The following is a 115,343-nucleotide window of genomic DNA, read 5'->3' on the forward strand; positions in this document are numbered from 1 at the left end:
CCGAATGCTTGGCGCGCAGCAACGCTTCATCGGCGCGATCGAGCAGCACCATGATGCTTTCGCCGCTCCGATGCTCGGCCACGCCGAAGCTCGCGGTCAGACAGCCGTCAGGTCGCTCGATCGCGGCAATCGCGCCGCGCAGGCGCTCGGCCAGCGCCAGTGCGCCGGCCAGCCCGTCGAGCAGCAGCACGGCAAACTCCTCGCCGCCGATCCGGCTCACGCTGTCGTCCGCGGAAGTCTCCTCCATCAGCACCTGGGCGACCTGGTAAAGCGCGTGGTCGCCGACTGCGTGGCCGAAGCGGTCGTTCAGCGATTTGAAATTGTCGATGTCGAGAAAAATCGCGCTGACCCGCGCATCCGGCGTGATGTTTTCAAGGCGGCGCCCGGCCTGCTTCACGAACGCGCGGCGGTTTTGCAGGCCGGTCAGCGGATCGGTCGCGGCGAGTTGCGCCAGTTGGCTCTCGAGCAGAAAGTGGTTGCGCCGGAACCGGTAGAAGCCGAAGTGGAACACAGCGGACATCGGTACGCCGATCGCCACGATCCACATCCACACGACCACGTCGACGTCATGCGTGCGCGGCTCGCCAGACAGCAACGCAAACGCGGCCGCATAGAAGAGCGCGCTGCCGGCGCAGAAATGCATCGGCGTGAGCCACAGCGGCGCTGCGCAGATCGGGATCACCAACATGGCCGGCAGCACCCACAGCAACGGTTGTTCAACGCCGGAGACATTCAGCGCGATACCGGCCACCAGCACCAGCGAGTACGCGACACCGATTGCGCCGAACGTCCAGGTCGAGCCGGCACGGGGAATCGCCATCACCAGCAGGGCGAGCACCAGCGCGCAGGCGAGCCGGTAGGCGAGCGGTATCGCGGGGCCGCCGACCATGTTGCGCGCCCCCACGAAACAGAGGAACGCGACAACGGTAACCCCCATCGTCACCATCGAAAGCGGGCGCTGATGTTCCAGCGATCGTCGATGAAAACGATTACGCAGCCCGGAATCGGACAGTTGCTTCGTTAAAGTGGAAAGCATATTGATAGCTATCGGGCTGGCTCCTGTCACTTTGCCCATGTATAACGGCAACTGTCTGACAAATATTTATGCCCGGCCCGCAAATAGAATCGCACCCCGCTCCGTCAGGGCTACGCGGTCATCACGCGATCGCGTCCCGAGGCCTTGGCGGCATATAACGCGCCGTCAGCACGCGCCATCAACTGGGCAAGCAATTCGTCGCGCCGATGCTGGTCCACCCCAACGCTGAAGGTGTATTTCAGCCCGCGCGGCAACTCGACCGGCGCGGCCGACGCGAGCTGAACCCGCAGACGGTCCAGCAAACTCACCGCTTCGGCGGCGGTGGTTGCTGGGCATAGCACGCCGAACTCCTCACCGCCCAGCCGCCCGAACACGTCGCCGACCCGCAGGTTGCCGGCGACGAACGCCGCAAAATGGCTCAGCACCTGGTCGCCGGCGGCATGGCCGTAGCGGTCGTTGACGGCTTTGAACGAATCGATGTCGATGATCGCCATCGTCATCGGCGAGCGAGTGCGCCGCGCCGCGTTCAGCAGCGCGTCGCCGGCCGCCAGAAACGCCCGGCGCGACAGCGCGCCCGTCAATTCGTCGACATTGGCGAGCCGCTCGAGTCGCTCGGCGAGGCGATCATGCGCCAGCATCACTACACCGATCGAAAGGGACGGCGTCGCGAGAATGCCGAGCGCGAGAAAAGCGACGTTGCTCGGCGACACCTGCAGCAAGTTGGACTGCAACACCAGGCCAAAGCCGTAAAAGATGCCGCGCGAAGCATGCCCGACGCCTAACAGCAAAGCCGCGACTGCGAGAAAGTAATAGCTGTAGCGCGGCCGGTTTGCGGGGCGGTGCCGCACCATCATCACGGCAAGCATCGCATAGAGGAGCGCGTGATATGCCGACACTACGGTCACGCGTGCGTTGAAGTCCGGCACCGTAAAGGTCCAGTAAATGATGCAGAACAGTACCGCAAGCGCGCCGGCGTAGGCCGCCCAAGGCCGCGTGCGGCGGCCCAGAAACCGGGCGCAGCCTTCGACCACCAGCAGCAGTGAGACGGCCAGCAGTTCATTGGCCGCCACGATACCCAGCCAGGGCGATGCATGGCCTTGCGAGACAAAGGCAAGCAGCGCCACGATGGCGACCGCACTGGCCGAGATCCAGTAGCCGACGCCGGGGATTACCGCGCGCCATAACGAGCCGAGCACGGCCATGCTCATGGCACTGGATAAAACCGTGACAACCAGAATAGTCAGTGGATTGATCATTGTTATTTGAGTCGAACGGCATCCCCATGGCGGGCCGTGTTCCGGTTGCCTGCGCTGTTCGTGCCATTGCATGAACAGCCGGCTGCGCAAGTTCGTAAGCTTACCGGCCCTGACGAAAGTTGAGGTCGCAACGATTCTGCAAGAATTACCGGCAAAGGCAAATGTCTATTGCATTCGCGCAAACTCAAAGCGTTGCATTTGCCACGAAATAAAACACTAAAGCAACGATAAAACCGGCGCCGATAGGACCATGAGGACGACCGCTAAAACGAACACGAACACTTTCGCACCGGCCAGGCACAGTTGGGAAGGGCTAGGGCAATTCGCGCAGGAAAAATTACGCTGTTGATCTGGATCCAACGTAAATGTCTGCACGTATAAACCAGACGAATGTAAAGTTGGCTTAAAGTTACTGTCTTAAGTAGACTCCTCCGAAGTGTGGCGGAAAGACTAGACAGTTCGGTAAAAATACCCTAGGGCGCGTGCAAGGCGCGGCCTTCCCGTAACGCGTTCATTTGTATTCAACCGTCGGCATCCGTTTTTATACACGGCCCAGGCAAGGGCCATTTCCCGGAAAACATGGTCCCAATCCTCGATTACCTGCTGGAGCGCCAAATCTCGCCACAGTGGCGCGGCATGCTGACTGCGCTCGCGACAGAGTTCGAAGCGCAGATCGGTCGTGACGAACTGCGCCAACTGATGTATCGCGTCGGCTGCCGCTTCGCGGCGGCGCATCAATTGCCCGCATGCGGGTCAACGGCCGAGCTCGCTCAGGCATTAAACCTGTACTGGCATGACATGGATTGGGGCGTCGTCGAGTTGTCCGACGAAGCCGAGTCTTTGCGCATCGTTCATTACTGTGCGCCGCTGCAGGCATTCGGCCACACGGCGCTCGCATGGACGCCGGCGTTTCTCGAAGGTGTCTATCAGACCTGGTTGAGCGCCTTGGGCGCCCAGGGCTTGTCGGTGGTGCAAACGAGCGAGTACGGCACGGACACCGCTATCGAGTTCCGGCTAGGGCGGCATTCCGTTTGAGCGGACCGGTTTGCGAAGCGGTTTGCGAAGCCGGTAAGCGGACCGGGAAAGCGGTTCGAAAGATGAACCATCAAGCATGCGCCGGCAAGACCGGCTCGCGTCCGGTAGAGAGTCGCCAGGCAACGGGCAGTCGAGGAACGCGCCAGACCGGTGCGCGTGAAGTGGCAATACCAGCATGACAGCGGCGCGAGTAAGCAAAGGGATGGGGGGCAACACAAGTCATGAACAAGACGGCGGCACTATGAGTTCATCGAGCGACATCGAGAAACTATTCGATCATTTTGGCGGCGACGCCAACGCGTACCAGGAAATCGGCCGCGAAAACGAAGCGCGTGCGGCGCGCACCCGTTGGCCGCTGCTGGTGACGCTGGACCTGACACAGCCGACGATTCCCGCGATCGGACAGCGTCGTGAGCCGCCCCGCGAGCCATTGGCTGGCAACGCGCAGGCGGCAGCCGTGGATCGTCTGGACACGACGCCTAAAGACGCGGTCTCGGTCACACGCGCGAGGGCGCCGCTGTTCACCCGCTCGCATCGGCGGGACATTCCGCCGGTCATTGCCGCCGCCGCCGCTCAGCCTGCCGCGCCGAGCGGCGCTTCGCGTTTCGGCGCGCTCGAAGCGAACGCTGATGCCGAGGCGCAAGCCGCCCACAGCATGCAAACAGCGCCGGCCGCGGCACGGGTCGACGCGGCGCCCCCGGCGGCAACCCAGGCTGCGCCCGCCGTCGTTGTGCCACAGATGTCGCCGGCGGCCGCGCAAGTCGCCACTGCACCGGTTCCCCCGCTCATGTCGCGTGCGAGTGTTCCGCCGGTGGCGCAGTCCCGTACGCCGGCCATGCCTGTCACGCAACCTGTGACCAGCATGTCGCCAAACGCGCCTCCGCCGCGCGCCGAGATCCCCGCCCTCACGCCACGCGCCACCGCGCCGACATGGGCGCAAGCGCCTGCTCCCGTTCCTGCCGCTGCCGCTCCGGCATGGACGCAAGCGTCATCGGCTCATGCTCAGGCTCACGCCCCCACCTACACCACTACGCCCGCGGCGCCGAAGCCACCCGCTTCGATCCTCGGCAAACTGTTCGCTTCGGAGCCCGAACTGGCGTCGCCGCCGCAACCCGCCGCGCCCGCAGGCGGATCCGCACCGCTGCAATCGGTCTTCGACCGTCTGCGTGGCACGCCTGCCCAAACGGCCGCTGCTCCGGCCGGTGCTGCTAGCGCCACCCCGGCCGCCGGCTCCAACTCGTGGCTGGTCAACGGCCCTCGTCGCTCATGAAAGTCATCTCGGTCGTGTCCGCCAAAGGCGGGGTCGGTAAAACCACCCTCGCCGCCAATCTCGCTTCCGTGCTGGCCGCCAGCGGCCGTCGCGTGATTGCCCTCGACCTCGATCCGCAGAACGCGCTGCGTCTGCATTTCGGCGTGCCGCTCGACAGTATCGACGGTTTGTCGCGCGCGACGTTGACGGGCGACCCATGGCAATCGGTGATGTTCGACGGCATCGACGGTGTGACCGTGCTGCCCTATGGCGCGCTGCTCGAAGTTGATCGCCGCCGCTTCGAAGCGCACATCGACCAGGACCCGGGGTGGCTCGCGCAGGCGCTGCAAACGCTGCGGCTCGACGCATCCGACATCGTCGTCATCGACACCCCGCCGGGTTCGTCGGCGTACGTGCGCACTGCGTTGTGCGCGGCCACCTTCACGCTGAACGTGGTGCTCGCCGACGCCGCTTCGTACGCGGCCATTCCGTTGATGGAACGCCTGATTGAAACGTATGCGGCGCCGCGCCCCGAGTTCGGCGGCGAAGGCTACGTGATCAACCAGATCGACCAGTCGCGCCAGTTGACCAAGGACGTCCTCAAGGTCTTGCGCCAGATGCTCGGCAACAAGCTGTTCCCGGGCGTGATCCATCTGGACGAAGGCGTGAGCGAAGCGCTCGCGTGCGACACCACGCTGATTCACTACGATCCACTCAGTCAGGCGGCCGCCGATTTTCGCGCGTGCGGCAACTGGCTGATGGCGGCGCTCGATGCGATCGCCGTCTCGCCGAGGAGCGTCGCATGAGCACGCCTTCTTCGCAGGGCCTCGAAGGCGCCGAGCCGTCGAGGCTCGAACGCTTCGTCGACGCGCGCTTCTGGAACAGCCGGATCGTGACGGCGCTGGTCACGCTGTTCGCGCTGACGATGCTGTACTTCGTGTTCACGGTGCCGCTCGCGTTCTACGAGCAACTGACGTTCGCGACCTGCTGCTTTATCACCGCGCTGTGGTTCCGCCGCCTGCCTGGCCGTTACGCGACCATGGTGATGATCATGCTCTCGGTGGTCACGTCGGGCCGCTATATGTACTGGCGGCTGACTTCGACAACGTACTGGGAACATCCACTCGACGCCGCCTGGGGCCTGCTGCTGGTCGCGGCCGAAGTCTATTCGACTATCGTGCTGCTGCTCGGCTACTTCCAGACCGCGTGGCCGCTCAAGCGCACGCCGATGCCGCTGCCCGCTTCGCGCGACCTGTGGCCGACCGTCGACGTGTTCATCCCGACCTACAACGAGCCGCTCACGGTGGTGAAGCCGACCATCTTCGCCGCGCTCGCGCTCGACTATCCGGCCGACAAGATTTCGATCCACGTGCTCGACGACGGCCGCCGCCCCGAGTTCAAGGCGTTCTGCGAGGAAGTCGGCGTCAACTGGACGATCCGCACGCACAACCGCCATGCGAAGGCCGGCAACATCAATGAAGCCTTGAAGATCACGCACGGCGAGTACCTCGCGATCTTCGACTGCGATCACATTCCGACCCGCTCGTTCCTGCAGATCGGCCTCGGCTGGTTCCTGCGCGACAAGCTGCTGTCGATGCTGCAAACGCCGCACCACTTCTTCTCCGCCGATCCGTTCGAACGCAATCTCGGCACCTTCCGCAAGGTGCCGAATGAAGGCGAACTGTTCTACGGCCTCGTGCAGGACGGCAACGACCTGTGGAACGCCACGTTTTTCTGCGGCTCGTGCGCGCTGTTGCGCCGGACCATGGTCGAAGAGATCGGCGGCATCGCGGTGGAAACGGTGACCGAGGACGCGCACACCGCGTTGAAGCTGCACCGCCTCGGCTACACCACGGCGTATCTGGCCATTCCGCAGGCGGCGGGTCTCGCCACCGAGAGTCTCTCCAGCCACATCGGCCAGCGGATTCGCTGGGCGCGCGGCATGACGCAGATTTTCCGGATCGACAATCCGCTCACCGGCAAGGGCCTCAAGATCGGCCAGCGGCTCTGTTATCTGAACGCGATGATGCACTTCTTCTACGGCATCCCGCGTCTGGTGTTCCTCACCGCGCCGCTGTCGTATCTGTTCTTCGGCGCGCACGTGATCGAAGCCGCCGCCAGCACGATCGCGATCTACGCGCTGCCGCACATGATGCATGCGAGCATCACCAATTCGCGGATGCAGCGCTCGTTTCGCCATTCGTTCTGGGCCGAGGTGTATGAATCGGTGCTGGCGTCGTACATCACCGCGCCTACCTTGCTCGCGCTGATCAACCCGAAACTCGGCAAGTTCAACGTGACGGCCAAGGGCGGCCAGATCGAGAAGAACTACTTCGACTGGGCGATCTCGCGGCCGTATCTGTTCCTGCTGTTGCTGAACCTGATCGGCTTCGTCGTGGGGATCGTGCATATCTATCTGAACTGGCACATCCGCAGCGTGGTGAACACGACCATCCTGAACCTCGGCTGGACCACCTACAACATGCTGATTCTCGGTGCGAGCGTGGCCGCGGCAAGCGAGCGCCGGCAGATTCGCGCGGTGCACCGCGTGGCGATGCAGATGCCCGTGATGCTGAAGTTCTCGACCGGCCGCACGCTCGCTTGCGAAACCATCGACTACTCGGAAGGCGGCGTCGGCGTGGCGCTGCCGGCCAAAATCGAAGTGCCCATGCACGAGCGCGTGACCGTCTCGCTGTTTCGCGGCGACGAGGAGTTTGCCTTCCCCGCCACCGTCGGCTTCACGGAGCCGGGCCGCGTGGGCCTGCGCTTCTCGGCGCTGACGCGCGAACAGGAATACGAGTTCGTCAAGACCACCTTCGCCCGCGCCGACGCGTGGACCGGCTGGGCCGAAGGACGTCAGCAGGACACGCCGTTGCGCGGTCTGTCGCACGTGCTGACGGTCGGTGCGCGCGGCATTGCGGGTCTCTTCGAACATCTTTATGCCGACCTTCGAAGCTCGATGAAAGGCCGTCCGGTGGACGTCAAAAAGCTAAAAACCAAAGACTGATCTATGGGCAACAGGATGGCGAAGTCAAACGTCGAACGCTCGAATCACGAGCGCAGTGGGATGGACCCGGAGCCGCGTCGTTTTGGCCGTCTCCGTTCGCAACGGTTGATGCGCGGGCTCGCCTGCTGGCTCGCGTTGCAGACCGCGTTGGCGGCCCCGCTCGCGTCGGCGGCCGAAGTGGCCGCGGCAGCCATGAGCGGTGCGAGCGCGTCGCAAGCCGGCCAGCCGCCGGCGGCCCAGGGCGCACCGGCTGCGCGCGTCGCCACCGGCGTGGGCAGTGTGCCCGCGCCGAGCGCGGCCGTCCCCTACGATCCGAACACGATCGCGCAAGCGCAGCTGGCCACGCCGACACCGGCGCTCGCCGCGGCGTCGCTGAAAGCCTTGGGGAACAGAACGCCGACCACGGCAGAACCGGGCACGCTGGTGCCGGGTGGCCGCCGTCAAACGCTCACTTTCGCCGACCTCGGCGCACGCGATCCGCTGCAACTGCGCGGCACCGACGGTCAGAACGGCGTCGCGTTTTCCGTGCGCGGCGACGAGGTGGTAACCGGTGCGATCCTGCATCTGGTCTATAGCTACTCGCCCGCGCTGCTCGCGAATCTTTCCCAGCTGAAAGTGCTGGTGAACGGCGAAGTCGCCGCGACCTTGCCGGTGCCGCACGAACAGGCCGGCATGCTGGTGGCGCGCGACGTCTCGATCGATCCGCGTTTCATCACCGAATTCAACCACCTGAACGTGCAGTTGATCGGCCATTACACGACGAGTTGTGAAGACCCGGCGAATTCGTCGTTGTGGGCCACCGTCAGCAATGCGAGTTCGCTCGATCTGACCTATGCGTCGCTGGCCAGCAAGCCGGATCTCGCCGCGCTGCCGCAGCCGTTCTTCGACCGCCGCGACGTACGCCGTCTCGAGTTGCCGTTCGTGTTCCCGCAAAAACCGGGCGCCGCCACACTCGAAGCGGGCGGCATCGTCGCCTCGTGGTTCGGCGCGCTCGCCGGCTATCGCGGCGCGATGTTCCCAGCGCAACTGGATAACGCGCCGCTATCGGGCAACGCGGTGGTCTTCGCGACCGACGACCAGCGTCCGGCCGGCGTAACGATTCCAGCGATCTCCGGACCGACCATCGCGGTAGTGGATCGTGAAGCGCCGGCGCGCGGCAAGCTGTTGCTCGTGCTAGGCCGCACCGAAGCCGAACTGAAAACCGCGGCCAGGTCGCTCGGCATCGGCCAGAACACGCTAACCGGCCCGAGCGCGACGATCACACAGTTGAACGAACTCGCGCCGCGTGCGCCGTACGACGCGCCGAACTGGCTGCCCACCAACCGCCCGGTTCGTTTCGGCGAACTCGCCGACTCGCGCGACCTGACCGTATCCGGCTACGACGCCGACGCCGTGCGCGTCAATCTGCGCGTGCCGCCCGACCTGTTCATGTGGCACACCAAGGGCGCGCCGATCGATCTGCGCTACCGCTACACGGTGCGTCCGCTCCGGGATCGTTCGTCGCTGAACGTCAGCGTCAATGACGGCTTCGTGCAGGCGCTGCCGATTCCGGCCGAGTCGGCCTCGGTGTTCGAGCTGAGTCATTACTTCGCGAACGTCTTGCCGGACAAGACCGCCGAAGCGCGCCGCACGGTATATATTCCGCCGCTGCTGCTGACGCCGCGCGCCCAGGTGCGCCTGCACTTCTACTACGACATTCCGAACACCGGCGAATGTCACGGCCGTCTGCTGGACAACGTGGTCGGCGCGATCGATCCGAACTCGACCATCGACCTCTCGTCGTTCCCGCATTACATGGCGCTGCCCGATCTCGCGGCGTTCGCCAACAGCGGCTTCCCGTTCACGCGAATGGCCGACCTGTCCGAGACCGCGGTGATCCTGCCGAACGAGGCCGATTCGAGCGACTACAGCCTGTATCTGCTGACCATGGGCCGCATGGGCGCATCGACGGGATACCCGGTGAACGGCGTCACGGTCGGCACCGCCGACGACGTCGACAAGTACGCCAACAAGGACCTGCTGATTTTCGGCGCGCCCGGCAAGCAACCGCTGTTGCAGCGCTGGGCCAGGTCGATGCCGTTCTCCAGCGACGGCGATTCGCGCACCTTCGCGCTCTCGGACGTCGTCTTCAAGCTCGAGGACTGGTGGCATGGCGAGCGCGGTGTCGAACGCTCGCCGGCGCGCGCCGACCTGACGCTCGTGAGTTCGAACGGCGCCGCCCTGCTGACCGGTTTCGAATCGCCGCTGCAAAAGAACCGCAGCGCCGTCGCGCTGGTGAGCGCGGCCGGCCAGTCGGACGCCGATCTGTCCAGCGCTCTCCTCGACGCCGACGTGCTGCCGCAGATTCAAGGCGCGATGGCCGTGATCCACGGCCGCACCGTCACCATCACGTCGAACGGCGAGGCGTACTACGTCGGCCATTTGTCGCCGCAAGAGTATCTGCGCTGGGCGCTCTCGTCGCATCCGTTGTTGCTGATGCTGGGCGGCGTGCTCGCCGCGCTGATCATCGCGGGCCTGTTCTACCGGACGCTGCGTTCCATCGCCGCGCGCCGCCTCAGGGACTGATAGGACTGATATGCCGGTTCGACTCAATCAGACACGCGTGGCGCTGACGCTCGGGCTCGGCCTGGGCGTTGCCCTTGCTGCGACCACGTGTTTTGCCGCGAGTTTTGCGCATCTCACCAAGGTGGCCCAGACCACTTCGACGCCGGCCCAGACGGGGCCGTGCAACAACGATTGGCCCGCGTATCGCACCTTCGTCGAGCGCTTCGTGCAGGCGGACGGCCGCGTGATCGACTACTCGTCGCCCCAGCTGAAAACCACCTCGGAAGGCCAGTCATACGGCCTCTTCTTCGCGCTGGTCGCGAACGACCGCGCCACCTTCGACCGGCTGCTCAACTGGACCCGCACCAATCTCGCAGGCAATCAGTTCGATCCGCAAAACGTGCGGCTGCCGTCGTGGCTCTGGGGCAAAAAGCCGGACGGCTCATATGGCGTGCTCGATCAGAATTCCGCCTCCGACTCCGACCTGTGGATCGCCTACGATCTGCTGCAAGCCGGCCGTCTCTGGCGTGAGGCGAGCTATACGCAACTCGGTCAGGCGCTCGCCATACAAATCGCGCGCCAGGAAATGACCACGTTGCCGGGCGTCGGTCCGATGCTGCTGCCTGGACCGCGGGGCTTCAAGGAGGGCGGCGTGACGCGCCTGAATCCGAGCTATCTGCCCCTGCCGGTGCTGCGCGCGCTGGCTCACGACGCGCCTGACGGTCCGTGGGGCAAACTCGCCGACAGTGCGTACAAACTCATCAAGACCACGGCGCCGCTGGGCTTCGCGCCTGATTGGGCGGCGTGGCAGAACGGCCAGTTCGTGGTCGACCCGAAAGCCGGCGACACCGGCAGTTACGACGCGATTCGCGTCTATCTGTGGGCCGGCCTCGCCTCACCCGCCGATCCGCTTGCCAAACCCTGGCTCGCGGCGCTCGGCGGCATGCGCACGAAGGTTGCGCAAACCGGCATTCCGCCCGAGAAGGTTTCGGCGACCACCGGCACGGCGAGCGGCGAAGGACCGTTGAGTTACTGGGGCGCGCTCGCGCCGTACTTCAAGTCGCTCGGCGACGAGCGCGGCCTCGGTCTCGCGCGCACCCATCTCGCCGCGCTCGACACCAGCGTGCCGGGCCGCGAACCAGTCTATTACGATCGTGTGCTGGGTTTGTTCGGCACCGGATTCATCGACGGCCGCTATCGTTTCGACGAAGCCGGCCGTCTCGTGCCGAGTTGGAGAAATGCATGCGATTGAGCGCCCTCGCGTTTTCATTGCGGTTCGCGCTGAGCCTCACGGCGCTCTGCTGCGTGGCGACGGCTTCGCCTGACGCGCTGGCGCAGGCGTCGAAAGATCCTTTAAGCGTGCTGATCGATCAGGGCAAGTACTGGCAAGCGCATCAACGCGGCGACCTCGCCGAGCAGGCGTGGCAAAAGGTGCTGCGCATCGATCCGAAGCAGCCCGACGCGCTGTACGGTATGGGCATGGTGCTGGCCGACCGCAAGGACGGCGCGGGCGCGCAGCAATATCTCGCGCGACTGAAGGCGGTCGCGCCGAACTATCCGAATCTGGATGAACTGGGCCGCCGTCTTGGCGAATCGAGTCTGCGTGACCAGAGCGTCAACGACGCGCGGCGGCTCGCGCAAAGCGGCCAAAGCGCGAGTGCGGTGCAGGAATATCAGCGCGCGCTGAACGGCAAGCCGGCCACGCCCCAATTGCAGCTCGAGTATTACCAGGCGCTCTCGGCCACGCCGCAAGGCTGGGACCAGGCACGCCGCGGCCTCGAACAGCTCGCGCGCGACAACCCCGACGATCCGCGCTACGCCCTCGCCTACGCACAGCATCTGACGTATCGCGATGTGACGCGCCGCGACGGGATCGCGCGCTTGCAGAAGCTTGCCGCCGACAGCACGGTCGGCGCGTCGGCGAAGAAGGCCTGGCGGCAGGCGCTGTTGTGGCTCGACGCACGGCCCTCCGATGCCACGCTGTACGAGGCCTATCTGCAAGGCGCCACCGATGACGCCGCGGTCAAGGCGCGCTACGAGTCGATGGTCGAGCAGGACAAGGCGGCCCGCGATCGCGCCCAGCAAAACGCCACCGTCGACGCGCGCGGCCGCACCATCGCCGACGGTTTCGCCGCGCTCGATCGTGGCGACCTCGTCACGGCACGTGCGAAGTTTTCGTCAGTTCTGGCAAACAGTCCGAACGATACCGACGCGCTCGGCGGCATGGGTATCGCCGCGTTGAAGCAGGAACACTTTGCCGAAGCCCGCAACTATCTGGAGCGCGCGTCGCGCAGCGGCAATCCCGCGCGCTGGAAAACCGCGCTCGATAGCGCGACCTACTGGACCTATACCAGCGACGCGATCGGCGCGCGCAGCAATGGCGAATTCGCGAAGGCGAAGTCGCTGTTCGAGCGCGCGATCGCACTGAATCCGTCCGACGTCACCGCGCAGGTATTGCTCGGCGAAATGCTGCTCGCCAACGGCGATCCAGTCGGCGCGGAGCAAGCCTACCGGATGGCGCTGCGCCGTCAGGCCGACAATCCCGACGCGATTCGCGGCCTCGTCGGCGCGCTAGCCGCGCAAGGCCGCGGCGACGAAGCGCTGCAATTCGCCAATCAGTTGAACAGCGAGCAGCAATCGAAGGCCGGCGGCATCAACCGTCTGCGTGGCGAAGCACAGGCCGCCCAGGCACGCGCGGCCGAAGCGCGCGGCGATCTCGGCAGCGCGCGCAGCCTGTTCGAAGACGCGTTGCTCAATACGCCCGACGATCCCTGGCTGCGGCTCGACCTCGCGCGCATTTACGTGCGTCAGGGCGCGGTCGCGAATGCGCGCAGCATGATGGATGGGCTGCTCGCCGCGCATCCCGACATGACTGACGCGTTGTATGCGAGTGCGTTGTTGTCGGCGGAAACGCAGGACTGGGCCACCGGTCTCGCGCAACTCGACCGGATTCCGGTTGCGCAACGCACCGACGCGATGACGACCTTGCAGCACCGCTTGTGGGTGCATCAGCAGGCCGATCTCGCGACCCGGATGGCGCGCAATGGTCAGACGCAACAGGCGCTGGCAACGTTGCAAGCGGCCGAACCGGTCGCCGGCAACAGTCCCGAATTGATCGGCGTGATCGCCGCTGCGTATCAGCAAGCGGGCGACCCGAATCGCGCGTTGAACCTCGTGCGTGGCGCGATGAGCGCGGCGCCCGGCAACACCGATTTGCTGCTGCAATATGCGGGCATTCTGGCCGCCACGCAGCAGGAAGCCGAACTCGGCATGGTGATGCGCAGGCTTGCGTCGATGCCCTTGACGCCGCAGCAGCGCACCGATTTCGGCAATCTGAATCTGGCTATCGTCATCAAGCAATGCGACACGGTGCGTCAGCGCGGCGACCTTGCCAGCGCCTACGACGTGATCGCGCCGTGGCTCGCGGCGATGCCCGACAATCCCGATTTGCAAGCCGCCCTTGGCCGCCTCTATTCGAGCGCCGGCGACGACCGCAATGCGCTCGCCAGTTACCGCGTCGCGTTGCAGCGCAAGCCCGACGACCTGAACCTGTTGCAAGCGGCGATTCCCGCGGCAGCCGGTGCGAAACAGTTCAGCTACGCCGAATCGCTCGCGAGGCAAGCGCTTGCCGCGGCGCCAGTCGATCCTGGCGTGCTGGCGACGGTCGGCCGCATGTATCGCGCGGAAGGCAAATTGTCGCTCGCGGCGACGTATCTGCAACGCTCGCTGGTCGCGGCCAATACGCCGCTGATGGCCAACGCGCCACGCGCCAATGCGCCGGGCAATGTGCCGCGTGGCTGGGAAGTCGCGATGCGCCGGATCGGCGCGACGCCACTGCCGGGCACCAATCCTTTCGAAGGTAAAACCGCAACGACCTCGCCGACCGACGCCGACAACGCCGCACTTGACGGCGGCGGCTCCAATGCCGCGAGCGCATCGCTTCCGTATTCGCAGTCCTCCTTGCCGTCACAGACCGTGCCGAACTATCCGCCTCCCTCGCAGCCCGCACCTTACGTCGCGCCTTATACGGCGCCCGCGCAGCCGTACGTGCCGAATCCCGCGCCTACCGCCATTCCTTACAACGCGCCGCGTCAGGGCGCCAACTCGGGTGGCTACGGCCAGGAGACTTACGGGTCGAGCCAGTCGGGCGCGCCGTTGCAGCCTTATCCCGGTCAAGGCCAGCCGCGAACGCAAGCGCAGACGCAGCAGGCTCCGCAACAGCAATACGACGCGGGGTATCCGCAACAAGGGGGATATCCGCAGCAGACGCAGCATCCGCAGCAAGGCGGCTATCCTCAACAGGCGCAGTATCCGCAGCAAGGCGGATATCCTCAACAGGCGCAGTATCCGCAGCAAGGCGGATATCTTCAACAGACGCAGTATCCGCAGCAGGCGCCCGACGGCTATGCGACCACGCCGTGGCCGATGTCGCCCGCGGCACGCGAAGCGCAGGCCAATGCCGCCTCAATGCAACCGCCGCGTTACACGGGTTCGGCCAGCAGCACCAAACGCTCGACCAGCAAGAAGCAAAGCGTGTCGAAGAGCAACCGCAACGCGCAAGGCTATGCGCAGGCGCCGTATGCGCAGCCGCAAGGCTATCCGCAACAGCAAAAGCAACAGCAACAGCAACCCTACTACGGGCAGCAGCCTTACCCGCAGCAACAACAGGGCTATGCGCAGCAGCCTTATCAACCGTATCCGCCGCAGCAGGCTTACGGTCAGCAGCCGTATCAACCGTATCCGAATCAGGGCTCGGGTTATTACGCGCAACAACAGCAGCCGTACATCCCGCAGCCGCCGACTGGTTACGCGCAGCCGTATTACCCGCAACAACCCGGCACAAACAACAATGGCGGCAACTACGCACAGCCGAACGCGGCCAACACCCAGACGCTTGGCGTGGCCGAAGAACTGGCGCAGATCAATCGCGAGCAGGCGAGCACCGTGTCGGGCGGGATCGTGTTCCGCAACCGCTCAGGGGAGGACGGCCTGTCGACGCTCACCGATATCGAAGCGCCCATTCAGGGGCGTATCAAGGCGGGCAACGGCCATATCGTCGTGACGGCGACCCCGGTTACGCTGGATGCCGGCACCGCGTCGGGGAATGTCTCGACACTCGCGCGCTTTGGCGCGGGGCTGTCCAATAGCACCTCCGCGTCGGCGGCGATTGCCGGCAACAACAACTATGGCAGCCAGACTGCGAGCGGCGTGGGTTTGTCGATCGGCTACCAGGGCCGCAGCTTTAACGGCGATATCGGCGTGACGCCGCTCGGTTTCCCCGAGAAGACCGTCGTGGGCGGCTTGCAATACAACGGCAGCATTACCGACAAGGTGTCGTATTCGCTGGCCGTCGCGCGCCGCGCGGTGACTGACAGCTTGCTGTCGTATGCTGGCGCGCGCGACTCGGGCTCCGGTCTCGAGTGGGGCGGCGTCACGTCCAACGGCGGCCTTGCCAGCCTTGCATGGGATGACGGCACGAATGGCCTGTATGTGAACGCTGCGTATCAGCACTACCAGGGCGATAACGTCGCAAGCAACAACGCGGTGAAGGGCGGCGGCGGTGTCTACACGCGACTGTTCAAGGATGCCGATCAGACGTTGACCGTTGGCGTGAACACGACGCTGATGTCTTACGACAAGAACCTGTCGTACTTCACTTATGGTCAGGGCGGGTACTTCAGTCCGCAGCAGTACATGATTCTCAATTTGCCGGTGGAATGGACGGGGCGCAACGGCGCGTTTACTTATGACTTGAAGGGGTCGATTGGCGTGCAGCATTATCGCCAGGACGCATCGAATTACTTCCCGCTCAATGATGGTTCTAGCCGCCAGAGCGACGCGGCGGCGGAGGCCAAATTTATCGGCACGGGTGTGGATAGTGGTGCGGTTTATCCTGGGCAGAGTAAGACGGGAGTTTCTTATTCGCTTAGCGCGGTGGGGGAGTATCAACTTGCGCCGCAGTTGGCGTTTGGGGCCACCGCTTCGCTCGGCAATGCTTATGAATATCGCGAGTGGCTCGCGGCGGTTTATTTGCGGTATAGCTTTAGTAAACAGACTGGCTTGCAGCCGTTTCCGCCTACGGCGGTTAGTTCGCCGTATTTGTCATTGTCTAACTAGGTTTTTTTTTGCCTTTGGCGGTGGCGTTGTTCTGTGTGCCTGCGGCGGGGGGTTTGGTGGGGTTTTTGCCTGCGGGGCGGTTTTTTTGGTCGCGTGCGGTGTTGGGCTTTGCTTGATCTGTTTGCCTGCGCGGCGCTTGTTTGGCTGTTGCCTTGTGGTGTTGGCCTTTCCTTGAATTGTTATTGGTCTATTAGCGTCGCCCCTGTGCGGGGCAGGCACCTACTTTTCTTTGCCTGCCGCAAAGAAAAGTAGGCAAAAGAAAGCGGCTCAAACCGCCAGCTCATAAGCGGGTCCCCCGCACAGCCGCGGTAGTGGTACATCTGGAATCTGGGTTCTCGCACATTTCGCGCGAGTGACAAAGCCATCATGCTTCCGGCGGCGCTGCGCGCGCCGAAGAGCCGCTCTTAAAACCACCGGTGTGTTATCTCATTCGCACTTCATTCGGCGGCGCAGCGCGCGCCGAAATGCCGCTCTTAAAACCACTGCGGTGTTTTCGCATTGGCACTTCATTCGGCGGCGCAGCGCGCTTCGAAGAGCCGCTCTTGAAACCACTGCGGTGCTATCTCATTCGCACTTCATTCGGCGGCGCAGCGCGCGCCGAAATGCCGCTCTTAAAACCACTGCGGTGTTTTCTCATTCGCATTTCATCGGGGCGTCGCCGAGGCGAAGCCGACGGCCTCCGCCGCCTTCAAACGAAGCAGCTGGTGTCTCGCGCAGACTCATCCGCGATGCCCGCAGTGCGGAGTGGGAGTTCATGAGCGCGTCGCCAAGGCGAAGCCAGTGGCCCCCGGCGTGCACGAACGAAGTCCCTGGTTCTCGATGGACCCTTCCGGCGAGCACGCAGTGCGAGACGGGAAGTATGCCGAGCGAGGCCACTGGCTTCCGGATGTCCCGTTCCGACGAGCACGTAGTGTGAGGCGGGAAGTATGACTGCCTGGTCACTCGCGTCGAATGTGCGAGGGCACGGATTCCAGATGCACCACTACCATAACTGTGCGGGGGACCCGCTTAAGAATTCGCGGTTTGAGCCGCTTTCTTTTGCCTACTTTTCTTTGCGGCAGGCAAAGAAAAGTAGGTGCCCGCCCCGCACAGGGGCGACGCTAATAGACCAATATCAATTCAAGGAAAGGCCAACGCCATAAAAGCACAGACAAACAAGCGCCGCGCAGGCAAACAGATCAAGCAAAGGCCAACGCCGTAGGCAAACAGACAAAGCACCGCACAGGCAAACCAAAAACCTTTAGCATTCCTCCCCAGCATACCGCCGACAATGCTCCAAATACCCAACCGCATGGCTACTCACAAGCTCGACAATACTCGTCCAAAGCCACCCCGGCGCATCAAACGTCTTCGACCGATTCCTCCGCAACTCAGCAAGCCACGCCTTGCGCCCCACCGCATCCATCTGCCGCGCATGCGCCTTCCCCACCACTAATGCCAGAAACCGCGCCGCTTTCATCGCCTCATCGCGAGTCAACTGCTCAATCGTCAACTTCATATCCTGCGGCAGCAGCTCCCGTATCACAACCGGACGATCCGACAAGCGCGCCGCCCGCATCCGCTCGCCAAGCGAAGGCGACACATGCCGTGCCCCCTCCACCACCCGCTCGGCGTTGTCTCGCGGCATACGCACGCCAGAATAACGCGGCGCGGCCGCCTGCGCGGCCTCCTTGATATCCATCAGGCACAGATCGTCGCCCTCCACCGCCGCACCGTCGATGTCCAGCAGTACCGCATATCGCAAGCGCCCCAGCGAACTGCATCCCTTGATCCAGTAGGCCGCATCGAGCACCTCGACATCCGCGTCCTCGCCGCGGCCGCGCAACACCGTCGCGAGTCGCGCCAGCGTGCCCCTCTCGAACAACGCGTCGATCTCGCGCCGCTCGCTCTTCGCCAACGGCCAGAAGCGCGGCCCCAGCGGAATGCTCGGCTCGAGATCCTCAATCCGCTCCTCCGCCAGGTGACGCCACGAACGGCGCACCGCTTCCTTCATCACCACCCTCACCGCCTCAGGCTTCTCCGCATGAATGTCAGCTTCGCCGGCCGCTTCGTCGAAAGAGCGCTCGTAGCCGTCAGCCAACGCTTCCATCATGCGCACAGTCGTCACGCCTGACAGATCCGAGCCGCGCGCGGCCGTCGCCAATGACAGACCAAGGCGGATCAGATCGTGCGCGGGATTGCCGATCACCGTCTGGTCGAGATCGCGAATCTGAATCTCGACGCGCCCTTGCGCATCGGCGACCGGCCCAAGATTGCCGGTGTGGCAATCGCCGCAGATCCAGATCGCCGGACCTTCGGGCAAGGCGTGGCTCTCCATTCCGTCGAGCCATTCGTAGAACTTGCTCGTGTTGCCGCGCACATACGCATGCGCCGAGCGCGCCATTCTGGCGTTGCGGCGCGTAGTCAATATCGACTGGCGTGCGTCCGCCTTAGGCAGCTTGCTTCGTGTGATGATTTTCCTTGGCATCGTGTGTCCGCGTCTATTGAAGTTCGAATCCGGCGTGGCGCCCAACCCCACCCTGCGCCCGTTGGCGCGAGCGAACAAATGCCCTCAGCACGAAACACGCCCGGCCAAAACTCGCGACCCGGCACATCATCATCGGGCGGCCCCAAGCAGCGATGACGCAACCCAACACTGGCAACACGCGCTGTTCTTTCCGCTATGCAACGCGCTCCTCGAATACGCCAGGTAAAAGTTTCCAGACCGTCCTACGCATCTTGCGGCTGTACGCGTAAAGCCCACGTGACCCGGTCACCCGCATGGCGTTGTGGCCTACAATCGTTGCTGCCGCACGGCTGCTTCGCGTCTGCGGCGCACGCTAGAAGATTCATCCCGCCTCCTGCTGAACATCCACGCGCGTGATGCGCGCCGGCAGAGTGGGGACACACTCATCGACGTGACCTCTGTGGAGCGCAGCAATGCCATTTCCGGCACATGATCACGGCTGCCCCGGCTGGAACGGGGAAATGGCGCGACGCATCAGCGATTTCAACTGGGCCGCCACCGACCTCGGCGCCATCGAGAACTGGCCGCGCAGCCTGACCGCCACCGTTCAAATGCTGCTCGCCTCGCCGGTGCCCCTCGTGCTTTTATGGGGCAAACCCGGCTACATGATCTACAACGACGCTTACGCGGTATTCGCAGGCGGACGGCATCCGTATCTGCTCGGCTGTCCGGTCGAACGGGGCTGGCCGGAAGTCGCCGAATTCAACCGGCATGTGATGCTCACGTGTCTCGCCGGCGGCACGCTGTCGTATCGCGACAAGGAACTGGTTCTGCTGCGCGATGGCAAGCCTGAAGACGTCTGGATGGACCTCTACTACAGTCCGGTCGCCGACGACAGCGGCGCACCCGCGGGGGTCCTCGCGATGGTCGTCGAAACCACCGCGCGCGTACTGACTGAACGCTGGCGGCAGCGCGCCGAAGCGGAACTGCACGAGACCAACGAACGGCTGCAACTCGCGCTCAATACCGGCGCCGTGCTCGGCACGTGGGTGCTCGACGTGCGCACTGGCAAGGTCACGGGTGATGAACGTTTCGCGCGCACTTTTTCGTTTTCGCTCGAAGAGGCCGCGCAAGGAGTCCCGCGCAGCGCCGCGACGCAAATGATCCATCCGGACGACCAGCCGCTCAACGAGCGCATGACGACCGAAGCGTTGCGCACCGGCCAGCCGTTTCGCGCCGAGTACCGGATTCGCCGGCCCGATAGCGACTATATGTGGGTGCAGGCGAACGGCCAGTGCGAGTTCGACGAACATGGGGAGCCGACGCGCTTTCCCGGCGTGTTGATCGACATCCACGAACGCAAGATCGCCGAACAATCGCTGCGCCAGTTGACCGAAACACTGGAACAACGCGTCACCGACGCGGTCGCGGCACGCGCGCTCGCCGAAGAGCAGTTACGCCAGGCCCAGAAGATGGAAGCGATCGGCAGCCTCACCGGCGGCGTCGCACACGACTTCAACAATGTGCTGCAGGTAATCAACGGCAATCTGCAGATGCTCGCCGCGGATGCCGACGACGATCCCGTCATGCTGCGGCGTTTGTCCGCCGCGACCGATGCCGTCAAACGCGGCGCGAAACTGGCGGCGCATCTGCTCGCCTTCGCGAGGCGCCAGCCGCTCTCGCCTACCGTGCTGAACCCGCGCCGTGTGCTGGCGGGCATGAGCGAGATGCTGCACCGCGCGCTCGGCGAGACCGTCAAGATCGAAACCGTGTTGAGCGACGATCTGTGGCATGTGCAGGCCGACCGCAATCAACTCGAAAACGCGCTGCTCAATCTCGCGATCAATGCGCGCGACGCGATGCAAGCCGACGGCACGCTTACCGTATGCGCGACGAACCGCGTGCTGGACCCGGCGTTTTGCCGCGGCAAGCCGGAGCTCTCACCGGGCGAGTATGTCGTGTTTTCGGTGACCGACACCGGCACCGGCATGCAGCCCGACATCCTGGAGCGCGTGTTCGAACCGTTCTTCACGACCAAGCCCGACGGCCATGGCACAGGCCTCGGCTTGAGCATGGTGTTCGGCTTCGTCAGGCAAAGCGGCGGCCATACGCTGATCGACAGCGAAGTAGGACGCGGCACCACCGTCTCGTTGTTTTTCCCGCGCTGCTGCGAGCCGGAAACCGCCGAAACAGTCGATCAAACCGCCACGCCTGGAGGCGGCGGCGAGACGATTCTGGTCGTCGAGGACGATGCAGATGTGCGGCTGACCGCCGTCGAAATGCTCGCGCAACTTGGCTATAAGGTGCTGACTGCATCGAGTGGCGACGCGGCGCTCGAGTTCATCGATAGCGATGTGCCGATCGATCTGCTGTTTACCGACGTCGTGATGCCAGGCCAGGTGAAAAGCGTGGCACTGGCGCAGCGCGCGGCAGCACGCTCACCCTCGGTGCCGACTCTCTTCACTTCGGGTTACACGCGCGACGAGATCGTTCATCACGGCAAGCTCGACGCCGGCATTACGCTCCTCTCCAAGCCTTATCGGCGCGACGATCTGGCGCGCAAGGTGCGCAGCGTATTGTGCGCAGGAACCGCCGGTGCAACTGGCATCGGCGATGGGCGGATCGCCCCTTGCGTGCCACGCACGGTCTACGATCCAGCTCGTGCGTCCAAAGCGTCCGGTCCGCGCGAAAGCCGGCACGAGCCAGGCGCTTCGGAAGAGAATCCGCTCGCCGACTCCTCGACGGTTTCGTTGGCGGACTCCCTCGCGAGCCTGCCATCGCGGCCATCCGGCACGCCGGCGCGCGTGCTGCTGGTCGAAGACGATGCCGATTCGCGCGACGCGCTCCGTGACCTGCTCGGCGCGTTGGGTCTCGCTTGCACCGCGGTCGCAAGCGCCGAGGAAGCGCTGCCGCTCGTGCCCGCGCAACGTTTCGAGATCCTGTTCACGGACCTGACGTTACCCGGCATGTCCGGCGACAACCTGGCGCGCGCGGTGCTGCGTGAGCAGCCGGACATCCGCGTGTTACTGGTGTCGGGCTATGGCAAGAACGCCCAGATCGGCGCCACCATCCCCGGCGCACGGCTGCTCGGCAAACCGCTCGATATCGCGCAGTTGCGACGCGAACTCGCGGAGTGGCTCGATCATACGGAGGCGGCTTCCTAGGCTCGCCTGGCGTCGGGGACAGGCCGTGGCCTGATTCAGGATAGCGTCGACTGCACCATCGGCATGGGCCCATGCGCCTTGACACCAAGACATCATGACGTCATGATGTCTTCCATGACCACCGACCGCAGCAGCCAACTCCCCCTCTACGCGCAAGTCGAAGCGGTACTCGCGGCAAGGATCGCGGACGGCACGTATCCGCCCGGCACGCAGTTGCCGAATGAAGCGAGCCTGCTGGCAAGCTACGGCATCAGCCGCACCACCTTGCAAAAAACGGTGCAGAACCTGATTGCGCGCGGATTGATCGAAATCCGCCGCGGCAAAGGCACCTTTGTCACCCAGCCGCGCCTCACTCAGCCGCTCACCGAACTGAGCGGCTTCGTCGAGGACATGCGTGCGCACGGCCGGCATCCCACCGCCCGGCTGCTAGTGCGGCAGATCGAAAACGCCAGCGACGCCGTCGCCGGCAAGCTCGCGCTCGAACCGGGCACGCCGGTCGTCCACATTCAGCGCGTGCGCATCGCCGACGGCACACCGCTTTCGTTCGACGAAACCTGGCTGCCGAAAGACATCGGCGAAAAGATCATCGAAAACGATCTGGAGGCGGAACCGATCTTTACCCTGCTCGAAGAGAAGTACGGCATTCCGCTCGTCGAAGCCGAATACCGGCTCGAGGCAATCGCCGCGAACGAAGCCGTTGCGCAAGCCCTCGAGATCGACGCGGGCAGCCCGATCTTCCTGATCGAGCGCACGTCGTATTGCAACGACACCCGTCCGGTCGACTATGAAAAGCTCTACTACCGCGGCGATCAGATCCAGTTCGTCACCCGTCTCGCCCGGCGCAAGCCGGCCGCCCAATGACCGGCGCGGCGGCTGCAGTGGGCCTGCATTACACGCTATGGCTGTTCGCGGTGTCGCTCGGCGCAAGCATGCTGGGCGGCATGCTAGGCATGGCAAGCGGCATTTTTATCGTGCCCATCCTGACCATGTTCGGTCACCTGGATATTCACCTGGCGATCGGCGCCAGCATCGTTTCGGTGATCGCCTGTTCGTGCGGCGGCGCGGCGCCGTTCCTGCGCGGGCGCTTGACCAACGTTCGCCTCGCCGTGGTTCTGGAAACCGCCACCACGCTCGGCGCACTGTCCGGCGTGCTGCTGAGCGGACTCATTCCGGTGCCCGCACTGTTTTTCATTTTCGCGGCCATTCTGTTGCTGTCCGCCCGGCAAATGCTCGCGCGGCGCGCCGATCCGATCGCCGGCCACGGCGCCGACGCAGCCAGCGCGTATTCGTGGGGCACGGCGTTGCGTCTGAATTCGAGTTATCCGGATCGCGCGCTCGGCCGCGAGGTCGACTATCGCGTGCAACGCGTACCCTTGGCCTTGTCCCTGATGTATGGAGCAGGATTGATTTCGGCGCTGCTCGGCATCGGCAGCGGCGTGCTCAAGATTCCGGCGATGGATACGGCGCTGCGCTTGCCGATCAAGGTCTCGTCGGCCACGTCCAATTTCATGATCGGCGTGACGGCGGCGGCCAGCGCCGGCGCGTACTTCCTGCGTGGTGAGATCGTGACCGCCATCGCCGGGCCAGTGGCATTGGGATCGGTCGTCGGCGCGGTGCTCGGGGCGCGCATCCTCATGCGCGTCTCGAATGACAGGCTGCGCGTGCTCTTCGTCGTGGTGCTCGTCCTGCTCGCCGTGCAAATGCTGCTCGAGGCATTCGGCATTCACCTTGCCGGAGCGTCAGCATGAGCCGCATCGCGTCGGCCGGCGCGCAGCTCGAACGCTGGCTTGCGCGGCTCCTGCACCACGGCACATGGGTCGCAACGATCACGATTGCGAGCGGCCTTGCGATTGGCCTGCTAAGCCATTTTAAAAACGCACTGCCCGGCCCGCGGACTCACCCCGAATGGCTTTCAACGCCGACAGGCATGCATATCGTGACCGCTGGCATCGCGCTTTTCATCCTGTTGCCGATAATGCGGCTTATATTGATGTTAGGGATGTTCCTGCATCAACGCGACTACCGGTTCAGCGCGATCACCGCCCTGGTGCTGGCGATCGTCGCCGCGGGGTTGCTGGTCGGCGCAGCTTGATGTGTGCGGCACGAACCACCCCGGGTATGATGCCGGTCGTGCACGAGTCGGCGTGCGATTCGCCGCCGCGCGCTTGGTAACGCTTGTTGTCATTGCGTTTGAAGTAGCATTTGCAGCCGCGTTGCGCGGCACTTCTTCCAGTCACGAGAACTATCATGCCCGCCCAACACGACGAAGTCCCCACTGCCAGCGCCAAGCCGGGCCAGGCAAAGCGTAAGGATCTGTCCATTGTGGCGCGCAATCTTATGATGGTTGCGGTCGGCGTCGTGGTGTTCGCGATCGTTGCGACGGTCGTTCTCTACGGTCCGATCACGTACGGCGACCAGATTCCCAACTTCGGCATCATTCTCATGCTGACCGTGCCGGTTATCGCGGGCGTGGCGTTCCGCGTGGGGCTGGATGCGTGGCTGGAACGGAAATGAGCGGCAACACCACCCACACCTCGAGGCCGCCGCCTTCGCGCGCATGAAACTGCAGACTGCCGCCGTGCAGCCGCGTGATCCGTTCGACAATCGCCAGCCCCAGCCCGGTTCCGCCGCTATGCGCGCGGGCATTGCGGCCGCGCTGAAACGGCGCTTTCAGTTGCTCCAACTCCTCTGCGGAAAGCCCTTTACCGCGATCGCCGACCGCGACATACACGGCTTCTCTCGTGGCCCAGCTGCGTACAGCGAGCCCCGCGCCGCCGTACACGATCGCGTTCTGCATCAGGTTCATCAGGAGCCGCATCATGCTGATCGGCCGATACGCAATCGCGGGCAATACAGCGAGCGAAAGCGCGAATTCATGGCCGAGTCCCGCGAAATCGCCGGTAAGCCGTTCGATCAAGGCATTCAGATCGCCAGGCTCCGCTGCCTCACGCTCGCCGCTGCCCGCGTAGTCCATGAACTGCTGCAAGATCGTCTCGATCTGATCCAGGTATGACTCGGCGGCGACCACAAAGCTGCTGTCGCTGCCATCCGGCATCGCCATGGCCATCGAGAGGCGCAATTTGGTCAGCGGCGTGCGAATGTCGTGCGAGATGCCCGCCAGCATCAGCGCGCGCGTCGCCTCCGCTTGCTGTAACGCCTGCGTCATCTGATTGAAAACACGGCTCACGGCGGCGATCTCGGCAGGGCCGTCGGTCGGCAACGGCGCGGGCGTTTCGCCGGCGCTCACACGGCGCGCCGCCCGCGTCAACTGCTGAAGCGGCTGGTTGAGGTGGCGCTGGATCACGTAGCCGGTCAGCGCCGCCAGGGCGCCCAAACCGAGCGACAACAGGATCGCCGCGTCGAGCCCGGCGCCTTGCGCGTCCTCGGGAATCGGCAGTGCGATCCAGTACGGCGTGTGCGGTGCATCGGCCGGCGCGTGCATGCGAATCCACAAGCGTTGACCGCCTTCAAACTGCCAGCGCGCGGGCATGTCGGCAGGCAGATGCGCGCGCAGGCTGTCGAAAAACACGTTGCGCTGATAGCTGCGATAGGCGCGTAACACACTGCGTGGCGGTTCGATGGTGGCCTCGCGAGGCAGTTCCGCGCGTCCGTTGAGACGTGTGATCAAACCGGCGCGCGCATCCGCCGGGGTGGCTTGAAGCAGGCTGTCGAGCGTCGTCACGTAGGTGGCGAACACCGTGGCCGCACGTTCGACTCGAGGCCGCTGGACATAGTGCAGCAGCACGCCGAGCGAGCATATCTGGCTCAGCATCACCAGCACGATCAGCAGAGCGATATTGCGCGCCAACAGCGTTTTCGGCAGCGCCCTTTGCAGCAGCGGGCGCGTCATGAGTCGACATCCGCGATCAGCATGTAGCCGACGCCCCACACGGTCTTGATGAAGCGCGGCTTCGACGGGTCGTCCTCGACGATCTGCCTGAGCCGCAGCACCTGCACGTCGATGCTGCGATCGAGCGCATCGTGCTCGCGGCCGCGGGCGCGCGCCAGCAGATTGTCCCGGCTCACAGGCCGGTTCGGCGACGAAGCCAGCGCGACCAGCAACAGCATCTGCGCCGAATGAAGCTCCAGCAATTCTCCGGCACGCGACAACTGCTGCTTGCCGACGTCCAGACTGAAATCGCCGAAGCGCACGCTCTGCGAGGTCACGGTGACATCGCCCGAGGCGATCTTCTGGCGACGCAGCAGCGCATTGATCCGCGCCACCAGTTCACGCGGCAGGAACGGTTTGGCGAGGTAATCGTCAGCGCCGGTTTCGAGACCGGCCACCTTGTCGAGCGGATCGCCCTTCGCGGTCAGCATCAGGATCGGCAGCGTCTGCCCTTGGGCACGCAAGCGGGCGCAGATTTCGAGGCCGTCCTCCTCGCCGATCATCAGATCGAGCACCAGCAGATCGAACGGCTCACGCTCCAGATAACGGTCGAGCCGCTTGCCGTCCTCCGCGATCCGCACCTCGAATCCATGGCTGCGCAGGAAACGCTGCAGCATGTTGCGCAGTTCGGCTTCGTCGTCGAGCACGATGATTTTGGCGGGGCGATCCATACGAAAGCTCCTCGGTTTAAGCGTCGGGCGGTGCATGCCGCGACAAATGCCGTTCGGCCTGGCGCTGCAACGGGGCAGGTTTCATCGCGCGTTGGGACGTCAAAGAACTTACGATCCCGCCGATGTCCGCGCTACTCAGTGCGCTGCCCCGCGTTCCTGCATGAATGCCGCGATCTGCGGCAACGTGATGTAGCCCGCTTTTTGCGTATCGATCTCGTCAAAATGCTTGGCGACCATCGGCATCCCGGCGGCCGCCTGTTCCCGCGTGAGCTTGCCGTCGTGCGTGCTGTTGGCATTCGCAAAGCGCGTTTGTAATTGTTGCGCCATGCGTTCCATGCGCTGGGGATTGCCGCCTTGTGGTGCGGCTGTTTGAGCGAACGCGACGGTGGATGCGCAGCACAGCAGCACAACGGCGATCAACTTCTTCATGACTGACTCCTTCGATTGAGCCATCGTGCGTCGCCTGCAAAACCGCCGCGATCCGTTCGATGACAGGCCGAATTCTTGGGCAAGTGCTGGCGGAAGGCAATTTCAGAATCATTTCGCCATATGTCATTGGTTTTTGGTGGCGTCGGCAAGGCGGTCACGTGCGCTCTCGTGCCGGTACCCTCCGAAATTAGTCGCCGCTGTACGCAACGCGCAATGGGCTCACTTTATTTAGGGTTCCACGAGATATTGCGGGAATTAAACCAGGTGGAAGACTGGTCTCCTCGACAGGCCACCATGAGTGCACGAGGCCACACGTCAGACAAATGAATGTGGCTTGAAAGCTATGCGTTAGATTAACATCGCGGAGGGCCGGTACGGCGCTTGCTGGATTCTGCATCACCATGGGGCGCGTCCATTAGTCAGACATATCTGTCCAACTGGCGGCATTCCGCTTGCACTGTTTCATTGCCGATCCATCTTTTCTTCTGGAATGTCAGATGAGCTATCAAGATATAGACAAAGAAATTGCCCATCTCGAGCTGGTATTCGGGCAAATTTCGATCAACGATCGCATTCCGCTGTCGTATTGGCGCAATCGTCTGCACAAGCTCCCGAACACCTCACTGATGCCAACGCAACGGGCACGCCTCGCACGGCTCGAAGCCGCATTGCGCTCGCTCGAACAGTCCGCGCAAAAAGTGGCGTCCGAGCCGCCCATGCGTTCGACCGGCACCCAGTCATGACGCAGGTCGGGATGGCGAAGCCATCCGCTCAACCGATCAAAATCCGCGCGGCAAGCGCCAGCGCGAGGGCCGGCAGCATGACCACCGCCCCTACTTTCAGAAACTTCATGAAGCTGACGTCTTCGCCCTCGCGGCGAATCGCGTTGAGCCAAAGGATCGTTGCGAGCGAGCCGGTAATCGACAGATTCGGCCCGAGGTCGACGCCGATCAGGAGCGCATCGATCACACGCTCAGGACTATGCGCCTGAATCACGGTCGAACTGGCGATCAGACCCGCCGGCAGATTGTTCATCAGATTGCTGCCGATCGCGATCATGGCGCCGGCCCAGCCAGATGTGGCGAGTTCACTGTGCTGCGTCGCGCGTTGCACAAGTTCGACGAGCGTCTTGATGACGCCGGTGTGATCGAGCATTTCGACCAGCACGAACAACGCGGCGACGAGCGGCAATACACTCCACGATATTTCCTGGATCATCGGCAGCGGCGATTTGCGCTCCTGGATCAGCACGACCGCGGCGCTCAGCGCACCGAGTATCGCGGTAGGCAAGCCGAGCGGGACATCGAAGGCGGAGACCGTTAGCAACACCACGGCCGTCACCGCAATGCCCGCGAGCGCGACGCGCCCGCTCGACGACAATTCGAGCGGCTCAAGATCGGACTCGCAGGTGCCGGCGAGCGCTTCGCGCTGGGTCCAGCGCAACAGCACATAGGTCGCCACGATCGACAGCAGCGAAGGCAGCGTGAAGCGCATCAGCCACGCGCCGAGCGCGGGCGTGTGATTGCCGTACAACACGATGTTGGCCGGATTCGAGATCGGCAGCACGAAGCTCGCGGCATTCGCGATGAACGCGCAGACGAACAGCAAGGGCAGCGGATGCGTCTTCGCTTTTTTGGCGGCGGCAAAAACGGCCGGCGTAAGCACGACTGCGGTGGCGTCATTGGAAAGGAAGGCGGTGATCACGACGCCGACCAGATAGACCAGCAAAAAGAGCTTTCCCGGTGAGCCTTTGGCGTGATTGACCGCGAATACGGCGACCCAGTCGAACAGGCCTTCGCGGCGCCCGACTTCCGATAGCACCATCATCCCGAACAGAAACAGATAGACATCCGTGCCTTTGCCGACTGCCTCGATTGCCTGATCGACGGGAAGCAGGCCCAGCGACACGAGTAATAGCGCGCCTGCAACGGCCCACACGGCCTCGGGCCATTTGAACGGGCGGGTGATGACGCCAGCCGTGGCGGCAATGGCAATACCCCACGAGAGGAAGACGGAATTCACCAAGTAAGTCCTGGATTCTGATTGCGCGCGAACGCGGGATTGGGCGCAGCATAACCCATGACCGGCATGCCGCAGGCAGTCGGGACGCAAATTGTGTGCCGCGCGATACCGCCTTGCCTGCCCGGCTACCGCACCCGGTTGATTGCGGCAATGCAATCCCGCCCATTATCGTGGGCGTGATCGACTGCGCATCCACCAGGTTAATGAAGTCAATGGGATCGCCGGCCTCAGGCGCTTTTATTCCATCCACATTAGCGTCACGGCTGGAACGATCTGTTCGATTATCCTCGCCTAGTCAATTTTCATCGGTATCCCTACTATCCGCATCTACACGCGAGATGCTGCATGCGGCAAGCACCACGACCAATGAGCATGAGTCTATGAAACCCCGACGTTCAGACATCGAGCATTACAGCGGCCCCGCGATCGCCCTGCATTGGCTAATCGCATTGCTGATCCTCTGCGGGTTCTATCTCGGCTGGATCATGACCGATATCCCCGGCTTCACGCCCACCAAGCTGAAGTACTTCTCGTGGCACAAATGGATCGGCGTGACGGTCTTTGTGCTGGCCGTGGCGCGCGTGCTGTGGCGCGCCACTCACCGTGCGCCGGCGCTCGATAGCGCGACACCCGCCTGGCAGAAAGCGGCGGCCCATCTCGTGCATGGCGTGCTGTACGTTCTGATGCTGGCGATTCCGCTGTCGGGTTACTTCTATAGCTCGGCCGCGGGCATTCAGGTGGTGTACCTCGGCATCGTGCCGCTACCTACCTTCATCGGGCCGGACCAGGCGCTCAAGGCAAGCCTGCGCACGGTCCACGTTTTGCTCAACTACACGCTGCTGGCGCTCGTTGCCATGCATGTCCTCGCGGCGCTCAAGCATCAATTCGTCGATCGCGACGGATTACTCGCGCGGATGATTCCATTCCTCAAATAACACACGCGTAAAACACGATTGGCTACGGCTTGTTGGCAATCAAATTCCCAGCGGTGTGCAATCCGCACGCGTGGGTTCGATAGGATGCATACCACCATGAAATCAAACTTTTACCACTCCATTCTGGCCGGCGTCGCCGCCTTCTCCTTGTTTAGCGCAAGTCTTGCGCACGCCGATGTCGACACGAGCAAAAGCAGCGTCATTGCCACGACGAAGCAGATGAACGTGCCCGTGGACGGCAAATTCAGGAAGTTCTCGGCGCAGTTGAATTTCGATCCGGCCAGGCCGGCGGCCGGCAGTGCCAACGTGTCGATCGACACCGGCAGCTACGACCTCGGCGCGGACGACTACAACAAACAGGCCCAAGGCAAGGAATGGTTCGATAGCGCGACCTATCCGGCCGCAACCTTCGTCTCGAGCGCGATCGCGCCGGCCGGTGGCAATCAGTACAAGATCACCGGCAAGCTCACCATCAAAGGCAAATCGCAGACCGTCGTGGTGCCGGTCACCATCGCCAGCCAGGGCAATACGCAAATCTTCGACGGCGCATTGCCGATCAAACGCTCACAGTTCGACGTCGGGACGGGCGAATGGAAAGACACGTCGGTGGTCGCCGACGAGGTCGTCATCAAATTTCATATCGTCGCTTCGAAGAAGTAACTGGACACACCGAAGCGTCACAACACTTTCTGAAACCAGGAGAAGAACTTGAAGAAACAACTTTTGCTCGCCGCCGGCGCGCTGGCCGCCGCCATGTCGTTCAACGCAATGGCCGCCGATACGTATCAACTCGACCCGACGCACACTTATCCGAGCTTCGAAACCGACCACTTCGGCGGCGTGTCGATCTGGCGCGGCAAGTTCAAGAAGAGCAGTGGCACGGTGGTGCTGGACCGCGCCGCAAAAACCGGCACGGTGGACGTGACGATCGATATGAGCTCAGTGGATATCGGCAACGACAAGCTCGACGCGGAACTGGTCACGGACAAGTTCTTCGACGCTGCCAAGTACCCGAGCGCAACGTACAAGGGCACGCAGATCCGCTTCGACGGCGACAAGCCCGTGGAAGTGATCGGCACGCTGACCATGCATGGCATCACCAAGCCGGTCAATCTGAAGATCGAATCGTTCAAGTGCTTCGTGAACCCGATGCTCAAGCGCGAAGTGTGCGGCACCGAATCGACCGCGACGTTCAATCGCGACGATTTCGGCGTCGACTTCGGCAAGACCTATGGCTTCAAGATGCAGACCACGCTGCATATCCAGGCTGAAGGCATCAAGCAGTAATAGCTTGCTGCCGCGCAACGCGCGTCGAGCGCTCGCCTGAGAACGCTCGCGTCAGTAACAAGCCTTTAGCCCACCGGGTTAAAGGCTTTTTTATTGCTGGTACGAGGTTTGCCGCGTGTTCGAGACTCAAACCGAGATTCAAACCAGGCTCGCCCCGCGCACAACCTCTTTGCCGGTGGTTCAGTCGAACGTGCTCGAGTCTTATCAGACAGTGTTCAAGAAAGACCCGCCGCCTCAGCTTGCTGACGCATGCAAGAAGGCGAAGCCGGCTTGCGGGTGACCTCAGGCGCACGCATGAGCCAGGCGAAGCGCATTCGGCCGGGCGCCATGCCGGCGCACGGATGAGCGTGGCCCGCTCGTGACACGCTCAGCCACGACGCCTTGCCCGGCGGAGCAAGGTAACATTACGGTTTGAGGTCTGGCGTGTCGCCCAGCCATTGCGTGTCGGCGGCCCCCTACTCAAGCCATCAGACAGGGCAACGGCCGCGCGCATGGAAATCATGCCGCAGCCCGCGCCGTCACCCGTTTCCGCCATCCATGAGTTCTGCAAGCCGCCGCATCGCGCATCTGGACATGGACGCGTTCTACGCGTCCGTCGAGCTTTTGCGCTATCCCGAACTGCGCGGCAAGGCGGTGGTGATCGGTGGCGGCCGCAATGGCGTGCCGCAAACGCTTGAAGACGGCAGCCGCCGTTTTGCGAAGCTGCGCGATTACGCGGGCCGCGGCGTAGTGACCACCTCCACCTACGAAGCCCGCGCGCTTGGCGTGTTCTCCGCCATGGGCATGATGAAAGCGGCCATGCTCGCGCCCGACGCGATTCTGCTGCCTACCGATTTCGAGTCGTATCGCCATTACTCGCGCCTGTTCAAAGCGGCGGTCGCCACCTTCACGGAGCGGATCGAAGACCGCGGCATCGACGAAATCTATATCGACCTTACCGAGTTGCCTGGCGAGCCGGCCGAGATCGCCGCGCGCATCAAGCAGGCCGTCAATCAGGCAACCGGCCTCACCTGCTCCATTTGCGTGGCGCCGAACAAGCTGCTGGCGAAGATCGGTTCCGAACTCGACAAACCCGACGGCCTCACGATCCTGACCCCGTCGGACGTGCCGTTGCGCGTGTGGCCGTTGCCGGTGCGCAAGGTCAACGGGATCGGCCCGAAGGCCGCGGAAAAGCTCACCGCGCTCGGTCTCGCCACGGTCGGCGATCTGGCGGCGGCGGATGCGGGGTTGTTGCAGGATCACTTCGGGCGCAGCTACTCGGCGTGGCTCATGCAAGTCGCGCAAGGCTACGACGAGCGGCCGGTCGTGGTCGAATCGGAGCCCAAGTCGATGAGCCGCGAGACGACCTTCGAGCGCGATCTGCATCCGCGTCACGATCGCCCGGCCCTGTCGAGTTCGTTTACGGGCTTATGCGTGCGGGTCGCGGAAGATCTGGTTCGCAAGGGCTACGTGGGCCGCACGGTGGGCATCAAGCTGCGCTACGACGACTTCCGCACGGTCACGCGCGACCTGACGCTGGACGAACCGACCGCCGATGCCACCGAGATACGGCGCGCTGCAACCGAATGTCTCAGACGGGTGGAATTGAACCGCAAGCTGCGGCTCCTGGGCGTGCGCGTAAGCGCGTTGACGCCGGCCAATGCGCAGCCGGTGAAGCAGCGTCTGCCGGTTCAGGCTGATTTGCCCTTTACCAGCGACGAGTAATCGCCTGCCTGGGCGGTCACGTTGGCACTCGAACGCGCCGCCGCCGGGCTGTCGCCTGGTACGCGCAACGCGGCAACAGAAAACGCAAACGTGTTGACGCCGTTCGCGCTTTCCACCGACACCGTGCCGCGATGCATCTCCGCAATCGCCTTCACGATCGCGAGCCCCAGCCCGTGGTTTTCGCGGCTATTGGTGCGCGACTCTTCCGCGCGATAGAACCGGACGAACAGATGTTCGAGCACCGCCGGCTCGATCGGTGCGCCGGGATTGGCCACCGCCACTCGCAACTGATCCGCGTCATGCGTGATCGTCACGGTAATTTCCGCGCCCGGCTCGCAGTGCTGGATCGCGTTCATCAACAGATTCGCGCAGGCGCGACCGAACAACGAGCGGTTCACACGCGCCACCGCATCGCCGCGCACCTGCGCAGACACCCGCGCTTCTTCCAGCGGAATCTCCAGAAACTCGAGCGTATGCGCGACTTCGGCCGCCAGCGACAATTCGATCAGTCCCGTCGCGCGCTCGCCCTGATCGGCGCGGGCGAGGAACAGCATGTCGTTGATGATCGCACGCATGCGTTCGAACTCTTCGAGATTCGACTGCAGCGTCTGGCGCAAATTGTCGACTGAGCGGTTGCGCGTCAACGCCACTTCGGTCTGGCCGATCAGAATCGTCACCGGCGTACGCAGTTCATGAGCCACGTCCGCGTTGAACGACTCAAGGCGGCCGTATGCGCCGTCCAGACGCTCGAGCGCGCCGTTGAACGAGTTGGCCAGATCGTTCAATTCGAGCGGCAGCGAGGCGGTATTCAGACGTTGCGAGCGGTTATTCGGGCTCACGGCGGAGGCATCTTTCGTCAGGCGCGTCAACGGTGCGAGACCGAGCCGCGTGACCGAGTAACTGAGCAGCAGCACGGCGAGACTGCCCAACGCCGACAGCGCCGCAAGCGCCGAGCCGAACACGCGCATCGTGCGGACGTTCGGCGAATAGCTCGCGGCCACCTGCAACTGCACGGGCGGGCGATTGGCGTAAGCCGGTATCGTCACCGTGGAGGTGAGCATGTCCTCAGCGCCGCCCGGCGGCGTCACGCGCGTGTAGCCACCGGGCCAGCTCTTCACCACCGTACCGTCGACAGGATTGCCATAGTGGAAATATGGATCGGCGCTCGATATCGAATACACGGTGTTGCCGTCGTGCGGCGTCATGTCGGTGAGCTTTTCGCGGGCCATGCGCCACTTTTCCGGCGTCACCGCGTGATAGACGATGATGCGCGCGATCTGGGCGCGATCGTCGAGCGATTCGCGCAGGTGGTGTTCCAGCTGGGTACGCAACACCAGAAACAGCCCAGTGCCGATCAGTGTGAACACGAACAGCGCCACCAGCGCGAACATCGATGCCAGGCGGCGCGCGATCGAGCGGTTCATGTTTGCTCTGCCTCTTCGCGGACTTCGAGCACGTAGCCCATTCCGCGTACGGTGTGCAGCAGCTTCGAGGAAAACGGGCCGTCGAGCTTGGCGCGCAATCGTTTGATGGCGGTTTCGACCACGTTCGTATGGCTGTCGAAATTGACGTCCCACACGAGTTCGGTAATGGCGGTCTTCGAGAGAATGTCGCCTTGCCGGCGCGCCAGCACGCTCAGCAACTGGAATTCCTTGGCGGTCAGATCGAGGCGTACGCCGTCGCGAGTAGCGCGCCGGCCGATCAGATCGACGAACAGATCGCCCACGGAAATCAGCGTCGACTCCTGCGAACGCGTGCGGCGCGCCAGTGCGTGCAGCCGCTCGACCAGTTCGAGAAAGGAAAAGGGTTTGGTGAGGTAGTCGTCGGCGCCTTCGCGCAGACCGCGCACCCGGTCGTTCACGTGATCGCGCGCGGTCAGCATGATGACCGGTGTGGACTTGCGCATGCGCAGCGCCTTCAGCACGCTAAAGCCGTCGCGTTTGGGCAGCATGACGTCGAGGACGATTACGTCGTAATCGAATTCGGTGGCCAGATGCATGCCTTCCTCACCGTCGAGCGCGACGTCGACGACCCAACCCTGCTCGGTCAAACCGGAGCGCAGGTAGTCCACCACCTTATGTTCATCTTCAACGATCAGCAATTTCATACGCATCCTCTTGTGTTTGCATTATACGAAACGCCTCGTTTTTTCGTTTTCTGGCCGGCTGTGTCGTTGTCGGGTGACTCACTTCGCGGGAGTCATCGCCTCCTTCGTGTTAGCTATGTTCGCGGCGGTCGCTATGTTCGCGGTGTTGGCTGCGTTCGCGGTGTTGGCTGCGTTTGCGGTGTTCGCTGCGTTTGCGGTGTAGGCTGCGTTTGCCGTGCCCGTTGTATTGCCGCGCGACTGCGCGCCCGAAACGTCCGTGCCGACGTCCCAACCGCCGCCCAGTGCCTTCACCAGTGACACCGACAACGTCATCTGCTGGCCGTGGATCTGCACGTCCTGCCGCTCGCTGGTGAGCAGCGACTGCTGCGCGGTGATGACGTCGAGATACGCGACAAGGCCGCCCGAATAGCGGTCGTTGGCGAGCGACAACAAATGCTGGGCGTCGATCACCGCCTCGTGCGACTGCTTCGACGCGCCGTCGAGCACGGACAGACCGGTGATGCCGTCCTGCACCTGCTGGAACGCATTGAGCACGGTTTGCCGGTAGTTCGCCTCGGTCACCTTGTAGCCTTCGCTGGCGAACTGGACATTCGCCGCGCGGCGGCCGCCGTCGAACAGCACCTGGCCGACGGCCGCGCCCAGCGTCCACATCAGCGTGGGCGCGCTCAGCAGGCTGGCGAACTGGGTGGTTTCCCAGCCGATGCTCGGGGTCAACGTCAGGCTCGGAAAGAAGGCCGCCTTGGCAACGCCGATCTGCGCGTTCGCCGCGGCCATCGCGCGCTCCGCCGATGCGATATCCGGGCGGCGTTGCAAGACGTCGCTCGGTAGCCCAAGCGGAATCGACGGCACCTGCACGTCGAGCACTTTGGGTTCGATCGCGAATTGCGGCGCGGGCACGCCCACCAGCGCGGCAATCGCATGTTCGAACTGCGCGCGCTGATTCAGCAGCAGCTGCGCCTGCACGCGGGTCGAATCGAGTAGCGACTTCTGCTGCAACACGTCGAGCCCGGAGACCGAGCCGAGATCGTGCTCGGTCGTCACGTAATCGAGCGCCTTTTGCTGCAGTTTCACCGATTGATTCAGCACATCGATCTCGGCGTCGAGCTCACGCAGCGAGAAATAGTCGGTGGCGAGATCGGTGGTCAGGACGAGCCGTGCGTTGGCGAGGTCGTCGGCCGATTGCTGCGCGGAGGCGGCGGCGCCTTCCACCTCACGGCGTATCCGGCCGAATAGATCGGTGTCGTAGTTGATCGTCGGACCGAGTTGCAGATTGTTCTGTACGGTCGACTGCGTCGGCGTGGCGTAATTCGTGAGCGGGCGGTCACTGGAGATTCTGAAGCGCGATGCCGCCGCGGCCGCATCGACTTCGGGAATCTGCTGAGCGCGCGTATTCGCGAGTGTGGCCCTGGACTGCTCGTAGTGCGCGCTAGCCGCCGCCAGCGTCTGATTCTGTGCGAGCGCCTGCGTTTCCAGCGTGCCGAGCGTCGGATCGCGGAACGTGCTCCACCAGTCCGGCGAGATCGGCGCATGCGACGGAACGGCGACCCGCCAGTACGAATCGGTTTGCCAGCTGGGCGGCACTTCGGCTTGCGGCCGCTGATAGTCCGGGCCGACTGTGCACGCCGCCAGCAAGGCCGCGCTCGCGGCGGCGGCCAACGCCCCTTGTGCCGTGCGTATCGTGGCTGCCCGACGAGCGCCCGCCTGCTTCGCGATCACGACGCCCCCTTGCCGTCTTTCTGCGGCTGTGTGATCTGCACGTGATCGCCGTCCGCGATCGAATCGCTCGGGTTGATGATGACCTTGTCGTTCGCCTCGATGCCGCTTTCGATCTCGAGCGACTGCCCCAGGTCCCGCGCGATCACGATCTTGTGCAACACCACATTGCCGTTCGCATCCACCACCGCGACACGTGGACCTTCAGCACGAAACAGCAAGGCATTACCCGGCACCGTCAGGCGCGCATGGGCAACCGCCGGCACCGCCACCTGCACATACGCGCCGGGCCGCAACTTGTTGTCAGGATTCGGCAAGGTCACTTCGACTTGCAGCGAGCGGGTCGGCACGTCGATCGCGCCGGAGATATGCGTGATCGTGCCGTGGAACTGCTGGTCCGGCAATTCGGCCTGCGTGACCACCACCTTCTGTCCGACCGAAACGTTTTGCGCATACGCCTGCGGCAGTTGCACATAGACTCGCAACGGGTCCGATTGCGCCAGCGCGAACAACGCGCGGCTCGTACCGCTGCCGGCATCGATCAGGTCGCCGACGTCGACGTTGCGCTGCGTGACCACACCCGCGAACGGCGCGACGATGCGCTTGAACGATTCGAGTTGCTGAAGGCGTTTCACATTGGCATCGGCGGCGGCAAGGTTGGCGACGTCCTGGCTGTACGTGCTTTGCCGTTCGTCGAGTTCCTGCTGCGAAACCGCATCGCGTTGACGCAGTTGCTGCCAGCGTTCCAGCGAGCTTTTGGCGAGGCCGAGACTCGAACTGGTTTGCTGACGCTGCGCCAAGGCCTGGGCGAGTTCCTGATCGATTTCCGGCGTATCCAGATCGGCGAGCAGTTGCCCCTGCTTCACGCGCGCGCCGATATCGGCATACCAGTGCAGCAGATAGCCGTTGGAGCGCGCGTAGATCGGCGATTCAACATTGCCGCGCAAGGTGCCCGGCAACAGGGTGTTGCCGCCATCTTCCGTTTGCGTCGGACTCACCACGTTGACATACTGCGTGGCGTTCTGCTTCGTCGTGTCGGCGACCGAGCGGTTTTGCATGATATCCGCGATCACGGTACGCAACGCGCCCACGGCAAGCAGCGCCAGCACGAGCCAGATGGCGATTTTGGCGCGCTTCCATTCGCGATGGCGCGGCGGCAAGGCGTGGCCACCTTCAGTCTCTCGCGCGGGAATCGCCAGCGATGCATGAGTTTTTTCGGTCATCTCAGTCAGCCATCTCAGTCGGCCAGTGCAGCCAGCCGTCATTTACATTGAACGTTACGCGGGCTTGCCTGCGCCGCCGTGGTCCGGGTCCGGCTCGGGGCCGTCATTGCCGTGGCCGCCGCTATCGCCATGGTTGCCGTGGTTGCCTGTCGTGTCCGTGTCGTCATCGTCGCGATGGCGGCGCGCCAGGCGGGTATGAATGCCCGCGAACACCAGCGGCACGAAAAACAGCGTGGACACAGTGGCGAACAGCAAGCCACCGATCACCGCGCGGCCGAGCGGCGCATTCTGCTCAGCGCCCTCGCCCAGCCCGAGCGCCATCGGAATCATGCCGATGATCATGGCGAACGCAGTCATCAGCACCGGCCTGATCCGGCTGGCACCGGCCTCGAGCGCGGCCGTCAACGGCGGTGCACCGGCGGAGAGCCGCTGGCGCGCGAACGACACCATCAAAATACTGTTGGCGGTAGCGACGCCCATCGTCATGATCGCGCCGGTCAAGGCCGGCACGCTCAAATGCGTGCCGGTCAGAAACAGCATCCACACGATGCCCGCCAGCGCCGCCGGCAACGCACTGATGATGATCAGCGGATCGACCCACGACTGGAAATTCACCACGATCAGCAAGTACACGAGCACGATCGCCATCGCCACGCCCAGACCGAGACCGAAGAACGAACTGCGCATGGTCTGCACCTGGCCGCGCACGGTGATCTGACTGCCGCGCGGCAGCGAGGCCCGCGCGTTATTCACCAGTTTGTCGACCTGATTCGCCACGCTGCCCAGGTCGCGCTTCTCGACGCTCACATACAGGTCGATCACGGGCCGGATGTTGTAGTGGGTGACTTCCGCGAACTGAGTCTGCGGCGAGACCCGCACCAGATTGCCGAGCAGTTGCGTCGGTCCGTTGGCCGAGCCCGACACCGGCGTGCGCAACAACTCATCGATCGACGTTATCTGATACTGCGGCGTTTGCACCGCGACGCTGTATTCGACGCCGTTCCTGTTGTTGAACCAGAAACCCGGCGAAGTCTGCGAGCTGCCCGACAGGGAAATGAGCACGTTTTGCGCCACGTTGCTCGCGCTCAGATTGAGTTGCTGCAGGCGGGTGCGATCCATCTGAAGATTGATCGCCGGTTCGTCCAGCTTTTGCTGGATGTGGGCGTCCACCGTACCGGGAATCAGCCGCACCTGTTTCAGCAGTTTGCGCGCAACGTCGAAGTTGCCCTCCGGGTTCGCGCCGGAAATCTGTACGTCCACCGCGGCGGGCAGGCCGAAGTTGAGAATCTGCGTGACGATGTCGGCCGGCTGAAAGAAGAACTCGACGCCCGGAAAACGCTGCGGCAGGATCGCGCGCAGTTTGTCCATGTAGAGTTGCGTCGGCTTGTGGTTCTCGTTCAAGGCCAGCTGAATCTCGCCGTCGAGCGTACCGATCGTGCCCGAGTTGCTGTACGAAAGATTGATACCGCTATACGGTAAGCCGAGGTTGTCGAGGATCGTGCCGAGTTCGTCGGCCGGTATGACCTCGCGAATCACCTTCTCGACTTCGTCGGCAAGACGCGCGGTTTCCTCGATGCGCGTGCCGGTCGGCGCACGCATGTGCAGACGAATGTCGCCCGCGTCGACGCTCGGAAAGAAGTCCTCGCCGAGCACGAAAACCAGTCCCATCGAGACCACGCAGAACGCGAGAAACAGACTGCCGAAGCGGCCCCGGCGCACCAGCACACTGCTGAGAATCATGATGTACGCGGCGCGCATGCGCTCGAAACCGGCGTCGAAGCGATGATAGAGCCGCATGAACAGATTCGGCCTGGCACCGGCCTTCGGCTTGTGCGCGTGGCCCATCAGCAGCATCGCCATAGTCGGCACCAGCGTGCGCGACAGAACGTACGAGGCGAGCATCGCGAACACCACCGCTTCGGCGAGCGGCACGAACAGGTAACGCGCGACGCCCGTCAGGAAGAACATCGGCACGAACACGATACAGATACACAGTGTCGAAACCAGCGCGGGAACCGCGATTTCACCGGCGCCTTCGAGAATCGCATCGTGCAGATTGGTGCCCATATGCAGATGCCGTTCGATGTTCTCGATCGTCACCGTCGCATCGTCCACTAGAATCCCGACCGCCAGCGCAAGGCCGCCGAGCGTCATGATGTTGATGGTTTGCCCGAGCGCGTGCAGCGCGATCAGCGAGGACAGAATCGACAGCGGAATCGAGATCGCGATGATGCAGGTGCTGCGCCAATTGCCGAGGAACAGCAGAATCATCGCGGCGGTCAGCACGGCGGCGACCAGTGCTTCACGCACCACGCCCTGCACCGCCGCTTTCACGAACACCGACTGATCGAACAACGCGGTAATGTGCAGGTCAGGCGGCAACGCGGCGCGCGCGCCCGGCAGCAAGTCCTTCAGCCTGTCCACGATCGCCAGCGTCGAGGCATTGCCGTTCTTCAGCACTGACATCAGCACGCCGCGCCGGCCGTCCTGCCGCACGATATTGGTCTGCGGCGAGAAGCCGTCGCGCACATGGGCAACCTCGCGCAGATACGTCGTCGCGCCGTTGAGCGTACGCACCGGGATGTCGTTCAGACCGTCCAGCGTGGGAGGCGAGCCGTTCATATTGATCGTGTATTCCTTCGGCCCGATCTTGGCCGTGCCGGTCGGCAAAATCAGGTTTTGCGCATTGAACGCATTGACCACGTCCGAAGGCGTCAGCCCTTTTGCCAGCAACGCGCGCGTGTCGAGATCGACCGAGATCAGACGCGCTTTGCCGCCGTATGGATACGGCACGGCTGCACCCGGAATCGTCACGAGTTGCGGACGCAGGAAGTTCAGCGCGGTGTCGTTGAGCGCCTGCTCCGACAGTTTCGGACTCGACAAACCGAGCTGGATCACCGGGATGCTGGAGGCCGAGTAGCTGATCACCAACGGCGGTGTCGCGCCTGGTGGCGCCTGTTTGAGCTGCGCCTGTTCGACGGCCACCACCTGCGCGATCGCGGTCTGGATGTTCGCGTCCGGCTGCAGGAACACCTTGAGAATCGAGATGCCGGCAAGCGACTGCGATTCGATGTGCTCGATGTTGTTGACCGTGGTGGTCAGGCCGCGTTCGTTGCCCGACGCGATACGGTTGGCCATGTCTTCGGCCGACAAGCCCGTGTAACTCCAGATGATGCTGACCACCGGAATATTGATTTCCGGCAGCACGTCGACCGGCGTGGTGAACAGCACGAATGGCGTCGCCAGCAAGATCAGAATGGCCATCACGATGAACGTGTATGGCCGCTTAAGCGCAACGTTGACGATCCACATGAAACGCGCCCGAGAGAATGCCGAAAGGAATTGAATCGCCGTGACTGGACGGTCGCGCTGTTTCAGCAGTCGATATGCTGAAGCCGGCAGACATGCGCACATGTTTGCCGGAACTCATGCCCGCGCCTCCCCCGGTGAAACAGTGCTTATGCTAAATCGATAGCGCCAACACGTACATGTCGCCAAAATGGCGAAATTGTCAGGAAGGCTAATGTAAGCCTTGCTGGTGTTTCAAACGCCGGCTGAGTCGTAGGACGCAAACGTTTGATAGCAGGGAGATGCACGCTTTTAATGGAATTACCAAAGGCATGTCTCGCTGTCATACCGCGAGAGATACCTTTAGATTTAATTGCGTAATGCAAATACCTTACGCCCGGATTTGCATCGTGCAAAGGACTTGCGTGAAAGTCGCAGCCAGGTAGTCAGCGTCCACTTACCGTGTTCGGCCAACCTCCCGGCGCCGGCATCACTTCGCAAACAACGACGACATATTCGCAAACGCCTTGAATTCCAGCGCGTTGCCCGACGGGTCGAGGAAGAACATCGTCGCCTGTTCGCCGACCTCGCCCTTGAAGCGCACATGCGGTTCGATGATGAAGTCGATGCCGGCCTTTTGCAGCTTGTCCGCCGCGCTCTGCCATTGCTCCATCGAAAGCACCGCGCCGAAGTGGCGCACCGGCACCGCGTCGCCGTCGACCTTGCTGGTCTGCCGATGGCCGGTTTCCTCAGGCGCGAGATGCGCGACGATCTGATGGCCGTAGAAGTTGAAGTCGACCCAGTCCGGTGCGCTCCGCCCTTCCGGACAGCCGAGCAGCTCGCCGTAGAACTCGCGTGCGGCGGCAATGCTATGCACAGGAAACGCCAGATGGAACGGCGGCAAAACGGTTTCAGCAACGCTCATGATGGGAAAACTCACAGAAAGGAAAGTGGGCTCGCGTGTCGGTCCATGAAGCGTTCCATGAAGCGGTTCAGGAAGGCGCACGCGTGAGGCAAATTTTAACCATGACTAAAAATGATGAAAAACGATATATATTTGAGCTGACCAACACCATAATCGATCAATCGACGATGCTCAACGAACTCAAGACCTTTATCGCCGTCAGCCAGTCCGGCACGTTTTCCGGTGCGGGAGCGCGCATCGGTCTCACACAATCCGCCGTGAGTGCGCAGATGCAGCGGCTCGAAGAGGAGCTCGGCTTCGCGCTGTTCGATCGCACTGGCCGCTCCGCCACGCTCAACGACGCCGGCCGCGAAACGCTCACACTCGCCGAAGAAATGATGACGCTGTACAGCCGGCTCTCGGAACGCGGCGCAGGCGCGGCGGAAAGCGGCATGCTGCGAGTGGGCGCGATTGCGTCCGCGCAAGTGTCGTTTCTCGTCGACGCGCTAGCCCGCTTTCGCGACGCCCGGCCCGGCTGGCGGATTCGCGTCGTGCCAGGCGTGTCACTGGGTTTGCTCGGACAGGTAGACGCGGGGGAGCTCGATCTCGCCGTCATCATCAAACCGCCATTCGCACTGCCCTCTGAACTCGAATGGCGCACGCTCGTCACCGAACCGTTCGTGCTGCTGGTGCCGAAAGCGCTTGCGCGTGGCAAGCGGTCATGGCGCGAGCTGCTCAGGAGCGAACCATTCATCCGCTACGACCGCGGATCGTTCGGCGGTAGGCTGGTGGACCGCTTTTTACGGCGTGCGCGACTGAATGTGCAAGACGTGATCGAGCTGGACGAGTTGCAGGGTATCGCGCAACTGGTCGCGCGCGGCATCGGCGTGGCGCTCATTCCGAATACGGCGGGACTCGGCAAGTGGCCCGCCAACGTCACCGCGCTCGAACTCGGCGACGCGACGTTTCACCGTGAAATCGGCCTCGTGCAGCGTCCGCGGCATAGCCGCCAGGCGGTGGCGAGTGCGCTGGCGGATTGCATCGGTAGCGCGGCGGGGGCGGGAGGCGGCTGAGTTGGGGGGGGGTGGCCCCGATTGTGCCGCCGCACAAACCATCAACTGTATCTGTGAGGCTCGCACGCGGGCGAGCAGAATCGTTGTTCGCGCATCGATACGCGCTTTTGACCCGTACCGTTTCGAGCGGCACGGTTTGCTGCCACCCAGATTTTCAACAAGCCCATGACCGCCAGCACATTTCTCACCGCCGATGTCCTGATCGCCTATAGCGCCTATTTCGTCGGCACGGCGAGTCCGGGGCCGAGCAATCTTGCGATCATGTCGCTCGCTATGAGTGCCGGCCGGAAATCCGCGTTGACCTTCGCGCTCGGCGTGGTGTCCGGCTCGTTTTTCTGGGCGTTACTGGCGTCGCTGGGCTTGTCGGCGGTACTCGCCACTTACTCGGAATGTCTGGTGGCGATCAGGATTGCCGGCGGACTTTATCTGCTGTGGCTAGGCTTCAAATCCGCGCGCTCCGCATTCAGCGCGGAAAAGCTGCCCACCCAAGCCGCACGCGAAGGCGAGCCGCTCAAGCGGCTCTACCTGCGCGGCCTGCTGCTGCATCTCACCAATCCGAAGGCGATTCTGGTGTGGCTCTCGATCGTTTCGCTGGCCCTGTCGCCGGCGAGCGGCACGTCGCACACCGCGCCGGTGGTGCTTGGCTGCATGGCGATCGGCGTATCCGTGTTCAGCAGCTACGCAGTACTGTTTTCAACTGTGTCCGCACGGCGCATCTACGTCGCGATCCGTCGCTGGCTGGACGGCACGCTCGCGATCATGTTCGGCATCGCCGGGATCAAACTGCTGACGTCGAAAAGCTAGGCGTGCCTTAGAGCCGCGACCGCTCTGCGATACTGTCAGCCTGATGACTCGAGCGGACACGCGAACACGATGAGCGGTAGCAATGACCTGAATCCGGCAGCAAAGCGCTCGCCACTACAACGACGGCTTTATCTGGCGGGCGCCGTCGTGCTGGTCGCCGGCCTGATCGCCGCGGCGATCATCTATGCGATGACGCCGGCGCCGGACAGCGCCGTCTCCATGTACAGTATCGCGGACCCGCGCTATCAGATCGAATTGCAGCGCATCGGCGGCAACGCAGCGGTGGTGATGGCGCAGCTTCATCAGTGGTTCGACGGTCTATGGCACGGAACGGCGCTCGCCTATACCGTGGCCGTGCTTGGCGCGCTGCTGGCCGGCGCATGTTTTTTTATCGCCTACTTCTTTGCCGACGAAGAGCCGCAGTCCTGAAGCCATCCGCCACGCCCCCGCTAAACAGGCAGTTACAACGGATCTTTAACATGCGCACCGGGCTGCTCCACGCCTGCCATGCGCAGCGCCTCATGCAGGGTGCCGAAAATACATCTTGTTTCGACGACCGGCGTGATTCCATGCCGGTCCATATCCGAGCGTAAATAGCGGTTCACGCGCGCGAAAATCACTTCGACGCCGCTGTGCTTGAGCATCTCGCACAACTCGCCGACCGAACGCGCCGCCGAATAGTCGAGGTCGGTGATCGCGCTCGCGTCGATCACGAACCAGCGCACCGCGCCCGGCGCCTGCTCGATCAGACGGCGGGCGTCGTCGACGAAAAAGTGGTCGTTCGCATAGAACAGATCGGCGCCGAAGCGATAGACGATCAGGCCGGGCGCGGTCTGAAGTCCGGGCACGGCCGGCACCGGTACCCAGATGCCGTCTTCGCCGGGCACGAGAATCATGGTGTGCGGCCGGTAACTGTGCCGCACATGTCGCAGCAGCGATAACGCCACCGCCACCAGAATGCCGTGCTCGACACCGATCAACACCACGGCCGCCGCGGTGAACACCGCCAGCGCGAATTCACCGGGACTTTCGCGGCGAATCGAAAACAGCGTTTTCAGATTGATCAGGCCGACGGCGATCGTAAACACGATGCTGGCCAGAATGCAGTGCGGCAGGTACTGCAAAAATCGGCTGAAAAACAGCAACACCACGACCACCACCGCCGCGAATACGATCTGCGCGAACTGGCTGCGCGTACCCGCGCGATCGGCCATGGCGGTTTGCGTCGGACTGCCGTTCACCACGAACGCGCCCGAAAACGCCGCCGCGGCGTTGGCGGCGGCAATCCCCAACAGATCGGCGTTGGTATCGACGGTTTCGTGGTAATGCTCGGCGAATACGCGGCTCGCGGCGGCGCTTTGCGCAACGATCATCACGAAACATGAGGCGGCGACCGGCAGCAGATCGAGCACCTGCTGCCACGTGACCGACGGCATGCGCAACGGCGGCAGGCCGCCCGCCACCGGGCCGAGTACAGAAATGCCGTGCGCGGCGAAGCCGTAGATATCGCTCGCTGCAATGCCCGCCACCACCGCGATCAGGGGTACCGGCACGCGCGGCAAAAAGCGCTTGCAAGCCAGAATGGAGACCACTACCAGCGCGGAAATAGCGAGCGTCGGCAGGTCGATCCGCGCGACATCGCGCGCCACCAGCGCGAGTTGGGCGATGCTGCTCGCGGCATGCCCGGACAAGCCGAGCATGTCGCCCAGCATGGCGATGCCGACCTGAACGCCGACGCCGGCGAGAAAGCCGACCAGCACCGTGCGCGAGAGAAAGTCAGCAAGAAAACCGAGTTTGAAGATCCGCGCGATGAGGAGAAGCGCGGCGGTGAGCAAGGCGACCATCCCGGCGAGCGCCGCATAGTCGGCGCTCGAAGCCGGCGCCATGGTCGAGAGGCGGCTTGCGAAAATGGTCGCGGTGGCGGAGTCGGCAGCCACCACGAGGTGCCGCGATGCGCCGAAGAACGCGAACGCGATAAGCGGCAGAAAGACGGTGTAAAGCCCCGTAACGGCAGGCATGCCCGCAATGCGCGCATAGCCGAGCACTTGCGGAATATCCATCGACGCCAGTTGCACGCCGGCCAGCGCGTCGCGCGCCGCCGCGGCACGGCTCAAAGGAAGCACGCCTTTCAGTACGCCAAGGCGCGTCGTGATGTTTGCCAGAAAATCTCGCATGCGCGATGCTGCCCAAAACTTAGGTTATCGCGCATCGTGCCGCGACTCGGCACATAAAGGCAAGGCTGGAGCGTGCGCCCAGCTGAAGAAGATCGCCAGGACCTGCCAGTCATTCCCGCGGCATAGCTGAACCCGAATCGTTCTATTTTGATTTAACGCCTGAACTGCCCAGTCAGCGGATCCACGTGCCGCGCAAAACCGAACAACGCAGCGATGCAGATCGGACAGGCAATGATGAATACGGCCAACATCTCACACCCCGTAACAAATTGTTACGGACAATTTTAAGCGATTGGCATGCGAAATGAATGAAGGAAAACGCAAAACATTGTTGCGGTGCATTACGGCCCGACACTGACGCGAGGCCTGCGCGCAGGGCTATTTCATGCCTCAATATGTCCGATATTTCAGTCAAAAACGCATATTTTGCCTAAAGTATCGGACACTTCAATTCAATTTATGTACCGTCGACAACGATTTTCGAGTTCCGGATCTAGTGTTTTGTCCGATATTTTTGACATAACTTCAATATTTGCCTAATCTATCGGACATGCCCCGCACCTTTCAGCGCCCCTTTCCGTCGGTCGAGAAGCAGATGCGTGCTCTCGGCGAGCGGCTGAAACTCGCCCGCCTGCGGCGCGAACTCCCAACCGTCCTGTTCGCGGAGCGCCTGGGCATTTCGCGCGATACGTTGAGCCGCCTTGAGAAAGGCGATCCGAATATCGCGCTCGGCACCTACATGCGTGCGCTTCGCGTGTTGGGGCTCGACAAGGACATGGACGCCATCGCCCGCGACGACGAACTCGGGCGCAAGCTGCAGGATCTCAAGTTGCCGGGGCAGCGAAAACCACGCACGAACACGTCCGGCGTCGCCCTCATCAAAGCGGAACGGCCGGCAAGAAAAACGAAGAAAACCGATGGTCAGCAATAAACCGCGAGATGCGTTCAAGGTATTTCTCGACGCAGCCGAATTGAACAGCCAGCAACAGGTCGGCACCTTGTATCGCCAGACTGCACGCACCGACTTGCCTGCATCGTTTGCTTACGCGAAAAGCTGGGTAGACGGGCGCAATGCATTCATGCTCGATCCGCGCCTCGAGTTATGGACCGACGAACAATACCCGCCTGCGAAGTCCGCCGCATTCGGCGTCTTCATGGACTCAGCGCCGGATCGCTGGGGCCGCGTCCTGATGGAGCGCCGCGAAGCCGCGGCCGCGGATCGCGAAGACCGGCCCATGCGTAATTTGCAGGAAATCGATTTCCTGCTCGGCGTCCACGATCTGACGAGAGTCGGCGCGCTGCGGTTTCAGAACGTGGAAGGTCATTTTCTCGACAACAGCGCCGACGCCGCGCCGCCGGTCACCGACCTCGAAACCCTGGCGTATATCAGCCTGCGCATCGAGGAAGCAGATATCGAAAAGCTGCCCGAGTACGAGCAGTGGCTCGCCATGCTGATCGCCCCTGGCACGTCGCTCGGCGGCGCTCGCCCGAAAGCCAACTTCAGCAGCCTCGGCGACGATCTCTGGATCGCCAAATTCCCCGCGAAAGACGACCGTTACGACATCGGCGCATGGGAATACATCGTGCACCGGTTGGCGAGGAACGCCGGCATCTGGGTGCCGCAGTCCGAACTCAGGTACGTCGGTGCGCGCTACGGCACGTTCTGCGTCGAACGATTCGATCGCCGTGAAGGCAGCCGGCGCATGTACACCTCCGCCATGACCTTGCTCGAACGTCAGGATGGCGAATCGGACGCAAGCTATCTGGACATTGCCGAGTATCTTGCCGGCAACGGCGCGCAAGGTCATATCGAGGGCGATCTCGCTCAGCTCTTCAGAAGGGTCGTCTTCAACGTACTCGTGGGAAACCGGGACGATCATCTTCGTAATCACGGGTTCATTCGCGAGGCCTCCGGCTGGCGGCTCTCGCCGGCGTTCGACATGAATCCAAACCCGAGCAAGCGAGAACACGCGCTCACGCTGGACGGTATCAGCGCCCTGCCGAGCCTTGAAACCACGCTCGAAACCGCCGAGTTTTATCGAATCGACGAGGGGCAAGCGCGTCGCATCGTCGCGGAAGTTCAAGACGCCGTCAAACCATGGCGGCAAGAAGCTGCCGCGCTCAATCTGTCCCGGCCCGAAATCCAGCGAATGGAGAACGTCTTTCAGGCTTGATGCCTTCGATTGGCAGCGAAGTGTACGAGGCGTGCCGGTCACAACGGGCACCTTCACGCCGGCGTTCCGGTAGATGGCCTCGCACCCCGTATAATCCGGCATGATCCGAATTTCCCTCCCTACGCTCCCGCAAGCCGCCACCCATGGCCGCTGCGCCGCCCTCCACCCCACGGCGGCCGCATGAAAACACCCAAACGTCTGCTGCCGCTGGTCGAAGAAGGCCTGATTGACGAAGTCATCTCGCAGTTGATGAGCGGCAAGGAAGCCACCGTGTACGTGGTCCGCAGCGGCGAATCCACCCGCTGCGCGAAGGTCTATAAGGATGCCAAACAGCGCAGTTTCCGCCAGGCTGCGTCCTATCGCGAAGGCCGCAAGGTCAAGAACAGCCGCCAGCAGCGCGCAATGGAAAAAGGCAGCCGCTATGGCCGCGAAGTGCAGGAACAGGCGTGGCAGAACGCGGAAGTGGATGCGCTGTTCCAGCTCGCCAACGCCGGCGTGCGCGTGCCGCAGCCCTTCATCTGCACCGACGGCGTATTGCTGATGGAATTGGTGACCGATGCGGACGGCAACGTCGCGCCGCGTCTGAACGATGTCGAGATGACCGAAGCGCGCGCGCTCGAATTGCACGCGCTGCTGCTCAACCAGGTGGTGCGCATGCTGTGCGCCGGCATGATTCACGGCGACCTGTCCGAATACAACATCCTGCTCGCAGCGGACGGCCCGGTGATTATCGACCTGCCCCAAGCCGTGGACGCCGCGGGCAATCTGGAAGCGCCCGCCATGCTGGAGCGCGACGTAAACAACCTCGCCACCTATTTCGGCCGCTTCGCGCCCGCCTTGCTCGACTCGAGCTACGGCAAGGAAATCTGGTCGCTATACGAAGCGGGCGCATTGCACGTGGATGTGGAATTGACCGGCCGGGTCGAACTGGACACCACGCCGATCGATCTCGAAAGCGTGCTACAGGAACTCGAAGACACGCGGCTCGACGAAGAAGCGCGCCTGCGCTACGAACAGTCGCTGCGCAGCGGGACCTGACAACCCTGAGCAGCCCCGGCGCAACGCGTAAGCGGTTCATGAGCGGCGTCGTAGCTTGCGCGCACCTGCATGCCGCTTCGGGAAGAAACTACGAAGCGCTACTGCAACTGGCCGTCTTGATCCTGCTCGATGAAGCGGCAGCCCCGGGTGCCGGTCCCACCGATTCCCGCATCGTCACGCTCACCGGAAACTCGCGGAAGATCTCCCACGAGGTCCGGTAGCACTGATTGACCAGCCAGCGCACCGCGTTCTGCGTCAACTCCGCCGTCGGGATGTGTACAGAGGTGAGTCCAGGCGCAGCATAGGCGGCTGAATAATCATCGTCATAGCCGATCACCGAGACTTCGTCCGGTACGGCAATGCCCGCCTGGTGGAAGCGCGCCAGCACACTCACCGCCATCGTGTCGTTCGCGCAGAAGAGCCCCGTGAAGCGCCGCTTCGAATCGAGCAGCTTCTGCGCAGCCGCGTAGCCGCCTTCCGGCGAGAAGTCCGATTCGATCAGCGTGACGTCCTCACGGGCGATGCCCTCGCGCGCCAGTTCGGCAAAGAAGCCTTCGAGCCGGATCTGATTGTCTGAGGCGCTGAACGGCCCGGAAATCACCGCGATATCCCGATGCCCGTGATCGAGCAGCGTGCGTGCCGCCAGTTCTCCGCCGCGCCGGTGATCCGCGCAGAACGACGCCTCGGGCAACTGATCGAACGCGCGATTCAGAAATACCATCTTCGGATGCATGCGATGCAGCATGTCCAGATCGTCGTCGTGCAGATCGTGGCTGATCACCACCACGCCGTCGCAATCGCGGCCGATCAGAAAACGCACCGCCTCCATGGCCTGCTCGCGCGGCGACACTTCCCCGCAGCCCGTCGCTACCACCACGTGGCGGTGCACTGCGCGCAACTCAGTGTCGGTCTGCTTGAGAATCGTGCCGTAGTAGGAGCCGAAGAAGGTCGGCACGAAAATGCCGATCATGCCAAGCGATTGCGTTGCCATGGCCCGGCCAATGGACGACGGCCGGAAATTCAGCGCTTCGATCGCCGCCTTCACGCGCGCGGCGGCATCGGCTGAAATGGGCCCCTTGCCGGAAATGGCTCGCGACGCGGTCGACATGCCGACGCCAGCCAGTGCCGCGACATCTTTGAGTGTTGCCACGCGGTTCTCCGTCAAGCCTTTTGTTGTATTCAACGACGCTTCATGCGATCACTATAGACGCGCGTCGCCTTCTTCGTCGAACAGCGAAATATGTGCGCCGTCGAACGAGAACGTCGCGGCATCCCCTATCGCCACCGGCGTTTTCGTCTGGTCGATCGACGCGATTTGCACTCCATGATAGTCGAGCCAGACGACGCGGTGGTTGCCCATCGGCTCGACCAGTGAAATGGTCGCGCGCCCGGTCATTGTCGGGCTCGAACTCTCGCCCACGTGCACGTCTTCGGCCCGTACGCCGAGCAGGCAAGGCGTACGATCCGCGGGAGCGTTTCTAAACGGGTATTGCGATACGTCGAATCGCAAATGCGCCGTACAAAAGTATAGCGAGCCCTCGCGGGCTTCCAGCGTGCCCTTGAGTACGTTCATCGCGGGCGAGCCCAGAAAAGTCGCGACGAACAGATTGTTCGGCCGTGCATAGACTTCGGCGGGCGTGCCGAACTGCTGGATCACGCCGCCGCGCATCACGGCCATGCGCGTGGCGAGCGTCATCGCTTCGACCTGATCGTGGGTCACGTAGATCATCGTCGCGCCCAGACGCTGGTGCAGTTGCTTGAGTTCGCGGCGCAATTCGGTGCGCAATTTGGCGTCGAGATTGGACAGCGGCTCGTCGAATAGAAACACGTCGGCTTCGCGCACAATCGCACGGCCGATCGCCACGCGCTGCCGCTGGCCGCCCGATAGTTGCGCCGGCTTGCGCTTGAGCAGCGGGCCGAGTTGCAACATCTCGGACGCCCGCGTGACGCGCCGCTCGATTTCCGCCTTCGGCGTGCCGTTGATGCGCAACGCAAACGACAGATTACGCTCGACGCTCATGGTCGGGTACAACGCGTACGACTGAAACACCAGCGCAATGCGGCGGTCTTTCGGGTTGGCCCAGGTCATGTCTTCGCCGGCAATCTCGATGCTGCCGTCGGTCACGTCGATCAGACCCGCGATACTGTGCAGCAAAGTGGATTTGCCGCAACCCGATGGGCCGAGCAGCACGACGAACTCGCCTGCCTGCACGTCGAGATCGAGATTCTCGATCACCGTAGTCGCGCCGAGCTGGATCTTCAGATTGCGTACCGAGACATTGGCCGGATTCGATAGACCCGCTGTATCCGCCACGCTGCCGAGGTTCGCCGCGTTTCCTACATTAACCGCGTTTCCTACATTAACCGCGTCTGCTGCATTTGCCACCGCATGTGCCGCAGGATTTGCCGCCGCATTTGCCGCCGCATTTGCCGCCGCATTTGCCACATTAGCCAGGTTTGTCATGCCCTATCCTTTGACTTATCCCTTGACGGCGCCGGACGCAATGCCGCGCACAAACCAGCGGCCCGAAATGAAGTAGACCGCTAGCGGCACCATGGAGGTCAGAATGGTCGCCGCCATATTGACGTTATAGAGCCTCTCGCCGGTCGTCGTGTTGATAATGTTGTTCAGTTGCACCGTCATCGGCAGATTTTTCGTACCGGCGAACACGAGGCCGAGAATGAAGTCGTTCCAGATGCCTGTCACCTGCATGATGACCGCGACGACGATGATCGGCGTGGACATGGGCAGCATGAGTTGCAAAAAGATGCGCCAGAAGCCGCCGCCGTCGATCCGCGCCGCCTTGAACAGCTCCTGCGGAATCGACGCGTAGTAGTTGCGGAACAGCAGCGTCATCACCGGCATGCCGAAGATGGTGTGAATCACCACGATGCCCGGCAGCGAACTGAACAGACGCACGCTCGCAAGCACGCGCACGAGCGGATAGACCATCACCTGCACGGGAATGAAGGCGCCCATCAGCAGCACGCCGAACAGCAGCCCGGCCCCGCGCGGCCGCCAGAACGACAGCGCATAGCCGTTCACCGCGCCGATCACGATCGACAACACCGTGCTCGGCACGACGATCCGCACCGAATTCCAGAAGCCGACCTGGATGCCGTTGCAATCGAGCCCGGTACACGCGGACTGCCACGCGGCACTCCATGCGTCGAGTGTGAAATGCGTCGGGAAAGCGAGCAGATTGCCGAGACGAATCTCGCTCATCGGTTTGACCGAGGTGACGAGCATCACATACAGCGGCAACAGGAAGAACAACGCGGCAGTGAGCAGGAACGCGTAGACGCCGAGGCGCGCGGGTGTAAAAGCCCGCCGGCGCCGCTGTGTACGGCTCGGCGTGCCGCCCTTCAGTGGCGGACTGAGCGTATTCATCACACTTCCTTCTTCAACGCAGCGCGGCTGCGGGCATAGAAGAATGGCGCAAGAATCGCGAGCACCGTGGCCAGCAACACGATCGACGCCGCCGACGCGAGGCCAATGTTCGCGCGGCCGAACAGATAATCCATGATGAACTTCGCCGGTACTTCACTCGCCGTGCCGGGGCCGCCTTGCGTCATGGCGACGACGGCGTCGTAAAGCTTCACGACCATCACGAAGAGCAGCACGAAGGCAGTAGAGAGGGACGGTCCGAGCATCGGCACGACGATGCTCGCATAGACGCGCCAACGCGGAATCCCGTCGATACGCGCGGCTTTCCACAGTTCGTCGTCGATACCGCGCAAGCCGGCCAGCAACAGCGCCATCACGAGGCCGGAGGCCTGCCACACCGTCGCGATGACGATGGTGTAGATCACCCAGTCTTGATCGACGATCCAGTCGAAACGCGCATGCACGAAGCCGAGTCTGTGCAGCACGGCCTGCGCGCCCAGTTGCGGATTAAGAATCCACTGCCAGACCAGACCCGTTGCGACGAACGACATCGCATACGGATAGAGAAACACCGTACGCAACGCGCCTTCCGCCACCACGCGCTGGTCGATGAAAATCGCCAGCAACAAACCGATCACCATGCACGCCACAATGAAACATGCACCGTAAATCACGATGTTTTGCAGCGACAGCAACCAGCGGTCGTTGTTGAAGAGCCGCGTGTATTGCGTGAGGCCCGCGAAGTCGCCGGAAGGAAACGTGCGTGAGTTGCTGAGGGACACGCGCGCGGTCCAGACCATCGTGCCGAGATACGCGAACACGACAGTCAGGACCATCGGCAGCAAGGCCAGCCACACCGCAAACGGAAAACGCTTTTTCAGCGGCTTTTTCAGCGGGCTTTTGCGAGACCTGGAGCCGGCGGCGGGCAGCTTGAGCGCGTGCATGGTGAGCGCCTAGCTCTTCAACGCACTAGCAAACGCCTTCTGCGCATCGTCGACCGACTGGTTCTTGTTCCAGAAGTTCGTGATGACGTCGATCAACGCGCCCTGCGTGTCAGGCGAGAGCAGCATTTCCGGATTCGGCAACTGACGCGACTTGTCCTTCATGATCGCGATGCCCTCCTTCGCGCAGATGTCGAGACTGCTGGCGTCCACGTCGGGACGAATCGGAATCGAGCCTTTCTTCGCGCTGAATGCGACTTGCGCGGCCGGCGAGGTCATCACCGTGGCAAGCAGATTTTGCGCCTTGATCGCGTTGGCGTTATCGGTTTTCGGAAACACGAATACGTCGCCCGCGACTAGATACGGTGAGTGCGGACCGAAACCCGGGAAGCAGCCGAAGTCCTTGCCGGCAGTCTGGTTGGCCGCCGAGAATTCGCCCTTGGCCCAGTCGCCCATGATCTGCACACCGGCCTTGCCGGAAATCACCAGCGCGGTGGCATCGTTCCAGTTGCGGCCAGGCGAGCCCGGATCGACGAAGTCATGCAAGCGCTTGAACGACGCGAGTACTTTCTTGAATGCGTCGGACTTGACCGCGTTCTGGTCGCGATCGCGGTACACCTTCAGATAGAGATCGGGACCGCCGACGTCGGCGAATACCGCGTCGAACGTGATCTTTTCCTGCCAGGGCTGACCGCCGAGTGCGAGCGGGATCACACCCGCGGCTTTCAGTTTGCCGAGAGCGGCGATGAATTCATCGTAGCTTTTCGGCTCGGCGGCAATGCCGGCCTTCTGGAACACCGGCTTCGAATAGAAGAACCAGGCGGGCATGTGAATATCGACCGGCGCGGCGTAGTAATGGCCCTTCACCTTGATGCTGTCGAGAATCGACTGCGGGAATACGCTGTTCCAGTTTTCTTTCGCGGCAACGTCGTCGACATTGTTCAGCAGGCCCTGATCGATCAGGTCGTGAAACTGTTTGGAGGTATTGAACTGCGCGGCGGTGGGTGGATCGCCGCCGACGATCCGATTGATCGCGGTGGAGCGCGCCTGATCGGCGCCGGCTACCGCGTTGTCGACCCACTGGCCACCGGCCTTGTTATATGCATCGGCGAACTGGCGGATTGCAGCCGACTCGCCGCCGGAGGTCCACCAGTGAATCACGTTGGCCTTCAGGGGTTCTGCTGCATGCGCGACAACGCCATATAACGCCAGTGCTGCAACGACACCCGCCGTGGCCATTTTTCTGCTGTTCATTCCGTCTCCTCCAGGCTTTGTGCCCGTGTTTCAAGTCGACATACAAACCAGCTCCACCTGCCGTTAGACCTGTGCTTTACGCTCCTTCAAAAACTTCGCCACCCATTCCGCGCTGCGTTTGACTGTACGCTTCTGCGTACTGTAGTCGACGTGCACGACACCGAAGCGACGCTCATAACCGAACGCCCACTCGAAGTTATCCATCAGCGACCACAGAAAATAGCCGCGAATATCCACGCCGGCCTTGATCGCCTGATCGACCGCCGCGAGATGGCGCTTGAGGAACGAGATGCGCTGGGTATCGTCGACGTGGCCGTCAATCACCTTATCATCCGAGGCCATGCCGTTTTCGGTGATATAGATCGGCGGCAGGTTGGGATACGTGCGGTTGAAACCAGTCAGCAGATCGCGCAAGCCCTCGGGGTATACCTCCCAACCCATTTGCGTGCGCTCGACGCCTTCGAGCGGCACTTCGCGGAATCCGTGCGCGCCGTCGCTCGCAAGATTGCTGCGAAAGTAATAGTTGATGCCCAGGAAATCGAGCGGCGCGGAAATGGTCTGCAGGTCGCCGTCGAGAATCAGCGGTTCGGTGCCCGGCCACAGTTCGAATAGCTCTTGCGGATACGCGCCCTTGAGCAAGGGATCGAGAATCCATGCGTTGTGCTGGACTTCGAACAGATGCGCGGCACGCTGATCTGCGGCGCTGTCGCTATTGGGCGTACCGCGGCCGATGTTGGCTACGATACCCATCTGCGAGGCCGGATCGTTGGCGTGTAATACCGGGATCGCAAGACCGTGCGCGAGCAGCAGATGATGCATTGCCTGCGTCGCGAAACGTCCATCGGCGAGGCCCGGCGCGTGGTGTCCGTTGCCGTAACCGAGGTACGCCGAGCACCACGGCTCGTTGAGCGTCGCCCACGCGTCGACCGTGCCGGCCAGTTCGCGGCTCATCAGGTCGGCGTAGTCGGCAAAACGATATGCGGTGTCGCGATTGAGCCAGCCGCCGCGGTCTTCCAGATGCTGCGGCAAGTCCCAGTGATAGAGCGTCACGAAGGTCGTGATGCCCTTCTCTTTCAAGCGGTTCAGGAGGCGCTTGTAGAAGTCGAGCCCTTTGCGGTTCGGCGCGCCCGTTGTGTCCATGACGCGCGGCCACGCGATCGAGAGCCGATAGCCTTCGAGTCCAAGTGAGACCAGCATATCGACGTCTGCTTCCCACCGATGATAGTGATCGCAGGCCACCGCGCCGGTGTCGCCGGCCAGCACCTTGCCGGGTATCGCCGAGAAGGTGTCCCAGATCGACGGCAACCGGCCGTCTTCATCTACGGCGCCTTCGATCTGATAGGAGGCCGTGGCGGCGCCCAGCAGGAAGTTCTTGCGCCACAGCGAAGAGTCCGCGGGTGGCGTAAAGGGATCGGCGAGCGGGTCGTTGGAAACTGCTGAGGATCGGGTGTCGAATACAGCGGATGCGTCGTTTGCCACGGATTCTCTCCTGCGCTGAGGTCGTTGAACCGGGTACGGCGGACGTCGATGTGGAAGCTGTTTCCGAGCCCGTTCACGGCAGGAGTGGAAGCGCTTCCACAAGCGACCAGCGAACGATAGCAGTGGCGGATTCACCGCAGCAATCAGGGTTTGTCTGGAGAGGGCTGGCATGCGCGGCGGGAAAATGCGCCGCGCATGAGGGTGTTTGGCTGAAGCCGGATTGAACAGGCGGTTGGCGCTGTCCGGCGATCCAAGGTGAAGTGCTGCAACAGTCAGGTGTTACGCTGACTGATCACATACCAGGGTACGTTACGAACCCGATCCGCCATATAGATGGCGCAAGCCCGCCCCGCCGACCCTCTTGTTTCGCTCGACAATCATTAACCCGTCGCCCGCCTCAGGATAGCTAGCAAGCGGCTGTCCATCAAGGCGATCAATGTTGAACGAGTCGAGGACGAGACCTGCCGAGGTTTTATCGACGATTGCGTAAATAAGCACCGGGACACCCTCGTCGACGGATATCAGTTCACGCGTCAACGTTCTGAAATTCTCCCAGCCCCCATAGCTCTCCTCGTTGTGACTGATCGACAGGCAATAAGGAACGTTGACTTCCCGCACTATACAGGTTCGAATCTGCTCCATCCAGCGAGCTACGTCGGCACTGTAGAGCGACGCGTTGACCGATACAAGAAACTCAAGAAGCTCGCGTTCTTGAGGTCTAAAAGTTCTTTGCATCAATACTCCCTCCGATGCTATTACCGTGGCGGTCGGATCGAACCAACGCGAACAACGCCCGCGGACTGCCGATAAGCCAAGTATCCGATCCGCATGCCATCGACGGTCACATAGAAAACCTCGCCGTGACACGATGACCAAACATGGATCGGTCATTGCACTCGACCCTCTCGCCATTCACTCTTTTGATGGTCTGTCGATTGGATGCTGCGTAAAGGTCATTAATCTGCCGCGTTAACATCAAACGCGACCATAAGCAGCATGAATGCGGCTAGCAGGCGAGCCGCCATGCCCGCCACCTCCTCGGCAAATCTATTATTTTTCATAGTCATCCTTATTGGTTTTACTTGTCTTAATCACAAGCACCCGATAAGGATCATTACATCCCTGCTATCCGACAATTCCTAAATTACAATTTCCAGAATTCCCGTACACATTTTCCTCATAGATCCTACGTAATCCGTATAGAATTACGAAAGATAGCGACTGCCATCGGCGCGTCGTAGTAAGAAAAACAGAAGACCTAGACAGGCTGCACGCAGTCCCGTTGGACGCGAGATATACCTGCATCAAGATGGATGGGGACTGAGAGTCCTATCTGAGGCAACTAGAAGAAAAAGACGAGGCGCGGCGGTAGCCACCCCAAAGAGCGATGCAGAGCGCCGGGCGCCGCGTTAAGCGCCCACCATGAGGCGCCGTTAAGACTTCTTCGCCGTCAGATCGAACGCGCCGCGATCATAGGCTTCGCAATACGCCTTCCAGTCGGCGTTCACCTGCACTTCGCATTGCGTCGCCAGCTCGATCAACGGCAACTGCCAATCCCTGCGATTACCAAACGCAATCAACTCATCCGCAATCGACGACTTCTGCCGGCCACCGCTGCGCAATTGCCCCCACGCGCTCAACTCAGCCATGCTGTTGACCACTTCTTCGAGCCGCGGCAGCTTGCCGTCCCAATCGCTCAACGCCACCCTATCTTCCGAAGGTTGCAAACTGCGCAGCACATACGAGCGCTGATTGAAATCAACCGCATGCAGGAACGCTTGCGAAACCGCCTGATTGCGCCGCTGGATTTCAACCACACGCTGCGCCTCACTCTGCCACTTCGGCTGCACGGTGCGCACATGGGGGGTGACCGAAGAAGGCAGCGCCTCTTTCAGATCGATCAGATAGTTGCCGTCCGGCGAGCCTTTGCCTTCGACGAGAATCACATAGCGGTCCACGCCCAGACTGCCGGTGCCGGCAATACGCCGCGCCACGTCGATGATGCGATAGAAGTCGGGATTGGGTTCGCCGGCGGCGAATTTATACATGAAGTCAGTGACAGCGGCGCGCGCCTCGTCGCTGACCGGCAGCGCTTTCTTACCGTCCACTTTCAGCACGCGGGTCTTGCCCTTGAGCACGGTGCGGCGATCGAGATGCGCGGCGCGCGAGCGCCTCGCCAGCGCGTCGAACAGATCGCGCACCATGCCAGTCGACGTCTCCGGCTCGATCCAACGTGATTTGCCGAAGGCGAGCGCCGCGCCATAGGCATCGACCGCGGTGTGACAAAGCGCGAGTGCCTGCGCGCGGCTCAGATTGAGATCGCTCGCGCCGACCAGCACGCTCGTGAGAAGCCGCACCAGTTCGTAAAGATTAGGCGCCAGACAGGCTTCATCGAAATCGTTGTTGTCGAAATAGATCAGGCGGTTGTCAGCCTTGTAGCTACCGAAATTCTCCAGATGCATATCGCCGCAAATCCACACCGGCGGCGCTTCGTCGAATACCTTGTCATGCGGCAGACGCGCGTAAAACAGATGACAGGTGCCGCGTAAAAACACGAACGGCGAGCCGCGCATGAGCTTGTATTTCATCGCGAGCCGTTCAGGATCGCGGCCTGCATTGAAGCTGGCGATGATCTGTGCGATATCGGACATATGCTTCCCCTTTAAGCAGCTCAATGCGGGATCAGGACGGGTTCGTCGCGAGCGGATGGAATCCGCGTCAGGAGCCCGTCATCAGATAGTAACGCCCGTCCGCGCTAACGTTGAAGCCGAAACCGCATCCGGTCGGCGAGCCATGTGTCGCTACGTCGAGCGTCTCCGGCGCGGAGAGCCTGAACTCGATCAGGCATTTATCCGCGTGCTTGCCGCCATGTTTTTCATAAGGCGTGAGGTTGGTAATCCTGGCGGTGGCATCGAGCGGCGCACTACCGCCGCCATCGGTCATCGGCACGCGCGCCACGCCGTCGTAAAAACGCACATAGGCCGACAGGCTGCGCAGGCATCAGTGGCGCAACAGCAGTGACGACAACGGCAGCAGCCGCGACGGCAGTTTTGACGTTCATGAGAAAGAGAGGACTGTGACGATGACGCGTGTCGAAGACGCGCTTCAAGTGGCCGTATGCGCCGCACGATAGACGTGTAGTGCCACGGACGCCGGCGGTGATGCTGACAGAAATCAGCAATTGCGCGAACCTTGCCTGCCGCCAAAGCGGGCGGCTGATCGCGCAATTCAGTCGCAAGGCCCAGCACGGCGTTCCGTGACTATTGCACATGCGCGGAGGCTCGCATGAAGCACATTCGACACATCATGCGGCATGCATCGAGCCGCTTGTCATGCACGAGTCGTGCATGATTTTGCACATCGGCAAGCGCCCGTTTGAAATGGTTCACGCTCGCGAGCACAGCAAGACGAAAGCGATGCGCGCCTACCCGGCCGTCTGCACTCCGGCCTGCACCCCAAACTTCTTACGATACGCGCCTGGGCTCGTCAAGGCGATACGCCGGAAGTGCCGCCGCAGCGATTCCTCGGAACCGAAGCCCGCCAACTCCGCGACGCGCGAAACAGGTAGCGGGGTCGGCGCTTCAAGCAATTCTCGCGCGATCGCCACGCGTTCACGCACTAGCCATTCGTAGGGCGCCATGCCGGTGGCGTCGTGAAACTGCCGCTGCAGCGTACGCGGACTCATGGCCGCCCATTCGGCCAGCGAGCGCAAGGTATGCGGCAACGCGGGATGACGGCGCACCCAGTCCATCAGTTTCGCCAGACGGCCGCCCCCGTCTTGCGGCATCGGCCGCGGCACGAACTGCGCCTGGCCGCCCTCGCGATGCGGCGCCACCACGAGCCGCTGGGCGACCCGGTTGGCTACGGCGCTGCCATGATCGCGCCGCACCAGATGCAGCAGCATATCGAGCCCCGCCGCCGATCCCGCCGAGGTGATGATCTGGCTTTCGTCGACATACAACGCATCCGGTTGCACGTGCAATTGTGGATAACGCTGCTGCAATTTGTCGGCGTAGCGCCAGTGCGTAGTGACGGTTTTGCCGTCGAGCACGCCCGAGGCGGCCAGCACGAACACGCCGGAGCAGATCGAACAAAGGCGCGCGCCGCGCGCGTAGGCGGCGCGAATCTTCTTCAGCAGCGGCTCGGGCGGCAACTCGTCGGCATCGCGCCAGCCGGGAATGACGATCGTGTCAGCCCGATCCAGCAGCTTGAGCGTGTATGGCGCGGCGACGGTAATGCCGCCGGCGGCGCGAATCGGACCGGGTTCGCTCGCGCACACCGCGAAGCGATACCAGTCCACGCCGAGTTCCGGACGCTCGAGCGCGAACAGTTCGGTCACGCAGCCGAATTCGAACGTACAGAGCCGGTCGTAAGCCAGCGCGACGACAAGATGATTGTGCATGGCGTGATGTTACCGGAGATCGACGATTACGCCACTTAGCCGGAGCGGGCGGCGTCGTGACAATGAAGACTCCAGGTGTCGCTGCACAAGAGAAGCGAGAAAAAATGCGATGTGATCATTTTTCCCGTCACAGGTGTGCCGTTCGGATCTGCCTCCATGCATCGAGTGCGAGCGGATCGCACCGAGCTCAACCCTCATCGGCAATAGCTAGCTGGAAACCCTCGTCGAGCCAACCTGTAATGCCGCCGATCATGACCTTAACAGGGCGGCCGAGCTGGGCAAGCCTGATTGCGGCGCGCGTTGCTCCGTTGCAGTGAGAGCCCGCGCAATAGGTGACGAAGAGCGTATCGGGCGGATATTCGGCGAGCTTCGATGCCACGATCTTGCCGTGTGGAAGATTCACTGCATCTGGCAGATGGCCACGCGAGAAATGCGCGGGACCGCGCACGTCGAGCAGTACGAAATCGACCGAACGCGGGTCGTCGCTCGCGAGTGCCGCGTGGACGTCGGCGCAATCGGTTTCGAACGACAGCGACGCGCTGAAGTGGGCATACGCGGCGGCGCTATCGGCAGCGGGAACAGCTGAGACCGGGGTCATTCAAGGCTCCTTATGTGTGAATCGTTGTTCACACATTGTCCCGTTCTCATGCACAGTGAGCCAGCGGCGCAATTGACAGATTTCAGTAACATCACGCCATGGCGCTATCCGCGCTAAAACTCGTTACCGCGCTCCCGCGCGCATCTCGATACCTCGGTCACTTTGACCCGACGCTCGCCGATTCGCGCGACAGCCCCATGACAGCTTGCAGAATCGCCGCGCGCGCCTGTCCGAGAATCATCCCCCGCCATGCGTCGTCATCGCAGTCGAAGGCTGCGCGAATAGCCTGGTGGATCGCGCTGATCTGCTGCTTCTCCGCCTGGGGATGCTGACGTAGCCAGACATCGGCACGCAGCATGTGCAACATGTCGACGAGTGGAATCGTGCCGTATTCGATCGCGATCGCCGTGGTGTCGGCATGCATGCAGGTCCGGCGCAGCGTGTCGAGCACGGGTCCCGCTACGTTTGCCGCAACCGACGTGCCGTCCAGCGGACTCGTCACGTCGGCACCCCACCAGTCGCGGGCGCGCTGCAGCTCGCCGTTACCGAGCTGCCCCACGCAGATTTTCTCGCCGTGTCCGTACGGGCCCAGTCCCGTATGAAAATCGATCCAGCCAATGCTGTCGCACGCTGCGCTATGCTGCTCGAACACCATCTGCAATACCCGCGTGCTCCAGACAGAACGATGGCCGCCGAAGAACATGCCGTCGGCATGCTGATATTGCCCCACTGTCAGAGCCTGCTGATAGGCCTGTTCACCGCGTTGTGAGATGTAGTCTGCAATGGCCGCCGCGTTCTCGTCCGACGGCGGCCAGCTCGACGGCACCAGCAACGCGTGCAGATCGTCATAGGCGGGATTGACCGGCAGCGGCAGAGAAAAATCGATGCTGTTGCGATTCAGATCGACGTTGTCCTCGTTCGTGCGGCTCAAATGCGAGAAGCCGTACGGATTGATCGCGTGGACCACCAGGATCGCGACATTCAGTTTGTCGAGTAACGCTTGCAGCGGTCGGTCGTGCAACAACGCGATCTGCGCCGCCGAGCCGCAGAAGCCCTCGACCCCGTGTGTGCCGGACGTCAGCACGAGCATCCGCCGCGCCATGGCGGGGCCGAGTCGCACGACATCGGTCGACAGGTCTTCGCCTTCGAGACCCTGGTGCCCCGGTATCACGTGCCTTTCCACGCGTGCCTGAATAGCCGCGGCGGCCCGCCTGTACCGCTCGCGGGCGTTCGCATATGAGCGCTGGAAATACTGTGATTCGTTCATCGGTTCTCCTCGTGAGACGTGTATCTGCGCGCCGCCTGACACTTACGCGGGCGTCAGGAACGATTCGGTGAGGCGCACCCAGTAGGTCGAACCTAGCGACAGGACGTCGTCGTTGAAGTCATAGCTCGTGTTGTGCAGCATGCAGGGGCCGAGACCGTGACCGTAGTCCCGATGATCGCCGTGACCATTGCCGATGTACGCGTAGCAGCCCGGCTTCTCGAGCAACATGAACGAGAAATCTTCGGCGCCCATGGTCGGATCGATGTTCGTCTCCACTCGATCCTGGCCCACGATATCCTGCATCACGCCCAGTGCGAAATGCGTTTCCCTCTCCGTATTGACGGTCGGAGGATAGTTGCGCCTGAACGAGAACTCGACGCTGCAGCCATAGGCGAGCGCCGTCGCTTCGGCGAGCTGCTTCATGCGGGTTTCGATCAGGTCGAGCACGTCCACCGAGAACGTGCGCACCGTGCCGGCAAGCGTCGCCGTATCGGGAATCACGTTGACGGCTTCGCCCGCATTGATCTGCGTGATCGACAGGACCGCCGCGTCGATCGGACGCTTGTTGCGCGTCATGATGCTCTGCAGGCCCGTGCCGATCTGCATCGCGGTGAATACAGGATCGATGCCATTGTGCGGAATGGCCGCGTGCGCGCCGACACCCTTCACCTGAATGCGGAATTCGTTGCTCGACGCCTGCGTCGCGCCGACCCGCGCGCCGAATTCTCCGGCAGCCATACCCGGCCAGTTGTGAAGCGCGAACACAGCATCGACCGGAAAACGTTCGAACAGTCCGTCTTCGATCATGGCCTTTGCGCCGCCGCCGCCCTCCTCGGCAGGCTGAAAAATGAACACGACGGTGCCATCGAAATTCCGGTGTTGGGAAAGATACTGCGCCGCGCCGAGCAGCATGGCGGTATGGCCGTCGTGGCCGCACGCATGCATCTTGCCGGTATGCTGGGACGCATGCGCGAACGTGTTGAGTTCCTGGATCGGAAGTGCATCCATGTCGGCACGCAAGCCGATCGCCTTGCGGCTGGAGCCGTTACGCAGCACGCCGACGACGCCCGTCTTGCCCAGTCCGCGCGTAACTTCGATTCCCCAGGACGCGAGCTTCTGAGCGACGACGTCCGCTGTACGGTTCTCTTCGTAGCAGAGTTCCGGGTGCGCGTGAATGTCGCGACGAATGGCCTGGATCTCAGCTTGAGCCTGGGTAATCTCGGGAATGATTTTCATGAGGGTTCCTGCTTTCTTAAGAAGTGGTTCGTTTGAGCGGTTACATCAGGGGCTGCTTCGAGCGGTCCTTCACCAGTGCAATCGTGACGAATCCGACGTCTCCCTTGAGCACGGCAAATAGTCTGTTTCCGGATAAATCAAGCGGCCCGTTCAGCACTGAAACGCAGTTGAGTCACCTTCATGCCTTGTGCCCGATACCGGTTCGTCTTTCGGCTACTCATTGTCCATAGCCGTTATCATCAAAGAAAGCTAAAATTTGTTGTCATTCGCTTCAAAATTTTTGATGTATCACTCGTGTCCGGCCAGTTGCGGACGCATTCGCTTCCGGTGTCGTCGAGGTTGACTTGAGCACGTTACGCTTTCTCCGTACCTTCGTGGCCGTGGCACGCTACGGCTCGTTTGCGGTTGCCGCCGAGCAGATGGCGCTCACGCAATCGGCGGTCAGCATGCAGATGCGCGCACTCGAAACCGAGTTCAAACATGAACTGTTCGACCGCTGCGGGCGCAAGGTGATGCTGAATGCGATGGGCAAAAGCCTGTTGCCGCACGCGCAGCAGTTGCTCTCGCTCTATGAGGCCATGAGGATGGCGGCGGGCGGCCTCGAAGAAGACGTCGGGCCGGTCTCCATCGGGGCGGTCGAGTCGGTCGTGGGCGCGCTCGCCGAGGCCGCAGCGCATCTGAAGATCGCGCGACCGAATCTCGATGTGAGGATCATGGCGGCAAAATCCGTCGACCTGGCCGCGCGCGTCGACACGGGCGAGATCGATGCGGCCGTGATCATCGACACCCTTGGGCGCCGGCCAGCCAGCGTGCAATGGACACCTGTCTATTCGGAACCGCTCGTGCTGCTCGCCAATGCGACCATGGTTCCAGAATCGGTACCCGAATTGCTCAAGTCGCAGCGATTCCTGCGATTTGACCGGACCCAGCGAACCGGCATCGTCATTGATCGCGCGCTACGCAAGCAGCGCCTGAAGGTGAACGAATTTCTCGAACTCAACTCGCTGGAAGGCATCGCGGAACTGGTGCGCCAAGGGATCGGCGTCGCGGTTGTGCCGCTGCTGCGGCGCTCGTCGTGGATGTGCGATGACACGTTGCGGGTGATGCCGCTGCCCCAGACGGATGCGAGGCGAATCGTGGGCATGCTGGAGCGCGCGGAGCACGGCAAGATGGCCGTGACAGCGGCGATTGTGAGGCACCTGAAGGAGGTGATTTAAGGATCGTAAGGGGTTGCCGCCCTGTTCCGACATGTCGTGGGAACGAAGAAGTGAAGATGGCGGGAATCAGAATTCCAGTTATCAATACTCTTTTACGCTAACAGCTTGAGCCAATCTACCAACCCAAAGTTCGGTAACAGCCCTCGATAAAAAGACAGCTTACGTAAATACCTGCCACCCAGGCCCACTGCCATACCAGATATTGACATGCATAGACATAACACTGATATGTATGGACCGTGTCAAGTGCCAAAGCGCGGTTTCCCGAAGTTTGACGGGTCAAGGGCGGGCATCAGCCCGGCGTAGCGGACCCTTGACGCGACGTCGGTTTTCCATGCTATGCATTGGTCGTGAGGGCGGCGCTTGCGCGCTCACGACCATGCGAGACTGTCTCTCTGACGGTCTTTACCAACAGGGTGTTCGGGCCAGGACGAGGCGGTTATCCGACGGTTGATCATTCTGATATGCGCGGGTTGGTTACCGCATGGCAAACGAAGCGTCGGGGAGCTGCCTCAATCTAGTTTCGAGGGTTGTGCTGTTTCCAGTTGCCTCCTAGTGTTACCACGAGGGTTCTCCCACCGTTGCCTGGTCCTGGCCCAAACATCCTGTTGCATGCTCGATCCTCTCATGCCGGCTAAGCTCGACTGAGGGGGATGACGTATTGCCCGATAGCCCAGATAAAGCCGACGAGCTCGCGCGCAATGGCGGTACAGACCTGGTTCTTGAGCTTGCCGCGTGCCATCAGGTTTCGAAAGCGTTGACACAGCCGCTTTTGCGCCGACCAGGCGATCTCCTGGACCTCCGGCGGTGTACGCTCGGCGCGCCGCTGGAGGATCGCGGTCTTCCGTGCGGCATGACGATAGGTCCACGCTGCTTCGATGAGTACCCGCCGGACATGGCCGTTGCCGGTCTTGGTGATGCCACCGCGGCGCTCGCGCTTGCCGCTGGAGTGTTCGCTGGGCACCAGGCCCAGATACGCCATCAGTTGGGGCGCGTTGGCAAACCGTGCGAGATCACCGAGTTCCGCGACCACCGTCACAGCCGCGAGCAGACTGATGCCGCGCAGCGCCATCAACGCCTCGATTACCGGCCAAACCGGGCTGGCGTGCGCGGCTGTCTCGACTTCGCGGTCGAGGCTGGCCACGCGCTGGCTACAGGCCTGCACCGTGTCGATATATTCCTGCAGCACGATCTGTTGCTCAGGCCGGGCGAACTTGATGCCTTCCAGCCAGCGCCAGTGCGCTTGCGTCCACCTGGAGCGGCCGTTGTAGCGATGACCATGGCGCGACAGGAACGACAACAGCCGTTGCTTGGCCTGGCGCTGCAGATGCTTCATGTCCTCACGCGCACGGGTCAGATCGCGCAGTGCCTCCTGGGCATCATCCGGAATCCACACGGGGCTCAACTCGCCGGCGCGATGCAGGCGCGCCAGGCTTAGGGCATCGCGCCGGTCGGTCTTCACGCGCTCGCCCGGCTTCTTCGGAATCAGTGACGGCGCGATGACCTGACAGTCCTGCTTCAGCTCACGCAGTTGCCGGCAGATTGTGTAGCCGCACGGGCCGGCTTCGTAGCAGAACGCCAGCCGTCCCGTGCTCCGCTTGAGCTGTGCGACCAGCTTCGTGATGGCCTCCGGCGTGTTCACAATCTCGCCCATATACCGCACCTCGCCGGCCGTGTCGGCGACCGCCACGGCAATCGTTTCCTGATGTACATCCAGGCCCACGTACTTGCTAAACTTGTTCATGACCTGCCCCCTCAATGGCGGCTCTGAGCCGCGGCGTAACCCACCTCAAGCTTAATCCGCGTACCTTGAGGTGCGGCAGGTCCATACATGATGTCTAGTTCATTAGCGCAACTTCCCGCATTAGCTGTCTGAACCAAAGCAGCGCCGGATCACGCTCCTGGAACTTGTTGTACTGCACGACTTCGACAAGCTTGGGAATGGGATATGGGCAGGGAAGCAACCGGAGTGACGGTGAGTCGCGCTGTAACATCAATGCAAGACGGGTCTGCAAGGTAGCAATCCTTCGGGTCCCAATCAGGAAATGCGGGACGATCCGGAACGTCTCCGCGGTTACCTCAGTTCGACGGACATATCCCAACGCCGCTGCAGCTCGGCTGTCAGATGTGACAATTGCGCCTCCAGCCCACTCCATGATCACGTGACCCAACTCGAGATACCGGCTCAAAGTAAGGACATCGCCAATCCGGTCGTTTTCCGCCCATGCCAGGCATGACCACGAATCCTCGAATATGGCTTCGGCGGGGTGAGCCGGCCCGGCGCGGAAGTCCGGTGTAATGAGCAGATCGATCTCGGCATTTTCCAGATGCATAAGCCCCAGTGTCGCTGCGGTACGCACGCTGAACTTCATGAGCGGTGCCTCGATGGAGGCACGCCTCAGGACCTCTCCGAGAAACACACTGATGACGTAGTCGGACGTTTCCACCACGATCTTTCGATCCGACGATGCGGGATCAAACTCGGGACTGTCGCTGGTGATGGCCTGAATTTGCAGCAATACCTCGCGGACCGGGCGCTTCAGGCCCGCGGCCCGAGGCGTTAATACCATTGCCTTTCCTACCTGAACCAGCAATTCGTCCTTGAAATAGTCGCGCAACCGTGCCATTGCGCAACTGGTGGCGGACTGGCTTAGGAATAGCCGCTGCGCAGCTTTCGTCACGCTGCATTCATCCAGTAGCGCGTCCAAAACCACCAACTGATTCAAGTCAAGCTTGTTAAACCGCATGGCATCTTCCTCATTGATCGCATCAATATCCGAAGCGCGGAAGATCAATTGTACTGTTTGCAGGTTTAGAGGCATCGTTCCCACGTGAACTGACCAAGCTTGCCATCTCTCCCGACGGTAAGCCTGTCTTCGTGACCAAGGTGTATGACACGCCCAATGGACGAGACCGCGGCGGGATTTTAAAAGTGGCCGATTCAACCCTTCAATAGACGACCAATCTGCCGCTGAGGGCGGCTGGGTTTCGTTCGCTCGACTCTGAGCAATCACACAGGCCCGGCATAACCGATCTCCATTACATGGCCCACCCACTCAGAAGGAATTTCATGTTGCTCTCTAAACTCATGCGACTTGCCGTGTGCGTTCTTACGGCATCGTTGCTTACCTTTCCCGGAACCGGGGCGCGGGCAGCCGAGGTGTCATACAACTATGCCAGCGTTGATGGCATCAAGATCTTCTACAGAGAGGCCGGAGACAAATCGAAACCGACCCTGCTGCTTCTCCACGGGTTTCCCTCGTCGTCTCATGAGTTCAGGGACTTGATTCCGCTGATATCCCAGAACTTCCACGTCGTGGCACCTGACTATCCGGGCATGGGCTATAGCGACGCACCTCGGGCCGACAAGTTCACGCCTACGTTTGACAACGTGACGGCCGTTATTGAAAAACTTGTCGTGAGTCTCGGCGACCCGCATCTCATCATCTATATGACGGACTTCGGCGGTCCAGTGGGCATGCGCATCGCCGTGCACCATCCGGACTGGATCTCCGGACTCATTTTTCAGAATGCCATTGTCTCCATCGCGGGCGTCGACCCCTCCCGGCGCAAGCGAGACGAAGCGATTTCTGGCGAGATCACGCCGGAGAAACGCGCGTTGGCAGAGAGCCATGTATCGCTCGCGACTGCGCTGTTGCTTTATCAGCATGGCGCGCGCAATCCTGCGGCGCTCAATCCTGATGCCTGGACCGACGACGCGGTCGCTCTTGCGAACCCCGATAGCCGCCGGATCATGACCGACTTGCAGCTCAATATTCCAAGCAATGTCGCATTGTTTCCGGTGTGGCAGGCATATCTATACACGCATCAGCCGCGGACACTCGTGGTGTGGGGCAAGAACGACCCGATCTTCCTGCCGGGGGGCGCCGAAGCCGTCAAACAGGAAGTGCCCGATGCATCGATCCACTACTACGATACAGGTCACTTCGCGCTGGAGGAAGACCATATCGATGTTGCCCGGCAAATCAATCAGTTCTTCGCTTCAACGCATGTTCGAGGTGAAATCGAATCGGTTGACGGCCGCGAGTTGACGGTGTTGACCCGTGAGGGTGCGCATATGAAGCTGGCACTCGGAGACCAGACGCGATTCGCCGCGGTCAAGCCCTTTGATGCCGCGACCATCAAACCGGGCACCTATATTGGTGCTGCCGGAATGGCAACGGCCAGTGGCGTCCAGGCAATGGAGGTCATGATATTCAGGGAGGAGCGGCGCGGAACGGGAGAAGGGCATTACAGCTGGGATCTGACGCCGGGAAGCACCATGACAGGCGCCACGGTAACGTCGGTCACCGATAAGCCCGACGCCCGTGACCTCAACGTGAGCTATGGGGACAAGACGCTCACCGTCTCGGTACCGAGCTCAGCGCCGGTTGTCACCTTCGCCCCAGCGACCTTTGCGGATCTCAAGCCTGGAACAGCAGTGTTCGGAGTGGTGAGCCCCAGTGATCATGGACAAATGAGTGCAGTCAGCGTGGTTGTTGAGAAGAATGGAATCAAACCGCCGATGTAGTTCGCAGGCTAATTGAGTACGCACGCCAGGGATCTTTTCGGCCGAAGAGACAATCGCGCCCAGCTTCCTGGCGAAATGGCACGACCCGTCGCAGAGACGATTCCGCGAACGGGTTCCCAATCATGAACACAGGAGAAAACCATGATCTTTGATGGTTCGGCCATCAAGGCGCGGCTGGACGACGCGGTCTCGAAAGGTGCTGTTCACGGCATTGCGGCAGTGGTGGTTGACCGCAGCGGCCCACTGTTCCATCACGCCGCCGGCGAGGCAGGCCAACACGCGATGTTCCGCAATGCCTCGATGACGAAGGCAGTGGCCACTACGGCGGCGCTCCAGTTCGTGGAGAAGGGGCTGCTGAGCCTGGATGCCGCTATCGAATCGATTCTGCCGGCGTTCGGTCAGTTGCAAGTGCTAGACGGCTTCGACGGCGACAAGCCACGTTTGCGTCCTCCTGCCAGCAAGGCCACAGTGCGCCAACTGATGACCCACTCGGCCGGCCTGGGATACTTCTTTTTCAACGAGAAGTTGATGCGCTACCACGAGCTGATGGGTGAGCCCAACCCTTTCACAGGACTGAAGCGCAGTCTCTCTGTGCCACTCGTCAACGACCCGGGCACAGCATGGGAGTACGGTACCAACACCGACTGGCTAGGGCTCATTGTCGAGAAGCTATCGGGGCAGAGTTTGGGCAGCTACCTCAAGCAGCATGTGTATGGACCGCTGGGAATGCACGACTCGACGTTCGTGCCCAGCGCTGAGCAGCGCGGCCGGTTGCTGCGCGTGATGCAGCGCCAGGTTGACGGCACGCTCGCGCCTTCAAAAGTCGATCTGCCGCCGACCTCCGAATGGGACGCTGCCGGGCACGGCTCTTACGGCACGGTGCAGGACTACGGCCACTTCCTGCAGGCATGGCTCAACGATGGTGCCTGCATCCTTGAACCGGCGACCGTGCAGATGGCGTTGCAGAACCAGCTCGGACAGATCAAGCTCCCCGAACTGGTGAAGTCCACCGTGCCCGGACTGTCGAACGACGTGCCTGCATTGCCGGTGCCGCAGAGCTGGGGCCTCGGCTTCCATCTCACGCTCGCCGACGTGCCGGGCATGCGCAGCAGAGGCACGGGTGACTGGGCCAGCGTCTTCAATTCCTACTACTGGATCGACCGCTCCAAGGACATCGGCGCGGTGCTGATGACGCAGCTGCTGCCCTTCTTCGACATGTCTGTCATCGAGACGCTCATCGGGTTCGAGATGATGGTGTACCAGCAGGTGAAAGCGGTAGTACCCGCGGCATGACGCCGGAGCACGTTGAGCACCCCATACCGACCATTGACGTTTTAAGGGACCAACGAATTTACGGATTGAACAAGACCTTGCCCCTCCGAACAACGTTTCGCAACCCTAATATGCGGCTGTGCGGCGACCCAGCACATCAATCGTATCTGTACCGGCGAAAGCGAAGCTTAGTCTTTTCTAAAAGACTCACGCGAGAGCACTGCAAAATCCGTTTTGCGTAACGCGTCCGACATGATGCTAAGTACTCTTAATATATAAGTAGTTTCCCGAAGGTTGACGACTTCCGGATCAAAACCTCTTGCGACACGCTTTTTAATTGTGCAAACTTGTCTATACAGATTCGTCGCAAGCAATTGAGAGATCTGTCATGAGATCAAGTGCTGCAGTTGCATCCGGGCCAGCAAGACCCCTGGAAATCGTCGAGATCAACGTTGCTGGGTTGCGGCGTCACGACGGGCATGCGAGGCGACATCCAGCTTGCCCCGTTCATCACGCACAGGTTGCCGCTTGATCAGATTAACGAAGCATTCGATCTGATGCACGACGGCAAGTCGATTCGCACCGTGATCAACTACCAGGACACGACCGTGCGCCGTCCTCGGTGCAGCATCATTGCGCCGATTTTGATTCAGAAACATTGGAGGATACAGAATGAGTACCATGACGATACATCCGTCAGTGGACGCCGGTGTCAAGAAGGGCACGCCTGGTTTCACCGGCGGTACGCTCCACTGCCAATGCCAGAGCGACACAGTCGAAGTCCGGGTAGAAAGCAACGTCGCACACAACCACGTTTGTGGCTGTACGAAGTGCTGGAGACCAGCTGGCACGGCTTTCGCAATGATAGGCGTGGCCCCGCGCGATAAGGTCACCGTCACCGCTCATGCCGAGAAGCTCCAGATCGTCGACGAGAAAGCGGCGATCCAGCGTCATGCCTGCAAGGCGTGCGGAGCGCACATGTATGGCCGGATAGAAAACCGTGACCATGCGTTCTACGGACTTGACTTCATTCACGTCGAACTCTCCGATGAGAGCGGCTGGGAAGAGCCGCGCTTTGCGGCTTTCGTCTCGTCGGTAATTGAAAGTGGCGGCGCGAAACCGGAACAGATGGACGGCGTGCGTGCCCGGCTCACTGAACTCGGACTCCCACCGTACGATGCGCTCAACCCGCCGTTGATGGACGCGATTTCCACGCATATCGCCAGGCGCAATGGTGTGCTGAAGTAGTGAAACTTGGGGCGGGCGGATCGTCCGCGCCTATCCACCCGTCTCCAGGATTCGCAAGCCGCGTGGGACAAGTTGAGCGCGCCAGGAACGGGTGTTCGTCGAATGCCGTCCCCGCGCGAATCGCGCGGGGACGCTTCAGAGTTCCAGCACGAGTTTCGTGCCTTTCGCGCGCGAGCAGCAGGTCATCATCCGGGTGTTCAATTGCCGCTCGCCTTTGGTCAGCACGACATCGCGATGATCGACTTCGCCCGCCAGCACGCGCACCTCGCACGAACCGCACAGACCTTCCTCGCAATCGCTCTGAACGTCGACGTTCGCCTGGCGTAGGGCGTTCAGCAGGGTCTGATCGGCGGGCACCATCACAACAAGCCCCGAATCCTTCAACTCCACTTCGAAGGCGTGTTCCTTGTCCGGATCGAGTGTGCCGGCCGTCGATTCGAAATGCTCGACCTTCAGCGCGTCGTCGGGCCAGCTAGCGGATGCTTGTTGCAGCGCGTCGAGCATGCGCGCCGGTCCGCACGCATACACCTGGGTGCCTTCGTCGACCGGTAATGCGCTGAAGTCATTGCGCCTGCCTTCGTCAGAGACATATACCTGCATACGCTCGCCGTGAAGCGCCGTGAGTTCGCCGAGCAGCGCCATCGAGGCGCGCGTGCGACCACTGAAATGCACGACATAGTCGAGACCCAACACCTTCGCACGTCGGGCCATGGCGCTGATCGGCGTAATCCCGATTCCACCCGCGATCAGGACGACCTTCTTCGCTGTCTCGTCGAGCCGGAAATGATTGCGTGGGCCGCGTATGCGAAGCAATGCGCCAGGCTTGACCGTGTTATGCAGCCACTCGGAACCGCCTCGCCCCTGGGGCTCTCTGAGCACCGCGATCTCGAAGGTGCCGGCATTGTCAGGGTCGCCGCACAGCGAGTACTGCCGCGAGATGCCCGTGTTGCCGCATTCGACGTCGATATGCGAACCCGGCGTCCATCGAGGCAGCGCTCGACCGTCAGGTGACGCGAGCTTTACGTGAACGATATCCGTGCCGGCGAAGCTCACCGACGTGACGACAACGGGACGGCTGAGTGAATGCGCAGACGGCTCTCCGACGCGCACCGCGGCGCGGGGTTGCAACACCGACGCATCGGAGCGTTCGGGATTGAGCGCCGGGTCCCATTCGACCAGCAGATGCTCAGGGCCACGAAACGACGTGTTGGGAACATACGTGAAGCGCTGTTCGGCAAGGCGCATGTGCGGTAGCCGACGCGCGAACTCTTCGAGGAAAATCTGCATTTCCATACGCGCGAGGTTCTTGCCCATGCACTGATGCGAACCATAGCCGAACGTCAGTTGATCGCTTGCATTCTCGCGGCGAATGTCGAACAGATCGGCGTCGGCGAACTGCTGTTCGTCGTGATTCGCGGACGACGTCACGATCAGCAGCTTCGATCCTGCCGGCATGTCGACGCCGCCGACCGTCACGTCCCGGGTCGCGAGGCGTCGCCATGCGGCCACCGAGCCGTTGTGCCGCAGGCACTCCTCCACGGCATTCGGTATCAGCCCCGGGTCGTCGCAGATATCGCGCCACGCCTCGGGATGCGAAAGCAGCAGCTTCATCGCGTTCGCGGCGGCGTTCGCAGTGGTTTCGTGCGCGGCCACGATGCCCGCCATCATCATCGAATGCAGATACGAATCGGTCACGACCTCGGGCAGTTCCTTCTGCTTGCGAATGCCGTACTGCATCCAGCCAGAACCGTCCGGGTCCTGACGCATCTTGTCCAGCACCTTGCCGGCAAACTGCCAGAACTTGCCGACCGCGTGCGCGACTTCGACCTGCTCTTCAGGCTTGGGCCGACCCCACGTATTGACCGTGTGCGCAATCGAATACTTGCGCAGCGTGTCCATGTCTTCTTCCGGCACGCCCAGGAAATGCAGCGCAACGGTGAGCGGCACCTCCCATAGCATCTGATCGACGAGGTCGGCCTTGCCGTCGTCGATAAAACGGTCGACGTACTCGCGCGCGAGACGGCGCACCATCGGTTCGTGGTGCGCGAGCGCCGCTGGCGTGAACGGATCCATCAGCGCGCGCCGGCGCGGCATATGTGCCGGCTCGTCCTCGTTGACTAGCGTCCGGTTCATGGCATACCCGTATGACGCCAGCACCTCATTCGCTTCGGGTCCGGTCGGCGTGATTTTCTCGAGAGCGATTGACGGGCTGAAGGTGAGGTTGTCGCGAAAGATCGCCTTGATGTCCTCGTAGCGCGTCACGACCCAGTAGCCGAGTTTCGGGCTGTAGAAAACGGGCTCCTGTTCGCGCGCCCAGCGCACGTATTCCGGCGGATCCTGTTGGTAGCCGTCTTCGAACGGATCGAATTCCGCGGCGCGGCGGCTGACCGGGCAACCTGCGGGTGTCGCCGGAAGGCTGCCACCCGCGCTGCCGTGGAAGGGGCACGCCGAAGCGCGATCCGGGTCAATAGCGTCGCTCATTCATGCCTCCTTGCTGCATATCGATTATGCGTAACTATAGTACGCTATGCGTAATTAACTCATCAGGGTTTACGCGTGCGCGCCGATGGAAGTCGCCAGCCGCCCGCTAGAATGGACGCATGAAAAAAGCACAAGCACTTGACGCGATCGGGGAAGGACGCCTCGCACCAGAACGCGAGCGCCGCCAGCGCGTCCAGTCCGCCTCCACCGCCATGGCCGTACTCAAGGGGCTCGCGGCGATCGGCGGACGCGCGTCGCTTACCGCGCTGGCATCGCATATCGGCGAAAGTCCGGCGAAGGTTCACCGCTATCTGGTGAGCCTGATGGAAGAATCACTGGTCGCGCAAGAATCGGGCACCCAGCAATACGTACTGGGAACCGAGTGTCTTGCCATCGGCCTCGCCGCGATGCGGCTCGCCGACCCGATCCGGCTTGCCGAGCCGTCGCTGGTGCGTCTGAGAGAAAGCCTTGAAATCACCTGCTTCATTGCGGTGATGGGCAATCGGGGGCCGACGATCGTGCGCTTCGAGGAACCGGGGCTGCCCGTCACGGTGAACGTGCGCGCCGGATCGGTCATGTCGCTGCTATGGTCAGCGACGGGCCGGGTTTTTCTGGGCCTGCTCGACGAATCCCGCGTTCGGGCCCTCGCGGAAGAAGAGTTGCTGCATTCGCCCGCCGATCTTCTCGCCCTACTCGACCGCAACGATCCTATCGGACAGTTAATGCGAGACGTGCAGGCCGTTCAGTGCGCAACCGTCAAGGACACCAACCTGAAAGGAATCAGCGCGGTGGCCGCACCGCTTTTCGATTTCAACGGCCGGCTGTGCGCGACACTCACGGCACTGGGTGCAACGGGAGGATTCGACTCGTCTATCGATGGAGCGATCGCGGCGGCAGTTCGACAGGAGGCGCAGGCTATCAGCGCCCGGCTCGGATATGTAGCGCAAACGCAGGCCTGACGCCTTTGCGTCGCCAGCAGGAGAAATGGCGAACCGTCCAGCCTGTCGGGGTCCTATTCTGTTCCCACGAGGCCTCGGTAGCGGATCTGACTGCCGCCAAGGTGGCCCTTCATCGCTTCGCGCGCCGCTTCGACGTCGCCTCGGCTGATGGCCTCACAGACCGCACGGTGCTCGGGAATGGATTTTTCCAGGTATTGCCTGGTGATCAGCGCATCGCGTTTTTCTCCCTCGATCGCACGCCGAGGAAGAACCGATAGCCCCATCCGATCAAAGAACTCGACGAATGCCGCATTGTTCGTCGCCTCCGAGATAGAGCGATGAAACGCCCAATCCGCCAAATCCGGCGACTCGCCCCTTTCCAATGCCGTCGCAAAGTTTTCCGCGTTGGCGAAGATCTTGGCTTCTTGCGCCCACGACCGGCGCGCAGCCGCAAGGCCCGCCGCGTGGATTTCCACGGCCATGCGCAACTCGAGCAGATCGAGCATGGATGAGGAAAAACCAAGGTGCTTCGCGCTGGTTGGAAAGCCATAGTCGCTGGCGGACTTCTGCGCGACAAAATAGCCGATGCCATGCTTGGCATCGATCAGTCCGTCAGCCCGCAACGCGGCGACAGCTTCGCGTATCACCGTTCGACTGACGCCCAACTCCAGAGCCAGTTCGCGTTCCGTCGGAAGTTTGTCGCCGACCTTGACGGCGTCGTCCGCAATTTTCGACCGCAGCGCTTCTTCGGTTCTTAGCGTCAATGACGTTTGCTTTGTGGCCTTCAAAAGCCCAGCCCTCCGGATTCGATTGATAGTGGATGGAGTGATCATACCACATCCTCCAGAATGTCAGCGCAGCGCCTCCAGCACGGAAAATCGCGCCCGCTCCGCATGGACCTTGATGACCATCCGCACCTTCCGTCATAGCTCTTCGAGGCGGCAATCGACGAACCACGCGGCTCAAATGACAACCACGGTGCCCGTCGCACGCCGACCTTTTATTGACTAATGATCATACCTCCACATACAATGTGATCCTATCACTTGAGGTGGGCGTCGAGTTTGTGCGTCTCGTTTAATTCACAAGCGATTGTTGTAACTCTCATCCGGCCGGCATTTGTGCGAGCCCTTCCTGGCAAATTTTCTACCCTAACGAATTCACCATGAGTCGCGATATTCAAGTTCTTATCAAGGGCCCGATGTTGCCCAGTCTGCAGAACAAGGTTGAACAGCATTTCAATGCCATCCGCTATTGGGAACTGAACGAACCGGATGCATGGCTGCGGGAACACGGGGGGAAGATTCGCGGCCTCGTGACAAGCGGCACGTATGGCGCAACTGCCGCGCTGATGGATCTGTTGCCGAGTCTCGAAGGTATTTTCAGCTTTGGCGTCGGCTACGATTCGACCGACGTCGTGGCGGCAAAGGAGCGCGGCGTCGTGGTCACGAACACGCCGAACGTGCTTGATGATTGCGTCGCCGATTGTGCGCTAGCGCTGATGCTGGATCTCATGCGCCGCATCAGCGAGTCCGACCGCTTTGTGCGCGACGGCAGGTGGCGCACAGAGCGGTTTCCGCTCGCGACCAAGCTGGGCGGCAAGAAGCTTGGCATCGTCGGTCTAGGTAACATCGGTGAGGCGATCGCCAGACGGGCTGCCGCCTTCGGTATGGAGATCCTCTACCACAACCGGTCGCCCAAGCCCGGTGTCGACTATCAGTACTTCGCCACGCTCGACGATATGATCGACGTATGCAATGTGTTGATGGTTGCGGTCCCCGGTGGCCGGGCTACCGACAAGCTGATCGACGCGAACCGCCTCAAGCGGCTGGGAAAAGACGGCTTTCTGATCAATATTTCGCGCGGCACGGTGATCGACGAGCAAGCGCTGGTCGAAGCGCTGCAAACGGGGGCAATCGCGGGCGCGGCATTGGACGTGTTCGAGCGCGAGCCTGAAGTGCCAGCGCAACTCCTCGCGATGCAAAACGTCGTGCTGACCCCTCACCTTGGCAGTGGTACCGTGGAAACGCGCTACGACATGGGCGAGCTCGTTTGGCAGAATCTCGAAGGCTGGTTCAGGGACAAGCAATTGCTGACGCAAGTGGTCTAGCATTGCTTGCGGCATGATGACAAGCGGTCAGTGGTGCCACTCACCGCTTGTCTGATGGCGTGCGTATTGAAACGCCGGGCGAGAGGTCTTGATCCATCTAGCCGCGGCGCTCTCCAGCTTGCTCAGAAACGATCCGGCTGGAACGGCGTCAGGTCCACTGGCGACGGTCGGCCCGCAGCAAGTGCGGCAATGATCACGCCGGTGTAGGGCGCCGCGGTCATGCCGACGTGTTGATGGCCGAACGCATAGATCACATCGGCCGACCGCTTCGAGCGACCCATCACCGGTAGCGAATCCGGCAGACTGGGGCGGTGTCCCATCCAGACCGTGAAGTCGTCGGGCCGATAGGTTTTGCCCAGCGCCGGATACAGTCCGCCGATCCGATTCAGCAGGATCTCCGCCCGTTTCCAGTTCGGCTTGGCGTCAAGCCCTGCCAGTTCGACCGTGCCCGCAACGCGCACCCCCTCCTGCATCGGCGTAACGACGAATTTGTGGTCCGAATCGGTCGTGGGTACACGTGGCCTGACCTCGGGGGTTTTGATCATGACGTGATAGCCGCGTTCGCTCTCAAGAGGAACGGAATTCCCGGCGGCGCGCGCCAACGCTTTTGAATGCGCGCCGGCGGCAACCACGGCCATATCGACAGTAACGGGACCGTGATCGGTGAGCACCGCCTGCAGCTTATCGCCATTGAAGAGGAAGTCTGTCGCTCTGACCTTACGATACTGGCCGCCGGACTGCACGACATGTCGAACGATCTCCTTGACGAGTGCGCCCGGGTTCACCGTATGTCCGTTGCCGGGCACGAATTTGCCGAACTGGATGTCGCGTGTGAGATTCGGATCGAAGTCGCGAACGGCATCGCGGTCGAGCTCTTCCCAGTGGATACCGTGTTCCCGGCGCAGATTCCAGCCGCGCGAGTCGGAAGCCACGCTTTGCCCGCTGCGATAAACGATCAGAATGCCATCGCGTCGAACGAGGTCGTGAGCGCCGCAGTCGTCGACGAGCGGCATCAATGCTTCGAGGCTCCTGGACAAGATCGACTTCAACGCCAGAGATTGGTGTTTGATTTTTTCCGGCACGCCGGCAAGGCCGTAGCGTACCAACCACGGCGTGACTTGCAGCAAATAACTCCAGCGAATCGAAAGCGGCCCGAGCGGGTCCATCAAGTAACCCGGAACCTGTTTGAAGGTGTCGGGGCCGGCGATCGGCACCAGCGATGACGGATTGAAGCAACCTGCATTGCCGAAAGATGCGCCATCACCGGGTTCGTTGGGATCCAGAATGATGACATTGTGGCCGTCGCGCTGGAGGTAGCGGGCAATACAGGCGCCGACCATGCCGCCGCCGATCACCGCAACTGTTTTTGAAGGGTGCACCATATTTTCACTTTGATTTAGATAATGACTCTTTGAGCCTGCCGGCAGCGTGTGGCAATCCGCTTTATCCAGCCGATGACGGATCGAGCACCTCGAAGTCCGCATCGATCTCCACTGCGCACCCGTGAGGCAACGAACTCACGCCGATGGCCGTGCGCGAATGGCGACCGTGTTCACCCAGGACTTCGATCAGAAAGTCCGATGCGCCGTTTATGACAGCGGCATGTTCTTTGAAGTCGGCCGCGGCATTGACGAATCCCCGTACTCGCAGGCAAGTCACGACCAGGTCGGACCGCTCACCGAGCGCAGCACGCAACTGTGCAATGACGTTGACCGCACACAAGCGGGCAGCGGCCTGTCCTTCCGCGACCGTAAGCGTTTCGCCCAGTTTACCGATAAAGCGCACGATCCCCGCTTCTCTGGGCACCTGGCCCGATATGTACAGGATCTGCCCCGAACGGCGCACCGGGATGTAATTGTGCGTGGGCATGGCGGCTGAAGACTGCGTGACGGTCAGCGCGGCGCGATTTTGGTTGTCTGAAGAGGTCAATAGATACGACTCCTGTTTCGTTAGAGATCGCTCATTGCGGCAAGCTGCGCGGCAGGGCCGCTTAGGCTAGTTGCGCAACAATTGATAGCGCTTGTCCATCGCTTTCACAGCGCGGCTGGTGAGAAAGCAGATGACGAAGAACGTCATGGCAAGAAACGCGTAATAGAAGACCGTGTCCTGACCTTGCGCGTTTGCGACAGTCGTCTCTTGCAAGATTTCGGGCACACCGATCACACTGCTGATCGTCGAATCCTGAAATGCAACGAGCGATTGCGTGAGCAGCGCCGGTGCCATACGCCGCAGCGCCTGCGGCAGCACGACGTGCCGTGCGGTCTGAAATCTGGACAGGCCGCTGGCCAGACCTGCCGACCATTGATGCGCCGAAACTGACTGGATGCCGGCTCGAATGAATTCGGTGAAGTAGGCAACCTCGAAACAGGCAAGTGCAATCAGGGCGGACCAATAGCTGGACACCGGCATCCTGGTCAACATCGGAATCAGGATGTAGATCCAGAACATAACGAGCACGAGCGGCAAGCTGCGCAATGTGTTCACGTACCAGCGCATCGGATATGAGATCCACGCGAGCGGCGAAAGCCGGGCCAGCGCACACAGGCAGGATATCGGCAGGGCAATGACGATGGCCGCTGCCGTCAGGCTCACGTTGTATTGCAGCAGCGCGATGATGAGCGCGAGACAATGTTGGCCGATCAACTTCCGATCCTCCCTGGAATACGAAGCCTGCGCTCGACGAGCGACATCAATCCGGCGATGACCCATGCGCACAACAGATAGACAGCCGTCGCGTAAAGATTGGTCTGGAACCACTGAAAAGTATCGGTACCGATCTGCCGCGTAACATAGGTCGTCTCCGCGACGCCGACCGTCATCGCGAGAGATGATCCCTTGAAGATGGTGACGAACTCGGAAACCAGACTTGGCAGGCTGGTCCTCAACACAAGGCCCAGAAAAATATGCCGTTGCGCTTGCCACCAGGTGAGCCCGCTGGCTGCCGCGGCCTGCTGCATGCGAGCACCGACGGTATTGAAGCCGGCACGCACATACTCGGCGATTTTTGCCGAGGTGTACAACGACAGGGTGATGACCGCCGCGACGACTTCCCATCCGAAATTGAATAGCACTTTCTCGACTGCATCCGGCAACGCACGCGGCAAAATGTAATAGATAAAAAACAACTGAACGAGCAATGGGATATTTCGAAAGACTTCGACATAGGAGGACGCGAGCACCCGGCATGCCGCAACCGGCATTTCGCGCAGCAGGCCGATGCCCACTCCCAGAATCATCGAAAAAAACCACGAAAGGCCCGAAATCGCGCAGGTCATGAGCAGCGCATCAATGAGACTCTGCCGCGTCACCGGCTCCCACAGCACCGACCAGTTCGATAAATTCAGCATAACGATATGATTGCGAGGTGTGTCAGGTGGGCCACGAGTTCATTGCCACCAGCGCCTTGCTCGCCTCCGACAACGGCATCTGCGCCCCGCCCTTTCCGAAGTACGTATCGTAGAGCTTCAACCAGGCCCCCGAGCTGCACAGCTGGGCTATCGTGCGGTCGACGATACTTTTGAATTTCGAGCTCTCCGGGCGGATCAGCATGGTCTGACTCGCCGCATTCAGGTTCAGCGAGACAACCCGTAAGCCCGTGGTGCTGCTGGCTATCTGATAGAGGATAGGATTGTCCGTACTATAGCCATCGATCATGCCCGTCTGCAGTGCCGTTGTCCCTTGCGCATGATCAGGGAAGGCCAACGTTCGAACCGCGCCTTTGATCTTGCCCTGCGTCACCGCGTCTTGATACATGATGGACTCGAGGCCGCCTTGCGGAATCCCGACTCTCCTGCCGGCGAGGTCGGCCACACTTTTGATCGGACTGTCCGCGCGTACCAGGAGACCGGTCGCCGTGACGAAATGCGGGATGCTGAAATCGACGACTTTCGCTCGGCTGAGTGTCATCACTGTTGCGCCGGCTTCGATGTCTATCGTGCCGTTCTGCAGCAGCACGATTCGGGTCGCGCTCGTCAGCGGCACGTAATTGACCTTGATATCGCCACCCAACTCGTGGCCGATCGCCTGGTAAATCGCATTAGCGATCTCGGTGGAAAACCCGACATACTGACCGCTCGTGTTCTTGAAACTATAGGGAGGGGCGGCTTCTCGCAAGCCGATGTTAAAGACACCGGTCCGCCTGATTTTATCGAGCGTGTCTTCGGCGCCGTCAGCGGCATGCGCGGGCGCACAGACTGCCAGACATGCACCCAGACCGAGTGTCCCCGACGACGCAAGGAAAGACCGTCTGCCGGTCTGCTTCGCCAAACCCAGATTCTTTTTCGCCACGATTGTCAGCTCCTCATTTGATGTAGCCATACCAACGCTTCGCCACGTCGCAGTCCGATCGATTCACTGACGACGACGCCGGCGTGACTTGACGCCCACTAATGCGAGAGAATCTTTTCGATGAACCTTGCCGCACGCTCGCTTTTCGGCTGACGGAAGAAAGTGTCCGCCGGCGTGTCTTCGATAATCACGCCGCTTTCCATGAAGACGATGCGGTCGGCAACGCGGCGCGCAAATCCCATTTCGTGCGTGACGACAATCATCGTCATGCTGGTTTTCGCGAGGTTGGCCATCACTTCCAGGACTTCGTTGATCATTTCTGGATCGAGTGCGGATGTCGGCTCGTCGAACAGCACCGCGATAGGGTCTCCAGCCAAAGCCCGCGCGATCGCCACGCGCTGTTGCTGCCCGCCAGACAAGTTGCCGGGCCAGCGTTCGGCGAACGCAGCCATGCCAACCCGCTCAAGCAGCTCTCGCGCGTAGTGCTCGGCATCGCTTCTGTCTTTTCCAAGCGCAACGACGGGAGCAAGCGTCAGATTGTCGATCACTTTTTTATGCGGATACAGCTCGAAGCTTTGAAACACCATCGAAATCTTTCTGCGCAGCTTCAGCAAATCTTTATGCCTTGGCGTGACCTTGCAGCCATCGACGGTAATGACGCCTTGCTGGATTTCCTCGAGTCCGTTGACACACCGAATCAGCGTGCTCTTTCCGGATCCGGACGGTCCGCACACCACCACCACCTCGCCTTTTTCCACATTCAGCGTACAGTCGCTGAGGACCTTGTGCTGCCCGTACCATTTGCTGACAGATTGAAGCGAAATCATCAGATCCAGACTCCCAAATAATTTGGCGCGCGGCAGAAAGCAAGGGCCCCTTCAGCCGAAGAACGTCGGGAATACGCTTGCGACCTTGGCCTCACCGTCGAGTCCGTAGATCACGCTGTGCTTGTCCAGCGTCGTGCAGGGATGACAAATGCCGAACTCGATCACGTCGCCAACGCGAAGATTGGTACCGGCGCAAGGAACGAACGCATGCTGATCGTTGAGTTTCGGTACGCTTGATGACGTCGGGAATGTCAATCGAAGCTTGCCGTCAGTCCATACTCGCAATGGAATCGGCAGCCCCTGATCGTGCGCCACATCGCGCAAGCCCAGCCCGCAGATCGCGACGTCGTCGTGAACGGACAGCACTTCCGCCCAGATGCGCAGGGTCGGCTTGAATGCGTGGGCAATGACGTCCGTCACCGCGTCTCCCAGCAAACTCCGTTGCGCCATCGCCTGCAGGCGAGCTGAAATCGGCCCGTGGTCGCAGAAAAACACGGCGCCGCACCGCAAGACAAGTACGCAATCACGATCCGCCGCGATGATCGGCAGAGAACGGGTAATCACATGGTCGAACAAGCTGGAGCCGCCAGCGGTCAAAATCAGGCGCTTGTTCGGCGCTACTGATTTCCGCACGGCCGTCAGTGCGGCTTCGACTCGCTGGAAGAGCTGGTCCAGATTGATCTTCAGTTGGGCAGCATCGGGGGTGTTCGCGGTGCCTTCATAAGTTGCGACGCCGGAGAAACTGAGCCGCTCATTGTCACAACGCTCCACCGCGCGGACGATGCCATCGACTTGCGTGTGGGTTTGCACCCCACCTCTGCCGCAACCGACTTCCAGCAGCAAACCAAGCGCCGGAAGATTCGGGTCCTGCCGCCATACGGAATCCAACGCCTCGACGAAGTCTGCCGAGTCGACAAACACATGGACTTCCGCGGTCGGGAATCGAGACAGAAGATGCGCAAGGCGTTTGATTGCGTTGCGGCCACCGATTTCATTCGCAATCACTATCCTGGTAAGGCCGCTATCGAGCATGATCGCAGCCTGCCTGATGTCCGCGACCGATATCGCCCACGCGCCGTTTTCGACCAGATCGGCTGCCAGCGCCGGGGACATCGGGGTCTTCGCATGCGGCGCAATCGATATCCCAAAGTGCTGGCAGATTTTTATCATCGCGGACCGGTTGCCCGAGTACGCATCGAGATCGAGTGAAAGCAGCGGCAGACTCATCTTTCCGTCGAACGGCTGCCAATCAAACTGGGCAACCTCGTCAGATCGCACTCCCGACTGACCCGGCGGCACGCCGCGCAAACCGTCGCGCAGCATGAACGCTGCGCCGCCAATCCCCTTGCTCCCCAACATATCGTTGTCCCCGCAGCATGTTGTCATAACATATCCTAGCTAGAGATATTATCTCAAGTCAACCATTCAAAATTAAATCAAGCCATGCCGCATAAAGGCGGCACACATTGGGTGCCGGGACGCTTGTGATTCGAATCCGGTGACGGGAAAAGACAGCGAGCCAGTCGAGATGATGGTCTTGAGCTCTTGAGGTATTGACATGGTCGGTAGCCGAATCCAGTGGTCACAACGATCTTCGCGATATGTGAAGCGTCAGTGGTAGCACCACTTGCCGATTGACGTCATACCGATTCTAGATTGAGATATGATCACTGGTCAACTGCGGACACAAGGCTAGCCGAGGCGATGTGTGACCGACATATCGCAAATCAATTAAATAAACGCCGCCAACTGTCGATAACAAGATCAGCCGCATCCCCTCTCGCGGTTGGACTTAACATGCAGAGCTCATACAATTTTTGGCTAGTCGCAATCTCGTTTGTCGTCGCAGCGCTGGCGTCGTACACGGCGCTCGATTTGACCGGCCGCATCTTCCTGCTGGCCTCGGCACGTCGGCGACACGCGTGGCGGCTGGGCGGCGCGGCGGCGCTCGGTGTCGGCATCTGGTCGATGCACTTCATCGCGATGCTCGCCTTCTCCCTGCCGATTCCGCTCGGCTACGATTTCGCGACGACCGCTTGTTCCCTTGGACTCGCAATCGGCGTCTCGTATCTGGCGCTGGTCGTGACGACTCACGCGCGGCTCACGCCGCTTCGGCTCGTGGCGGGCGGCGTACTGATGGGTTTCGGCATCGCAGCCATGCACTACACCGGCATGGCTGCGCTGCAAATGACGCCGGGCATCCACTATCAGCCGGCCTGGCTGGCAGGCTCGCTGGCGATCGCGATCGGCGCGTCGACCGCCGCGCTGTGGCTGGCGCGCGCACTCAGTAACGGCGACGAACGCCACGTGATACGCAAACGTTTCATCGCGGCGCTGGTGATGGGCGTCGCGATCAGCGGCATGCATTACGCCGGCATGGCGGCCGCCGAGTTTCCGGGCGGCGCCGTGTGCGGCGCGGCGAGAGGCGTGAATGCAGCGTGGCTCGCCACCTCGGTGATCCTCTTTACCTTCGCGATCCTGATCGTCACGCTGCTGCTGTCGCGTTTCGATGCACGCACCAGTGTTCTGGTCGGCGCGGTGTCGAAACTGAATAGTCAGGTCGTGCGGCTCGCCACGCTCGATACGCTGACGGGCCTGCCCAATCGCAGCACGCTCACCGAACGCATTGAACGCGCGATCCTTGACGCGCGCCGGCAGCGCTCGCTGTTCGCGATTCTGTTCATGGATCTCGACGGCTTCAAGACCATCAATGATTCACTCGGCCACTCGGCCGGCGACGAAGTGCTGTCCGCATTCGCCCAGCGCCTTCAGCTGTGCGTGCGCGCGAGCGACACCGTCGCTCGTCTGGGCGGCGACGAATTCGTCGTGTTGTCCGAGAACCTGGCTTCACGCGAAGCCGCCGGCACGATGGCCGAAGGTGTGCTCGACCGGATGCGCCAGGGCGTATGGACCGATACGCAACCGCTGCAGGTGATGCCGAGCATCGGCATCGCGCTCTATCCGCACGACGGCGATACCGTCGACACGCTGCTCAAACACGCCGACGTGGCCATGTACGAAGCCAAGCGCGGCGGCCGCAGCACCTATCGCTTCTTCGAACAAAGCATGAACGAAGCCGCGACGCGCACGCTGCAAATTCAAAGTGCGCTGCACGAAGCGCTCACCGCCGGCCATTTCTCGCTGCATTTCCAGCCGAAGTTCCAGGGCAATGGCGACGCGCTGGCGGGTGCCGAAGCGCTGATCCGCCTGCATCATCCGCAGCTCGGCATGTTGGCGCCGCTCGAGTTCATTCCGATTGCCGAGCGCTCAGGCCAGATCGTGCAGATCGGCTACTGGGTGTTGCGCGAAACCTGCCGGCAGATTCGCCGCTGGATCGAGCAAGGCCTGCCGTCGATTAGAGTGGCGATCAATCTGTCGCCGCGCCAGTTGTCGCAACCCGGCCTCGTCGCGACGATGCTCGAGATCGTCAAAGCCGCAGGCGTGCAATGCGAGCAGATCATGTTCGAGATCACCGAGACCGTCGCGATGCAGGACGCGCCGAAAACCATCGAAATGATTCGCGAATTCCAGGCAAGCGGCTTTGAAATCGCCATCGACGATTTCGGCACCGGCTATTCCAGCCTCGCCTATCTGCAACGCTTTCGCGTCAAGCAGTTGAAGATCGACCGCTTCTTCACCAACGGGCTCGACGCGCACGGACCGGAAGGCAGCGCGATCGTCTCTGCGATCATTGCGCTCGCGCACTCGCTGGAAATGGACGTCGTGGCCGAAGGCGTCGAAACCGAGTCGCAGCTCGACATGCTCAAGTCGATGAGGTGCGACGAGATGCAAGGCTTTCTGCTCGGCAAGCCACTCACCGCCGACGATTTCAGCGAGTTGCTGCGTGACAGAATAGTGGCCGCATGAGCCTGCGGAACCGTTTGAAACCCGTATGGCTACGCGCGTCAGTCGTCCTTCATGACGCGCCCCGCTGCGTGGCCTCGCTTTACCGATAAGCAGGAACAGACAGATTGGCTGCCGGAGACCTCATGAAAATTGACGTGGCGACGTTCCAGACGGTGTGGCTGGTTTGATGAGGAGCGCGGCGGGTTAGCCCTTTGGTACTTGGTACTTGGTACTTGGTACTTGGTACTTGGTACTTGGTACTTGGTACTTGGTACTTGGTACTTGGTACTTGGTACCTGGTACCTGGTACTGGGCACTTGGCCGGCTAACCGCTTAGCCGCTCAACCGGCCTTGCGCTCCCCATGTGCCGTATCGGCCACCGACACGAGAATCGGCGTCACCGCCTGCGCGGCTTCACGCTTGGTGAGTTTGCCGTCGACCGAGGCGCCGCAATCCATCCGCAACTGCTGGTAGTAGATGTTGCCGGTCACATGCGCATTGCTCTGCAACTCGACGAAGTGATCGGCGATCACGTCGCCGACGATCCTGCCGTTGACCACCACGTCATAGCCATGCACGTTGCCCTCGATCGAGCCGCGGTCGCTCAGGACCAGCAGCGTCTGGGCCCCCGGCTCGCCGCTGACGTTGCCCTTCACGTGACCGTCCATGCGCAGGCCGTCGCTGAACAGGAGGTCGCCCGTGATCCGCACGTCGTGTGCGATGAGGGTGGCGAGCTTGGTCTGCTGGATGCCGACGGTTTTTTTCTTGCTGAACATAAGTATCTCTTGGGAAATGAAAATGTTCGTCGCGTGATGCTATCCGGGTGACGCTCCGGAGTGCCGGTCAGCGGCGCGACGCCGGCGGCCTCGTCTTGCTCTGGCCGTGGAGAAACTGCAATTCGGCGTTCATTCGCGCAACCTCGGCAGCGGCGCCGTCCGCGGTTTTCTGCACCGCGGCCCGCGCCGCCGATTCCTGCGCGAGTGCGAGCCGCGTACGGGCAAGTTCTGTCTGTTCGCTGCCCTCATCCGCAGGCGCCGCGTTGCATTGATCAGCCGCTGTGCCGGAGCGCTGCGCGTGCCATGCCGTAACGGCCACCGCGCCGCCTGCCACGCCAAGCGCGCACACCGCAACCCACTGGATCACGCGAAGAACGAGCGGCCGCGCAGGCTGCAACGTATAGGCGCGGTGGGTCAGACTGCCCGCATCGCGGGGAAAACGTCGTTCAACCATGGGGCGTGGGCGCGAATAGCGCGAGGTAGGCGGCCGGATCGACCGGTGCGCCGTTGACCAGCACTTCGAAATGCAGATGGGGACCGGTGGAGCGGCCGGTCGAGCCGACGTCGGCGACATACTGGCGCGGCAGCACCAGATCGCCGACATGCACGACGATGCGCGACGCGTGGCCGTAACGGGTCACGAGGCCATTGCCGTGATCGATTTCGACCGCGTTGCCATAGCCGGATTTCTCGCCGGCGAAGATCACCCGGCCGCCCGCCGCCGCAAGAATCGGTGTACCGGTTTTGGCGACCAGGTCGATGCCCGGATGAAAACTCAATCGATGCGTGAACGGATCGGTACGGTTGCCGAACGGCGAGCCGAAGCGCGCGCCGTCGGCGGGCATGCGGCCGGGAAAGGCGGCGTACGCGACTGCGTGATTGGCGGTTTGTTGCTCGAGCGCGGACAGCGTCGCGGCGATGCAATCCAGTTGCTGTCGGGTACGCTCGGCATCGGCATGAACGGCCGAAGCGCGCGACGGTTCTGGCTGTCCGACCGACGAATCCACCAGGTTTTCAGGTTTTATGTATTCGAGGGGTTTCGGCAAGACATCTGTACAGCGACGCGGCGGCAAGGAGGGGCCGCCCTCGCCTTCGCCGTCGGTCGCGGACAGGTCGGGTTCAGAGGCGGCGCCCGGCGCGGCGGGTGTGGTCGGCGTGGCGGGTGCGCGCGGCGCTGGCCGCGGTGTATTCAGACGTGCCTCGAAGTTGCGCAACGCGCCGACCTGCATCGTCAGGCGCGCGATGCGCGGTTCGATCTGCGCCACGGACGCGTTCAGCTTGCCAAGTTGATCGATCGCATAGTCGTGCTCGACACGGCTCGCCGCCCGATCGTTGAAACCGCCATGCGCCGGCCAGTGCGTGCCGATCACGATGCCCGCGGCGAGCGCCAGCGCCGCCGCGCCGAAGGCGGTGCTTACCGCGATGGTCAGCGCGGTACGGCGCGTGACGAAGCTGATCGAGCCGCTGGAAAGCTGACTCCCGACGCGAAACACGGAGGACATCAGCGGCTCCCGGCGCGTGCGAGGCGGCAGGTGCGCGGTTTCACAGGAGCGGCACGACGCACGTTCGGCACGTTCGGCGTGTTCGGCGTGTTCGGCGTGTTCGGCGTGTTCGGCGTGTTCGGCGTGCTAAACGCGCTGAACGTGCCAGACGTGTTGAGTGCGCTAAAGCGGGACAGGAGATCGGCGGACGAGACTAACTGCATGCGGCATCAACCGGACAACATACCGGTGGAGATAGTGGACAAAGGGCGCCGATTATCGCCTGGCATCACGAACCATCATCTCAAATACAGATGGCAGTGCGAGATGCCATTCGCCAGACGCAAGATACCGTTTGCCGGATGCGGCCCGCCAAACTTGAGTCCGGACAAGATGCGCTTGCCGTGCGCGTCGTCTGCCGATGCCCACGGCATGCGCATCCGCAGTCACGCCGACAATACCGCCACGTGCACCTCTATCCGCTCAAGCCCTGCCAATTCCCTGAGCCGCGCGACCAGCGCATCGCCGGCACACGTCATCGGCATACGCAACTCATCGCGTATCAGACCAAGCGCTGCGAGCAGGGCCTTCACCGGTGCCGGATTCGGTTCGGCGAACAGCGCCTGGATCAGCGGCGCGAGTTCTTGAAAAATGCGCCGTCCTTTGTCGAGCCGCCCGGCCGATAGCGCGCGATACAGCGCGACGAACTGCTCGGGCCGCACATGCGCCGAGGCCGCGATCGCCCCGCTCCCACCCAGGCACAAGGTGTTGAAAATATTGATGTCTTCGCCGGCGAGCACCTGCAAGCGGCCGTCGCGAATCAGCGCGAGCGTGGTGTCGAGCGAACCGGCGCAATCCTTCACCGCCTGAATCCGCGGATGCGCGGCGAGCGTCAGGAGCGTGTCGAGTTCGAGCCGCACGCCGGTTCGATAGGGAATGTCGTATAGCACGACGGGCTTGTCGCTCGCATCGGCAAGCACCGTGAAATGCCCAACGATGCCCGCTTGCGAAGGCCGGATGTAGTATGGCGCGGCCATCAGCACACCAGCTATCGGCAGTGCGTTCAGTTGCTCGATGCGCTCGCGCATGCTCGCCGTGTGATTGCCCGACACACCAACCAGCACTGGCAGCGCCTGAGCGTGCGCCTGCGTTTGTGCCTGCGCTTCGGTTTGCGCTTGCGCCTCGGTTTGCGCTTGCGCCTCGGCTTGCGCCTGCGCTTCGTCGAGAATCGTTGCGAGCACGGCGTCCTGCTCGGCGGGGTCGAGCGTGGCCGGCTCGCCGGTCGTGCCGAGCGCGACCAGCCCGGCAATGCCCGCGCCGGCATAGCGGCGCACCAGCGTGCGCAGCGCGATGTGATCCACCGCGCCGTCGGCGAATGGCGTGATGAGCGGAACCCAGATACCCGAAAAAGTAGACATGTCTTTACCTCGCTGGCGACCGTATCGATTCCGATCAGCGGTGCGAGGAAGGAAAAACAGGGAATGCCGCAGGCGGGCGTTGACCGGCTGTTCCGTCGCACATCTGACGGAACAGCGGCTCCGGTCAGGTGAGCGGCTGTTTTTTGGCTTTGGCGCTAAGGCTCGCGAGATTCGCGCGTGCGACCGCGGCGCTCGCAAAAGCGAGACGTGCCGGGCTTAACGGGCGGAGTCGGAGCGGTTGGCCAGGATGCATGAATCGCAGTGTAACCGCGTGTGGCGTGGGTTTGCAAAGCGTGGGTTTGCAAAGCGTGGGTTTGCAAAGCGCGTTTGCAAAACTCACGCAAAATTGCTTGACTTCTGCGACAGGGAAACTAATATACGCACCGCGTACATGACCGGTGCGCGACCCACTTCCAAAAGGTGCCTGCATGAGCGTCCCGCAACAAGCCTTCCTACGCGATGCGATGCGTCGCATGAACATGACCCGCGACACGTTCGCGAGTCGTATCGGCGTATCGCGCCGGGCGCTCGACACCTGGCTGCTGCCGGACGATTCGCAGGAATCGCGCGCCATGCCCGAAATTGTCGAGCGTTTCGTGTCGGAAATCGCCGTCCACGGTGAGCCAGGCGAGAAGTATACGCAAAGCGTAGACTCACAATCACTGGCGAGCCAGATGTTGTTCGAGGGCAAGCCGCAACTGCTGTCGGTCGATCAGTTCTCGCGCGACTCCGTCGAGGCGCTGTTTCGCGTCGCCGACATCATGCAGCCGATCGCACGGCGCCGGAAAATCTCCCGCGTGCTCGAGGGCGCGGTGCTCGGCAATCTGTTTTTCGAAGCCAGCACCCGCACCCGCGTGAGCTTTGGCGCGGCGTTCTGCCGGCTCGGCGGCTCGGTGTGCGACACCACCGGCTTCACGTTTTCGTCGATGGCAAAGGGCGAGTCGATCTACGACACCAGCCGCGTGATGAGCGGCTACGTGGATGCACTGGTGATCCGTCATCCGGAGCAAGGCTCGGTGGCCGAATTCGCGCGCGCCACCAACGTGCCGGTGATCAACGGCGGCGACGGTCCGGGCGAGCATCCGAGCCAGGCGCTGCTCGACCTGTACACGATCCAGCGCGAGTTTTCGCGGCTGGGCAAGATCGTCGACGGTGCGCATATCGCGCTGGTCGGCGACCTGAAATATGGCCGCACGGTGCATTCGCTAGTCAAACTGCTGGCGCTGTATCGCGGCATCAAGTTCACCCTGATCTCGCCGCCCATGCTCGAAATGCCGAGCTACATCATCGAGCAGATCTCGCGCAACGATCACGTGATCGAGCAGACCCACGATCTGCCCGCCGGGCTGCGCGGCGCCGACGTGGTGTACGCCACACGCATCCAGAAAGAGCGCTTCACCGACGAATCGTTCGAAGGCTACACGCCGGACTTCCAGATCAATCAGGCGCTGATGGACAGCGTATGCGGCGCCGACACGCTGATCATGCACCCGCTGCCACGCGACAGCCGGCCGGGCGCGAACGATCTGAGCGTCGATCTGAACCATGATTCGCGCCTCGCGATTTTCCGGCAAACCGATAACGGCATTCCGGTGCGGATGGCGATTTTCGCAGTGCTGCTGGGTGTCGAAAAACTCGTCCAGCATTCGATGCGCGACGCCGCGTGGCGCCCGCCCGCCTATCTCGGTCCGGACGATGCAGTGTTTCACGGCATCGATTGATCAGAACTCTGCTGATTGAAACGCGGCCTTGCGGTTCACGCGCAAGGCCGCTTCTGCATTCACACATCCATCTTCAGTCCCTGACCGATTAAAACCGGACCAGACTGAATTCGTCAGCTCCCTCTTCAACCGCAGCATCAACAGTGTCGGTCGCCTTTAAAGAAGTCGCTTATTGCAGTGCGTCACGGATCGATTCGATCCCGGATTCGCCCACATCCGAACAGGACGACTCATCATGGGCGACACCAGTTATATGGCGCGCAAATCCATCGCGGATATTGTCGCAAGCGCGGAGGGCGGGGAACGCCAGTTGTCGAAGTCGTTGGGCGCGCTCAGTATTACGGCGATGGGTATCGGCGCGATCGTCGGCGCCGGCATCTTTGTCCTGACCGGCACGGCCGCGGCCCACTATGCGGGGCCGAGCATCATTCTTTCGTTTGTCCTCGGCGGGATTGCCTGCGCGTTGTCGGACTCTGCTACTCCGAACTGGCTGCCATGCTGCCGGTCTGCGGCAGCAGTTATACCTACACCTATGCCACGCTCGGCGAACTATTCGCATGGGTCATCGGTTGGGATCTGATCCTCGAATATGCGATGGGTGCGGCGACCGTTGCGGTCGGCTGGTCAGGCTACATTGTGAGCCGGTTGCCTCCGCGGATCGGCCGTCGTATTCTTCGCTTTCATCGGCTTCGATGTGGTGTCCACCGCGGCCCAGGAGGCACGCAAGCAGAAAATCGACATGCCGATCGGCATTCTCGGTTCGCTGGCGATCTGCACGGTGCTCTACATTGCGGTCGCCGGGGTGCTAACTGGACTCGTTCCCTATGCCCAGCTCAACGTCCCGGATCCGATCGCGAAAGGTGTCGATGCGATCGGCGTCACGTGGTTTTCCGTGCTCATCAAGATCGGCGCGCTGACTGGCTTGACGACCGTGGTACTGGTGCTGCTGTATGGCCAGAGCCGCATCTTCTTCACCATGTCACAGGACGGCCTCCTGCCGCAGCTGTTCGCGCGCGTCCACCCGCGTCTGCAAACACCTCATCTGAGCCAGATGATGATCGGCGCCATCGTCGCGATCGTGGCGGCATTCACGCCGATCAACGTGCTGGGCGAGATGGTCAGCATCGGCACTCTGTTCGCGTTCATCCTCGTCTGCGGCGCCGTGATCTATCTACGCCGCAGCGACGCGGGAGCCTCCAGGCCGTTCCGCGCGCCGGGCGTGCCGGTGATACCAGTCCTCGGGATTCTGTTTTGCCTGCTGCTGATGGCGGGGCTGCCGCTTGTTACCTGGTTGCGGCTGTTCGTCTGGCTCGTGATCGGGCTCATCATCTATGGGCTCTACGGTCGCAATCATTCGCGTCTTCGCCATCCGGAACGGGCTCGCGACTGAGCGCCTTCTGGATCCAGAGCATGGTGCGCGACGACGGCGAACGCGCCATGCTGTTCCAACTCGACAACGACGTGCAACGTTTGGCCGCTGAACAAGACTCGAACGATGCAAGTGTGGCAAGTCTCACCGGCATTTATCACAATCTGCTGCGCCGCTGGCCCGACGCCTGATCGAGGGGACTCCTCGTCCTACACAAAACAGTCTTTCTTTTTGCACTAAGAATGAAGACGCCTTCGCGTATTTACTTTCCTGTTCGTTAAGCGCAACGTCCATGCTTGACGCGCGCTGCGGCATTTAGTTGCACTCTCCACGATTCGATCCCGTTCACCGCGATTCACTGTTGGCTTACGGCTGGCTCACGGATGATTCGGGTGCGCCGCGTCGACATGCCGTTGCGTTCGCAACGGCACCGAAATTGCTGACTGATGAGTTCGACCGCGACGCTCTGGATGCCAAAGCATCGAGTATCCGCATGACGGACACTCGCATGTCGGATACCCGTATGTCGCAAGCCTGCATTGACCTTTCAATGGAGCGAGCAGACCGCCATGTCCACGAAGAACGAACTTCACGATTCGGGCGACGCGCCCGCCGCCGCGCCACCCCAACCATCGCGCCGCCGCTTTCTGCAATCGGCTGCCGCTGCCGCCACGGTCGGCGCGGCGCCGCATCTGCGCGCACAAACGCAAACCCCCACCGCACCGCCTTCCGCCGAAGCTCGCGCACCCGTGCCGGGCCGCCCGGTCACACTGACCGTCAACGGCCGCGCCTACACGCTGCAACTCGAAGCGCGCGTGACCTTGCTCGATGCGCTGCGCGAATACGCGGGCCTGATGGGCACGAAGAAAGGCTGCGACCGCGGGCAATGCGGCGCATGCACGGTGATCGCCGACGGCCGTCGCATCAATTCCTGCCTGACGCTCGCCGTAATGCACGAAGGCGAAAACCTCACGACGGTTGAAGGACTCGCCAGTAACGGCGTGCTGAGTCCGATGCAACGGGCCTTCATCGAACACGATGCGTTCCAGTGCGGCTACTGTACGCCCGGGCAGTTGTGTTCCGCGACTGCCCTCCTGAACGAATTCCGCAATGGCACGGCCAGCACCGTGACCGTAGATGTCCGCAGCCGCCCGCCACGACTATCCGACGACGAGATCCGCGAACGCATGAGCGGCAACATCTGCCGCTGCGGCGCGTACGCGAATATCGTCGCGGCGGTGCGCGCCGTGCATGAGGGCGGCGGGCAAAACAGCGCAAGCGATAACAGTAGCAATAGTAGCAACAGCAGCAGCGGCACCAGCCGCAACGACGCCAACGCCTGACGGAGCGACCAGCATGGATGCGATCTCTTACGAACGCGCCGGCGATGTCGCTGGCGCCGTGCGCGCGGCGCAGCAACCGGGCGCGGTGTTCATCGGCGGCGGCACCAATCTGCTCGACTTGATGAAGGGCGGCGTGGCGCGGCCGCTGCGGCTCATCGATATCACGCACATTAGCGGGCTCGATACGGTCACCACACTGCCGGATGGCGGCATCCGTATCGGCGCCCTGGTGCGCAACAGCGACGCGGCCAATCACGCGCTGGTGCGCGAACAATACCCGTTGCTGTCGCAAGCATTTCTGGCGGGTGCGTCGTCGCAACTGCGCAATATGGCGACGGTGGGCGGCAATCTGTTGCAACGCACCCGCTGCGGCTACTTTTACGACACCGCTTTCACGCAGTGCAATAAGCGCATGCCCGGCAGCGGCTGCGCGGCGCTCGACGGCCACAATCGCACGCACGCGATTCTCGGTACGAGTCCGCAATGCATCGCCGTGAATCCGTCGGATATGAGCGTGGCGCTTGCCGCGCTCGACGCCGTGGTGCGCGTCAATGGCCCCGCAGGCGAGCGGACGATTGCGTTTGCTGATTTTCATCGGCTCCCGGGTGACCGGCCCGATGTCGATACGACATTGCAAGCGGGCGAATTGATTACCGCGGTCGACCTGCCGCCACCGTTGTTCAGCGCGAACGCTCACTATCTGAAAGTGCGTGACCGGGCCAGTTACGCATTTGCGCTGGTCTCGGTGGCCGCCGCCTTGCAGATGGACGGCGAGCGCGTGACAACCGCGCGCATCGCGCTGGGCGGCGTCGCGCACAAGCCGTGGCGTGCGAGCGCCGCCGAGCAGATGCTCAACGGCCAGCCGCTCACGCAGGCAAGGCTGCACGACGCCGCTGCCGCCGCGCTACGCGATGCGAGGCCGCAGTATGACAATCGTTTCAAGGTGCAGCTCGCGCAACGCGCGATCGTGCGCGCAGTGAACCAGGCCGCGGGCCGCAGCGGAGGTGTCGTATGAATCTGATCGGTCAACCGCTCGACCGCATCGACGGTCTGCTGAAAGTCACCGGCGAAGCGCGCTACGCCGCCGAGTTCCCCGAGGCGCGGCTCGCGCATGCGGTACTTGTCACCAGCACTATTGCACGCGGCACGATTGCGTCGATCGATGCGAGCCGTGCGCAAGCGCTGCCCGGTGTGCTGCTGGTGATGACGTATCAGAACGCGCCGCGTCTGCCGAACGGCGGCAAATCCGCCTTGGCGCCACCGGCCGGCCGCCGCCTGTCGCTGCTGCAAGACAACCAGATTCACTACAACAACGAGCCGGTCGCGGTGGTGGTCGCCGATACGCTGGAACATGCAAGCGACGCGGCGCGCCAGCTGCGCATTACCTATCAGAGCACGGCCGCGACGCTCGACTTCGCGCAGGCCAAGCCGAACGGACATGCGCCTGACAAACCGCAAGGCCGCACCACCGACACGCAGCGCGGCGATTTCGACGACGGTATGCGCAGCGGCACGGTCCACGTCGACGCCGTCTACACCACGCCGATCGAGCATCACAACCCGATGGAGCCGCACGCCACGATGGCGCGTTGGGACGGCCCGCAACTCATCCTCTACGACTCGACGCAAGGCGTCAGCGGCGCGGCGCTGGCGGTCGCTAAAACACTGGGCATCTCACCCGGCGACGTGCGCGTGATTTCGCCGTTTATCGGCGGCGGTTTCGGTTGCAAGGGCTCGTCGTGGTCGCATGTGTCGCTGTGCGCGATGGCGGCGAAACAGACCGGGCGTCCAGTGCGCCTCGCGCTGGAACGGCCGCAGATGTTCGGCCCGGTCGGCGCGCGTCCGTGTACCGAGCAGCATTTCGTGATCGCCGCCCGGCGCGACGGCACACTGACCGCGATGCGCCACGACAGCATCTCTCACACCTCGATGATCGAAGACTGGACCGAGACCTGCTGCATGGTCACGCGCATGCTGTACACGGTGCCCAATCAGGTCACCACACACCGGATCGTGCCGATGAATCTCGGCACGCCGACCTTCACGCGCGCGCCCGGTGAAACGACCGGCTCATTCGCGATCGAATCGGCGATGGACGAACTCGCGGTGGCGCTGAAGATGGACCCGCTCGCGCTACGTCTCAAGAATTACGCCGATGCCGATCCGCAGGAGAACAAACCGTGGTCGGGCAAATCCTTGCGCGAGTGCTATCAGATTGGCGCGGAGAAATTCGGCTGGTCGCGGCGCACCAGCACGCCGCGTTCGATGCGCAACGGCAACACGCTGATTGGCATGGGCATGGCGACCGCGACCTATCCGGCCAACCGCAGCGAAGCCTCGGCCATCGCGCGGATTCTGCCGGACGGCAGCGCCATGGTCGCCTCCGGCACGCAGGACCTCGGCACCGGCACCTATACGGTGATGACTCAGGTTGCCGCCGACGCCCTCGGCTTCGCGCCGGACAACATCCACTTCGCGCTCGGCGATTCGTCGCTGCCGAAAGCGCCGGGTTCGGGCGGCTCGCAATCGGCGGCGAGTGTCTCACCCGCCGTGCGCGATGCCTCGACCCAGGTGCGCAATCAGTTGATCGCGTTGGCGCTGGCCGATGAAGCGTCGCCCGTGCACGGCATCGCACTCAAGGACATCACGGTCGAAAACGGCTGGGTCAGGAGCCGCTCGCAACCGGCGAAGCGCGATCCGGCGGCGGCGATCATCGCGCGCTCAGGCGGCAAGCCGATCGAAGCCACCTCGACGGTCAAACCCGGCGACGAGAAGCAAAAGTACTCGTTTCACTCGTTTGGCGCGGTGTTCGTCGAAGTGCATGTCGATGCCGACCTCGGCACGATTCGCGTGGCGCGCATCGTCGGCGTGTACGACACCGGGCGCGTGCTGAACGAGAAGACCGCGCGCAGCCAGTTGATGGGCGGCATGGTATGGGGCGTGGGGGCGGCACTGCAGGAAGAGACCTTGCTCGATACGCGCTACGGGCGTTTCACTAACGCAAATCTCGCCGAGTACCACGTACCGGTGAATGCCGATATCAGTTCGCTCGACGTCACGTTCATCGATGTGCCTGATCCGCACATCAACTCGCTCGGCGTGCGCGGCATCGGCGAGATCGGCATCACCGGCGTGCCGGCGGCGATCGCGAATGCCGTGTATCACGCGACCGGCGTGCGCGTACGCGATCTGCCGGTGACGCTCGATAAGGTGATGGGGGTGATGCAGGTGTGAATATTGGCGCTTGCCTGGCGATGCGTTGCACCGCACAATCGGCCTTATCTTTTCTACCGATGCCCGTTCATGGCTTACGCCTCGCTCGCCACTGGCATATTGCTCGCCGCCGGTCTCGGTTCACGCTTCGACCCGGACGGCCTGCAGAACAAACTGCTCGCCCGCATGCCCGACGGTACGCCGGTCGCGCAGGAGGCCGCCCACCGGCTGCTGAAAGTCGTCACGCGCGTGCTGGCCGTGGTGCGGCCGGGCGCGGAAACGCTCGCACGCCTCCTGAACGACGCCGGCTGCGACGTGGTATTCGCCGCCACTGCTGAGCGTGGCATGGGCGCGAGCCTCGCCGTCGGCATCGAAGCCAGCGACGACGCCGAGGGCTGGATCGTCGCGCTTGCCGACATGCCGCGCATCGCCACCTCGACGATCGAAGCGGTGGCGCAAGCGCTCAACAGCGGCGCTTCGATCGTCGCGCCGTTTTATCAAGGTCAGCGCGGCCATCCGGTCGGCTTCGGCATCGAACATCGCGACGCCCTCATGGCGCTCGACGGCGACACCGGCGCACGCGCGCTGCTGATGTCGCAGCGTGTGACGCGGCTCGATGTCGACGACCCCGGGATTCTGCGCGATGTGGATACGCCGGAAGATCTGCGCAACATTTAGCTTTAGCGCATCTTTTAGCGCATCTGTCAGGTGCAATCTTGCTGAACCATGCAGTGCACACAAGGGCACGTCACGTTGCGGTATCGGCATGACCGCCAGGCTTGATCCAGGCCTGCATTCGGGCGCATACTGTATATCCATACAGTATTTTAGCCGCATGGGTTGGCGCATCACGCTGCGTGCATCCACGGCGCATCAGCATGAAACGCATTTCGATCGAACCGTCTTTCGCCGTATGGCGGCGCACCGCGCGGATACTGCTGCGGCAAGGTGTCGAGCCGTCACGGATCGAATGGGTTGAGTCCGGAAGCGAGGCTGCGGTTGCAAGCCCGGGGGCTGGCCATGATGCGGGTGTAGGGCACGCTGTGCAATCTTCGGCAACGGCTGCGGTTGAAAGTCTCTCCAGCAGCCTCGCCAGCGCGAGCGCCACCGGCGAGCCAGACGCGGAGTCCACCCGCACCGCCGCGGGCAACGTCGCCACAAGCACTGCCGGCGTACTCGCCATTCCGCGCGAACTGCTCTCGTGGCTCAGAACGGCTGCGTGTTTTCGCGCACCGGACCGCTGGTCGCTGGTGTACCGCGTCCTATGGCGTTGGACGCATGGCGAGCGCAAGGTCCTCGATCTCGACGACCCCGACGGCGCGCTGCTCGATCAACGCATCCACACGGTCGAACACGAAACCGACGATTTGCTGACACTCACGTTGTTCAGACGTCGCGATCCGTCGATGGGGCCACCCGAATTCGTCGGCTGGTACGAGCCGCATCATGATCTGCTGGAGCGCGCCGCCGCGCGGTTCGCCGCCCGCATGGGCGAATCCACGTGGATGCTGGCCACGCCGCACGGCGCGGTGTTCTGGAACGGCATGCTGCTGCGCAGCGGCCGGCCGTTAGTGGAGGAACACGAGCAGACCTCGCAGGCGTTAACGGCCAATGCCATGACCGGCGAAGCTGTCACCAGCACCCCCACCGAGGCGCTCTGGCTCGCGTATTACGCCAGCGCCTTCAATGCCCAGCCCTCGCCCGTGCCGTTGCGCTATTGGAGAATGCCGCCCGCGGGTCCACCGCTGCCCGCACACCTGGCGCGCAAGCGCAGCCGGCTGGGCGCGCAGAGCACGGCGATCACCGTCCCGCCCACGCCGCCGGTCGAGTATTCGGCGATGACGCCGCCCTTGCGGGAACCCACTGGCCCGCTCGCCACTTGCAGGCGCTGCGCGTTATGGCGCAATGCGAAACAGGCGGTTGCGGGCGCCGGGCCCGACCATGCGGCGATCATGGTGGTCGGTGAACAGCCGGGCGAGCACGAGAACCAGCACGGCGAACCCTTCACCGGGCCGGCCGGCCAATTGCTCGACGCCGTGCTTGCGCGCGCCGGTCTGGAGCGGCAGGCGCTGTATCTGACCTATGCCGTCAAGCATTACAAATGGGAAACGCTCGACGGAGCGCGCGTCCACCGCACACCCGTGCGGCGCGAAGTGGAGGCTTGCCAGTACTGGCTGGAAAAAGAACTGACGCGAATCGCGCCCCGCGTGGTCGTCACACTCGGCGCAACCGCGCTGAGAGCGCTGACCGGCGCGCACGTCAATCTGTCCGAGTACCTCGGTCAAACGATTGCCCACGAGGGGCGCCTGATCGTGCCGGCCTGGCATCCCTCGTATGCGCTGGGAATGGCGGACGCCACGTTGCGCGAAGACGTCGTGGCGTCCATTGTGACGGCGTTCAGCCGCGCGGCGGCGCTGGCGGCCGAGGGAGCGTAGCTTTCCCGCTCGAGGCGCGGCGCATCGTGTGCTCAGAGCAGCCTTGCCGCCACCTCCATTTGCTCGTTCTCGAACGCAGGTTCAAAAGCATCGAGGTCGCGGTCCGTCATACCAACCGGCGCGGACTTCGCGACACGTTTCCAGTCCTTGACTGCGCTGTAGACTTCGCCGAGAACACGCTTGGCGCCGTCGGCACCGAGCCTGAAGTAAGCGGCTTCGTTCACCACGGCCTCAATCGAGTCGACCGGGCCGTAGTCCTCATTCAGCCATAGCTTCAACTCGGGATCCTTATCCGGGAACGGGTTGATGTCGAACGCCGGCGCGAGCCGCCATTGCCCGTGCTCGACATGCAGGAAACCATGGTTCTGCACGTGATCGTCCACGTTGGTGATAAGCAAATTGAACACAAGTCGCCGCCACAGCTCCTCAAGGTCGCGCTTCGGGTCAGCGCAACGCGCGACGATGCAGTCAGCTATCTGGGTATAGGCGTGGTCGTCTTGCCGTGAGGCCTGAAGCATGGAACCCGCTGAGAGGTACGGAATCCGGCCTCCGTGCGCGACACGGTCAAACCGGCGCACGAGTGCCACCGGGACGTCTTCCGACATGACAATACGCGACGCCGCGACCGTGATACCCGCGGTCGCGGCTAGATGAAGAGCGAGAACTTCGCCGCGCGTCACGCTGCGGTCGTCCTTGATGCTCGGAAACTTGCCGATGGCCAGATGTCCATCTTCGTCAAAAACAGTGCACTTGGGTCGCATGCCGCCGAGAGATGTGCCGCGGCCGCGCAAGTACTTCAGATCCGCCTCCGTTTCCTTATTCATTTCGACAGCTCGCGTGGCGCCGATCAGTTGGGCCAGTTCGAGCAGCGGCGGCGTGCCGCGGCCGCCCTCTTCGAGGGTGCGCAGGTAGTTGCCGCCCTCGTCCACGAGTCGCAGTGCGCCGATGCGGCTCATGTCGTCGACACCCAGCAGGTAGTCCATCTCCGTGAGCCCGGCGCGCGGAACTTCCTCGCCTTTCTCCTGTGCCGACTTGCGACGCCTCGCGTGGTCACGCGCGATGACCCGGCATCCCCATCCATCAGGCTCGGTGTCCGCAAATGCGAAGGGAAAAATCGAGTCCTCTCTGGATGAAGGCTTGCGAAATTGATAACCGTCCACCAGCCGCAGGTCAGGCGAAATCTCGAAACCGTCTGCCGAAGTCAACCAGGCCTCGTGGTAGGCGAACGTTGAGCTTTCTCGTGCACCGTCCTTGTTGAAAGTCAGGACGCCGACCGGAAACGCGGCCTGCCCGAGTGCCACCTTGACGCTCTGCTGCAAAACCGGCCGCTTCATAGCGCCCCCGATTCGGGCGTGACGCGTTTTTTGCGAACGCGCTGCGGCAACTGCTGGTTCATAAGAGTCAGTCCGATGCCGTCAGCGGCGGTGTCGAGCAGCCCGTTGATTTTGTCCAACTCACCGAGCACTAGAAACGCTTGTGCAATGATTCCGATGGGGATGCGGTCGTCCCCCTGCTCCATGCGGCGCAGCGTGGCCACCGACGTCTGGATACGCTCAGCCAGCGATGCCTGAGTCAGCCTTCTACGGCGGCGCGCCAGTGCAAGGTCGGCACCCAGCTTCTTGAGCACTCTTGCGACGGGCGGCGGAAGCGGATGCCGCGAATGCTTAACGCTCACTTGTGAGCGTTTTTTCTGCTTTAACGTGTCCATAGGAGCGCTACGGCCCGTTCCGGTAATGGCGTCATTATCCGCGCGCGTCGATTGTCCGGTCAATAAATAATTCCGTAATCGCTCACATGTGAGCTGTTAAAGCATATTAGCGCTCACAGGTGAGCTGTAAAGCGCCTCCAGGTATTTTTTTAACTTGCAATATCTGAACAGATAGCGGGTCGCGCAAACAAGTCGGCACGGCCGCGCACCCCCAGCTTAACCACTCACATATGAGCGCTTAAGCTAATTAACCAATCACCCATAAGCGGTTAAGTGCAGAGGAAGCATACCGTCATGCACCCATCAGCACGCTCGCAGAAGGTGAGCAAGTTCGGGAGCCGCAGAATGCTGGACGGTGAGCCTCTACGGGACGTTTCTGCACAATCCACCCACCCAGGCATACCGCTTGCGCGCCTCACATCGGCCGCGCAAGCCGCGCCAATTCCGCCTAAGCTGATGTGACGCCGCAAATCCAGCAAGCCTGTCGCGCGCCACATTGAAGCGTTGAATGCGGTCCGCGCGTTTCGAAACCATCACCCGTCCCATGAGCGAAACCACTCCACGCCTTTTCATCGTGTCGCCCCATTTCGACGACGCCGTCTTCAGTTGCGGCGCGTTACTCGCCGCGCATCCTGACGCCGCGGTCTGCACGGTGTTCGCCGCGCCGCCCGAGCAGGAGATGTATACCGAATGGGATGAAAAGTCGGGTTTCACGAGCGCCCATCAGGCCATCCGCGCCCGCACGCTCGAAGACAACCTCGCGCTTGAGGTGCTCGACGCGATTCCGCTACGTATGCCGTTTCGCGACGGCCAATACTTCGACTCACCGTCGATCAGCAAGCTGGCGGCGGCGCTCGAAGAAACTATCTACCGCACCACGGCCAACACGCTGCTGATGCCGCTCGGACTGCATCACGACGACCACGCGCTGGTGTTCGAAGCCTGCTGCGAAATCCTGCCGCGCCTGTCGCATCTCACGTGGTTCGCTTACGAGGACGCGATTCACCGCCGCACGCCCGGTGTCGTGCAGGCGCGGCTTGCCGACCTGGCGCAACGCGGCGTCGTGGCGACACCGGCGTATCCGAGCGCGGGCCACACGATCGACCCGCCACGCCGCGCGCAGCTCAAATGGGAGGCGGTCAACGCCTACGCAAGCCAGCTGCGCGCTTTCGGCGCCGGCAATTACGATGACATTTTCGCCGCCGAACGTTACTGGCAATTGAGCGTAGGCCGCCGCGCGAAAAAAGTAAGGGCCGCGTAATGTGCTGGATCGACTACGCTTGATTCAGCCGCTTCTCAACCAGAAGGTGATGCAATGAGCTACGACATGCATACCAGTCCGATTCCCGATCCGAACGCCGACCCGAACCGCGACCCGGAAGCCGACCCACTGGTGCCGCCATCGCCGGGTCATCACACCGAGGAGCCGCAGCGGCCCGATGGACCGCCGGACAAAGACCCGGTGTGAACGCGGGCGGCGTGGCAAATGGAGGGCATGCGCGCGGAACGCCGGCGCCCGTGAGTTAAGGCGGCGGCGTGCGTGGACAAGCGCATCGGTTCGCTAAAAAGCCCCGCAGCAAACCGGCGCGGCGCGCGCTTTAGCGCGTCAGCTCGGTAAAGCCTTGCAAGAGACGGTCGATGTCGGTGGCGTGGATGTTGCCCATCGTCGAGATGCGGAACAGTTCGGCCGACAAGCCGCCTTGACCGGCATAGATGACGAAACCGCGCGCCTTCAGCGCGTCGTGCAGTTGCGGATACGCCACGCCGTCCGGCAAGCGATACGCGCGCAGCACCACTGACGACTGCTCCGGCGCCAACACACTGCCGATGCCCCGCTCCGCCAGGCCCGCGCGAGCCTGCTCGGCGAGCGCGGCATAACGCGCATGGCGCGCTTGCCAACCGCCTTCGTCGGCGAGTTCGCGCAGCGCTTCGACCAGCGCGTAGTACGCATGAACCGACGGCGTGAACGGCGTATTGCGCTGATCCTGCAAACGCGCGAGGCGCCCGAGGTCCAGGTAATACGTGCGGCTCGCCGCCTGCGCGAGCGCCGCGCGCCGCACCAGCACGAACGACGCGCCGGGCACGCCATGCAGACACTTGTTCGCGGTCGCCGCGACGGCGTCGAGACTGGCGTCGGCGAAATCGATCGCTTCGGCGCCGAAGCTGCTGACGCCATCCACCAGCAGACGCAGACCGCGTTCGCGGCACAGCGCGCCGAGCGCCTGCAGATCGTTCAGACGACCTGTCGTGGTTTCGTGATGAATCACGGCGACGTGGGTGAACGCTTTGTCCGCGTCGAGGCGTTCGACGAGCTTCGCGAGATCCGGCGCCTGCATCCAGTCGTGTTTCAGCGACTCATGCGCGATACCGTATTGCGTGGCGATCTGCGAAATCCGCTCGCCGTACACGCCATTTTCGACGACCAGCAGCTTGCCGTTTTGCGGCACCAGCGCGGCGGTCATGCTTTCAACGGCCGCGGTGCCCGAGCCGGTCATCAAGACCGCTTGCCATTCATTTGCGTCGAGGCCGTACAGATCGACCAAACGGGTGCGCGCCTCTTCCTGCAAGTCGAAAAATTCGCTTTCGCGATGGCACAGATCCGTCTGCAACAGGCTGTTGCGGACGCGTTCGGTGAGCGTCACCGGGCCGGGATTGAGCAGCAACATCAGCGCACTCCTTAAGCGGCGCCGATGTGACGCATCAGGCGCGTCTTCACATCGGGCGGGGTGATAGTGGGACGCGGCAGGCCATCGGGCGTACCGCGGCGAATCGCCAGTCGCGCGAAGCGCGGGCCACGCGGCGACGGCGCGGCTTCGAACAACTCGTCGATTACGTTGACGTCGTCGCTTTCAACCGCCGACGCATAACCGCACGCCGCGGCGACACCCGCAAACGATACTTGCGGCGACACCGTCGCCTGACCGCCGGTCGAATCGTGCGCGCCGTTATCGAGCAGCACGTGCGTGAGATTCGACGGACCGTACGCGCCGAGCGTCGCGAAGGCGCCCATGCGCATCAGCGCGGCGCCGTCGCCGTCGAGCGCGACCACGTGCAGGTCAGGACGCACTAACGCAAGACCCAACGCGAACGGCGTCACGCAACCCATCGAGCCGACCATGTACAACTGGTTGGGACGGTCGTCGATTGCATAGAGTTCGCGGCCGCAAAATCCAGTCGACGCGAGCACCACCGTCGACTCGAGCGGCGTGTGCGCGATGACTTTCTGCAGCGCGTCGTGACGCGTTGCCAGTTCACTCGCCGCGACATCGTGGAATTGCGAATGCGGCGCGGCCGGCGCACGGCGCGTGAGCGTGCCGCTGTCTTTCAACTCATACGGCGCCACGCTGCCCTTTTGCATTACCAGCGCGTACGGACGGCCGGTTTCATCCATGTGAGCAATCGCGCGATCCAACGCCGGGCCAATCGCGTCGGCTTCGGTCGGGAAAGTCTCCCACGGAATTTCCATCGTCTCGAGCATGGCGGGCGTGACCGGGCCCATCAGCGCGTGCTGCGGTTCGTCCGCGACGCCGGGCTGCCCACGCCACGTGACGATCAGCAATTGCGGCAAACGGAAGGTCCACGTGAGCGAGGTCAACGGACTCACGGCATTGCCGAGGCCGGAGTTCTGCATCATCGTGATGCCGCGCCGGCCGTTCTTCGCGCCGAGTGTGACGCCCGCGATCAACGCGACCGCATCGCCTTCATTGGCGGCCGAGACGTAATGCAGCGACTCGTCCTGCAATACGTAGTTGATGAACGGCGTCAGATACGAGCACGGCACGCCTGCGTACCAGTCGAAGCCGCGTTCGCGCGCCGCCTCGACAAACTGTGCCGCCTCGATCATTGCGCGGCTCCGCTGGCTGCGTCCGCTTTGCCTGCGCCGCTATCGACCGCTGCCGCGAACGGCGCCTGCGCATGCGCGAAATCGCCGGCACGACGGAAGTCTTCCAGATCGTTCACCCCGCGCCAGTGACCATGCACGTATTGCACCTCGATCGCTTCGCCCGCTTCGATCAGCGCATTCAGCAGCGCGGGCATATCGAGCGAATCGAAATCCGGGCGCGCCTGCAGTTTGGCGATGACCGCTTGCAGACGCTCACGCCCTTCGCCACGTACATTCAGCAGACCCACCCAGCGGCCATGCGGCGTTTGCGAAGCGATCGCGGAGGTTGCCTCCTGCCCGCTCGACACATGACGCAGCGTGACCTTATTGCCGAACAGACCGCGATCGTCGGCTGCCGAACACCATGCGAAGTCGCGCACGCTGGCGTTTTCCGCGTCGGTCAGCGACGAATCGACCACGACGCTGAACGCTGCTTCGCTCTCGACCAGGTCGCGCAGAATGTAGCTACGGAACAGCAGATCGCCGTACGAGATGACGGTGTCGCCCGCAAGCTTGTCGACCGCACATGCTAGCGACGCCAGTTCGCCGGTTTGGGCGTGACGTTCGTTGACGACCAGCTTGATACCCGCCGTATCGATCGCATCGGCGCGATAACCGCCGACCACGGTGATGTCATTGACGCTCTGCTTCTTGAACGCATCGATGAGCCAGCGCAACAGCGGCTTGCCGGCGATCGGCAGCATGACTTTCGGACGGTCTTCCGTGACGGCTTCGAGGCCCTTGCCGCGGCTTGCCGCGAGCACGATGGCCGCACCGGCCACGCGTCCGCTCGACAGATAGCGGTCTTCGGCTTCCGAGTATTCGTCGGCGTCTTGCAGACGGAAGATTTCGTTGACCGCGGCGATGCTGTCTTCGACGTTGACGAGCGTTTCGCTCGAGTGAATTTCCTTGGCGACGGCCTGCATGGCCGAGGTCGCCGCGCGGATCAGATGATTCGCCCAGATGACCGTGCTGATGCCTGCCTCGCGGAACACTTCGGTGGGCGTGCTGTAGTACTTGGTCGGCACGATGACGAGCGGCCCGCGGCCGGCCCATTCGCGCGCGAACTCGAGGATTTCATCGGGGCGCGAGAGCTTGCTGTGAATCAGGATCGCGTCGGCGCCGGCTTGCCGATAGGCTTCCGCGCGACGCAGCGCTTCGTCCATGCCCCAGCCAGCGATGAGTGCTTCGACGCGGGCGACGATCGAGAAATTTTCATCCGACTGCGAGTCTTTACCGGCTTTGATCTTGCCGCAGAACTCGTCCATATCGGCGAGCGGCTGGGCTTCGCCGTTGATGAAGCTATTCGTTTTCGGGAATTGCTTGTCTTCGATACAGACGCCTGCGATGCCGCGTTGTTCGAGTTTGCGCACGAGGCGGCGTACGTTGTTGAAGTTACCGTAGCCGGTATCGCCATCGAGGAGGATGGGCAGATCGCTGGCGTCGGCCATGAATTCGAGGTTATCGACGACTTGCGTCCAGCTGGCTTCGTTGTTGTCGCGCACGCCGAATTGGGCGGAGATCGCGAGGCCCGAAGCCCAGATCGCCTTGAAGCCGGCTTCGCAGACGATACGGGCGGAGAGGCCGTTGTGGGCCTCCATCATGAATTCGAGTTCGTTGCTGACGAGCATCTGGCGCAGGCGTGCGCTGCGCGAAGCGGAGATGAATGCGGGTTCGCGGGCGTTCATTTTCTTTACTCCTGGTGGCGGGCTTATTGAGGCTCTTTTTTGCCCGGCGGGCGGCTGGAAAATGGCGACTATAACGGAAAATGTTTTTATTGGTTGTTGAGGGTTTGTTTGGGTTTTCTGATGTTGTTGTTAAGTGGGGAAATGTGTTGTTTTTTGCATTTCATGCAGGGGATTCTCTTTTTGGTGTTTTTTGGCGTTGTGTGGAGGAATGTGATTTGGGCCCTGCGGGGGCTTGGGTTTGGTGGGGTTTTGGTTTTATCTTTATTCGGGTGTCTTTTTTGGTTTTTTTATTGGTTTTGTTTATTTGGTTTTTTTGTATTTTATTGGTTCAGGCGGGGTTTTAATTAATTATGTTAGTGGTCTATTAGCGTTGCCCCTGTGTGCCTCGCGGTGTTGGCCTTTCCTTGAATCGATATTGGTCTATTAGCGTTGCCCCTGTGCGGGGCGGCACTTACTTTCTTTGCCGCCGCAAAGAAAGATAAGCAAAGAAAGCGGCTCACCCCGCCAGCTCATAAGCGGGTCCCCCGCACAGCTACGGTAGTGGTGCATCTGGAATCTGTGCCCTCGCACATTCAGCCCTGGTGACAAGGCAGTCATACTTCCCGTCTCGCACCGCGTGCTCGCCGGACGGGTTCATCACGGAAACCAATGGCTTCGTTTGGGCGTGGTGGGGCCGTCGGCTTCGCCTCGGCGAAAATGGCGCTACATAGGAAACCACGGGCCTTGTTTGCGGGTCGTGCGCACTATCGGCTTAGCCTCGCCGAGGCGCCTAGGACCCAACGGTTTTATGAACCGCCCTTCGCCGACGTGCCCAACACTCACGGATGTTGAAAGTACTCTGCGGCGATCCGCCCAAAACCATTGGTTTTATGAAGTGCCCTGCGGCGATCCACTCCAAAACCATTGGTTTTGTGAAGGACCCTTCGGCGCGCGCAGCGCCGCCGGAAGTATGACTGCTGTGCCACTCACGCCGAATGCGCGAGAACACGGATTCCAGATGGACCGCTACCGCGACTGTGCGGGGGACCCGCTTATGAGCTGGCGGGGTGAGCCGCTTTCTTTGCTTATCTTTCTTTGCGGCGGCAAAGAAAGTAAGTGCCGCCCCGCACAGGGGCGACGCTAATAGACCAATATCAATTCAAGGAAAGGCCAACACCATAGGCAAACAGCCAATAAGCACCAAGCAGGAAGAAATCTTCATTTAATCAGACAAATAAACACCGGGTTTCCCCTTCCCTGCAGAGCAAAGAAACAGCGCCGTAAACACAGTAAGCAGCAAGCCACCGCTACAAGCGAAAAAGCAAAAGAGTGAAAGAGTGAAAGAGTGAAAGAGTAAAAGCGCAACACCCTGCCCGCCCCCTCGCGAAAGCGAAAGTAAACAGCAAATCCCACCGCTATGACCCTGAACAAAAAACTAGCCTCAATGATCGCGGTCCTGTGGACCGGCCTGATCCTGATCGGCGGCTTCGGCGCATGGCAAAACCGCGCGTCGATGATCTCGGACCGCCGCGATCAGCTCACCTCGCTGATCGACCAGGCCAACCACATCGCCAACCGCTACTACACGCTAGCGCAACAACACACGATCACCGAAGACGACGCCAAAAAGCAGGCGCTGGAATCGCTCGCCGCCATGCGCTACGGCAAAGACGGCTACATCTCCGTCAACGACTCGCAGCCCGTCATGCTGATGCACCCAATCAAGCAGGACATGGTCGGCAAGAACCTGGCACAGTACACCGACCCGGCCGGTAACCATCTGTTCGTCGACATCGTCAACGCAGGCAATCACGACGGCGGCGGCTTCGTCGACTATCTGTGGTCCAAACCGGGCAGCGACAAACCCGTCGCCAAGACCAGCTTCGCCATGCACTTCGCGCCGTGGGACTGGTACATCGTCACCGGCATGTACATGGACGACGTGCAGCACGCGTTCTACGCTAATCTGCTGCGCTGGCTCGCCATCACCGTGACGCTCGGCGCAATCGCCACCATCGTCATGCTGCTGGTGTTGCGCAGCATCCGTCGCACGCTCGGCGGCAATCTCGAAGTCGCGGTCGAAGCTGCCCAACTAATGGCGCGCGGCAACCTCGCCACGCGCGTGCCGGTGCAAGCAAACGACACCGGCAGTCTGCTGCACGCGCTCCACACCATGCAGGCCGGTCTGGTCGATACGGTTTCGCGCGTGCGCCTCGGCACCGAAAACATCAATATCGGTGCAACCGAAATCGCCGCCGGCAACACGGATCTCTCGCAGCGCACCGAAGAACAGGCCGCGGCGCTCGTCGAAACGGCGTCGAGCATGGATCAGATGACGGTCAACGTGAAGCAGAACGCGGACAGCGCGCTGCAAGCGGCACAACTCGCCGGTCAGGCCGCGGATGTGGCCACGCGTGGCAGCCACGTCGTCGACGACGTGGTCCGCACAATGGGCGAAATCACCAGCAGCTCGCGGCAGATCGGCGACATCATCGGTGTGATCGACGGCATCGCGTTCCAGACCAACATCCTCGCACTGAACGCCGCCGTCGAAGCGGCGCGCGCGGGCGAACAGGGACGCGGCTTCGCAGTGGTCGCCGCGGAAGTGCGCAGCCTCGCGCAGCGCTCGGCCACGGCGGCGAAGGAAATCAAGGCGTTGATCGAGACGTCGACCCATTCCGTCGACGCCGGCGCGTCGCTGGTCGCCAATGCCGGTTCGACCATGGGCGAGATCGTGCAGTCGGTACGCCGCGTCAACGAAATCCTCGAGGAGATCAGCCACGCGTCGCGCGAACAGAGCGCGGGCATCGAACAGGTCAATCGCGCAGTCGGCGAAATGGATCAGGTCACGCAGCAGAATGCCGCGCTCGTCGAACAAGCCGCTGCCGCGGCCCATTCGCTGAAGGACCAGGTGGGCGTGCTGCGCGAGGCGATCTCGAGCTTCGCATTGCCGGCCTGAGGCCGCTAGCTGCTGCTGGGCAGGAACCTGAAGTCGCCGATGCGGCTCACGTTGAACGCTTTCATGTTCGCGTAGATCGCTGTCGGACGACTGAAGTAGAAGCCAATCAGCAGGCACGACACCGGACTTACCGCTGCCCAGCGGGACACCGGGAAAAGAAGGCAGTAAAAAGAAGGCGCTCGACAGGCAGAGAGCGCCTCTTTAACACGCCGCGTCGGAGTCGACGCATTAATCGAACGAAACAGCCGCGCGGATTTTCCAAGTACGCGCGGCTTTTTTTGGTGGCCGGTGTCCGCATCTGTGCAAGTGCGTGCGCCTGCGCCTGCACCTGCACTTACGTCTGCACCTGCACCTATGTCTGCGTCTGCCACGCCAGGACGAAGGCCCTCGCCATTCAGCGAACGCTTGCCACGCCCAATCCCGCAACCAGATTAAGCCGAATTTGGCGTCGCCGAATTCGGCTTAAGGCATTTTCATCAGCACGCGCCGCTTCCGATAATGGCCGCTTTCAAACGCGCGCCTCGCGGCAAGCTCCAGGCAGAGCCCTTCCTTTCGCGAGCGCCGCCATCCAGGGCCCGCTGTCATGTTGCTCCATCTCATCTACCTGCTTGCGATCGTCGCCGAAGCCATGTCCGGCGCATTGATGGGCATGCGCCGCGGCATGGATCGCTTCGGTCTGTGCCTCGTCGGCACCGTCACCGCGCTCGGCGGCGGCACGGTGCGCGACGTGTTGCTGGGCCACTATCCCCTTGCATGGATCTCGCATCCAGATTACGTTCTGATTACAATCGGGGCGGCGTCGAGTGCCGCGGCCAGCGCGAAATGGTTGCGCAACTGGCAACGGCTGTTCGTCACGGTCGACGCACTCGGCCTGATCGCGTTCACGGTCATCGGTTGCGATGTCGCCGCGACGCTCGACGTGAGTCCGACGATTGTCGTGCTGGCCGGCGCAATCACCGGCGTGTGCGGCGGCATGCTGCGCGACCTGCTGTGCAATCAGATGCCGCTCGTGCTGCGTGAGGAGCTGTACGCGAGCATCGCGCTCGGCGCGGGCGCGCTGTATGTCGCGCTGCAAGCCTGGGGCGTGAAGCCGGGGCCGGCCTCCATCGTGGTATTGGCCGGCGGCTTCGCGGTGCGCATGCTGGCCGTGCGGTTTCGTTGGCAACTCAAGGTATTCACCGCCGCCGATTCGGGCGGCGCAAGCTAATCCCGCTGCACGCCACGCGCGTGTGGCCTTCACTCGAGGAGCACGCTCGGCAGTCACGCGCAACCAGCCACCGGCATCACCGGTTCCAGCTCGCCACGCATCGCTGTTCGCTCACCGCACTCATGATCCAAAAGAAGAAGTCGCAGTCGCACGATCCGTACGCGCCCGTCGCGAAGAACCCGCTGCTGGCCGCGCGCCTGCCGATGTGGCGCTCGAAACTTGTCGTCCTGCTGGTGTTCGGCGCGTTCGTGTCGCTGGCGGGGCGCGCGTTCTGGGTGCAGGTGGTCAATCAGGACTTCTACGTCGATCAGGGGCAAAGACGCTATCAGCGCACCATCGAACTCGATGCGACGCGCGGGCGCATCGTCGATCGCAATGGTTCGATGCTCGCCGTCAGCCTTGCGACCTATGAGATCTGGGCCACGCCCAAGCTGCTCGACGAAGCCGCGTTCGCGCCGCTTTCCAGACTGCTCGACCTGCCGCTGGCGGAACTGCGCCGGCGTCTGAATGGCGACAAGACCTTCGTGCTGCTCAAGCGCCAGGTGGATGCCGACACCGCCGACCACCTCAACAAACTGGGCCTCGCCGGCATCACGCAGATCGCCGATTCGAAGCGCTTTTACCCGGAGGGCGAATCGGCGGCGCACGTGGTCGGCTTCACGGATATCGAGGACAACGGTCAGGAAGGCGTTGAGCTCGCCGCCAACGAGCAGCTGCTCGGCGTACCGGGCCAGCGCGAAGTGATCCGCGACCGGCTGGGCCGGGTGGTGTCCGAGACCCGTCCGCTCGTGCCTGCGCAAAACGGCGACACGATCCACCTGACGATCGACCGGCGCATTCAGCAGCTCGCCTACGCACAACTGAAGGACGCCATTGCCAAACATCACGCCGAAGCCGGCAGCGTGGTCGTGCTCGATGCGCGCAACGGCGAGATTCTCGCGCTCGCCAACTATCCGAGCTTCGATCCAAACGACCGCGCCCGTCTCACCGGGCGGCAACTGCGCAATCGCGCGGTGGTCGATACCTTCGAGCCGGGCTCGACCATCAAACCAGTCGTCGTCGCCCTCTCGATCGACGAGGGCAAGGTACGGCCACAAAGCGTCATCGATACCGCGCCGGGCTGGTACAAGATCGGCCCGGCCGTGATTCACGACACGTCGAATCATGGCGCGATGACTGTCGCCGAAGCCGTGCAGAAGTCGAGCAATATCGCACTCGCCAAACTCGCACTGAACCTGCCCGCCGAAAAGATCTGGAACAAGTATCAGGAATATGGACTTGGGTTGAGGCCCGAGCTGACCTTTCCGGGTGTCGCGTCGGGCAAGGTGCGCCCGTACAAACGCTGGCGCCCGATCGAACAGGCGACCATGGCGTATGGCTATGGCCTGTCCACTTCGTTGCTGCAGATCGCGCAGGTCTACACCGCCTATGCCGGGGACGGCACCATGCATCAGGTGAGCCTGTTGCGTAAAGAAACAAACGCGGACAGTAACCCGGCCACAAGCGCGTCCAAAGCCGCGGATAGAAACGCGGACGTTGGCACCGCGACGCAGGCCAGCGACAAGGGTCACGCGGTCACGACACCCGCCACCGCGCGCGCGATCCGCTCGATGCTCGAAATGGCGACCGGCCCTGGCGGCACGGGTCGCGCCGCAGCGGTGGAAGGCTATCGGATCGGCGGCAAAACCGGCACGGCGCGCAAACAGGTCGGATCGACTTACGCGAAAAACCGTTACCGCGCGCTATTTGTCGGCATGGCGCCGATGAGTGACCCGCGGCTGATCGTCGCCGTGATGATCGACGACCCCGCCGGCAAGGCATTTTATGGTGGGACGGTGGCCGGCCCGGTGTTTAGCGGGGTCACCGGCGGTGCATTGCAATTGCTGGGCGTGCCGCCGGATGCGTGAAACGAAAAGCCACTAGCGACGGTCAGCATGCCGCGTTATCGCGGCCCGCTTTCACCAATGCCTCGATGCGATTGCGGCCACTGTGTTTGGCCCGGTACATCACCCGTTCGCCTCTTCCATCGTGCGGCCTTGCGCGGCCGCGTCGGCCGGCGCGGACTTGAGCGCGATCTTAAGTTTGGCTTAATTCTTACCTGTAACTATGACGCACAACATCCCCTGTTGAGCCGCCAGAACATCGGCGGCGCTTTTTTTCTCGAGGGATGTCGCCGACGCGCCGATAGATGGACAGCATGCCTGCGAAGAAGGAGTCAAACGATGGTGGAAGACACGGTATTCGAGCATTTGCGTGCGATGCCCGGCAACGAATGGGTGCGCCAGATCCACTCGTGCAAGGTCTCAGACCCTTTGCAGCCTCCGTGGGGACGCTCGTACAGACTCGTCGAATGGACCATGAAGCACACCCCCGAATCGAGCCGCCGCGTGGTGCCTGCGGAAAGCACACCACTCGAAATCGCCCAGGCGGTCGTGTCACACATTCCGGGGCGCCGCTTCTGCCTGCACGGCGACGACTAATCGCGCAGCCAGTAACCTGTCCTCAACTTTTCGCGCGCCTCGCCACTTCTTCCTCAAACAAAGCGATTTCTTCCGCTGCGGCTTTGGCGACGCTCGGGCGCCGCATCAATCGCTTGTAGTACTCAGCAACTGTCGGCCATTGTGACAGATCGATGCCGCCATACGACGCCCAGTTCAGCACGGTGACCAGATAAGCGTCGCCCACGCTGAACCCATCGAGCAGATATTCGCTTTGCGCCAGATGATCTTGCAGAACGCCCAGCCGCAACGAGGCTTTGTCGCGCGCATAGCGCTTCACGTCTTCAGGCGCACGCGCATCGAGTAGCGGCACGAACACCGCCTTGTGCAACTCCGTGCTGATAAAACCCAACCATTGTTGCAGCCGCGCGCGCTGCGCCGTGCCCACGGCAGGCGCGAGCCGTGCGGCCGGATAACGATCGGCCACATAAGGCAGGATCGCGGTGTTTTCGCTCAACAGCCAGCCTTCGTCCGTACGCAGCACCGGCACCTGCCCGAGCGGACTGATTGGATAGAAGTCCGAGCCGTCCGACAACCGTTTCGACTTCGTGTCGACCTGAATGAACCCAGCCTGCGCTCCCGCCTCGTACAACGCGATTCGGGTGGCCAGCGAGCACGCGAGCGGCGAGAAGTACAGATCCATGAGGAATCCCCTGTCGTTGGTGTTTTTGTACTATTTTGCATATAAATCTCTTACGCCATATTTTTATGCCGACCAGTACAAAAAAAGAAACCCGCCCGCGTGGCCGCCCGCGTGCCTATGATTCCGACCAGGCGCTCGCCGATGCAAGAGACGTGTTCTGGCGTAGCGGCTACGCGGGCACCTCGCTGGATCAATTGAGCGCCGCGACCGGCATGAACCGCCCGAGCCTGTACGGCGCATTCGGCGACAAACATGCGTTGTATCTGGCCACGCTCGAACGTTATATCGAGGCGGGCCGGCTCGCGATGGTTCATGCGCTCAGTGAGGACCTGCCGTTGCCGCAGGCACTGCTGCGCGTTTATGACGGCGCACTCGCCTGGTACTTGCCCGCCGACGGCGATCCGCTCGGCT

Annotated in this window: 94 protein-coding genes and 2 pseudogenes (2 of these 96 running past the window's edge); 47 read left to right on the forward strand and 49 right to left on the reverse strand. The window is 62.1% G+C overall.

Annotated features, from left to right (window positions below):
* Both P0D84_RS32575 and P0D84_RS32580 read right to left on the reverse strand, forming a co-directional pair.
* Positions 1 to 1,036: the beginning of an EAL domain-containing protein gene (locus P0D84_RS32575; protein ID WP_408343471.1), read on the reverse strand. 1,298 nt of this gene lie to the left of the window's left edge; the window shows 1,036 of its 2,334 coding nt (coding positions 1-1,036); the start codon lies at positions 1,034 to 1,036; the stop codon falls past the left edge of the window.
* Between the two features lie 110 nt (positions 1,037 to 1,146).
* Entirely contained in the window at positions 1,147 to 2,292 is a 1,146-nt protein-coding gene (locus P0D84_RS32580; protein ID WP_408343473.1) for a GGDEF domain-containing protein, read from the reverse strand.
* A 579-nt stretch (positions 2,293 to 2,871) separates the two neighbouring features.
* Here P0D84_RS32580 and bcsD point away from each other — a divergent pair.
* From bcsD to P0D84_RS32615, 7 genes are all read left to right on the forward strand, one after another.
* Positions 2,872 to 3,327, forward strand: coding sequence for a cellulose biosynthesis protein BcsD (gene bcsD, locus P0D84_RS32585; RefSeq protein ID WP_408343475.1), 456 nt, complete (start codon positions 2,872 to 2,874; stop codon positions 3,325 to 3,327).
* A 241-nt stretch (positions 3,328 to 3,568) separates the two neighbouring features.
* Positions 3,569 to 4,597, forward strand: coding sequence for a cellulose biosynthesis protein BcsP (gene bcsP, locus P0D84_RS32590; RefSeq protein ID WP_408343477.1), 1,029 nt, complete (start codon positions 3,569 to 3,571; stop codon positions 4,595 to 4,597).
* The gene (gene bcsQ, locus P0D84_RS32595) at positions 4,594 to 5,382 is read left to right on the forward strand and encodes a cellulose biosynthesis protein BcsQ (RefSeq protein WP_408343479.1); all 789 of its coding nucleotides are present in this window, start codon (positions 4,594 to 4,596) and stop codon (positions 5,380 to 5,382) included. Before bcsP ends, bcsQ begins: the two co-directional genes overlap by 4 nt.
* Positions 5,379 to 7,583, forward strand: a complete 2,205-nt coding sequence (gene bcsA, locus P0D84_RS32600) for a UDP-forming cellulose synthase catalytic subunit (RefSeq protein ID WP_408343482.1) — start codon at positions 5,379 to 5,381, stop codon at positions 7,581 to 7,583. Before bcsQ ends, bcsA begins: the two co-directional genes overlap by 4 nt.
* A 3-nt stretch (positions 7,584 to 7,586) precedes the next feature.
* Positions 7,587 to 10,148, forward strand: coding sequence for a cellulose biosynthesis cyclic di-GMP-binding regulatory protein BcsB (gene bcsB / locus P0D84_RS32605; RefSeq protein WP_408343484.1), 2,562 nt, complete (start codon positions 7,587 to 7,589; stop codon positions 10,146 to 10,148).
* Positions 10,149 to 10,158: 10 nt separating this feature from the next.
* Positions 10,159 to 11,379 (forward strand): cellulose synthase complex periplasmic endoglucanase BcsZ, encoded by a 1,221-nt coding sequence (bcsZ, locus tag P0D84_RS32610; RefSeq protein ID WP_408343486.1) that lies wholly within the window; start codon positions 10,159 to 10,161, stop codon positions 11,377 to 11,379.
* Positions 11,370 to 16,244 carry a cellulose synthase subunit BcsC-related outer membrane protein gene (locus P0D84_RS32615; protein ID WP_408343489.1) on the forward strand — a complete coding sequence of 1,625 codons (4,875 nt, stop codon included), beginning with the start codon at positions 11,370 to 11,372 and terminating at the stop codon, positions 16,242 to 16,244. Before bcsZ ends, P0D84_RS32615 begins: the two co-directional genes overlap by 10 nt.
* 1,240 nt (positions 16,245 to 17,484) lie before the next feature.
* Here P0D84_RS32615 and P0D84_RS32620 read toward each other — a convergent pair.
* Complete coding sequence (locus tag P0D84_RS32620) at positions 17,485 to 18,711, reverse strand: DUF2252 domain-containing protein (RefSeq protein ID WP_408343491.1); 1,227 nt, start codon at positions 18,709 to 18,711, stop codon at positions 17,485 to 17,487.
* Between the two features lie 452 nt (positions 18,712 to 19,163).
* Between P0D84_RS32620 and P0D84_RS32625 the strand changes: the two genes are divergently transcribed.
* The 5 genes from P0D84_RS32625 to P0D84_RS32645 all read left to right on the forward strand — a co-directional run bounded on the left by P0D84_RS32625 (position 19,164) and on the right by P0D84_RS32645 (position 24,368).
* Entirely contained in the window at positions 19,164 to 21,854 is a 2,691-nt protein-coding gene (locus tag P0D84_RS32625; RefSeq protein WP_408343493.1) for a hybrid sensor histidine kinase/response regulator, read from the forward strand.
* Positions 21,855 to 21,968: 114 nt separating this feature from the next.
* The gene (locus P0D84_RS32630) at positions 21,969 to 22,715 is read left to right on the forward strand and encodes a GntR family transcriptional regulator (RefSeq protein WP_408343495.1); all 747 of its coding nucleotides are present in this window, start codon (positions 21,969 to 21,971) and stop codon (positions 22,713 to 22,715) included.
* A complete protein-coding gene (locus tag P0D84_RS32635; protein WP_408343497.1) occupies positions 22,712 to 23,602 on the forward strand; it encodes a sulfite exporter TauE/SafE family protein in 891 nt (296 codons plus the stop codon). Before P0D84_RS32630 ends, P0D84_RS32635 begins: the two co-directional genes overlap by 4 nt.
* A complete protein-coding gene (locus tag P0D84_RS32640) occupies positions 23,599 to 23,946 on the forward strand; it encodes a DUF1634 domain-containing protein (RefSeq protein WP_408343499.1) in 348 nt (115 codons plus the stop codon). The genes P0D84_RS32635 and P0D84_RS32640 overlap by 4 nt, the downstream gene beginning before the upstream one ends.
* Positions 23,947 to 24,101: 155 nt before the next feature.
* Positions 24,102 to 24,368: a hypothetical protein gene (locus tag P0D84_RS32645; RefSeq protein WP_408343501.1), complete on the forward strand. Its 267-nt coding sequence runs from the start codon at positions 24,102 to 24,104 to the stop codon at positions 24,366 to 24,368.
* Here the strand turns inward: P0D84_RS32645 and P0D84_RS32650 are convergent.
* The 3 genes from P0D84_RS32650 to P0D84_RS32660 form a co-directional block, all read right to left on the reverse strand.
* A complete protein-coding gene (locus P0D84_RS32650; protein WP_408343503.1) occupies positions 24,313 to 25,704 on the reverse strand; it encodes an ATP-binding protein in 1,392 nt (463 codons plus the stop codon). The two genes, P0D84_RS32645 and P0D84_RS32650, sit on opposite strands and share 56 nt — an antisense overlap.
* On the reverse strand, positions 25,701 to 26,414 hold the full coding sequence (locus P0D84_RS32655; protein ID WP_408343505.1) for a response regulator: 714 nt from the start codon (positions 26,412 to 26,414) through the stop codon (positions 25,701 to 25,703). The genes P0D84_RS32650 and P0D84_RS32655 overlap by 4 nt, the downstream gene beginning before the upstream one ends.
* 135 nt (positions 26,415 to 26,549) lie before the next feature.
* The gene (locus P0D84_RS32660; RefSeq protein WP_408343507.1) at positions 26,550 to 26,843 is read right to left on the reverse strand and encodes an EF-hand domain-containing protein; all 294 of its coding nucleotides are present in this window, start codon (positions 26,841 to 26,843) and stop codon (positions 26,550 to 26,552) included.
* Between the two features lie 497 nt (positions 26,844 to 27,340).
* On the opposite strand from P0D84_RS32660, the gene P0D84_RS32665 reads away from it, so the two are divergent.
* Entirely contained in the window at positions 27,341 to 27,586 is a 246-nt protein-coding gene (locus tag P0D84_RS32665; protein WP_408343509.1) for a hypothetical protein, read from the forward strand.
* Between the two features lie 28 nt (positions 27,587 to 27,614).
* Here the strand turns inward: P0D84_RS32665 and P0D84_RS32670 are convergent, their stop codons facing one another.
* Complete coding sequence (locus P0D84_RS32670; protein WP_408343511.1) at positions 27,615 to 28,865, reverse strand: arsenic transporter; 1,251 nt, start codon at positions 28,863 to 28,865, stop codon at positions 27,615 to 27,617.
* A gap of 380 nt (positions 28,866 to 29,245) precedes the next feature.
* Between P0D84_RS32670 and P0D84_RS32675 the strand changes: the two genes are divergently transcribed.
* The 4 genes from P0D84_RS32675 (at position 29,246) to dinB (ending at position 32,791) form a co-directional block, all read left to right on the forward strand.
* Positions 29,246 to 29,800 (forward strand): cytochrome b, encoded by a 555-nt coding sequence (locus tag P0D84_RS32675; RefSeq protein ID WP_408343513.1) that lies wholly within the window; start codon positions 29,246 to 29,248, stop codon positions 29,798 to 29,800.
* A 96-nt stretch (positions 29,801 to 29,896) separates the two neighbouring features.
* On the forward strand, positions 29,897 to 30,460 hold the full coding sequence (locus tag P0D84_RS32680) for a YceI family protein (protein ID WP_408343515.1): 564 nt from the start codon (positions 29,897 to 29,899) through the stop codon (positions 30,458 to 30,460).
* A 48-nt stretch (positions 30,461 to 30,508) separates the two neighbouring features.
* Positions 30,509 to 31,087, forward strand: a complete 579-nt coding sequence (locus P0D84_RS32685) for a YceI family protein (protein WP_408343517.1) — start codon at positions 30,509 to 30,511, stop codon at positions 31,085 to 31,087.
* A gap of 537 nt (positions 31,088 to 31,624) precedes the next feature.
* A complete protein-coding gene (gene dinB, locus P0D84_RS32690) occupies positions 31,625 to 32,791 on the forward strand; it encodes a DNA polymerase IV (RefSeq protein WP_408343519.1) in 1,167 nt (388 codons plus the stop codon).
* Here the strand turns inward: dinB and P0D84_RS32695 are convergent.
* The 6 genes from P0D84_RS32695 to P0D84_RS32720 all read right to left on the reverse strand — a co-directional run bounded on the left by P0D84_RS32695 (position 32,758) and on the right by P0D84_RS32720 (position 42,047).
* Positions 32,758 to 34,215 carry a heavy metal sensor histidine kinase gene (locus tag P0D84_RS32695; protein ID WP_408343522.1) on the reverse strand — a complete coding sequence of 486 codons (1,458 nt, stop codon included), beginning with the start codon at positions 34,213 to 34,215 and terminating at the stop codon, positions 32,758 to 32,760. The two genes, dinB and P0D84_RS32695, sit on opposite strands and share 34 nt — an antisense overlap.
* Entirely contained in the window at positions 34,212 to 34,898 is a 687-nt protein-coding gene (locus tag P0D84_RS32700) for a heavy metal response regulator transcription factor (RefSeq protein ID WP_153141202.1), read from the reverse strand. Before P0D84_RS32700 ends, P0D84_RS32695 begins: the two co-directional genes overlap by 4 nt.
* Positions 34,899 to 34,976: 78 nt before the next feature.
* Positions 34,977 to 36,614 carry an efflux transporter outer membrane subunit gene (locus tag P0D84_RS32705; protein WP_408343524.1) on the reverse strand — a complete coding sequence of 546 codons (1,638 nt, stop codon included), beginning with the start codon at positions 36,612 to 36,614 and terminating at the stop codon, positions 34,977 to 34,979.
* On the reverse strand, positions 36,611 to 37,834 hold the full coding sequence (locus tag P0D84_RS32710; protein ID WP_408343526.1) for an efflux RND transporter periplasmic adaptor subunit: 1,224 nt from the start codon (positions 37,832 to 37,834) through the stop codon (positions 36,611 to 36,613). Before P0D84_RS32710 ends, P0D84_RS32705 begins: the two co-directional genes overlap by 4 nt.
* A 54-nt stretch (positions 37,835 to 37,888) precedes the next feature.
* Positions 37,889 to 41,146 (reverse strand): efflux RND transporter permease subunit, encoded by a 3,258-nt coding sequence (locus P0D84_RS32715; protein ID WP_408343528.1) that lies wholly within the window; start codon positions 41,144 to 41,146, stop codon positions 37,889 to 37,891.
* 466 nt (positions 41,147 to 41,612) lie between these two features.
* A complete protein-coding gene (locus tag P0D84_RS32720; protein ID WP_408343530.1) occupies positions 41,613 to 42,047 on the reverse strand; it encodes a VOC family protein in 435 nt (144 codons plus the stop codon).
* Positions 42,048 to 42,214: 167 nt separating this feature from the next.
* Between P0D84_RS32720 and P0D84_RS32725 the strand changes: the two genes are divergently transcribed.
* The 3 genes from P0D84_RS32725 (at position 42,215) to P0D84_RS32735 (ending at position 44,332) form a co-directional block, all read left to right on the forward strand.
* The gene (locus P0D84_RS32725; protein WP_408346208.1) at positions 42,215 to 43,099 is read left to right on the forward strand and encodes a LysR family transcriptional regulator; all 885 of its coding nucleotides are present in this window, start codon (positions 42,215 to 42,217) and stop codon (positions 43,097 to 43,099) included.
* A gap of 165 nt (positions 43,100 to 43,264) precedes the next feature.
* The gene (locus P0D84_RS32730) at positions 43,265 to 43,903 is read left to right on the forward strand and encodes a LysE family translocator (RefSeq protein WP_408343532.1); all 639 of its coding nucleotides are present in this window, start codon (positions 43,265 to 43,267) and stop codon (positions 43,901 to 43,903) included.
* Positions 43,904 to 43,972: 69 nt separating this feature from the next.
* Complete coding sequence (locus P0D84_RS32735; RefSeq protein WP_408343534.1) at positions 43,973 to 44,332, forward strand: hypothetical protein; 360 nt, start codon at positions 43,973 to 43,975, stop codon at positions 44,330 to 44,332.
* A 32-nt stretch (positions 44,333 to 44,364) separates the two neighbouring features.
* Here P0D84_RS32735 and P0D84_RS32740 read toward each other — a convergent pair whose 3' ends face one another.
* The gene (locus P0D84_RS32740; protein ID WP_408343536.1) at positions 44,365 to 46,077 is read right to left on the reverse strand and encodes a SulP family inorganic anion transporter; all 1,713 of its coding nucleotides are present in this window, start codon (positions 46,075 to 46,077) and stop codon (positions 44,365 to 44,367) included.
* A gap of 595 nt (positions 46,078 to 46,672) precedes the next feature.
* Between P0D84_RS32740 and P0D84_RS32745 the strand changes: the two genes are divergently transcribed.
* From P0D84_RS32745 to P0D84_RS32755, 3 genes are all read left to right on the forward strand, one after another.
* Positions 46,673 to 47,008 carry a helix-turn-helix domain-containing protein gene (locus tag P0D84_RS32745; protein WP_408343538.1) on the forward strand — a complete coding sequence of 112 codons (336 nt, stop codon included), beginning with the start codon at positions 46,673 to 46,675 and terminating at the stop codon, positions 47,006 to 47,008.
* The gene (locus P0D84_RS32750; RefSeq protein ID WP_408343540.1) at positions 46,995 to 48,251 is read left to right on the forward strand and encodes a type II toxin-antitoxin system HipA family toxin; all 1,257 of its coding nucleotides are present in this window, start codon (positions 46,995 to 46,997) and stop codon (positions 48,249 to 48,251) included. The genes P0D84_RS32745 and P0D84_RS32750 overlap by 14 nt, the downstream gene beginning before the upstream one ends.
* A gap of 180 nt (positions 48,252 to 48,431) precedes the next feature.
* Entirely contained in the window at positions 48,432 to 49,289 is an 858-nt protein-coding gene (locus P0D84_RS32755; protein WP_408343542.1) for a PA4780 family RIO1-like protein kinase, read from the forward strand.
* Between the two features lie 88 nt (positions 49,290 to 49,377).
* Here the strand turns inward: P0D84_RS32755 and P0D84_RS32760 are convergent, their stop codons facing one another.
* From P0D84_RS32760 to P0D84_RS32820, 13 genes are all read right to left on the reverse strand, one after another.
* A complete protein-coding gene (locus P0D84_RS32760; protein WP_408343544.1) occupies positions 49,378 to 50,439 on the reverse strand; it encodes a LacI family DNA-binding transcriptional regulator in 1,062 nt (353 codons plus the stop codon).
* Positions 50,440 to 50,490: 51 nt separating this feature from the next.
* Positions 50,491 to 51,753: an ABC transporter ATP-binding protein gene (locus P0D84_RS32765; protein WP_408343546.1), complete on the reverse strand. Its 1,263-nt coding sequence runs from the start codon at positions 51,751 to 51,753 to the stop codon at positions 50,491 to 50,493.
* A 15-nt stretch (positions 51,754 to 51,768) separates the two neighbouring features.
* Complete coding sequence (locus P0D84_RS32770) at positions 51,769 to 52,680, reverse strand: carbohydrate ABC transporter permease (protein ID WP_408343549.1); 912 nt, start codon at positions 52,678 to 52,680, stop codon at positions 51,769 to 51,771.
* Positions 52,680 to 53,621, reverse strand: a complete 942-nt coding sequence (locus P0D84_RS32775) for a carbohydrate ABC transporter permease (protein WP_408343551.1) — start codon at positions 53,619 to 53,621, stop codon at positions 52,680 to 52,682. Before P0D84_RS32775 ends, P0D84_RS32770 begins: the two co-directional genes overlap by 1 nt.
* 9 nt (positions 53,622 to 53,630) lie before the next feature.
* Positions 53,631 to 54,872 carry an ABC transporter substrate-binding protein gene (locus P0D84_RS32780; RefSeq protein WP_408343553.1) on the reverse strand — a complete coding sequence of 414 codons (1,242 nt, stop codon included), beginning with the start codon at positions 54,870 to 54,872 and terminating at the stop codon, positions 53,631 to 53,633.
* Positions 54,873 to 54,935: 63 nt separating this feature from the next.
* A complete protein-coding gene (locus P0D84_RS32785) occupies positions 54,936 to 56,351 on the reverse strand; it encodes a GH1 family beta-glucosidase (RefSeq protein WP_408343555.1) in 1,416 nt (471 codons plus the stop codon).
* Between the two features lie 309 nt (positions 56,352 to 56,660).
* On the reverse strand, positions 56,661 to 57,086 hold the full coding sequence (locus P0D84_RS32790) for a hypothetical protein (protein ID WP_408343557.1): 426 nt from the start codon (positions 57,084 to 57,086) through the stop codon (positions 56,661 to 56,663).
* 698 nt (positions 57,087 to 57,784) lie between these two features.
* Positions 57,785 to 59,002 (reverse strand): DUF2252 domain-containing protein, encoded by a 1,218-nt coding sequence (locus P0D84_RS32795; protein ID WP_408343559.1) that lies wholly within the window; start codon positions 59,000 to 59,002, stop codon positions 57,785 to 57,787.
* A 67-nt stretch (positions 59,003 to 59,069) separates the two neighbouring features.
* Positions 59,070 to 59,300 carry a hypothetical protein gene (locus P0D84_RS32800; RefSeq protein ID WP_408343561.1) on the reverse strand — a complete coding sequence of 77 codons (231 nt, stop codon included), beginning with the start codon at positions 59,298 to 59,300 and terminating at the stop codon, positions 59,070 to 59,072.
* A gap of 475 nt (positions 59,301 to 59,775) precedes the next feature.
* Entirely contained in the window at positions 59,776 to 60,753 is a 978-nt protein-coding gene (gene ftrA, locus P0D84_RS32805; RefSeq protein ID WP_408343563.1) for a transcriptional regulator FtrA, read from the reverse strand.
* 187 nt (positions 60,754 to 60,940) lie between these two features.
* Entirely contained in the window at positions 60,941 to 61,351 is a 411-nt protein-coding gene (locus P0D84_RS32810) for a rhodanese-like domain-containing protein (protein WP_408343565.1), read from the reverse strand.
* A gap of 157 nt (positions 61,352 to 61,508) precedes the next feature.
* Positions 61,509 to 62,618: a M14 family metallopeptidase gene (locus tag P0D84_RS32815; RefSeq protein ID WP_408343567.1), complete on the reverse strand. Its 1,110-nt coding sequence runs from the start codon at positions 62,616 to 62,618 to the stop codon at positions 61,509 to 61,511.
* Between the two features lie 42 nt (positions 62,619 to 62,660).
* Entirely contained in the window at positions 62,661 to 63,854 is a 1,194-nt protein-coding gene (locus tag P0D84_RS32820; RefSeq protein ID WP_408343569.1) for a M20 aminoacylase family protein, read from the reverse strand.
* Positions 63,855 to 64,198: 344 nt separating this feature from the next.
* Here P0D84_RS32820 and P0D84_RS32825 point away from each other — a divergent pair, with 344 nt between their 5' ends.
* Entirely contained in the window at positions 64,199 to 65,071 is an 873-nt protein-coding gene (locus P0D84_RS32825; protein WP_408343571.1) for a LysR family transcriptional regulator, read from the forward strand.
* 634 nt (positions 65,072 to 65,705) lie between these two features.
* Here P0D84_RS32825 and P0D84_RS32830 read toward each other — a convergent pair.
* On the reverse strand, positions 65,706 to 66,815 hold the full coding sequence (locus P0D84_RS32830; protein WP_408343573.1) for an IS110 family RNA-guided transposase: 1,110 nt from the start codon (positions 66,813 to 66,815) through the stop codon (positions 65,706 to 65,708).
* Between the two features lie 94 nt (positions 66,816 to 66,909).
* Complete coding sequence (locus tag P0D84_RS32835) at positions 66,910 to 67,893, reverse strand: LysR family transcriptional regulator (RefSeq protein ID WP_408343575.1); 984 nt, start codon at positions 67,891 to 67,893, stop codon at positions 66,910 to 66,912.
* 248 nt (positions 67,894 to 68,141) lie between these two features.
* On the opposite strand from P0D84_RS32835, the gene P0D84_RS32840 reads away from it, so the two are divergent.
* The 4 genes and pseudogenes from P0D84_RS32840 (at position 68,142) to gfa (ending at position 72,122) form a co-directional block, all read left to right on the forward strand.
* Entirely contained in the window at positions 68,142 to 69,602 is a 1,461-nt protein-coding gene (locus P0D84_RS32840) for an alpha/beta fold hydrolase (protein WP_408343577.1), read from the forward strand.
* Positions 69,603 to 69,743: 141 nt separating this feature from the next.
* Positions 69,744 to 70,895, forward strand: coding sequence for a serine hydrolase domain-containing protein (locus P0D84_RS32845; RefSeq protein WP_408343579.1), 1,152 nt, complete (start codon positions 69,744 to 69,746; stop codon positions 70,893 to 70,895).
* A 422-nt stretch (positions 70,896 to 71,317) separates the two neighbouring features.
* Positions 71,318 to 71,470 (forward strand): annotated as a pseudogene (locus P0D84_RS32850) (S-(hydroxymethyl)glutathione dehydrogenase); the annotation flags it as partial.
* A gap of 85 nt (positions 71,471 to 71,555) precedes the next feature.
* Positions 71,556 to 72,122: an S-(hydroxymethyl)glutathione synthase gene (gene gfa / locus P0D84_RS32855; protein ID WP_408343581.1), complete on the forward strand. Its 567-nt coding sequence runs from the start codon at positions 71,556 to 71,558 to the stop codon at positions 72,120 to 72,122.
* 135 nt (positions 72,123 to 72,257) lie between these two features.
* On the opposite strand, the gene P0D84_RS32860 is transcribed toward gfa, so the two are convergent.
* Complete coding sequence (locus tag P0D84_RS32860; protein WP_408343583.1) at positions 72,258 to 74,603, reverse strand: cytochrome P450/oxidoreductase; 2,346 nt, start codon at positions 74,601 to 74,603, stop codon at positions 72,258 to 72,260.
* A 119-nt stretch (positions 74,604 to 74,722) separates the two neighbouring features.
* On the opposite strand from P0D84_RS32860, the gene P0D84_RS32865 reads away from it, so the two are divergent.
* Positions 74,723 to 75,562 carry an IclR family transcriptional regulator gene (locus tag P0D84_RS32865; protein ID WP_408343585.1) on the forward strand — a complete coding sequence of 280 codons (840 nt, stop codon included), beginning with the start codon at positions 74,723 to 74,725 and terminating at the stop codon, positions 75,560 to 75,562.
* Positions 75,563 to 75,615: 53 nt separating this feature from the next.
* Here the strand turns inward: P0D84_RS32865 and P0D84_RS32870 are convergent, their stop codons facing one another.
* Entirely contained in the window at positions 75,616 to 76,374 is a 759-nt protein-coding gene (locus tag P0D84_RS32870) for a FadR/GntR family transcriptional regulator (protein WP_408343587.1), read from the reverse strand.
* 332 nt (positions 76,375 to 76,706) lie between these two features.
* On the opposite strand from P0D84_RS32870, the gene P0D84_RS32875 reads away from it, so the two are divergent.
* Positions 76,707 to 77,651 carry a 2-hydroxyacid dehydrogenase gene (locus P0D84_RS32875; RefSeq protein ID WP_408343589.1) on the forward strand — a complete coding sequence of 315 codons (945 nt, stop codon included), beginning with the start codon at positions 76,707 to 76,709 and terminating at the stop codon, positions 77,649 to 77,651.
* A gap of 122 nt (positions 77,652 to 77,773) precedes the next feature.
* Here P0D84_RS32875 and P0D84_RS32880 read toward each other — a convergent pair whose 3' ends face one another.
* The 7 genes from P0D84_RS32880 to P0D84_RS32910 form a co-directional block, all read right to left on the reverse strand.
* Positions 77,774 to 79,033 carry an NAD(P)/FAD-dependent oxidoreductase gene (locus tag P0D84_RS32880; RefSeq protein ID WP_408343591.1) on the reverse strand — a complete coding sequence of 420 codons (1,260 nt, stop codon included), beginning with the start codon at positions 79,031 to 79,033 and terminating at the stop codon, positions 77,774 to 77,776.
* Positions 79,034 to 79,094: 61 nt separating this feature from the next.
* Positions 79,095 to 79,580 (reverse strand): RidA family protein, encoded by a 486-nt coding sequence (locus P0D84_RS32885; protein WP_408343593.1) that lies wholly within the window; start codon positions 79,578 to 79,580, stop codon positions 79,095 to 79,097.
* Between the two features lie 66 nt (positions 79,581 to 79,646).
* A complete protein-coding gene (locus tag P0D84_RS32890) occupies positions 79,647 to 80,294 on the reverse strand; it encodes an amino acid ABC transporter permease (RefSeq protein WP_408343595.1) in 648 nt (215 codons plus the stop codon).
* Positions 80,291 to 80,998, reverse strand: a complete 708-nt coding sequence (locus P0D84_RS32895; RefSeq protein WP_408343596.1) for an amino acid ABC transporter permease — start codon at positions 80,996 to 80,998, stop codon at positions 80,291 to 80,293. The genes P0D84_RS32890 and P0D84_RS32895 overlap by 4 nt, the downstream gene beginning before the upstream one ends.
* Before the next feature lie 22 nt (positions 80,999 to 81,020).
* Positions 81,021 to 81,968, reverse strand: coding sequence for an amino acid ABC transporter substrate-binding protein (locus P0D84_RS32900; RefSeq protein WP_408343597.1), 948 nt, complete (start codon positions 81,966 to 81,968; stop codon positions 81,021 to 81,023).
* Positions 81,969 to 82,036: 68 nt separating this feature from the next.
* Entirely contained in the window at positions 82,037 to 82,765 is a 729-nt protein-coding gene (locus tag P0D84_RS32905; protein WP_408343598.1) for an amino acid ABC transporter ATP-binding protein, read from the reverse strand.
* A gap of 51 nt (positions 82,766 to 82,816) precedes the next feature.
* Positions 82,817 to 84,151, reverse strand: a complete 1,335-nt coding sequence (locus P0D84_RS32910; RefSeq protein WP_408343601.1) for an alanine racemase — start codon at positions 84,149 to 84,151, stop codon at positions 82,817 to 82,819.
* 318 nt (positions 84,152 to 84,469) lie between these two features.
* Between P0D84_RS32910 and P0D84_RS32915 the strand changes: the two genes are divergently transcribed.
* Entirely contained in the window at positions 84,470 to 86,632 is a 2,163-nt protein-coding gene (locus tag P0D84_RS32915; RefSeq protein WP_408343603.1) for a putative bifunctional diguanylate cyclase/phosphodiesterase, read from the forward strand.
* Positions 86,633 to 86,952: 320 nt separating this feature from the next.
* On the opposite strand, the gene P0D84_RS32920 is transcribed toward P0D84_RS32915, so the two are convergent.
* From P0D84_RS32920 to dapA, 5 genes are all read right to left on the reverse strand, one after another.
* Entirely contained in the window at positions 86,953 to 87,387 is a 435-nt protein-coding gene (locus tag P0D84_RS32920; protein ID WP_408343605.1) for a bactofilin family protein, read from the reverse strand.
* A 67-nt stretch (positions 87,388 to 87,454) separates the two neighbouring features.
* Positions 87,455 to 87,841: a hypothetical protein gene (locus tag P0D84_RS32925; RefSeq protein ID WP_408343607.1), complete on the reverse strand. Its 387-nt coding sequence runs from the start codon at positions 87,839 to 87,841 to the stop codon at positions 87,455 to 87,457.
* Positions 87,834 to 88,889: a M23 family metallopeptidase gene (locus P0D84_RS32930; RefSeq protein ID WP_408343609.1), complete on the reverse strand. Its 1,056-nt coding sequence runs from the start codon at positions 88,887 to 88,889 to the stop codon at positions 87,834 to 87,836. The genes P0D84_RS32925 and P0D84_RS32930 overlap by 8 nt, the downstream gene beginning before the upstream one ends.
* Positions 88,889 to 89,092 carry a hypothetical protein gene (locus P0D84_RS32935; RefSeq protein WP_408343611.1) on the reverse strand — a complete coding sequence of 68 codons (204 nt, stop codon included), beginning with the start codon at positions 89,090 to 89,092 and terminating at the stop codon, positions 88,889 to 88,891. Before P0D84_RS32935 ends, P0D84_RS32930 begins: the two co-directional genes overlap by 1 nt.
* Positions 89,093 to 89,314: 222 nt before the next feature.
* Positions 89,315 to 90,286: a 4-hydroxy-tetrahydrodipicolinate synthase gene (dapA, locus tag P0D84_RS32940; protein WP_408343613.1), complete on the reverse strand. Its 972-nt coding sequence runs from the start codon at positions 90,284 to 90,286 to the stop codon at positions 89,315 to 89,317.
* 428 nt (positions 90,287 to 90,714) lie between these two features.
* Here dapA and P0D84_RS32945 point away from each other — a divergent pair, with 428 nt between their 5' ends.
* The 8 genes and pseudogenes from P0D84_RS32945 to P0D84_RS32980 all read left to right on the forward strand — a co-directional run bounded on the left by P0D84_RS32945 (position 90,715) and on the right by P0D84_RS32980 (position 100,367).
* On the forward strand, positions 90,715 to 92,007 hold the full coding sequence (locus P0D84_RS32945; protein ID WP_323044328.1) for an aspartate carbamoyltransferase: 1,293 nt from the start codon (positions 90,715 to 90,717) through the stop codon (positions 92,005 to 92,007).
* Positions 92,008 to 92,242: 235 nt separating this feature from the next.
* Positions 92,243 to 93,397: pseudogene (locus tag P0D84_RS32950) on the forward strand (amino acid permease).
* Positions 93,398 to 93,417: 20 nt separating this feature from the next.
* The gene (locus tag P0D84_RS32955; RefSeq protein WP_408343615.1) at positions 93,418 to 93,567 is read left to right on the forward strand and encodes a hypothetical protein; all 150 of its coding nucleotides are present in this window, start codon (positions 93,418 to 93,420) and stop codon (positions 93,565 to 93,567) included.
* Between the two features lie 378 nt (positions 93,568 to 93,945).
* On the forward strand, positions 93,946 to 94,719 hold the full coding sequence (locus P0D84_RS32960; RefSeq protein WP_408343617.1) for a 2Fe-2S iron-sulfur cluster-binding protein: 774 nt from the start codon (positions 93,946 to 93,948) through the stop codon (positions 94,717 to 94,719).
* A 13-nt stretch (positions 94,720 to 94,732) separates the two neighbouring features.
* On the forward strand, positions 94,733 to 95,734 hold the full coding sequence (locus tag P0D84_RS32965) for an FAD binding domain-containing protein (protein WP_408343619.1): 1,002 nt from the start codon (positions 94,733 to 94,735) through the stop codon (positions 95,732 to 95,734).
* Positions 95,731 to 97,953, forward strand: coding sequence for a xanthine dehydrogenase family protein molybdopterin-binding subunit (locus tag P0D84_RS32970; RefSeq protein ID WP_408343621.1), 2,223 nt, complete (start codon positions 95,731 to 95,733; stop codon positions 97,951 to 97,953). Before P0D84_RS32965 ends, P0D84_RS32970 begins: the two co-directional genes overlap by 4 nt.
* Before the next feature lie 69 nt (positions 97,954 to 98,022).
* Positions 98,023 to 98,610, forward strand: coding sequence for a nucleotidyltransferase family protein (locus P0D84_RS32975; protein WP_408343623.1), 588 nt, complete (start codon positions 98,023 to 98,025; stop codon positions 98,608 to 98,610).
* A gap of 200 nt (positions 98,611 to 98,810) precedes the next feature.
* A complete protein-coding gene (locus P0D84_RS32980; protein WP_408343625.1) occupies positions 98,811 to 100,367 on the forward strand; it encodes a UdgX family uracil-DNA binding protein in 1,557 nt (518 codons plus the stop codon).
* Positions 100,368 to 100,399: 32 nt separating this feature from the next.
* Here the strand turns inward: P0D84_RS32980 and P0D84_RS32985 are convergent, their stop codons facing one another.
* Positions 100,400 to 101,701, reverse strand: coding sequence for a type II toxin-antitoxin system HipA family toxin (locus tag P0D84_RS32985; RefSeq protein WP_408343627.1), 1,302 nt, complete (start codon positions 101,699 to 101,701; stop codon positions 100,400 to 100,402).
* Complete coding sequence (locus tag P0D84_RS32990; RefSeq protein ID WP_408343629.1) at positions 101,698 to 102,138, reverse strand: helix-turn-helix domain-containing protein; 441 nt, start codon at positions 102,136 to 102,138, stop codon at positions 101,698 to 101,700. The genes P0D84_RS32985 and P0D84_RS32990 overlap by 4 nt, the downstream gene beginning before the upstream one ends.
* 481 nt (positions 102,139 to 102,619) lie before the next feature.
* Here P0D84_RS32990 and P0D84_RS32995 point away from each other — a divergent pair, with 481 nt between their 5' ends.
* A complete protein-coding gene (locus P0D84_RS32995) occupies positions 102,620 to 103,336 on the forward strand; it encodes a PIG-L family deacetylase (protein ID WP_408343631.1) in 717 nt (238 codons plus the stop codon).
* Positions 103,337 to 103,390: 54 nt separating this feature from the next.
* The gene (locus P0D84_RS33000) at positions 103,391 to 103,543 is read left to right on the forward strand and encodes a hypothetical protein (protein WP_165614491.1); all 153 of its coding nucleotides are present in this window, start codon (positions 103,391 to 103,393) and stop codon (positions 103,541 to 103,543) included.
* A 130-nt stretch (positions 103,544 to 103,673) separates the two neighbouring features.
* Here the strand turns inward: P0D84_RS33000 and P0D84_RS33005 are convergent, their stop codons facing one another.
* The 3 genes from P0D84_RS33005 to aepX are packed head-to-tail and all read right to left on the reverse strand — an operon-like array spanning position 103,674 to position 107,646.
* The gene (locus P0D84_RS33005; RefSeq protein WP_408343633.1) at positions 103,674 to 104,741 is read right to left on the reverse strand and encodes a 2-aminoethylphosphonate aminotransferase; all 1,068 of its coding nucleotides are present in this window, start codon (positions 104,739 to 104,741) and stop codon (positions 103,674 to 103,676) included.
* A gap of 11 nt (positions 104,742 to 104,752) precedes the next feature.
* A complete protein-coding gene (aepY, locus tag P0D84_RS33010) occupies positions 104,753 to 105,919 on the reverse strand; it encodes a phosphonopyruvate decarboxylase (RefSeq protein ID WP_408343635.1) in 1,167 nt (388 codons plus the stop codon).
* Positions 105,916 to 107,646 carry a phosphoenolpyruvate mutase gene (gene aepX, locus P0D84_RS33015; RefSeq protein WP_408343637.1) on the reverse strand — a complete coding sequence of 577 codons (1,731 nt, stop codon included), beginning with the start codon at positions 107,644 to 107,646 and terminating at the stop codon, positions 105,916 to 105,918. The genes aepY and aepX overlap by 4 nt, the downstream gene beginning before the upstream one ends.
* 80 nt (positions 107,647 to 107,726) lie before the next feature.
* Here aepX and P0D84_RS33020 point away from each other — a divergent pair, with 80 nt between their 5' ends.
* From P0D84_RS33020 to P0D84_RS33040, 5 genes are all read left to right on the forward strand, one after another.
* A complete protein-coding gene (locus tag P0D84_RS33020) occupies positions 107,727 to 107,990 on the forward strand; it encodes a hypothetical protein (RefSeq protein WP_408343639.1) in 264 nt (87 codons plus the stop codon).
* A gap of 1,052 nt (positions 107,991 to 109,042) precedes the next feature.
* On the forward strand, positions 109,043 to 110,584 hold the full coding sequence (locus tag P0D84_RS33025; protein ID WP_408343641.1) for a methyl-accepting chemotaxis protein: 1,542 nt from the start codon (positions 109,043 to 109,045) through the stop codon (positions 110,582 to 110,584).
* Positions 110,585 to 111,167: 583 nt separating this feature from the next.
* A complete protein-coding gene (locus tag P0D84_RS33030; RefSeq protein ID WP_408343643.1) occupies positions 111,168 to 111,791 on the forward strand; it encodes a trimeric intracellular cation channel family protein in 624 nt (207 codons plus the stop codon).
* 122 nt (positions 111,792 to 111,913) lie between these two features.
* Complete coding sequence (locus P0D84_RS33035) at positions 111,914 to 113,698, forward strand: peptidoglycan D,D-transpeptidase FtsI family protein (protein ID WP_408343645.1); 1,785 nt, start codon at positions 111,914 to 111,916, stop codon at positions 113,696 to 113,698.
* A gap of 315 nt (positions 113,699 to 114,013) precedes the next feature.
* A complete protein-coding gene (locus P0D84_RS33040) occupies positions 114,014 to 114,271 on the forward strand; it encodes a DUF2866 domain-containing protein (RefSeq protein ID WP_087753734.1) in 258 nt (85 codons plus the stop codon).
* Between the two features lie 22 nt (positions 114,272 to 114,293).
* On the opposite strand, the gene P0D84_RS33045 is transcribed toward P0D84_RS33040, so the two are convergent.
* Positions 114,294 to 114,932, reverse strand: coding sequence for a glutathione binding-like protein (locus tag P0D84_RS33045; protein WP_408343648.1), 639 nt, complete (start codon positions 114,930 to 114,932; stop codon positions 114,294 to 114,296).
* Between the two features lie 65 nt (positions 114,933 to 114,997).
* Here P0D84_RS33045 and P0D84_RS33050 point away from each other — a divergent pair, with 65 nt between their 5' ends.
* Positions 114,998 to 115,343: the 5' portion of a TetR/AcrR family transcriptional regulator gene (locus P0D84_RS33050; protein ID WP_408343650.1), read on the forward strand. It continues 335 nt past the right edge of the window; 346 of the gene's 681 nt are visible here — the first part of the coding sequence; it begins with the start codon at positions 114,998 to 115,000; the stop codon falls past the right edge of the window.

It is taken from the genome of Paraburkholderia sp. RL17-337-BIB-A (genome assembly GCF_046025895.1).
GTDB lineage: Bacteria > Pseudomonadota > Gammaproteobacteria > Burkholderiales > Burkholderiaceae > Paraburkholderia > Paraburkholderia fungorum_C.

Bases quoted from the DNA above. Each gene is read 5' to 3' on its own strand.
- P0D84_RS32580 (WP_408343473.1), bottom strand. From the start codon at position 2,292: ATGATCAATCCACTGACTATTCTGGTTGTCACGGTTTTATCCAGTGCC.
- bcsD (WP_408343475.1), top strand. From the start codon at position 2,872: ATGGTCCCAATCCTCGATTACCTGCTGGAGCGCCAAATCTCGCCACAG.
- bcsP (WP_408343477.1), top strand. From the start codon at position 3,569: ATGAGTTCATCGAGCGACATCGAGAAACTATTCGATCATTTTGGCGGC.
- bcsQ (WP_408343479.1), top strand. From the start codon at position 4,594: ATGAAAGTCATCTCGGTCGTGTCCGCCAAAGGCGGGGTCGGTAAAACC.
- bcsA (WP_408343482.1), top strand. From the start codon at position 5,379: ATGAGCACGCCTTCTTCGCAGGGCCTCGAAGGCGCCGAGCCGTCGAGG.
- bcsB (WP_408343484.1), top strand. From the start codon at position 7,587: ATGGGCAACAGGATGGCGAAGTCAAACGTCGAACGCTCGAATCACGAG.
- bcsZ (WP_408343486.1), top strand. From the start codon at position 10,159: ATGCCGGTTCGACTCAATCAGACACGCGTGGCGCTGACGCTCGGGCTC.
- P0D84_RS32615 (WP_408343489.1), top strand. From the start codon at position 11,370: ATGCGATTGAGCGCCCTCGCGTTTTCATTGCGGTTCGCGCTGAGCCTC.
- P0D84_RS32620 (WP_408343491.1), bottom strand. From the start codon at position 18,711: ATGCCAAGGAAAATCATCACACGAAGCAAGCTGCCTAAGGCGGACGCA.
- P0D84_RS32625 (WP_408343493.1), top strand. From the start codon at position 19,164: ATGCCATTTCCGGCACATGATCACGGCTGCCCCGGCTGGAACGGGGAA.
- P0D84_RS32630 (WP_408343495.1), top strand. From the start codon at position 21,969: ATGACCACCGACCGCAGCAGCCAACTCCCCCTCTACGCGCAAGTCGAA.
- P0D84_RS32635 (WP_408343497.1), top strand. From the start codon at position 22,712: ATGACCGGCGCGGCGGCTGCAGTGGGCCTGCATTACACGCTATGGCTG.
- P0D84_RS32640 (WP_408343499.1), top strand. From the start codon at position 23,599: ATGAGCCGCATCGCGTCGGCCGGCGCGCAGCTCGAACGCTGGCTTGCG.
- P0D84_RS32645 (WP_408343501.1), top strand. From the start codon at position 24,102: ATGCCCGCCCAACACGACGAAGTCCCCACTGCCAGCGCCAAGCCGGGC.
- P0D84_RS32650 (WP_408343503.1), bottom strand. From the start codon at position 25,704: ATGACGCGCCCGCTGCTGCAAAGGGCGCTGCCGAAAACGCTGTTGGCG.
- P0D84_RS32655 (WP_408343505.1), bottom strand. From the start codon at position 26,414: ATGGATCGCCCCGCCAAAATCATCGTGCTCGACGACGAAGCCGAACTG.
- P0D84_RS32660 (WP_408343507.1), bottom strand. From the start codon at position 26,843: ATGAAGAAGTTGATCGCCGTTGTGCTGCTGTGCTGCGCATCCACCGTC.
- P0D84_RS32665 (WP_408343509.1), top strand. From the start codon at position 27,341: ATGAGCTATCAAGATATAGACAAAGAAATTGCCCATCTCGAGCTGGTA.
- P0D84_RS32675 (WP_408343513.1), top strand. From the start codon at position 29,246: ATGAAACCCCGACGTTCAGACATCGAGCATTACAGCGGCCCCGCGATC.
- P0D84_RS32680 (WP_408343515.1), top strand. From the start codon at position 29,897: ATGAAATCAAACTTTTACCACTCCATTCTGGCCGGCGTCGCCGCCTTC.
- dinB (WP_408343519.1), top strand. From the start codon at position 31,625: ATGAGTTCTGCAAGCCGCCGCATCGCGCATCTGGACATGGACGCGTTC.
- P0D84_RS32695 (WP_408343522.1), bottom strand. From the start codon at position 34,215: ATGAACCGCTCGATCGCGCGCCGCCTGGCATCGATGTTCGCGCTGGTG.
- P0D84_RS32700 (WP_153141202.1), bottom strand. From the start codon at position 34,898: ATGAAATTGCTGATCGTTGAAGATGAACATAAGGTGGTGGACTACCTG.
- P0D84_RS32710 (WP_408343526.1), bottom strand. From the start codon at position 37,834: ATGACCGAAAAAACTCATGCATCGCTGGCGATTCCCGCGCGAGAGACT.
- P0D84_RS32715 (WP_408343528.1), bottom strand. From the start codon at position 41,146: ATGTGGATCGTCAACGTTGCGCTTAAGCGGCCATACACGTTCATCGTG.
- P0D84_RS32720 (WP_408343530.1), bottom strand. From the start codon at position 42,047: ATGAGCGTTGCTGAAACCGTTTTGCCGCCGTTCCATCTGGCGTTTCCT.
- P0D84_RS32725 (WP_408346208.1), top strand. From the start codon at position 42,215: ATGCTCAACGAACTCAAGACCTTTATCGCCGTCAGCCAGTCCGGCACG.
- P0D84_RS32730 (WP_408343532.1), top strand. From the start codon at position 43,265: ATGACCGCCAGCACATTTCTCACCGCCGATGTCCTGATCGCCTATAGC.
- P0D84_RS32735 (WP_408343534.1), top strand. From the start codon at position 43,973: ATGAGCGGTAGCAATGACCTGAATCCGGCAGCAAAGCGCTCGCCACTA.
- P0D84_RS32740 (WP_408343536.1), bottom strand. From the start codon at position 46,077: ATGCGAGATTTTCTGGCAAACATCACGACGCGCCTTGGCGTACTGAAA.
- P0D84_RS32745 (WP_408343538.1), top strand. From the start codon at position 46,673: ATGCGTGCTCTCGGCGAGCGGCTGAAACTCGCCCGCCTGCGGCGCGAA.
- P0D84_RS32750 (WP_408343540.1), top strand. From the start codon at position 46,995: ATGGTCAGCAATAAACCGCGAGATGCGTTCAAGGTATTTCTCGACGCA.
- P0D84_RS32755 (WP_408343542.1), top strand. From the start codon at position 48,432: ATGAAAACACCCAAACGTCTGCTGCCGCTGGTCGAAGAAGGCCTGATT.
- P0D84_RS32765 (WP_408343546.1), bottom strand. From the start codon at position 51,753: ATGACAAACCTGGCTAATGTGGCAAATGCGGCGGCAAATGCGGCGGCA.
- P0D84_RS32770 (WP_408343549.1), bottom strand. From the start codon at position 52,680: ATGAATACGCTCAGTCCGCCACTGAAGGGCGGCACGCCGAGCCGTACA.
- P0D84_RS32775 (WP_408343551.1), bottom strand. From the start codon at position 53,621: ATGCACGCGCTCAAGCTGCCCGCCGCCGGCTCCAGGTCTCGCAAAAGC.
- P0D84_RS32780 (WP_408343553.1), bottom strand. From the start codon at position 54,872: ATGAACAGCAGAAAAATGGCCACGGCGGGTGTCGTTGCAGCACTGGCG.
- P0D84_RS32790 (WP_408343557.1), bottom strand. From the start codon at position 57,086: ATGCAAAGAACTTTTAGACCTCAAGAACGCGAGCTTCTTGAGTTTCTT.
- P0D84_RS32795 (WP_408343559.1), bottom strand. From the start codon at position 59,002: ATGTCCGATATCGCACAGATCATCGCCAGCTTCAATGCAGGCCGCGAT.
- ftrA (WP_408343563.1), bottom strand. From the start codon at position 60,753: ATGCACAATCATCTTGTCGTCGCGCTGGCTTACGACCGGCTCTGTACG.
- P0D84_RS32810 (WP_408343565.1), bottom strand. From the start codon at position 61,351: ATGACCCCGGTCTCAGCTGTTCCCGCTGCCGATAGCGCCGCCGCGTAT.
- P0D84_RS32815 (WP_408343567.1), bottom strand. From the start codon at position 62,618: ATGAACGAATCACAGTATTTCCAGCGCTCATATGCGAACGCCCGCGAG.
- P0D84_RS32820 (WP_408343569.1), bottom strand. From the start codon at position 63,854: ATGAAAATCATTCCCGAGATTACCCAGGCTCAAGCTGAGATCCAGGCC.
- P0D84_RS32830 (WP_408343573.1), bottom strand. From the start codon at position 66,815: ATGAACAAGTTTAGCAAGTACGTGGGCCTGGATGTACATCAGGAAACG.
- P0D84_RS32835 (WP_408343575.1), bottom strand. From the start codon at position 67,893: ATGCCTCTAAACCTGCAAACAGTACAATTGATCTTCCGCGCTTCGGAT.
- P0D84_RS32840 (WP_408343577.1), top strand. From the start codon at position 68,142: ATGTTGCTCTCTAAACTCATGCGACTTGCCGTGTGCGTTCTTACGGCA.
- P0D84_RS32845 (WP_408343579.1), top strand. From the start codon at position 69,744: ATGATCTTTGATGGTTCGGCCATCAAGGCGCGGCTGGACGACGCGGTC.
- gfa (WP_408343581.1), top strand. From the start codon at position 71,556: ATGACGATACATCCGTCAGTGGACGCCGGTGTCAAGAAGGGCACGCCT.
- P0D84_RS32860 (WP_408343583.1), bottom strand. From the start codon at position 74,603: ATGAGCGACGCTATTGACCCGGATCGCGCTTCGGCGTGCCCCTTCCAC.
- P0D84_RS32865 (WP_408343585.1), top strand. From the start codon at position 74,723: ATGAAAAAAGCACAAGCACTTGACGCGATCGGGGAAGGACGCCTCGCA.
- P0D84_RS32870 (WP_408343587.1), bottom strand. From the start codon at position 76,374: ATGATCACTCCATCCACTATCAATCGAATCCGGAGGGCTGGGCTTTTG.
- P0D84_RS32875 (WP_408343589.1), top strand. From the start codon at position 76,707: ATGAGTCGCGATATTCAAGTTCTTATCAAGGGCCCGATGTTGCCCAGT.
- P0D84_RS32880 (WP_408343591.1), bottom strand. From the start codon at position 79,033: ATGGTGCACCCTTCAAAAACAGTTGCGGTGATCGGCGGCGGCATGGTC.
- P0D84_RS32895 (WP_408343596.1), bottom strand. From the start codon at position 80,998: ATGCTGAATTTATCGAACTGGTCGGTGCTGTGGGAGCCGGTGACGCGG.
- P0D84_RS32900 (WP_408343597.1), bottom strand. From the start codon at position 81,968: ATGGCTACATCAAATGAGGAGCTGACAATCGTGGCGAAAAAGAATCTG.
- P0D84_RS32905 (WP_408343598.1), bottom strand. From the start codon at position 82,765: ATGATTTCGCTTCAATCTGTCAGCAAATGGTACGGGCAGCACAAGGTC.
- P0D84_RS32910 (WP_408343601.1), bottom strand. From the start codon at position 84,151: ATGACAACATGCTGCGGGGACAACGATATGTTGGGGAGCAAGGGGATT.
- P0D84_RS32915 (WP_408343603.1), top strand. From the start codon at position 84,470: ATGTGTGACCGACATATCGCAAATCAATTAAATAAACGCCGCCAACTG.
- P0D84_RS32920 (WP_408343605.1), bottom strand. From the start codon at position 87,387: ATGTTCAGCAAGAAAAAAACCGTCGGCATCCAGCAGACCAAGCTCGCC.
- P0D84_RS32925 (WP_408343607.1), bottom strand. From the start codon at position 87,841: ATGGTTGAACGACGTTTTCCCCGCGATGCGGGCAGTCTGACCCACCGC.
- P0D84_RS32930 (WP_408343609.1), bottom strand. From the start codon at position 88,889: ATGTCCTCCGTGTTTCGCGTCGGGAGTCAGCTTTCCAGCGGCTCGATC.
- P0D84_RS32935 (WP_408343611.1), bottom strand. From the start codon at position 89,092: ATGCAGTTAGTCTCGTCCGCCGATCTCCTGTCCCGCTTTAGCGCACTC.
- dapA (WP_408343613.1), bottom strand. From the start codon at position 90,286: ATGTCTACTTTTTCGGGTATCTGGGTTCCGCTCATCACGCCATTCGCC.
- P0D84_RS32945 (WP_323044328.1), top strand. From the start codon at position 90,715: ATGAGCGTCCCGCAACAAGCCTTCCTACGCGATGCGATGCGTCGCATG.
- P0D84_RS32955 (WP_408343615.1), top strand. From the start codon at position 93,418: ATGGTGCGCGACGACGGCGAACGCGCCATGCTGTTCCAACTCGACAAC.
- P0D84_RS32960 (WP_408343617.1), top strand. From the start codon at position 93,946: ATGTCCACGAAGAACGAACTTCACGATTCGGGCGACGCGCCCGCCGCC.
- P0D84_RS32965 (WP_408343619.1), top strand. From the start codon at position 94,733: ATGGATGCGATCTCTTACGAACGCGCCGGCGATGTCGCTGGCGCCGTG.
- P0D84_RS32970 (WP_408343621.1), top strand. From the start codon at position 95,731: ATGAATCTGATCGGTCAACCGCTCGACCGCATCGACGGTCTGCTGAAA.
- P0D84_RS32975 (WP_408343623.1), top strand. From the start codon at position 98,023: ATGGCTTACGCCTCGCTCGCCACTGGCATATTGCTCGCCGCCGGTCTC.
- P0D84_RS32980 (WP_408343625.1), top strand. From the start codon at position 98,811: ATGAAACGCATTTCGATCGAACCGTCTTTCGCCGTATGGCGGCGCACC.
- P0D84_RS32985 (WP_408343627.1), bottom strand. From the start codon at position 101,701: ATGAAGCGGCCGGTTTTGCAGCAGAGCGTCAAGGTGGCACTCGGGCAG.
- P0D84_RS32995 (WP_408343631.1), top strand. From the start codon at position 102,620: ATGAGCGAAACCACTCCACGCCTTTTCATCGTGTCGCCCCATTTCGAC.
- P0D84_RS33000 (WP_165614491.1), top strand. From the start codon at position 103,391: ATGAGCTACGACATGCATACCAGTCCGATTCCCGATCCGAACGCCGAC.
- P0D84_RS33005 (WP_408343633.1), bottom strand. From the start codon at position 104,741: ATGTTGCTGCTCAATCCCGGCCCGGTGACGCTCACCGAACGCGTCCGC.
- aepY (WP_408343635.1), bottom strand. From the start codon at position 105,919: ATGATCGAGGCGGCACAGTTTGTCGAGGCGGCGCGCGAACGCGGCTTC.
- aepX (WP_408343637.1), bottom strand. From the start codon at position 107,646: ATGAACGCCCGCGAACCCGCATTCATCTCCGCTTCGCGCAGCGCACGC.
- P0D84_RS33020 (WP_408343639.1), top strand. From the start codon at position 107,727: ATGTTTTTATTGGTTGTTGAGGGTTTGTTTGGGTTTTCTGATGTTGTT.
- P0D84_RS33025 (WP_408343641.1), top strand. From the start codon at position 109,043: ATGACCCTGAACAAAAAACTAGCCTCAATGATCGCGGTCCTGTGGACC.
- P0D84_RS33030 (WP_408343643.1), top strand. From the start codon at position 111,168: ATGTTGCTCCATCTCATCTACCTGCTTGCGATCGTCGCCGAAGCCATG.
- P0D84_RS33035 (WP_408343645.1), top strand. From the start codon at position 111,914: ATGATCCAAAAGAAGAAGTCGCAGTCGCACGATCCGTACGCGCCCGTC.
- P0D84_RS33040 (WP_087753734.1), top strand. From the start codon at position 114,014: ATGGTGGAAGACACGGTATTCGAGCATTTGCGTGCGATGCCCGGCAAC.
- P0D84_RS33045 (WP_408343648.1), bottom strand. From the start codon at position 114,932: ATGGATCTGTACTTCTCGCCGCTCGCGTGCTCGCTGGCCACCCGAATC.